The organism is Pseudoxanthomonas sp. Root630 (assembly GCF_001427585.1).
Classification (GTDB): Bacteria; Pseudomonadota; Gammaproteobacteria; order Xanthomonadales; family Xanthomonadaceae; genus Pseudoxanthomonas_A.
The window spans coordinates 645,787-758,217 of record NZ_LMGY01000012.1; the positions used below are offsets into that span (position 1 = coordinate 645,787).

At 67.5% G+C, this 112,431-nt stretch carries 100 protein-coding genes and 1 riboswitch (2 of these 101 cut by a window edge); of the genes, 57 read left to right on the forward strand and 43 right to left on the reverse strand.

Features of this window, described 5'->3' with window-relative positions; all coding sequences use genetic code 11:
• Positions 1 to 19: the 5' end (the start) of an ArsI/CadI family heavy metal resistance metalloenzyme gene (locus ASD72_RS09025; RefSeq protein WP_056879572.1), read on the reverse strand. 470 nt of this gene lie to the left of the window's left edge; only the first 19 of its 489 coding nucleotides appear in the window; it begins with the start codon at positions 17 to 19; the stop codon falls past the left edge of the window.
• A 13-nt stretch (positions 20 to 32) separates the two neighbouring features.
• Positions 33 to 362 carry a metalloregulator ArsR/SmtB family transcription factor gene (locus ASD72_RS09030; RefSeq protein WP_056879573.1) on the reverse strand — a complete coding sequence of 110 codons (330 nt, stop codon included), beginning with the start codon at positions 360 to 362 and terminating at the stop codon, positions 33 to 35.
• Positions 363 to 1,457: 1,095 nt separating this feature from the next.
• Here ASD72_RS09030 and ASD72_RS20920 point away from each other — a divergent pair.
• Entirely contained in the window at positions 1,458 to 2,483 is a 1,026-nt protein-coding gene (locus ASD72_RS20920; RefSeq protein WP_235577979.1) for a hypothetical protein, read from the forward strand.
• A 12-nt stretch (positions 2,484 to 2,495) separates the two neighbouring features.
• On the opposite strand, the gene ASD72_RS09040 is transcribed toward ASD72_RS20920, so the two are convergent.
• Together ASD72_RS09040 and ASD72_RS09045 are read right to left on the reverse strand one after the other, a co-directional pair.
• Complete coding sequence (locus ASD72_RS09040) at positions 2,496 to 2,963, reverse strand: hypothetical protein (protein ID WP_155944559.1); 468 nt, start codon at positions 2,961 to 2,963, stop codon at positions 2,496 to 2,498.
• Positions 2,964 to 2,969: 6 nt separating this feature from the next.
• Positions 2,970 to 3,293: a hypothetical protein gene (locus ASD72_RS09045; RefSeq protein ID WP_056879576.1), complete on the reverse strand. Its 324-nt coding sequence runs from the start codon at positions 3,291 to 3,293 to the stop codon at positions 2,970 to 2,972.
• Between the two features lie 113 nt (positions 3,294 to 3,406).
• Here ASD72_RS09045 and ASD72_RS09050 point away from each other — a divergent pair, with 113 nt between their 5' ends.
• A complete protein-coding gene (locus ASD72_RS09050; protein ID WP_056879577.1) occupies positions 3,407 to 3,745 on the forward strand; it encodes a helix-turn-helix transcriptional regulator in 339 nt (112 codons plus the stop codon).
• Here the strand turns inward: ASD72_RS09050 and mobQ are convergent.
• Positions 3,742 to 5,403 carry a MobQ family relaxase gene (mobQ, locus tag ASD72_RS09055; RefSeq protein ID WP_162250370.1) on the reverse strand — a complete coding sequence of 554 codons (1,662 nt, stop codon included), beginning with the start codon at positions 5,401 to 5,403 and terminating at the stop codon, positions 3,742 to 3,744. The genes ASD72_RS09050 and mobQ overlap by 4 nt on opposite strands.
• 445 nt (positions 5,404 to 5,848) lie before the next feature.
• On the opposite strand from mobQ, the gene ASD72_RS20600 reads away from it, so the two are divergent.
• Entirely contained in the window at positions 5,849 to 6,217 is a 369-nt protein-coding gene (locus ASD72_RS20600) for a conjugal transfer protein TraD (RefSeq protein ID WP_235577980.1), read from the forward strand.
• Entirely contained in the window at positions 6,214 to 8,115 is a 1,902-nt protein-coding gene (locus ASD72_RS20925) for a type 4 pilus major pilin (protein WP_155944560.1), read from the forward strand. The genes ASD72_RS20600 and ASD72_RS20925 overlap by 4 nt, the downstream gene beginning before the upstream one ends.
• On the opposite strand, the gene ASD72_RS09075 is transcribed toward ASD72_RS20925, so the two are convergent.
• Positions 8,102 to 8,647, reverse strand: coding sequence for a hypothetical protein (locus ASD72_RS09075; protein WP_056879582.1), 546 nt, complete (start codon positions 8,645 to 8,647; stop codon positions 8,102 to 8,104). The two genes, ASD72_RS20925 and ASD72_RS09075, sit on opposite strands and share 14 nt — an antisense overlap.
• Positions 8,648 to 8,870: 223 nt before the next feature.
• Between ASD72_RS09075 and rimK the strand changes: the two genes are divergently transcribed.
• The 4 genes from rimK (at position 8,871) to ASD72_RS09095 (ending at position 12,559) form a co-directional block, all read left to right on the forward strand.
• Positions 8,871 to 9,749: a 30S ribosomal protein S6--L-glutamate ligase gene (rimK, locus tag ASD72_RS09080; protein WP_056879583.1), complete on the forward strand. Its 879-nt coding sequence runs from the start codon at positions 8,871 to 8,873 to the stop codon at positions 9,747 to 9,749.
• A gap of 316 nt (positions 9,750 to 10,065) precedes the next feature.
• Positions 10,066 to 10,548, forward strand: a complete 483-nt coding sequence (locus tag ASD72_RS09085) for a hypothetical protein (protein ID WP_155944561.1) — start codon at positions 10,066 to 10,068, stop codon at positions 10,546 to 10,548.
• Positions 10,549 to 10,557: 9 nt separating this feature from the next.
• A complete protein-coding gene (locus ASD72_RS09090; RefSeq protein WP_056879584.1) occupies positions 10,558 to 11,241 on the forward strand; it encodes a response regulator transcription factor in 684 nt (227 codons plus the stop codon).
• Positions 11,228 to 12,559: a HAMP domain-containing sensor histidine kinase gene (locus ASD72_RS09095; protein WP_056879585.1), complete on the forward strand. Its 1,332-nt coding sequence runs from the start codon at positions 11,228 to 11,230 to the stop codon at positions 12,557 to 12,559. Before ASD72_RS09090 ends, ASD72_RS09095 begins: the two co-directional genes overlap by 14 nt.
• Positions 12,560 to 13,020: 461 nt before the next feature.
• On the opposite strand, the gene ASD72_RS09100 is transcribed toward ASD72_RS09095, so the two are convergent.
• The 3 genes from ASD72_RS09100 to ahcY all read right to left on the reverse strand — a co-directional run bounded on the left by ASD72_RS09100 (position 13,021) and on the right by ahcY (position 16,079).
• A complete protein-coding gene (locus ASD72_RS09100) occupies positions 13,021 to 13,614 on the reverse strand; it encodes a hypothetical protein (RefSeq protein ID WP_056879586.1) in 594 nt (197 codons plus the stop codon).
• A 100-nt stretch (positions 13,615 to 13,714) separates the two neighbouring features.
• Positions 13,715 to 14,551 carry a methylenetetrahydrofolate reductase [NAD(P)H] gene (gene metF / locus ASD72_RS09105; protein ID WP_056879587.1) on the reverse strand — a complete coding sequence of 279 codons (837 nt, stop codon included), beginning with the start codon at positions 14,549 to 14,551 and terminating at the stop codon, positions 13,715 to 13,717.
• 85 nt (positions 14,552 to 14,636) lie between these two features.
• Positions 14,637 to 16,079 (reverse strand): adenosylhomocysteinase, encoded by a 1,443-nt coding sequence (ahcY, locus tag ASD72_RS09110; protein ID WP_056879588.1) that lies wholly within the window; start codon positions 16,077 to 16,079, stop codon positions 14,637 to 14,639.
• 40 nt (positions 16,080 to 16,119) lie between these two features.
• Positions 16,120 to 16,206, reverse strand: a riboswitch (S-adenosyl-L-homocysteine riboswitch).
• A gap of 149 nt (positions 16,207 to 16,355) precedes the next feature.
• Between ahcY and ppc the strand changes: the two genes are divergently transcribed.
• Positions 16,356 to 19,079, forward strand: coding sequence for a phosphoenolpyruvate carboxylase (gene ppc, locus ASD72_RS09115; protein ID WP_056879589.1), 2,724 nt, complete (start codon positions 16,356 to 16,358; stop codon positions 19,077 to 19,079).
• A gap of 98 nt (positions 19,080 to 19,177) precedes the next feature.
• On the opposite strand, the gene ASD72_RS09120 is transcribed toward ppc, so the two are convergent.
• The 6 genes from ASD72_RS09120 to metK form a co-directional block, all read right to left on the reverse strand.
• Positions 19,178 to 21,043 (reverse strand): ATP-binding cassette domain-containing protein, encoded by a 1,866-nt coding sequence (locus tag ASD72_RS09120; RefSeq protein WP_056879590.1) that lies wholly within the window; start codon positions 21,041 to 21,043, stop codon positions 19,178 to 19,180.
• A gap of 49 nt (positions 21,044 to 21,092) precedes the next feature.
• The gene (locus ASD72_RS09125; protein ID WP_235577990.1) at positions 21,093 to 21,995 is read right to left on the reverse strand and encodes a phosphatidate cytidylyltransferase; all 903 of its coding nucleotides are present in this window, start codon (positions 21,993 to 21,995) and stop codon (positions 21,093 to 21,095) included.
• Positions 21,996 to 22,085: 90 nt separating this feature from the next.
• Positions 22,086 to 22,685 carry a lysophospholipid acyltransferase family protein gene (locus ASD72_RS09130; RefSeq protein ID WP_056879592.1) on the reverse strand — a complete coding sequence of 200 codons (600 nt, stop codon included), beginning with the start codon at positions 22,683 to 22,685 and terminating at the stop codon, positions 22,086 to 22,088.
• Entirely contained in the window at positions 22,682 to 23,311 is a 630-nt protein-coding gene (locus tag ASD72_RS09135) for a CDP-alcohol phosphatidyltransferase family protein (RefSeq protein WP_056879593.1), read from the reverse strand. The genes ASD72_RS09130 and ASD72_RS09135 overlap by 4 nt, the downstream gene beginning before the upstream one ends.
• A gap of 64 nt (positions 23,312 to 23,375) precedes the next feature.
• Entirely contained in the window at positions 23,376 to 23,873 is a 498-nt protein-coding gene (locus tag ASD72_RS09140) for an acyl-CoA thioesterase (RefSeq protein WP_056879594.1), read from the reverse strand.
• Positions 23,874 to 24,060: 187 nt separating this feature from the next.
• The gene (metK, locus tag ASD72_RS09145; protein WP_056879595.1) at positions 24,061 to 25,272 is read right to left on the reverse strand and encodes a methionine adenosyltransferase; all 1,212 of its coding nucleotides are present in this window, start codon (positions 25,270 to 25,272) and stop codon (positions 24,061 to 24,063) included.
• Between the two features lie 204 nt (positions 25,273 to 25,476).
• Here metK and ASD72_RS09150 point away from each other — a divergent pair, with 204 nt between their 5' ends.
• From ASD72_RS09150 to ASD72_RS09160, 3 genes are read left to right on the forward strand one after another with little or no spacing between them, the layout of a single operon-like run.
• Complete coding sequence (locus tag ASD72_RS09150; protein ID WP_164490771.1) at positions 25,477 to 27,204, forward strand: lysophospholipid acyltransferase family protein; 1,728 nt, start codon at positions 25,477 to 25,479, stop codon at positions 27,202 to 27,204.
• Positions 27,201 to 28,019 (forward strand): UDP-2,3-diacylglucosamine diphosphatase, encoded by an 819-nt coding sequence (locus ASD72_RS09155; RefSeq protein ID WP_056879846.1) that lies wholly within the window; start codon positions 27,201 to 27,203, stop codon positions 28,017 to 28,019. The genes ASD72_RS09150 and ASD72_RS09155 overlap by 4 nt, the downstream gene beginning before the upstream one ends.
• 32 nt (positions 28,020 to 28,051) lie before the next feature.
• On the forward strand, positions 28,052 to 29,131 hold the full coding sequence (locus tag ASD72_RS09160; RefSeq protein ID WP_056879596.1) for a metal-dependent hydrolase: 1,080 nt from the start codon (positions 28,052 to 28,054) through the stop codon (positions 29,129 to 29,131).
• Here the strand turns inward: ASD72_RS09160 and ASD72_RS09165 are convergent, their stop codons facing one another.
• The 6 genes from ASD72_RS09165 to ASD72_RS09190 all read right to left on the reverse strand — a co-directional run bounded on the left by ASD72_RS09165 (position 29,132) and on the right by ASD72_RS09190 (position 34,536).
• Complete coding sequence (locus ASD72_RS09165) at positions 29,132 to 29,473, reverse strand: hypothetical protein (protein WP_155944562.1); 342 nt, start codon at positions 29,471 to 29,473, stop codon at positions 29,132 to 29,134.
• 156 nt (positions 29,474 to 29,629) lie between these two features.
• Positions 29,630 to 30,451, reverse strand: coding sequence for a class I SAM-dependent methyltransferase (locus ASD72_RS09170; protein ID WP_056879598.1), 822 nt, complete (start codon positions 30,449 to 30,451; stop codon positions 29,630 to 29,632).
• A gap of 23 nt (positions 30,452 to 30,474) precedes the next feature.
• The gene (gene dusB / locus ASD72_RS09175) at positions 30,475 to 31,467 is read right to left on the reverse strand and encodes a tRNA dihydrouridine synthase DusB (protein ID WP_056879599.1); all 993 of its coding nucleotides are present in this window, start codon (positions 31,465 to 31,467) and stop codon (positions 30,475 to 30,477) included.
• A 43-nt stretch (positions 31,468 to 31,510) separates the two neighbouring features.
• Entirely contained in the window at positions 31,511 to 32,497 is a 987-nt protein-coding gene (locus tag ASD72_RS09180; RefSeq protein ID WP_056879600.1) for a ribokinase, read from the reverse strand.
• Positions 32,498 to 32,594: 97 nt separating this feature from the next.
• Positions 32,595 to 33,893 (reverse strand): nucleoside transporter C-terminal domain-containing protein, encoded by a 1,299-nt coding sequence (locus tag ASD72_RS09185; RefSeq protein WP_056879601.1) that lies wholly within the window; start codon positions 33,891 to 33,893, stop codon positions 32,595 to 32,597.
• A gap of 70 nt (positions 33,894 to 33,963) precedes the next feature.
• Positions 33,964 to 34,536, reverse strand: a complete 573-nt coding sequence (locus tag ASD72_RS09190) for a TMEM165/GDT1 family protein (RefSeq protein ID WP_235577981.1) — start codon at positions 34,534 to 34,536, stop codon at positions 33,964 to 33,966.
• A 311-nt stretch (positions 34,537 to 34,847) separates the two neighbouring features.
• Here ASD72_RS09190 and ASD72_RS09195 point away from each other — a divergent pair, with 311 nt between their 5' ends.
• The 5 genes from ASD72_RS09195 (at position 34,848) to ASD72_RS09215 (ending at position 40,121) form a co-directional block, all read left to right on the forward strand.
• Positions 34,848 to 35,819, forward strand: a complete 972-nt coding sequence (locus ASD72_RS09195; RefSeq protein ID WP_056879602.1) for an aldo/keto reductase — start codon at positions 34,848 to 34,850, stop codon at positions 35,817 to 35,819.
• An 80-nt stretch (positions 35,820 to 35,899) separates the two neighbouring features.
• On the forward strand, positions 35,900 to 36,106 hold the full coding sequence (locus ASD72_RS09200; protein WP_056879603.1) for a hemin uptake protein HemP: 207 nt from the start codon (positions 35,900 to 35,902) through the stop codon (positions 36,104 to 36,106).
• Between the two features lie 138 nt (positions 36,107 to 36,244).
• Positions 36,245 to 38,506 carry a TonB-dependent hemoglobin/transferrin/lactoferrin family receptor gene (locus ASD72_RS09205; protein ID WP_056879848.1) on the forward strand — a complete coding sequence of 754 codons (2,262 nt, stop codon included), beginning with the start codon at positions 36,245 to 36,247 and terminating at the stop codon, positions 38,504 to 38,506.
• Positions 38,507 to 38,517: 11 nt separating this feature from the next.
• A complete protein-coding gene (locus ASD72_RS09210) occupies positions 38,518 to 39,150 on the forward strand; it encodes a hypothetical protein (RefSeq protein WP_056879849.1) in 633 nt (210 codons plus the stop codon).
• 11 nt (positions 39,151 to 39,161) lie between these two features.
• Entirely contained in the window at positions 39,162 to 40,121 is a 960-nt protein-coding gene (locus ASD72_RS09215; protein ID WP_056879604.1) for a DUF6607 family protein, read from the forward strand.
• Between the two features lie 102 nt (positions 40,122 to 40,223).
• Here the strand turns inward: ASD72_RS09215 and ASD72_RS09220 are convergent, their stop codons facing one another.
• From ASD72_RS09220 to ASD72_RS09230, 3 genes are read right to left on the reverse strand one after another with little or no spacing between them, the layout of a single operon-like run.
• Positions 40,224 to 41,405: a PDZ domain-containing protein gene (locus tag ASD72_RS09220; protein ID WP_081420243.1), complete on the reverse strand. Its 1,182-nt coding sequence runs from the start codon at positions 41,403 to 41,405 to the stop codon at positions 40,224 to 40,226.
• A 27-nt stretch (positions 41,406 to 41,432) separates the two neighbouring features.
• Complete coding sequence (locus tag ASD72_RS09225; RefSeq protein WP_155944563.1) at positions 41,433 to 42,149, reverse strand: hypothetical protein; 717 nt, start codon at positions 42,147 to 42,149, stop codon at positions 41,433 to 41,435.
• Positions 42,142 to 42,705, reverse strand: coding sequence for a sigma-70 family RNA polymerase sigma factor (locus ASD72_RS09230; RefSeq protein WP_235577982.1), 564 nt, complete (start codon positions 42,703 to 42,705; stop codon positions 42,142 to 42,144). The genes ASD72_RS09225 and ASD72_RS09230 overlap by 8 nt, the downstream gene beginning before the upstream one ends.
• Positions 42,706 to 42,840: 135 nt before the next feature.
• Here ASD72_RS09230 and ASD72_RS09235 point away from each other — a divergent pair, with 135 nt between their 5' ends.
• From ASD72_RS09235 to ASD72_RS09265, 8 genes are all read left to right on the forward strand, one after another.
• Complete coding sequence (locus tag ASD72_RS09235; RefSeq protein WP_056879607.1) at positions 42,841 to 43,806, forward strand: SPFH domain-containing protein; 966 nt, start codon at positions 42,841 to 42,843, stop codon at positions 43,804 to 43,806.
• Position 43,807: 1 nt separating this feature from the next.
• Positions 43,808 to 44,239, forward strand: a complete 432-nt coding sequence (locus tag ASD72_RS09240; RefSeq protein WP_056879608.1) for an NfeD family protein — start codon at positions 43,808 to 43,810, stop codon at positions 44,237 to 44,239.
• A 4-nt stretch (positions 44,240 to 44,243) separates the two neighbouring features.
• Positions 44,244 to 44,765 (forward strand): hypothetical protein, encoded by a 522-nt coding sequence (locus ASD72_RS09245; protein ID WP_056879609.1) that lies wholly within the window; start codon positions 44,244 to 44,246, stop codon positions 44,763 to 44,765.
• Between the two features lie 64 nt (positions 44,766 to 44,829).
• Complete coding sequence (gene gcvT / locus ASD72_RS09250) at positions 44,830 to 45,951, forward strand: glycine cleavage system aminomethyltransferase GcvT (RefSeq protein WP_056879610.1); 1,122 nt, start codon at positions 44,830 to 44,832, stop codon at positions 45,949 to 45,951.
• 85 nt (positions 45,952 to 46,036) lie between these two features.
• Positions 46,037 to 46,432, forward strand: a complete 396-nt coding sequence (gene gcvH / locus ASD72_RS09255; protein WP_056879611.1) for a glycine cleavage system protein GcvH — start codon at positions 46,037 to 46,039, stop codon at positions 46,430 to 46,432.
• Between the two features lie 537 nt (positions 46,433 to 46,969).
• Positions 46,970 to 47,092 (forward strand): hypothetical protein, encoded by a 123-nt coding sequence (locus tag ASD72_RS21645; RefSeq protein ID WP_255357644.1) that lies wholly within the window; start codon positions 46,970 to 46,972, stop codon positions 47,090 to 47,092.
• 363 nt (positions 47,093 to 47,455) lie between these two features.
• Positions 47,456 to 47,890, forward strand: coding sequence for a hypothetical protein (locus tag ASD72_RS09260; RefSeq protein WP_056879612.1), 435 nt, complete (start codon positions 47,456 to 47,458; stop codon positions 47,888 to 47,890).
• A 115-nt stretch (positions 47,891 to 48,005) separates the two neighbouring features.
• The gene (locus tag ASD72_RS09265; protein ID WP_056879613.1) at positions 48,006 to 48,539 is read left to right on the forward strand and encodes an SRPBCC family protein; all 534 of its coding nucleotides are present in this window, start codon (positions 48,006 to 48,008) and stop codon (positions 48,537 to 48,539) included.
• A gap of 36 nt (positions 48,540 to 48,575) precedes the next feature.
• Here ASD72_RS09265 and ASD72_RS09270 read toward each other — a convergent pair whose 3' ends face one another.
• A complete protein-coding gene (locus ASD72_RS09270; protein WP_056879614.1) occupies positions 48,576 to 49,994 on the reverse strand; it encodes a serine hydrolase domain-containing protein in 1,419 nt (472 codons plus the stop codon).
• Positions 49,995 to 50,073: 79 nt separating this feature from the next.
• Here ASD72_RS09270 and ASD72_RS09275 point away from each other — a divergent pair, with 79 nt between their 5' ends.
• The 3 genes from ASD72_RS09275 to ASD72_RS09285 all read left to right on the forward strand — a co-directional run bounded on the left by ASD72_RS09275 (position 50,074) and on the right by ASD72_RS09285 (position 54,905).
• Complete coding sequence (locus ASD72_RS09275) at positions 50,074 to 50,679, forward strand: LemA family protein (protein WP_056879615.1); 606 nt, start codon at positions 50,074 to 50,076, stop codon at positions 50,677 to 50,679.
• Between the two features lie 87 nt (positions 50,680 to 50,766).
• Positions 50,767 to 52,680, forward strand: coding sequence for a M48 family metallopeptidase (locus ASD72_RS09280; RefSeq protein ID WP_056879616.1), 1,914 nt, complete (start codon positions 50,767 to 50,769; stop codon positions 52,678 to 52,680).
• A 158-nt stretch (positions 52,681 to 52,838) separates the two neighbouring features.
• Positions 52,839 to 54,905 (forward strand): tetratricopeptide repeat protein, encoded by a 2,067-nt coding sequence (locus ASD72_RS09285; protein WP_056879617.1) that lies wholly within the window; start codon positions 52,839 to 52,841, stop codon positions 54,903 to 54,905.
• A gap of 18 nt (positions 54,906 to 54,923) precedes the next feature.
• Here ASD72_RS09285 and ASD72_RS09290 read toward each other — a convergent pair whose 3' ends face one another.
• A complete protein-coding gene (locus ASD72_RS09290) occupies positions 54,924 to 56,504 on the reverse strand; it encodes a choline dehydrogenase (protein WP_056879618.1) in 1,581 nt (526 codons plus the stop codon).
• A gap of 212 nt (positions 56,505 to 56,716) precedes the next feature.
• Here ASD72_RS09290 and ASD72_RS09295 point away from each other — a divergent pair, with 212 nt between their 5' ends.
• Together ASD72_RS09295 and ASD72_RS09300 are read left to right on the forward strand one after the other, a co-directional pair.
• Complete coding sequence (locus ASD72_RS09295; protein ID WP_056879619.1) at positions 56,717 to 58,084, forward strand: MFS transporter; 1,368 nt, start codon at positions 56,717 to 56,719, stop codon at positions 58,082 to 58,084.
• A gap of 50 nt (positions 58,085 to 58,134) precedes the next feature.
• The gene (locus tag ASD72_RS09300; protein WP_056879620.1) at positions 58,135 to 58,485 is read left to right on the forward strand and encodes a DUF1304 domain-containing protein; all 351 of its coding nucleotides are present in this window, start codon (positions 58,135 to 58,137) and stop codon (positions 58,483 to 58,485) included.
• Positions 58,486 to 58,610: 125 nt separating this feature from the next.
• Here the strand turns inward: ASD72_RS09300 and ASD72_RS09305 are convergent, their stop codons facing one another.
• From ASD72_RS09305 to ASD72_RS09315, 3 genes are all read right to left on the reverse strand, one after another.
• Entirely contained in the window at positions 58,611 to 59,084 is a 474-nt protein-coding gene (locus ASD72_RS09305) for a hotdog fold domain-containing protein (protein WP_056879621.1), read from the reverse strand.
• Positions 59,085 to 59,148: 64 nt separating this feature from the next.
• On the reverse strand, positions 59,149 to 61,626 hold the full coding sequence (locus tag ASD72_RS09310; protein ID WP_056879622.1) for an acyl-CoA dehydrogenase: 2,478 nt from the start codon (positions 61,624 to 61,626) through the stop codon (positions 59,149 to 59,151).
• Positions 61,623 to 62,582, reverse strand: a complete 960-nt coding sequence (locus ASD72_RS09315) for an alpha/beta hydrolase (RefSeq protein ID WP_081420245.1) — start codon at positions 62,580 to 62,582, stop codon at positions 61,623 to 61,625. The genes ASD72_RS09310 and ASD72_RS09315 overlap by 4 nt, the downstream gene beginning before the upstream one ends.
• A 145-nt stretch (positions 62,583 to 62,727) precedes the next feature.
• On the opposite strand from ASD72_RS09315, the gene ASD72_RS09320 reads away from it, so the two are divergent.
• The gene (locus ASD72_RS09320) at positions 62,728 to 63,324 is read left to right on the forward strand and encodes a TetR/AcrR family transcriptional regulator (RefSeq protein WP_155944564.1); all 597 of its coding nucleotides are present in this window, start codon (positions 62,728 to 62,730) and stop codon (positions 63,322 to 63,324) included.
• Positions 63,325 to 63,330: 6 nt separating this feature from the next.
• Here the strand turns inward: ASD72_RS09320 and ASD72_RS09325 are convergent, their stop codons facing one another.
• The 5 genes from ASD72_RS09325 to ASD72_RS09345 all read right to left on the reverse strand — a co-directional run bounded on the left by ASD72_RS09325 (position 63,331) and on the right by ASD72_RS09345 (position 65,981).
• A complete protein-coding gene (locus tag ASD72_RS09325) occupies positions 63,331 to 63,771 on the reverse strand; it encodes a hypothetical protein (protein ID WP_155944565.1) in 441 nt (146 codons plus the stop codon).
• Positions 63,768 to 64,220, reverse strand: a complete 453-nt coding sequence (locus tag ASD72_RS09330; protein ID WP_056879852.1) for a hypothetical protein — start codon at positions 64,218 to 64,220, stop codon at positions 63,768 to 63,770. Before ASD72_RS09330 ends, ASD72_RS09325 begins: the two co-directional genes overlap by 4 nt.
• 124 nt (positions 64,221 to 64,344) lie before the next feature.
• Entirely contained in the window at positions 64,345 to 64,701 is a 357-nt protein-coding gene (locus ASD72_RS09335; RefSeq protein ID WP_056879625.1) for a hypothetical protein, read from the reverse strand.
• 10 nt (positions 64,702 to 64,711) lie between these two features.
• Positions 64,712 to 65,512 carry a DUF2145 domain-containing protein gene (locus ASD72_RS09340; RefSeq protein WP_056879626.1) on the reverse strand — a complete coding sequence of 267 codons (801 nt, stop codon included), beginning with the start codon at positions 65,510 to 65,512 and terminating at the stop codon, positions 64,712 to 64,714.
• Positions 65,513 to 65,534: 22 nt separating this feature from the next.
• The gene (locus tag ASD72_RS09345; RefSeq protein WP_056879627.1) at positions 65,535 to 65,981 is read right to left on the reverse strand and encodes a hypothetical protein; all 447 of its coding nucleotides are present in this window, start codon (positions 65,979 to 65,981) and stop codon (positions 65,535 to 65,537) included.
• Between the two features lie 107 nt (positions 65,982 to 66,088).
• On the opposite strand from ASD72_RS09345, the gene ASD72_RS09350 reads away from it, so the two are divergent.
• The 3 genes from ASD72_RS09350 to ASD72_RS09360 all read left to right on the forward strand — a co-directional run bounded on the left by ASD72_RS09350 (position 66,089) and on the right by ASD72_RS09360 (position 70,598).
• Positions 66,089 to 66,832, forward strand: a complete 744-nt coding sequence (locus ASD72_RS09350) for a helix-turn-helix transcriptional regulator (protein WP_056879628.1) — start codon at positions 66,089 to 66,091, stop codon at positions 66,830 to 66,832.
• Between the two features lie 204 nt (positions 66,833 to 67,036).
• Positions 67,037 to 68,827: a phosphoenolpyruvate carboxykinase (GTP) gene (locus tag ASD72_RS09355; protein WP_056879629.1), complete on the forward strand. Its 1,791-nt coding sequence runs from the start codon at positions 67,037 to 67,039 to the stop codon at positions 68,825 to 68,827.
• 133 nt (positions 68,828 to 68,960) lie between these two features.
• Positions 68,961 to 70,598 (forward strand): NAD+ synthase, encoded by a 1,638-nt coding sequence (locus ASD72_RS09360; protein WP_056879630.1) that lies wholly within the window; start codon positions 68,961 to 68,963, stop codon positions 70,596 to 70,598.
• Positions 70,599 to 70,667: 69 nt separating this feature from the next.
• Here the strand turns inward: ASD72_RS09360 and ASD72_RS09365 are convergent, their stop codons facing one another.
• Complete coding sequence (locus tag ASD72_RS09365; RefSeq protein WP_056879631.1) at positions 70,668 to 71,555, reverse strand: outer membrane protein assembly factor BamD; 888 nt, start codon at positions 71,553 to 71,555, stop codon at positions 70,668 to 70,670.
• Between the two features lie 117 nt (positions 71,556 to 71,672).
• Here ASD72_RS09365 and rluD point away from each other — a divergent pair, with 117 nt between their 5' ends.
• The 4 genes from rluD to ASD72_RS09385 are packed head-to-tail and all read left to right on the forward strand — an operon-like array spanning position 71,673 to position 74,335.
• Positions 71,673 to 72,647 (forward strand): 23S rRNA pseudouridine(1911/1915/1917) synthase RluD, encoded by a 975-nt coding sequence (gene rluD / locus ASD72_RS09370; protein ID WP_056879632.1) that lies wholly within the window; start codon positions 71,673 to 71,675, stop codon positions 72,645 to 72,647.
• Positions 72,644 to 73,414 (forward strand): peptidoglycan editing factor PgeF, encoded by a 771-nt coding sequence (gene pgeF, locus ASD72_RS09375; protein ID WP_056879633.1) that lies wholly within the window; start codon positions 72,644 to 72,646, stop codon positions 73,412 to 73,414. Before rluD ends, pgeF begins: the two co-directional genes overlap by 4 nt.
• Complete coding sequence (locus ASD72_RS09380; RefSeq protein ID WP_056879634.1) at positions 73,399 to 73,932, forward strand: DUF4166 domain-containing protein; 534 nt, start codon at positions 73,399 to 73,401, stop codon at positions 73,930 to 73,932. Before pgeF ends, ASD72_RS09380 begins: the two co-directional genes overlap by 16 nt.
• Positions 73,922 to 74,335 (forward strand): thiol-disulfide oxidoreductase DCC family protein, encoded by a 414-nt coding sequence (locus tag ASD72_RS09385; protein ID WP_056879635.1) that lies wholly within the window; start codon positions 73,922 to 73,924, stop codon positions 74,333 to 74,335. The genes ASD72_RS09380 and ASD72_RS09385 overlap by 11 nt, the downstream gene beginning before the upstream one ends.
• Before the next feature lie 445 nt (positions 74,336 to 74,780).
• On the opposite strand, the gene ASD72_RS09390 is transcribed toward ASD72_RS09385, so the two are convergent.
• Positions 74,781 to 77,213 carry a TonB-dependent receptor gene (locus ASD72_RS09390; protein ID WP_056879636.1) on the reverse strand — a complete coding sequence of 811 codons (2,433 nt, stop codon included), beginning with the start codon at positions 77,211 to 77,213 and terminating at the stop codon, positions 74,781 to 74,783.
• Positions 77,214 to 77,543: 330 nt separating this feature from the next.
• Between ASD72_RS09390 and ASD72_RS09395 the strand changes: the two genes are divergently transcribed.
• From ASD72_RS09395 to ASD72_RS09410, 4 genes are all read left to right on the forward strand, one after another.
• A complete protein-coding gene (locus tag ASD72_RS09395) occupies positions 77,544 to 78,020 on the forward strand; it encodes a DUF3574 domain-containing protein (protein WP_056879853.1) in 477 nt (158 codons plus the stop codon).
• 73 nt (positions 78,021 to 78,093) lie between these two features.
• On the forward strand, positions 78,094 to 79,677 hold the full coding sequence (locus ASD72_RS09400) for a hypothetical protein (RefSeq protein ID WP_056879637.1): 1,584 nt from the start codon (positions 78,094 to 78,096) through the stop codon (positions 79,675 to 79,677).
• Between the two features lie 129 nt (positions 79,678 to 79,806).
• A complete protein-coding gene (gene clpB / locus ASD72_RS09405) occupies positions 79,807 to 82,395 on the forward strand; it encodes an ATP-dependent chaperone ClpB (RefSeq protein WP_056879638.1) in 2,589 nt (862 codons plus the stop codon).
• Between the two features lie 150 nt (positions 82,396 to 82,545).
• Entirely contained in the window at positions 82,546 to 84,813 is a 2,268-nt protein-coding gene (locus tag ASD72_RS09410) for a bifunctional diguanylate cyclase/phosphodiesterase (RefSeq protein WP_056879639.1), read from the forward strand.
• 9 nt (positions 84,814 to 84,822) lie between these two features.
• On the opposite strand, the gene ybaL is transcribed toward ASD72_RS09410, so the two are convergent.
• The 3 genes from ybaL to ASD72_RS09425 form a co-directional block, all read right to left on the reverse strand.
• Positions 84,823 to 86,511, reverse strand: a complete 1,689-nt coding sequence (gene ybaL, locus ASD72_RS09415; protein ID WP_056879640.1) for a YbaL family putative K(+) efflux transporter — start codon at positions 86,509 to 86,511, stop codon at positions 84,823 to 84,825.
• Between the two features lie 160 nt (positions 86,512 to 86,671).
• Complete coding sequence (locus ASD72_RS09420; RefSeq protein ID WP_056879641.1) at positions 86,672 to 89,074, reverse strand: TonB-dependent receptor; 2,403 nt, start codon at positions 89,072 to 89,074, stop codon at positions 86,672 to 86,674.
• A 271-nt stretch (positions 89,075 to 89,345) separates the two neighbouring features.
• A complete protein-coding gene (locus tag ASD72_RS09425; RefSeq protein ID WP_056879642.1) occupies positions 89,346 to 91,745 on the reverse strand; it encodes a TonB-dependent receptor in 2,400 nt (799 codons plus the stop codon).
• A gap of 204 nt (positions 91,746 to 91,949) precedes the next feature.
• Between ASD72_RS09425 and ASD72_RS09430 the strand changes: the two genes are divergently transcribed.
• Genes ASD72_RS09430 through ASD72_RS09440 form a run of 3 tightly spaced genes read left to right on the forward strand, consistent with a single transcriptional unit; the run spans position 91,950 to position 94,882 of the window.
• On the forward strand, positions 91,950 to 93,800 hold the full coding sequence (locus ASD72_RS09430) for an ABC-F family ATP-binding cassette domain-containing protein (protein ID WP_056879643.1): 1,851 nt from the start codon (positions 91,950 to 91,952) through the stop codon (positions 93,798 to 93,800).
• A 51-nt stretch (positions 93,801 to 93,851) separates the two neighbouring features.
• Positions 93,852 to 94,181 carry a zinc ribbon domain-containing protein gene (locus ASD72_RS09435; protein WP_056879644.1) on the forward strand — a complete coding sequence of 110 codons (330 nt, stop codon included), beginning with the start codon at positions 93,852 to 93,854 and terminating at the stop codon, positions 94,179 to 94,181.
• 44 nt (positions 94,182 to 94,225) lie between these two features.
• Positions 94,226 to 94,882, forward strand: a complete 657-nt coding sequence (locus ASD72_RS09440; protein WP_081420248.1) for a hypothetical protein — start codon at positions 94,226 to 94,228, stop codon at positions 94,880 to 94,882.
• Positions 94,883 to 94,897: 15 nt separating this feature from the next.
• Here the strand turns inward: ASD72_RS09440 and ASD72_RS09445 are convergent, their stop codons facing one another.
• Positions 94,898 to 95,797, reverse strand: a complete 900-nt coding sequence (locus tag ASD72_RS09445; RefSeq protein WP_056879645.1) for a DUF3011 domain-containing protein — start codon at positions 95,795 to 95,797, stop codon at positions 94,898 to 94,900.
• A gap of 164 nt (positions 95,798 to 95,961) precedes the next feature.
• Between ASD72_RS09445 and aspS the strand changes: the two genes are divergently transcribed.
• The 3 genes from aspS to ASD72_RS09460 all read left to right on the forward strand — a co-directional run bounded on the left by aspS (position 95,962) and on the right by ASD72_RS09460 (position 98,655).
• Positions 95,962 to 97,710, forward strand: coding sequence for an aspartate--tRNA ligase (aspS, locus tag ASD72_RS09450; protein ID WP_056879646.1), 1,749 nt, complete (start codon positions 95,962 to 95,964; stop codon positions 97,708 to 97,710).
• A gap of 130 nt (positions 97,711 to 97,840) precedes the next feature.
• On the forward strand, positions 97,841 to 98,137 hold the full coding sequence (locus ASD72_RS21200) for a hypothetical protein (protein WP_056879647.1): 297 nt from the start codon (positions 97,841 to 97,843) through the stop codon (positions 98,135 to 98,137).
• A 2-nt stretch (positions 98,138 to 98,139) separates the two neighbouring features.
• The gene (locus ASD72_RS09460; protein WP_056879648.1) at positions 98,140 to 98,655 is read left to right on the forward strand and encodes a GNAT family N-acetyltransferase; all 516 of its coding nucleotides are present in this window, start codon (positions 98,140 to 98,142) and stop codon (positions 98,653 to 98,655) included.
• A 382-nt stretch (positions 98,656 to 99,037) separates the two neighbouring features.
• On the opposite strand, the gene ASD72_RS09465 is transcribed toward ASD72_RS09460, so the two are convergent.
• Both ASD72_RS09465 and ASD72_RS09470 read right to left on the reverse strand, forming a co-directional pair.
• Entirely contained in the window at positions 99,038 to 99,973 is a 936-nt protein-coding gene (locus tag ASD72_RS09465) for an alpha/beta hydrolase (RefSeq protein WP_056879649.1), read from the reverse strand.
• A 41-nt stretch (positions 99,974 to 100,014) separates the two neighbouring features.
• Positions 100,015 to 100,443, reverse strand: a complete 429-nt coding sequence (locus tag ASD72_RS09470; RefSeq protein WP_056879650.1) for an organic hydroperoxide resistance protein — start codon at positions 100,441 to 100,443, stop codon at positions 100,015 to 100,017.
• Positions 100,444 to 100,565: 122 nt separating this feature from the next.
• Here ASD72_RS09470 and ASD72_RS09475 point away from each other — a divergent pair, with 122 nt between their 5' ends.
• The gene (locus ASD72_RS09475; protein ID WP_056879651.1) at positions 100,566 to 101,396 is read left to right on the forward strand and encodes an AraC family transcriptional regulator; all 831 of its coding nucleotides are present in this window, start codon (positions 100,566 to 100,568) and stop codon (positions 101,394 to 101,396) included.
• Between the two features lie 6 nt (positions 101,397 to 101,402).
• Here the strand turns inward: ASD72_RS09475 and ASD72_RS09480 are convergent, their stop codons facing one another.
• Entirely contained in the window at positions 101,403 to 102,365 is a 963-nt protein-coding gene (locus tag ASD72_RS09480; protein WP_235577983.1) for an AraC family transcriptional regulator, read from the reverse strand.
• 193 nt (positions 102,366 to 102,558) lie between these two features.
• Between ASD72_RS09480 and ASD72_RS09485 the strand changes: the two genes are divergently transcribed.
• The 8 genes from ASD72_RS09485 to ASD72_RS09520 all read left to right on the forward strand — a co-directional run.
• Complete coding sequence (locus tag ASD72_RS09485; RefSeq protein WP_056879652.1) at positions 102,559 to 105,753, forward strand: efflux RND transporter permease subunit; 3,195 nt, start codon at positions 102,559 to 102,561, stop codon at positions 105,751 to 105,753.
• Positions 105,750 to 106,862 carry an efflux RND transporter periplasmic adaptor subunit gene (locus ASD72_RS09490; RefSeq protein ID WP_056879653.1) on the forward strand — a complete coding sequence of 371 codons (1,113 nt, stop codon included), beginning with the start codon at positions 105,750 to 105,752 and terminating at the stop codon, positions 106,860 to 106,862. The genes ASD72_RS09485 and ASD72_RS09490 overlap by 4 nt, the downstream gene beginning before the upstream one ends.
• A 40-nt stretch (positions 106,863 to 106,902) precedes the next feature.
• Positions 106,903 to 107,541, forward strand: a complete 639-nt coding sequence (locus ASD72_RS09495; RefSeq protein ID WP_056879654.1) for an alpha/beta fold hydrolase — start codon at positions 106,903 to 106,905, stop codon at positions 107,539 to 107,541.
• A 61-nt stretch (positions 107,542 to 107,602) separates the two neighbouring features.
• Complete coding sequence (locus ASD72_RS09500) at positions 107,603 to 108,334, forward strand: YebC/PmpR family DNA-binding transcriptional regulator (protein ID WP_056879655.1); 732 nt, start codon at positions 107,603 to 107,605, stop codon at positions 108,332 to 108,334.
• 9 nt (positions 108,335 to 108,343) lie between these two features.
• Positions 108,344 to 108,865, forward strand: a complete 522-nt coding sequence (gene ruvC, locus ASD72_RS09505; RefSeq protein WP_056879656.1) for a crossover junction endodeoxyribonuclease RuvC — start codon at positions 108,344 to 108,346, stop codon at positions 108,863 to 108,865.
• On the forward strand, positions 108,862 to 109,449 hold the full coding sequence (gene ruvA / locus ASD72_RS09510; RefSeq protein WP_056879657.1) for a Holliday junction branch migration protein RuvA: 588 nt from the start codon (positions 108,862 to 108,864) through the stop codon (positions 109,447 to 109,449). Before ruvC ends, ruvA begins: the two co-directional genes overlap by 4 nt.
• 52 nt (positions 109,450 to 109,501) lie before the next feature.
• Positions 109,502 to 111,418 (forward strand): potassium transporter Kup, encoded by a 1,917-nt coding sequence (locus ASD72_RS09515; RefSeq protein ID WP_056879658.1) that lies wholly within the window; start codon positions 109,502 to 109,504, stop codon positions 111,416 to 111,418.
• A gap of 60 nt (positions 111,419 to 111,478) precedes the next feature.
• Positions 111,479 to 112,431, forward strand: partial view of a DUF418 domain-containing protein gene (locus tag ASD72_RS09520; RefSeq protein WP_056879659.1) — the 5' portion only. 211 nt of this gene lie beyond the right edge of the window; the window shows 953 of its 1,164 coding nt (coding positions 1-953); it begins with the start codon at positions 111,479 to 111,481; the stop codon falls past the right edge of the window.

A 112,431-nucleotide genomic window follows, 5' to 3' on the forward strand; every position in this document is an offset into this window, starting at 1 on the left:
GGACGTGTAGACGTTTCATGGTGTGTTCCTGGCTATTTGGCGGGAGTGGCACACGAGGAAGAAGGCACTTCGCAGGGCGTGCCGGCACAGCAGTTTTCAGTGAGGAAGGACAACAGCTTGTCCATGGCCTTGTAGTTCGCCGAGTAGATGACGAAGCGTCCTTCTTGACGTGAGAGGGTCAGTCCGGCCGCGGTGAGTTCCTTCAGGTGAAACGAGAGCGTCGCCGGACTGATGTCCAGGTGTTCGGCAATGGCTCCGGCCGCCAGCCCGGCAGGCCCTCGCTGGACGAGCAACCGGAAGACGGTGAGGCGGGTTTCTTGGGAGAGGGCGCTCAACAGCACCACGGCGTCTGCGTTCTTCATATTTCAACGTTATTGGAAATATCAAAACAATGCAAGTGCCCGCGGGCGACGACCTGTCGCGGGCTCGAAAAAAATTCGTCCGTTTGCTTTTCCAGAGCAGGCAAAGGCTTTTCTTGAGTAGGGAAAAGCCCGGTAGATCCTTTCCCTGCTTCCTATCCCCTGCATGCACAGGGGTAAAGGGATCGCAAAAGCGGCCCCCTGCTTTGCCCTTCAGCTCGAGGTTCGCATCCGCTCCCCCGAGCCGAAGGGCAAAGTCTCCCCTAGGACCCGCGCTAAAAAGCGCCTGGGGATGACTTTGGCCCGCCTGCGTGGCCCCCGAAGGGACCCGAGCACTCAGGGCGCGGTGATAATCAGACGACACCGCTTCGACAGGTTCAGGAAGTCTGACTTCCCCGGCTCTGGGTCCTGTCACCAGGCTCACGCCTGGCGTCTCTCCAGTGGGCTTCCCCGCCCCAGGACGCGTTTTTTCCTGGGATAACTCCTAGCAGCAATCCTTTGACCACAACCCGTTGGTGGACGGACAGAGAAGGGGATACGCTCCCGGGCCAGATTGAGCACTCCCGGTTACCCCTCGACAGATGATCCACCTGGGTCGGCGCAGGTTGCAGAGCCAAACCGGCCTCATTGTCCCCCTGCTTCAAAGCCCGCGCGCTCGGAGGAATGGTTAGTCCCTCCTTCCATGTGCGCGGCCTGGCTTGTTCCATCCAGGCACCGTGATACGGCTACCGAAGTCGCTGGGCTGGCAGAGCGGAGACGAGAGGGGAGGACTTGCGGGATGGCCTCGGCTTGTTACGCTGGCCTCAAGGGGCCAATGCCTGGGCATGTCGTAGCTGTCACTACCTTGCTCGCCTCCGGGTCGGTCAAACCCGGCGGCCTTGAACTGAAAGTAAAACGCCCCGGCGCTTTGTCAAGGCCGGGGCACTTTCTAGTCAATCCGCGAGTTCTGGCATGTTGATAGCGAAGGTTCTAGGCGACTGTCCGGCATGTGGCTATGGCCGATTTGGCAATGCGGGCGTCATGGCAGACCACGTTCTAAGAGGGTGCGGACGTTGCAAGCACTCCGAGCAAGTTTGGCTGCCCCCACTTCGCAAGAAGGTGCTTTATCTCGACCAGCCTTTTTTTAGTGGCGCATTCAGAGGCGGAGACCCGCGATATGTGGAATTGGCGGAGCGGATACAACATGCGGCATCCGTCCAGCTTCTGACAATACCTCGCTCATCAATCCATGACTGGGAAACCAGATTGTGGTCGCGCGGAAATGAGCTGCTGGAATTTATCAAGCGAACCAGCAGAGGACACACGTTCGAGCGCGCTTACAACATTGAGCTGCGGCAAATCATCAGGGGGTTTCGACGCTGGCTTTCAGGCGATGACGCAACATATCCCGTTGAGCAGAGGGGGGCACTCACACAGCGTGTCCACGTATGGGACGACTACTTTTTTGTGGACGTCCATCATGAGCCGGGCGATACGGAGCTCCAACGTCAGCTTAAGCAGCAATCCACCGAACGCTTATTGGACCTATTCGATGGATGGCGCCAGTCGGACGAGCCATTCGAACAATCGGTAGCAGGGGAGTTGGCCGGTGCAAAACGGCTATACGTTGATGCCTTCCTAACCTACTTTACGAGGGTCGGTCGCGGCGATTTTTCAGCACTTTTCGACTCGCCAATTAATTCACGGGTCGTAGAACAAATGCGACACTTTCTTCCCGAGGAAATGCCATTTCATGACATGCTTCGAAGATGTGAAAACTTCTTCGACTCGGAGCACTTCGCAAATCTCCCCTATCAGTATTTGCGCTCTAGAGCATTTGCCACCTTGCGGGGTATGGTCCGGAATGGGGCCTATATCAATCGCGAGCGTGCGCGTGCCAAGCTCGGCGGTTTCTACTCTGACGTCGACCATGCTGCATTCTACGGTCCCTACTGTGATGCCATCGCGTTGGACCAACCTATGGCGGAGTTGATGGAAAAGCCTGGTATCGCCTTGGCAGAGAAATTCAATGTCAGGGTCTTTAGTCTCAATCATCTTGATGACTTCCATGAGTGGCTGGACGACCTGGAAGCATCAATGACAGACGAGCATCGACAGGCTCTGAATATTGCTTACCCACCTTAGAGCTCTAGAACGCTATCGAAGGGACGTTGAGCGCAACAGGGACCAAACCGTGCCCCCCAGGATGGGCAGCACCAGGTGGGCAGGCAGCAGAACCAAGCCGATGAGCATCATCAAGCCACGGACCTGGTCGGGATGTGGAAGCAGTTCCGCAAATCCGCTGACCAAGAACACCAGTGCGTGAACGGCAATTACAACGCCCCAGGTCCAGAGGAAGCCGCGCCAGAACCCCCCGCGCTTTAAGCTCTGCCCGGCGAAGTGGGAATATGGCTGCCGCTCAACCCATGCCCTGCGCCGATTAGCCCGGAACGTGAGCCAGTAGAGGAAGGCAAGCAGGAGCCACAGGCCCAGGCCACCGAACACGCCCAGCCAGCCCATCGGGTAGCCGTTTCGGATGGCCTCAAAACCGCCGCCTAGGAACACCACCCCTGCGCCACCCAAGAGGACGGAGGCGCAGCCCACGTGTGCGTATGACGTTGCCATGGCGGGTCAGGGCTTCTGCGCAGTCCAAGTCCCAGATGACTTGCTAAAGCGGATGGGCTCGACAAACGGACGCGCCTGCTGCGTTCCGGCGAGGTCGACCAGGACCGAACCCCCGACGTCGCACACCACGTCATCTGCCTGGTGTTCCGCCTCATGGCAACCCACCAGGGAGAAGTCTCGGAAGCTGGTGACCTTCATGAGGCCGTTGGAGGCCTGGACAAAGGACGCCGCAATGGCGTCCTGCGCCTCTTGGTCGGTGGGGCGGCTGCTGCCGCACCCGGTGAGGGCAACAAGCGTTGCGACCATGGCAATGCCGCGGATGAGTTTCATGTGTGGTCCCCTGGTAATGCTGCCCGATGGCAGTCATTTGCGAATATCGCAAATGCGATGATAGATTGAAACGGGCAAACTTCGGGGGTTCAGTCGACGTTGTCCTTCGCACGATGCCCCCAACCAAACCGCCTGGCTCGGTGTTCGGCAAGCGCCTTCGCGCCGCCCGACTTGCGTCAGGCCTGTCGCAGGCACAGCTTGCGGAGGTGTTGGGTTTGAAGGAACAGAACACCGGGGCGCCGCGCATCTCGCGATACGAGACGGGCCAGCACGACCCGGACCCGGCCACTGCCGAGGCGCTGGCCAAATCCCTGGGCGTGCCGGTGGCTTACTTCCACGCCACTTCGGATGTGCTCGCCGAACTCATCTTGGTGGCGTCAACGCTTCCCCCCGCGAAACAGAAAGAAGCGCTGGAGCAGCTGAAGAGGTTCGCCGCCAGCCTGAAGCGTTAACGCAATCCTGGAGGGCGAGGGCGCGTTGGGGGCGTAGGCACCTGCGGCGCTGGTTTCACTTCTGGCGGCTGCGGGACGTCCTCTACTTTCGGGAACTTGGGAGCGGGCATGTTGAATGCCTGGGCGAAGTCTTCCCGTGCTTTCTCCGCGTCGCGAACGGCTGCCTCCCACGCTTTCTTCGCGTCGTCTCGCAGACGCCGACTGCGCTGGTATTCGTTCTGGGCTTCACGATGACGGTCGACGGCATCTTTGGCGTGCCGGTCGCGCTCAGTGGGCCGACCGATGAGGCGGGCCATGCGGCTGCCCACGTCCGTGCCCGGCTGGAAGTGGTTGGCATCGGCTTCAGCCCGCCGACACGTCCTTACCGCGTCGTCCCGATGCGATTTCGCGAGGAAGAAGTCAGCTTTCTTGTCCTCTGCGTTGCTATGCGTAGAAATCACTTGCCGGGCAGTGCTTCTCTGCCATGGCGATAGCGTGTCAGGTTGCTGCAGCGATCGTTTCGCCCGGGCGATCAACTCTTCAATAAGCTCCTCAAGCTGTTTTGCTGCCTCTTTCATTACAACTTCCTCCATGTGAGTTCGGTCTTTGCTGCGTGCGGCCCGCTCCAGTGCTGCTGACACCTTTCCCGGATGACCACCGGCGCCAGCCGGCGGGCGGGGCTTGGATGCCACGCCCTTGTGCGGCTTCTTCGCACGCGCCAGGACGGCGGCTCTTCGTGCCAGGGATTGGTCGATGGCCTGAAGTTCGGTGACGGCGGCGGCCTGAAGACGGAGCGCACTTTCCTGCCGTCGCTCCAAAAGAGCGCGGGCGTGTAGGGCTTGCTCGCCGGTGGGTTGCAAGCGCCCTTCTGCAGCGGCACGTGCTTTTAGTTCGCGGAAGCGGTCGGCCTGAGCTTGAGCGTGCTGAGCGTTCTCCGCCCGAACACGCTGGACGCGCTCGGCTCGGGGACTACGTTTGCCCCGGCGGGCGGCAGCGGTGGCCGTGCGACCCACCTTCGGTTCCGGAGAGCGGTCGAGCGCAGCGACCTGGGCGAAGTCTCCGGTGTTGGCGGCAGCCACTTGGCGGTCCAGCAAGCTGCGATGGTCCACGCGCTCGGCCAACCCGGTGTGCTCCAGGTGGCGATTGATGGTGGCGGCGAACTGGGCGCGCACCTCGTCCACCGCACCGGTTTTTCGGTCGTCCAGTTCACGGGTTTTCGCGCCCAACCCGGTGGGCTCCATTCGCCGAGTGGTGGCCAAGATGTGGACGTGATGGTTGCGCTCGTCTGCCTTCTTGTCTGGCGCGTGGACAGCGAACATCGCTGCGAAGCCAAAGCGGTTCACGAGGTTGGCGGTCAGCTCGCGGGCAAGCTCGATGCGTTGGTCGGCGTTGAGTTCGTGCGGAAGCGAAATAAGGAACTCGCGGGCCACCACGCTGTTTTTACGCGTCTCCGCGGCCTCGGCTGCGTTCCAGAGTTGCGCGGGGTCGCGCGCCCAGGCCGGAGCACTCTCAGGCGCCAAAACCTCGAACGCAAGCACGCCAGATTTGTGGGAATAGTTGTGGTGCTCGCCCGTTCGCTCGTCGGTCAAATCAATGCCGGCGCGATACGCTGCGCCCGCCACGGCGCTGGCGCCCTGACTTCGACTGATTGTTTTGATTTCGCAACGGTAGATGGCCACAGGTTCCCCAGACGAAACGGCCCGCCAGTCCCCGCTTGCGGGGGCGTCCGGCGGAAGGGGGACAGCGAGTGCCGCAGGCGCTCGCGGGGTGTCGGGGGCGAAGCCCCTGACCGCGGGCAAACTCGAAGAGTTTGCATAACCGCGCTCTTGCTGTGCTCATCGGGGTTGCTGCGCACCCCTCCATCACCGCCGAGAACCGGGACGCTCGCTTTCGCTCGCTGTCCCCCTCTACTCAAGTTGCCATGCACACGCGAAACGTCAAATGCAGGAAGAAGCTAACTGCAAAAGCACGGCCGGCTTCGCCGCCCGTTCTGTTCGGCTCGCTGCGCTCGCCTTCGTTTGGAGGCTTCGCCTCATGCGCTCCGCGCTTTAGTCAAATTTATGGTCTTGACGAACCGTTTGTGCATGGTTGCATGAGGTAGACACACACACAGAGAGCAACGGCATGGCAGTGGATACGGAGAAGCAACGCGAGCGTTTGGACCGCATGATGAACAGCCTGGCAAAAGAGACTGCCAAGTTACTGGTTGCAGAAAAGGCGGAGCAGCGAAAGCAACAACGGGAAGCGGCGCGAACCAAAGCGAAGGAACGGGCAGCGCTTTTCCGCTCTGCTGACGCACATCGAAAAATCGTTCTTGGTGGGCTGACCATTGCCGCGGGCGCGGATGAGTGGGACCCCGCAGAAATCGTTGGCGCGTTGCTCCTGATGGGAGAGCAGCTGGCGCAACAACCCGCGCGCCGCGAACACATACGTCAGAAAGGCATTGAACACCTTGAGGCGCGTGAGGCTGCGCGAAAGGCAGCGCAGCAATGAAGCGCCACGCTGGCTGGGGGCTTATTGAAACCATGCTGGCGCTAGGTGCGTTGTCCGCACTCTCGCTGGGCATCTACATGGTGTTATCCCCGGCCTCAGCCGCCGCCCAGGCGAAGGTGGAGCAAGACAACTTGCGCGACCTCTCAACCGCGGTTGACCGCTCGTTTGGTCTGCTCGGCAGCTTCGAGGGGATAAGCGCGTCGAGACTGCGGGAAGATGGACTGGCACCGACGCGCATGGTTGACGGCAACACGCTGCGCACCGCCTGGGGCACAGCCGTCGATATCGTTCCGCACGCGGTGAACGCACCTGCTGATGGGTTCTTAGTGTTGTATCCGTTCGCGCCGGCCGACGTGTGCCCGCGCTTGGCCGCGGCGGTGTCGCGAGACGTGTTCGACATTCGCGTTGAAGGGGTGAGCGTTTTCGACGGCGGGCGGCTCAACCCCAGCGCCGCCGCCGCCTGTGGTGCGCACGACACAGCCACGATGGAGTTCGTTTATCACTCAGGCCTGGTGGCCGGCACGGCGGTGGCTGCGCCGCTGCTGGTGCTGCCGCCCCCCAGTCCGCCGGTCAGCCGGCCGACCTCGCCGCCGTTCGGTGGCCCGGTCGGGCCAGCGGGTCCCGTGGGCCCTGCCAGTCCTGTGGGGCCGGTGGGCACGGCGCCGCCCGTGTCGCCGCCGCCCTCGGTGTTGCCGCCCACGGCACCACCCAGTTCGGTAACGACCACCACGCCACCGAGCGTGACGCCACCGCCGGCGACGCCTCCCACCACGGTGACCGCATGCGTAGTTCCACCCAACACCGTGGAAAATCAGAACCTCAATTGCTCAGCCGGCAACTACGGCGCCATCGCGCAGTCTCGGTTTGCCACCTGGTCATGCCCCGAAGCCTGGGACGTTCCCGTCCAGGGCGCGTTCGCCGCGTGGACCACTACAAGCAACACGTGCCAGGCGTGCCCGTCACCGTCGACGCAGTCGGATGCGCAATGGGTGTTCACGCCCAGCAGCTGCGCCGCCGCGCAATACGGAACGCGCAGCTGGGAGCGTGAACAGTCCCGCGGCCGGGCCGTGTCCTACAACTGCCCGGTGGGCACGTCGACGTTGCCCGCTCCCACCTACGGCGCATGGTCTGCCTGGGCGAATACCGGCGCGACGCGCAGCCAGGTCAACACATGCGTGAACTGTCCGGCGCCTTCCACGCAGTCGGAGACACAGTGGGTGGCCACCAGCTCCGTGTGCGCCGTGGGACAATACGGCGGCACGTCGTGGGAACGCGAACAGGCGCGCAGCCGAGGCATGTTCTACAACTGCCCGGTCGGCACCACCACGTTGCCACCGGCAACGCCGGGCTCCTGGAGCGGCTGGGGTGACACGGGTGCCACGCGCAACGCGAGCGGTTCCTGCGTCTCGTGTCCGGCGCCATTCGGCCAGACGGACACGCAGTGGGTGGCCGCCAGCGCGGCGTGCCCGAGCGGACAAGTCGGCACGCACTCCTGGGAGGCCGAGCAGGCCCGCACACGCGCCGGCTCCTACAACTGCCCAGCGGGGACCAGCACGGTGCCCGCGGCCACGTTTACTGGTTGGAGCGCATGGGCCAACACGGGCGCACGACGCAACGAAGTGAACACCTGCGCGCCCAGCGGCTGGCCGCCCGGTCATCGTTTCGCGCAGTGCTTCAACGCCTCTGACGTGGACTATGGCTTTGGCTGCGTTGTGATGTGGTCCGGTGGCCGCTACGTAGTGCCTGGAGGCGCAACCGCACTCACGTATGTGTGCAATGGTTACGACACGGGCTCGGGCTGCTCTGACGAGCGCGCAACCTACGCAGAAAGCCGGTGCGCTTCGGGGTCAGCGGTGTTCTGGCACTACGGGCAAGTTGGTGATTTCACTTGCCAGTGACTTCACCATGGCGCGTGGTCCTGCCCCGTGCCTGGTGGAGCAGCTGGCCCTTGGCGACCAACCAGCCGGGGCCGCCGGCGAGGTCTGCGCGAGAAAAGCCGCTGCTGCCGTCATTGCGCAGCGTGGGCGCCGTGCCATTTCCGTCGCGGTAGAAGTGGCTCCAGGCGCGCGCGGCTGAAGTCATGTCCAATACCTTCTGCCAAGGGTGGCTATGAAGCGTCTCGCCTACGAAGGTGAAACCTGCTGGCACCTCGGAAGTGTTGATGGCGCACCCATGCGGCACCCCATCGGTGTAGAGGCTTAGTCCGTAGCGCTCCCCGTCGTGGGCAATTGCCCCACAGGCTTCATTCCCGCTGTTGCGGGTAAAGACATGGAGCGTCTCCCCCAGCCGGAGCAGGAAGACGGGCAGGGGTTCGCCCGGGTCGCTCACGTAGTCGCCCAAGTGCTCACGTTGCCAACCTTGGCTAGAAGCTTCGTGAGCAAGACAGGGCATTGAGGTGAAAGCCGCCAAGACCAAGAAAAGAACGCGCATGCCGCCACTCCGGTGCTTGAGTGGCGACCCACGACCCCGCTATGCTTGGGTATCGTTTGAGGTATCGTTTTTTTGGTTCCTTGAGATGGCGGTCTCCCGTCAATTCAAGGACTTAGGGTGGTATGGAACTGTTTCCCATCACCCGCTCCACCCCTTTCCCTCCCGTCATCGTCCGGCCTTCCGGACGTGCGATGCTGTTTGCGATCCCGGTGATCCCGCGCCCATGAAGCTCGCCATCCTGTCGCGCAACAGCAAGCTGTATTCGACCCGCCGTCTCGTGGAGGCCGCCAGGCAACGCGGGCACACCGCGCGCGTCCTCGATCCGCTGCGCTGCTACATGCGCATTTCGTCCTCCGGCTTCCAGCTCCACTACAAGGGCAGATCGCTGGCCGACTACGACGCGGTCATCCCGCGCATCGGCGCGTCCATCACCCGTTACGGCACGGCGGTCCTGCGGCAGTTCGAGTTGATGGGCACCTACAGCCCGAACCCTTCCGATGCCATCCTGCGCGCGCGCGACAAGCTGCGCGCGCACCAGTTGCTCGCGGCGCAGGGCATCGATCTGCCGGTGACCGTGTTCGGCGACAACCCGGACGACACCACCGACCTGTTGTCGATGCTGGGCCCGCCTCCGCATGTGATCAAGTTGAACGAGGGGTCGCAGGGTGCGGGTGTCATCCTCACCGAGAAACCCTCCGCCTCGCGCAGCGTGGTCGAGGCCCTGCGTGGCCTGTACGCCAGCTTCGTGGTCCAGGAGTTCATCGGCGAGGCCGAGGGCGCCGACCTGCGCTGCTTCGTGGTCGGCGACGAGGTCGTCGCATCGATGCGGCGGCAGGCGCCGGAAGGGGACTTCCGGTCCAACCTGCACCGCGGCGGGACGGCCATGCGAATGGAGGCCACGGAGGAGGAGCGCGTGGTCGCCGTCCGGGCCGCGAGGGTGCTGGGTCTGGGAGTGGCCGGGGTGGACCTGATCCGGGCGACCCGGGGGCCGCTGGTGCTGGAGGTCAATTCGACCCCGGGTCTGGAAGGGATCGAGGCCGTCTGCGGGGTGGATGTGGCGGGCAGGATCGTCGAGCACCTGGCCGACCACGCGGCTGAATAGGGCCGGCGTCGGGATGTCGGTCGAAAATCCCGGATTTCACGCAGATTTAACGCCGCCTTTAACGGGTGTTTAATCGATTTCCGCGTAGCCTTGTCCGGACCGCAGCTCTGCGTTCCTCCCGGTGATACATCTGGAAAGCACAGGATTACGGTAATCGGGGCTTTATTTGGCCCAAGCGGGCGTCCACCCGCTTGGGCCTTTGTTTTTTTTGCACGTCGCCATCGCTGCGTGCTATGACAGAATCCGGATTATCGCGGCGCCCGTCCGGTCCTGCCGGTGCGGTGACGCCCTTCCTTCCTGACGAACGAGGTGTTGAATGTACAAGGTGGTACTCGGCTCCATGCTGGCGTTGGCTGCTGTGACGGCGCACGCCAAGATCGACTCCGGCAGCGACAGCGCTCCGACGAAGCTCAACCTGGGTGGTTCTTCGTTCGAGGAGCAGCGCACCGCCATCCTCAAGGACCTGGATGGAGGAAAGGTCTACGCTGAGATCTCCCCCAAGGAGCGCGGCGACGTCAAGGATGCACTTGCCCGCATCTCGGGCGCGCTGCAGGCGCCGACCGGCGTGCAGGGGCTCAACGATGAAGAGAAGGCCCGCGTGTTCAATGACCAGGAACTGGTCAACAGCATCCTCACCCGTGCGGGCGAAGACAGCCGGCTGGTGTGCACCCGTGAAAAGAAGGTGGGTTCGCACCGCCCCACGACCCAATGCCTGACCGTCGCCGAACGCCGTCGCATGGCCGAGGCAGGGCAGGATCTGATGCGCCAGCAGAAGATCCCGCTCCGCGGCAACAACTAAGGGCTCCTGATGCGCATCCTCGTCATTGAAGACAACAGCGATATCGCCGCCAACCTCGGCGATTACCTGGAGGAGCGTGGCCACACCGTCGACTTCGCGGCCGACGGTGTGACCGGGCTGCACCTGGCGGTGGTCCACGAGTTCGACGCCATCGTGCTCGATCTCAACCTGCCGGGCATGGATGGCCTGGAGGTCTGCCGCAAGCTGCGCAACGAAGCGCGCAAGCAGACGCCGGTGCTGATGCTGACGGCGCGCGATTCGCTGGACAACAAGCTGGCCGGTTTCGATTCCGGCGCGGACGACTACCTGATCAAGCCGTTCGCGCTGCAGGAAGTCGAAGTGCGCCTCAATGCCCTGTCGCGTCGCGGCAAGGGCGTGCAGACGCGCGTGCTCGAGGTAGGCGAGCTCGAATACAACCTGGATACGCTGGAAGTGCGCCGCCAGGGCAAGCTGCTGCAACTCAATCCGACCGCGTTGAAGATCCTGCAGGCGTTGATGGAAGCCTCGCCGGCCGTGGTGACGCGCCAGGAACTGGAAACCCGCGTCTGGGGCGAAGAGCTGCCCGATTCGGATTCCTTGCGCGTGCACATCCACGGCTTGCGCGCCGTGGTCGACAAGCCGTTCGACGCACCGTACATCCAGACCCGCCACGGCATCGGATACCGCATCGCCGCACCCGATGCCAGCAGCTGAGTCGTCGAAACCCCGCCGCCACCGCCGCTTCCGGCGGCGGCTGCGCACCCGCATCATCCTGTCGTTCGTCCTGTTGGGAACATTGCTGTCTGCGTTCATCGCAGCAGCAACGTTCTATGTTCAGAACCAGGTTGAGAATCGGGTCATTTCCGACACTTTGATCAAGAACAACAACATCTACGCCGATGGGTTCTATCGCGACCCCAATGCCGTTGGTGTTGCCTTCGAAAAGATCCAGGGGCGAATGTTCAGTACCGATAAACTCGACCGAGTTCCGGACGAGTGGAAGGAGCTGGCCAACGGAGTTCACGAGCTCAAACTCAAGGAGGCGGGCGAAGAGCGCGTATACAAACTGGCAGTTCGAAAGGATTCGGAGTACTGGTTCTTCCTCGCCTATGACATTGCTGAGGAGCGAGAGAGCCAGAATCGCTTGAAGACGGCACTGGTGATCCTCGTGATGATCCTCAGTGCTTTGTCGTTGTTTGTAGGATGGTGGTCTGCGTCTAAGGTCATGAGTCCGGTGTCCGAGCTGGCGTCGAGGCTGCGTGCCTACCGTGGCAGCAGCAATCCAAAACCTCTCGCGCCGCACTTTCCTCAGGACGAAGTCGGCGAACTGGCCAAGGCCCTGGACGACTATTCCAGCCGGCTGACCGACGTCGTCCAGCGCGACCGCGAGTTCAACGCCGACGTCAGCCACGAGCTGCGCACACCGCTGGCCATCATCCGCGGCTCGGTGGAACTGATGTTGTCGCGGCCGGACATGGATGAGAAGACGCGTACGCGCATCCAGCGCATCCAGCGTGCCGAACAGCAGTGCACGGATCTGATCAGCGCGCTGCTGCTGCTGTCGCGCAACGAACGCGGTCATGGCAATACCGATGTGGCCCGCGTGGTCGATCAGCTGCTCGACTCCCACCGTGCCACGTTGGGCGGCAAGCCGCTCACGTTGCGCGTGGAAGGCGAAGAAGGCGCGCGGGTGGATTCGCCCGAGGCCGCCCTGTCCGTTGCGCTGGGCAATCTGATCGGCAATGCGGTGAAGTACACCAAGGAGGGCGAGGTCGTCGTCCGCCTGCTGCCGGATGCGGTCGAGGTCGTGGACTCAGGACCTGGCTTGAGCAAGGAAGATGCCGCACGTCTGTTCGAACGCGGCTACCGCGGAACGCATGCCGGCCACTCGCAGGGCGGCGGCATCGGCCTGTCCATCGTCAGCCGCCTGTGCGCGCTGTACGGCTGGCAAGTGGGCGTAAGGCCTGGAGAGGTTCGCGGAGTAGTGGCGGTTCTGAAATTCACTACAGGTTCGAACTCTTCGTTTTGTTGAGTCGCTCAGAGGGCTGTGACCAGCCCTCCGATGAAACTATGGCAGGCTAGTTGCCCTTCTGCCATGTGACGCAGATGACGTTCTCTGACTCGCATGAGAGATTGGGATCCGTGAAGGGATTTCCCGACGTTCCGAAATACTGGTTGCCTACTGAGAATCCGGTGGCACCCGCATTTGCGGCTGCTTGCGCAGATGAGTAGCAAGCATTCCCGTAGTGCCAGGAGCCACTAACGTAGATGGCCGTACCGGACGCTCCCGTTGTCATGCCAACTTCAGTCAAGTTGAGTTCTCGCATCATGTTTTCTTCCTTGTATCTGTCATTTGGGTTGCCTGCGTAGGCAACCGAAAATTAAGTGATTACCTGTGGGCTGACAACTAACATTAGCCGATCGTCATTCGACGGACACTGTTGAAGTGCGCTCAATCGAATGAGCTCGGTGAACATCAAGCCAAGCCTGCGTTTACAACGTGATCCAGAAACAGTTGTAAGCCCGCCGCAATCCGAACGTGGTGTTCGAGGGCGTCGCGCTGTTCTTCAACGTCTGCATCACGCGCAGGCCCACGGGTCGCGAACGCTGCGCGGTGGTCGGGTAGTAGCCATCCTGGTTGGCATCGACGACGGCGCCTTCGGCATCGATCACCGGTGCAGGGTCAGGCCGGATGGGCGCGATGTCCACGAGTGGCCGCTGTACCACCGCATCGAGCTGGTTGAGGATGCGCAAGGCGGCGGCATCGGACACGCCGCTCCAGTGGTAGACACCGGCCAGCCGATTGACGTCTCCCGCGCTGATCGCCATCGACATCTGCGCCACCAGGTCGCTCAGCGTGCGCGAACAACCGCCCCGGTACAGCGCGCCGGTTGCCGGGAGTGAGCTGCTGCTGGCGGAAGGCAGGCGGTCCATCGCGCCGATGTCTTCGCAGTTCTTGTCCGTGTAGACGGTGTCGCCGCTCATCGCGGTGCAGCGCTGCACGCCCTGCTGCTGCGCGCTCGCGGGCCATGCACCGAATGCGGCCCACAGGCACAGGCTGGCGAAGAGGAAAAGCGGGAGGCGCATGCCCGCAGCGTAATCCGGGCATGGCATCCGGTCACGGCGCGCATGCACGGAGTGCGACGGCCGTTCACGTGCGGGTGGGGCGCATGGCGCGCCCCGGGGTTCAGCCGGTCCAGCCCAGGCGCGACAGGACGGTCTGGGTCGGCTTGGCGAGGTTCAGTGTGTAGAAGTGGAGCGACGGCGCACCGCCTGCGACCAGGCGTTCGCACAGGTTCGTCACCACGTCGGCACCGAAGTCGCGGATCGCGTCGGCGTCATCGCCGAGCGCCTGCATGCGCTTGCCGATCCAGCGCGGGATCTCGGCCCCGCAGGCTTCGGAGAAGCGCCGCAGCTGGGCGAAATTCGAGATCGGCATGATGCCCGGGATGATCGGGATCTCCACGCCGAGCTTGCGCGCCGCGTCGACGAAGTGGAAATACGCGTCCGGATTGTAGAAGTACTGGGTGATCGCGCCATCGGCGCCGGCGTCGACCTTGGCCTTGAAGTGGCGCAGGTCCGCCAGCGCGTCCTCGGCCTGCGGGTGCGTTTCCGGATACGCGCCCACTTCGATATGGAAGGTGTCGCCGTGTTCGGTGCGGATGAACTCGATCAGTTCCGAGGCGTAACGCAGGTCGCCGGGATGGCCCATGCCGGAGGGCAGGTCGCCGCGCAGCGCGACGATGCGCTTGCAGCCCAGGGCGCGGTATAGCCGGAGCAGTTCGCGGATCTCCTCGCGGCTGCCGCCCACGCAGGAGAGGTGCGGTGCGGCATCGAAGCCGTGGTGCTGGTTGAGGTGGCGGACCGTCTCGGACGTGTAGCTGAGCGTGGAGCCGCCGGCGCCGAACGTGCACGACACGTACTCGGGCGCGTGCGCCTTCAGCTTGTCGGCGGTGCGGTCGAGCTGCGTGCGCTGCTCATCGGTCTTGGGCGGGTAGAACTCGAACGAAACCGGGATCGGCATGGAGAGGCCCCGAGGGGCAGGCGCATCCCCGCGCCTGCCGTGGATCGAGAGGGCGGCGTCGCGCCGCCCCCGTGCACTGCGTCGATCAGTAGCGGTAGTGGTCCGGCTTGTACGGACCGTCGACCGACACGCCGAGGTAGTCGGCCTGGTCCTTGCTGAGCGTGGTCAGCTTCACGCCGATCTTCTCCAGGTGCAGGCGCGCGACTTCTTCGTCGAGCTGCTTGGGCAGGATGTAGACCTTCGACTCGTACGCGTCCTTGTTCGCCCACAGGTCGATCTGTGCGAGCGTCTGGTTCGAGAACGAGTTCGACATCACGAAGCTCGGGTGGCCGGTGGCGCAGCCGAGGTTCACCAGGCGGCCTTCGGCGAGCAGGAAGATCGCGTTGCCGTTGCCGAAGGTGAACTTGTCGACCTGCGGCTTGATGTTGGTGCGCGTGGCGCCCGAGGCGTACAGCGCATCGACCTGGATCTCGTTGTCGAAGTGGCCGATGTTGCAGACGATCGCCTGGTCCTTCATCGCCTTCATGTGGTCGAGGGTGATGATGTCCTTGTTGCCCGTCGTGGTGACGTAGATGTCGGCGCGGCCGAGGGTGTCCTCGACGGTCGTGACTTCATACCCTTCCATCGCCGCCTGCAGCGCGCAGATCGGATCGATCTCGGTGACGATGACGCGGGCGCCATAAGCGCGCAGCGACGCCGCCGAGCCCTTGCCGACGTCGCCGTAGCCGCAGACCACCGCGACCTTGCCGGCCAGCATCACGTCGAGCGCGCGCTTGAGGCCGTCAGCCAGCGACTCGCGGCAGCCGTAGAGATTGTCGAACTTCGACTTGGTGACCGAGTCGTTGACGTTGATCGCCGGGATCAGCAGCTTGCCCTGCTCGGCCAGCTGGTAAAGGCGGTGCACGCCGGTCGTGGTTTCTTCCGAGACACCCTTCCAGTCGGCGACGACCTTGGTCCAGTAGCCCGGACGTTCCGCAGCGACGCGCTTGAGCAGGTTCTTGATGACCTGCTCCTCGTGGCTGCCCGACGCCGAGTTCACCCAGCTCTGGTCGCCCCGTTCCAGCTCGTAACCCTTGTGGATCAGCAGCGTCACGTCGCCGCCGTCATCGACGACGAGCTCCGGCCCGAGGAAGCCGCCTTTGCCGTCGGGGAAGGACAGCGCGTCGAGCGTGCAGTCCCAGTACTCTTCCAGCGTCTCGCCCTTCCAGGCGAACACCGGCGTGCCGGTGGCGGCGATCGCGGCGGCGGCGTGGTCCTGCGTCGAAAAGATGTTGCACGAGGCCCAGCGCACGTCGGCGCCGATGTCCTTCAGCGTCTCGATCAGCACGGCGGTCTGGATCGTCATGTGCAGCGAGCCGGTCACGCGCACGCCCTTCAGGGGCGTGGTGGCGGCATGCTTGCGACGGATGGACATCAGGCCGGGCATCTCGTGCTCGGCGATGTCGAGTTCCTTGCGGCCCCAATCGGCCAGGGAAATGTCGGCGACCTTGTAGTCGCCCTCGGTGGAAAACTTGCGTACGGCGTTCATCAGTAGTGGCTCCGGGAAAGGTGGCGAGCGAGGCTCGCAGCTTGACCGGGCGCCGTTGCAATTCCTGCCGAGCCTGGCCGTGCTTGCCTGTTGAAAAGACATCACGGTCGCAGCGCCCCTCGGCGGCCAGCATTATATCTCTTGTTCCGGATGAAACGATGACGCACGCACTGGCCTGATCGGGTAGGCTTCGGAATGCTGCCCTGCAGCAGACCAATTGTCCGCGAAGACAATACCAATCCAGGCCAAACGTACGACGGGACCCACGCAACGCGCATGAACAGCCCCCGCAGCCTCGAATTCGCCCCGCCCGATGTTCCGCTGCGCGAGGACGTCCGTCGCCTGGGCGCACTGGTCGGGGAGATGTTGGCTGAACAGGTCTCCCCGGAATTCCTGGCCGATGTGGAGCGCGTGCGCACCACCGCCATCGCGCGACGGCAGGCGGGCGAGCCGCCGCAATCGCTGGCGGGCCTGCTGGATGGCCAGTCGCCGGCGCAGGCGGAAGCATTGATCCGTGCGTTCAGTACCTACTTCCAGGTGGTGAACATCGCCGAGCGCGTCCATCGCATCCGCCGCCGGCGCGACTACCAGCGTGCCGGCAGCGAACGGCCGCAGCCGGACGGCCTTCACGATGCGCTGGCACGGCTGAAGGCGCAGGGCGTCAGCCTCGAGGAACTGGCCGACTGGCTGCCGCGCATCGACGTGGAGCCGGTCTTCACCGCGCACCCGACCGAGGCGGTGCGGCGTGCGCTGCTGGAGAAGGAACAGCTGATGGTGGCCAGCTTGATCAACGGGCTGGACGGCACGCGCACGCCCGGCGAACTGGCGACCGATACCGCGCGCTTCCGCATGGCGCTGACCTCGGCCTGGCAGACGGCCGATTCCTCGCCCGTGCGCCCGGGCGTGGAGGATGAGCGCGAGCATGTCGGCTTCTACCTGATCGAAGTGCTGTACCGGGTCATCCCCGTGTTGTACGAAACACTGGAAAGCGCGATCACGGAGGTCTACGGCGCCGCGCCCGAGATCACCGCGCGCCTTCCGCGCGTGTTGCGCTTCGGCACCTGGGTCGGTGGCGACATGGACGGCAATCCGAACGTCGATGCGCGCACCGTCACCGCCACGCTGGATGCGCAGCGCCGCGCCATCCTCACCCGCTACCTCAAGGAGCTGCGCCAGCTCACCACGCTGCTCAGCCAGTCGGCTTCGATCATCGGGGTGTCGGACGACGTCACCGCGCGCGTCGAGCACTACCGCGCCCTGATGCCGGAGGCCGCGAAGAAGTCGCGGCCCCGCCATGGCGACATGCCCTACCGCCTGCTCAACGACCTGATGCGCGCGCGCCTGCAGGCCACGCTGGAAGATCGCCCCGAAGGGTATGCCTCGCCGGACGAACTCGCGCAGGACGTCGACCTGATCCTGCAAAGCCTGGAGGCCAACCGCGGCATCCACGCGGGCTGGTTCGCGGTGCGCCGCCTGGCATGGCGGGTGCGCACGTTCGGTTTCCACCTCGCCCGGCTCGACGTGCGGCAGGAATCCAGCGTGCATGCGCGCGCGGTGGCGGCCGCGCTCGGCGACGGAGACTGGGAACAGCGCGATGCGGTCGAGCGTGCCGCGTTGCTGGGTCCGTATGCCAGCGGCGATGCCGTGCTGCCAGCCTCCGACCAGGAAGGCAACGAACGCCTCGATGCCGTGTTCAAGGCCCTGGCCGATGCGCGCACGCGTCACGGCACGGATGCGCTGGGGACCTACATCATCAGCATGGCGCATAGCCGCGCCGACGTGCTGACCGTGCTCGCGCTGGCGCGCCGGGGCGGCCTGATCGACGACGCAGGGCAGGTGCCGCTGGATATCGCGCCGCTGTTCGAAACGATCGACGACCTGGGCCATGGCACCGACGTCCTGCGCGACCTGCTGGCCGATCCGGTCTACCGTGCCCATCTGGCGGCGCGCGGCAATGTGCAGATGGTGATGCTGGGGTATTCCGACAGCGGCAAGGATGGCGGCATCGCTGCATCGCGCTGGGGCCTGCAGCGGGCGCAGGTGGACCTGGTCGACGCGGCCCAGGACCTGGGCATCCGCTTGACGTTCTTCCATGGCCGCGGCGGTTCGATCATCCGTGGCGGCGGCAAGACCACGCGCGCGCTGGAAGCCGCCCCGCGCGGCAGCGTCGACGGCCGCCTGCGCGTGACCGAGCAGGGCGAGGTGATCCATCGCAAGTTCGGTATCCGCGCGCTGGCGCTGCGTTCGCTCGAGCAGTCGGTGGGCGCCGTGCTGCTCTCCAGCGTGCGGCCCCGTCCGCCGGAACCGCGCGAGGCGCGCTGGCGCGAGATCATGGCGTCCGTCGCGCACGAGAGTTCGCAGGCCTATCGCGCCTTCGTGCAGTCACCGCGCTTCATGGACTACTTCCGCAGCGCCACGCCGATCGACGTGATCGAGCGGATGACGCTGGGCTCGCGTCCCTCGCGCCGGCTGGGCCAGGATGCGGCGCTGGGCAACCTGCGCGCGATCCCCTGGGTGTTCGCGTGGAGCCAGGCGCGCGCCGTGATTCCCGGCTGGTACGGCGTGGGCACGGGCCTGCAGGCCGCGGCAGATGCCTATGGGGAAGACGCGCTGCGCCAGATGGCGCGCGACTGGCCGTTCTTCAAGACCTTCCTCGATGACGTCTCGATGGTGCTCGCGAAGGGCGACCTGAGCATCGCCGAGATGTACTCGAAGATGGCTGGCGACCTGCACGGGGAATTCTTCCCGAAGGTGCAGCAGGAGCATGCCGCCGCGGTGCGCTGGGTGCTGGCGCTCAACGGCAACGAGTGGCTGCTGCAGCACGACCAGCGGCTGGCGCTGTCGATCCGCCTGCGCAATCCCTACATCGACCCGATCAGCGTGATGCAGGCCGACCTGCTGAAGCGCTGGCGCGCCAGCGACCGTGAGGACGATGCGCTGCTGCATGCGCTGGTCGCCAGCATCAATGGCGTGTCGCAGGGTGTGCAGAACACGGGGTGATTGCGAGAAATGCGTTGTGGGAGCGACGTAAGTCGCGATGAGGCGTCGCAGGTGTTCCATCGCGACTTACGTCGCTCCCACAGTTGCATCTTGTCGCCTCAGTCGTCCAACTCCGACCAGCGCTGGTAGGCATGTTCCAGTTCCGCCTGCTTTGCAGCGAGCTCGTCGTTCGCGCGCTGGAGGTCGGCGGGCGACTGCTGGTAGTAGGCCGCATCGTTCATCGCGGCGGTGCGTGCGGCGATGTCGGTTTCCAGGGTCTCGATGCGCGCCGGAAGCTGCTCGAGTTCGCGTGCCTCCTTGAAGCCGAGCTTGCGCTTGGCGGCGACGGGTTCGGGTTGCTTCGACAGCGCGGGCTTGGCGGGTGCGGATGCGCCGCCGACAGCCGCTGGCGTGCGGCGTTGCCGCAACCAGTCCGTGTAGCCGCCCACGTAGTCGCCGAGTCGGCCTTCGCCCTCCAGCACCAGCGTGCTGGTGACCACGTTGTCGAGGAAGTCGCGATCGTGGCTGACCAGCAACAGCGTGCCCTTGTAATCCAGCAGCAGCTCTTCCAGCAGCTCCAGCGTCTCGACGTCGAGGTCGTTGGTCGGCTCGTCCATCACCAGCAGGTTGGAGGGCTGGGCGAACAGCTTGGCCAGCAGCAGGCGGTTGCGTTCACCGCCGGATAGGCGGGTGATCGGCGCGCGCGCACGCTCGGGCGAGAACAGGAAGTCCTGCAGGTAACCGATGACGTGCTTGCGGCTGCCGTTGATCTCGACGAAGTCGCTGCCCTCGGCCACGTTTTCCAGCGTGGTGCGCGTATCGTCCAGCTGGCTGCGGTGCTGGTCGAAATAGGCGATCTGCAGGCCGGTGCCCAGCTTGACCTCTCCGTGCTGCGGCGCGAGTTCGCCCAGCAGGATCTTCAGCAGCGTCGACTTGCCGGCGCCGTTCGGTCCGACGATACCGACGCGGTCGCCGCGCATGATCGTCGCGGAGACGTCGTCCAGCAGCACCCGGCCGTCGTAGGCCTGGGTGATGTGCTTGGCCTCGATGACCTTCTTGCCGGAGGACTGCGCGGCGGCGGCCTCCATCTTCACGTTGCCGGACAGGTCTCGGCGCTGCGCTCGCTCGCGGCGCAGCGCCTTGAGTGCGGTGACGCGGCCCTCGTTGCGGGTGCGTCGCGCCTTGATGCCCTGGCGGATCCAGACTTCTTCCTGGGCCAGCAGCTTGTCGAAGCGCGCGTTCTCCTGCGCCTCGGCATGCAACCGTTCTTCGCGACGGCGCAGGTAGTTGTCGTAGTCGCCGGGCCAGCTGGTCAGCTGGCCGCGATCGATCTCGAGGATGCGCGTGGCCAACGAGCGCAGGAAGCTGCGATCGTGGGTGACGAAGACGATGCTCCCGCCGAACGACTTCAGGAAGCCCTCCAGCCAGGCGATCGCTTCGATGTCGAGGTGGTTGGTCGGCTCGTCCAGCAGCAGGATGTCGGGGTCGCGCACCAGCGCCTGCGCCAGCAGCACGCGGCGCTTCATGCCGCCGGACAGCGCGGCGAAGTCGGTCTCTTCCGGCAGTTCGAGCCGCTCGAGCACCTGCTGCACGCGACGATCCAGGTCCCAGCCGTTGCGGGCTTCGATCTGCGCCTGCGCTTCGCCCATCGCGTCCATGTCGCCGTCGTGCAGCGCGTGGTGGTAAAGCGCGAGCAGGTGGCCGAGGTCGCCCAGGCCTTCGGCGACCACGTCGAACACCGTGCCCTGCGTGTCCTGCGGCACTTCCTGGGCCATGCGCGCGACCACCACGCCGTTCTGTACGCGGATCTCGCCGTCGTCGGGCTTCAGTTCACCGGCCATCAGCCGCATCAGCGTGGATTTGCCCATGCCATTGCGGCCGACGATGCAGACGCGCTCGCCGGGTTCGATGGACAGGTCGACGTGTTCGAGGAGGAGCGGCCCGCCGACGCTGAAGTCGACCCGCTGGAATTGCATCAGGGACATGAGCGTATTGTAGCCGGCGCGGCGGGGTCACCGCGCTTCCGTGGGCGCGCTACTGGAAGCCGTAGCGGACCACGTGGAAGAACACCGGTGCAGCGAACACCACCGAATCCAGCCGGTCGAGGGCGCCGCCATGTCCCTCGATCATCGTGCCCCAGTCCTTTGCGCCGAGGCTGCGCTTGGTCGCCGACAGCGCCAGCCCGCCCAGGAAGCCGCACAGGACGATCAGCAGCGACAGCAGTGCCGACTGCACCGGCGTGAACGGGGTCACCCACCACAGCGCGGCGCCGATGGCGGCGGCGGACAGACCGCCACCGACCAGGCCTTCGACGGTCTTGGAGGGGCTCACCCTGGGCGCCAGCAGGTGCTTGCCGAACAGCTTGCCGAACACGTACTGCAGGACATCGCTCAACTGCACCACCAGCAGCAGGTAGAACAGCAGCATCAGGTTCTGGCCTTCGTAACCGGGGATGTCGAGCAGCATCAGCGCCGGCGCGTGGCTCAGGCAGTAGACGGTGAGCATCAGGCCCCACTGCACCTTGGTGTTGCGCTCCAGGAAGTCCTCGGTATCGCCCTGCAACGCGGTGACCGCAGGCAGCAGCAGGAAGCCGTACACCGGGATGCACATGACGAACAGGCCGTACCAGTCCACACCGATCAGCCAGTACTGCAGCGGGATCGCGACGTAGAAGCACAGGCACAGCGCCAGATGGTCGCCGCGGCGCGTGGGCGTGAGCGTCAGGAACTCGCGCAGGGCGAAGAACGACAGCATCGCGTACAGCACCAGGGTGGCGATCTTGCCGATCAGGAAGCACACCAGCAGCACGCCGACCATCACCCACCAGGCAGTGATGCGGGCGTTGAGGTTGTCCACCACGGCCGAGGGCCTGCGCCTGCCCAGCAGCCAGCCGATGGCCGAGGCCAGCAGGAGCAGCGCGATCACGCCCCCGATCATCCACCAGAACTTGCCTGGCGCCAGGGCGATGGCGGTGCGGATGAAGCCGTTGAAGGGCAGGGTTTCCATGCGTCGAGGGGCGTCCTTGGGTCAGGGTGCCAGTGCCTGCACCGCATCACGTGCACGCCGCAGGAAACCGGCCTTGTCTTCGTCCGGCTGCGCCGTCAGGGGGGCGCCGAAGCGCACCGTGCAGATCAACGGCACCGGCAGCAGGCTGCCCTTCGGCATGCTGCGACGCGCGTTGTCGAGATACACGGGCACCAGTTCGACCTGCGGATGGCGTTGCGCCAGGTGGTACAGGCCTGACTTGAACGGCAGCATCGTGGCCTCGGGATTGCGCGTGCCTTCAGGGAACAGGATCAGCGATTCGCCTGCATCCAGTGCGTCGTACAGGGGCTGCAGCGGATCGGCGTCGGCCTGCTCGCGCTGGCGGTCGATCAGCACCACGTTGAGGCCTGGCCCGGCGATCAGGCCCTTGAGTCCGCCGCCGCCCCAGTAGTCGCGCGCCGCCACCGGGCGGGTTCTGCGGCGCAGGAAAGGGGGCAGTGCCGACCACAGCGCGACCGTATCCAGATGGCTGGCATGGTTGGCGAAATAGATGCGCTGGCGTGCCTCGGGCTGGCTGCCGATCCAACGCGGATACGCTCCGATCAGGGCCTTGCTGACGGCGGCCAGCAGGCGGCTGATCATGCGCCGTCCCGTGCATGCAGCGCGGCCGAGATCGCACGGCTGCGGGTGATGCAGGTCAGCAGCGCGCCGATGGCGATGACCCACGCAGCGATGCGCAATGTCCAAACGGTCTGAGCGAACGCCAGCTCGGCGGCTCCCAGCAGGCAGGCCAGGGTCAGCACGGCCATGCGGTGCTGCTTGGCCATCGGCCCCCTGAAATCCTGTGCCAGTCCCAGGCTCCCACCCGCAAGGCGCACGTACGCGGTGAGCGCAGCCGCCAGTGCGCCGAGCCAACCCAGCCACGGTACGCCGCAGGCGTATCCCAGGGCGATGATGAGCAGCGAATCGGCGATACGGTCAGGGAACTCGTTGTAGAGCGCGCCGGTCGGGGTCTTCTTGCCGCCCTCCATCGCCACCATGCCGTCCAGCAGGTTGCAGACCAACCGCAGCTGGACACACGCTGCCGCGACGACCAGCGCGAGCGGCGTGGCGTACCACAGCATCGCCGCACCCAGTGCGGCGAAGACGATGCTCAGCATCGAGATCTGGTTCGGCGTGACGGACGAACGCGCCAGCACGGCACTGATCGATCGTGCCCATCCGCTGGCGCGGGCGGCGATGGGACGCCGGTTGCTGTCGTCTGGCATGCGGTCTTCCTGACGTGTGGGGCGATCCTGGCGGCAGACCGGGTACGTCACCAGTCGCGTCGGCTCAGGGGTTTTCCGCCGCCCGGCTCCCCAGTTCGGCGTGCCGCCGTTCCATTTCCTCGCGCAACTGGCGGCGCAGGCGCGCAGCCGCGAAGCGACGGATTTCGTCCGGCGTTGACGGTTCCAACGGCGGAACCGGAGTGGTCCGGCCGTCGTCGTCGACCGCGACCATCGTGAAGAAGCAGCTGTTGGCGTGGCGCACGCTCTGTTTGCGGATGTCCTCGGCCACGACCTTGATGCCGATTTCCATCGAGGAGGTGCCGGTGTGGTTGACCGAGGCCAGGAAGGTCACCAGTTCGCCCACGTTGATGGCCTGGCGGAACATCACCTGGTCCACCGACAGCGTCACCACGTACTTGCCGGCGTAGCGGCTGCCGCAGGCGTAGGCCACCTGGTCGAGCAGCTTGAGGATCGCGCCGCCATGGACCTTGCCGGAAAAGTTGGCCATGTCCGGCGTCATCAGCACCGTCATCGAGAGCTGGTGGCTCTTCAGCGATTCCATGGCGCGCCTCCTCGGGGTGAGGCGCGCAGGCTAACCGATCCCGGTGCGGCGCGCGCAGTGGCGCACCCCAAAAGAAAACGGGCCGCTGGTGCGGCCCGTTCCTTGAGTGGGAGGCGCTGCATCCCCGCCTTCGCGGGGATGACGGCCCGGCACGGGCGCCTGCGCTTTACGCAGGCGCGCCGGGTCGTCACTTCAGCTTGGCGTCCTTGCGGAGCGCTTCGGCGCGGTCGGTCTTCTCCCACGAGAAGGCGGTCGCGGTGTGCTTCTTGCCGGCGGCATCGACGTAGGAGATTTCCTTCGGCTTGCGGCCGAAGTGGCCGTAGCTGGCGGTCGCCTGGTAGATCGGGTGCTCCAGGTCCAGCATCCTGGTGATGCCGTACGGACGCAGGTCGAAGTGCTTGCGGATCAGCTTCTCGATCACGTCGTCGCCGACCTTGCCGGTACCGAACGTGGTGACCGAGATCGAGGTCGGCTCGGCCACGCCGATCGCGTAGGAGACCTGCACTTCGCACTTGTCGGCCAGGCCGGCGGCCACGATGTTCTTGGCCACGTAGCGGGCGGCGTAGGCGGCCGAACGGTCCACCTTCGACGGATCCTTGCCCGAGAACGCGCCACCGCCGTGGCGGGCCATGCCGCCGTAGCTGTCGACGATGATCTTGCGGCCGGTCAGGCCGCAGTCGCCCACCGGGCCGCCGATGACGAACTTGCCGGTCGGGTTGATGTGCACCTTGTTCTTCGGCAGCGCATCCAGCCACTTCTTCGGCAGCACGGGCACCAGGATCTCGGCGCGCACGGCTTCGATCAGGTCCTTCTGCTTGATGTCCGGGTCGTGCTGGGTCGACAGCACCACGGCGTCGAGGCCCAGGACGCTGTTGCCGTCGTAGCGCAGGGTGACCTGCGACTTGGCATCGGGACGCAGCCACTTCAGCTTGCCCTTCTTGCGCACCTTGGCCTGCTGTTCCACCAGGCGGTGGCTGTAGTACAGCGGGGCGGGCATGAATTCCGGCGCCTCGTTGCAGGCGTAGCCGAACATCAGGCCCTGGTCGCCCGCGCCCTGTTCTTCCGGCTTCTTGCGATCGACGCCCTGGTTGATGTCCGGCGACTGCTTGCCGAGCATGTTGATGATGGCGCAGGTGTGGCCGTCGAAGCCGACGTCCGAATTGTCGTAGCCGATGTCGTTGATGACCTTGCGCGCCAGCGACTCGATGTCCACCCATGCGGTGGTGGTGACTTCGCCCGCGACGATGGCGGCGCCCGTCTTCACCAGCGTCTCGCAGGCCACGCGTGCGCGCTTGTCCTGGGCCAGGATGGCGTCCAGCACGGCGTCGGAAATCTGGTCGGCGATCTTGTCCGGATGGCCTTCGGAGACCGATTCGGAGGTGAACAGGTAGCTGGACATCAGGCTTATATCCTTTGATTCGGATGAAAAGATGGGCGCGAATGATACACGCCAGGGGCGGTGTGTGCATTCTGCCCCGTTCAGGGTTGCAGTCGGGTTAAGGGCGGGGCCCGCCACTGTCACCGGACTGCCAGAAAACGGAAACCACGCTGTCGCCGGCCAAGCGCAGGCTGCGCGGCGAGACCCCGCCGCCAGCCTTTGCCCATGCGCCCGCTGGAACAGCAGATCGCCGAACGCTACCCCCACTGGTTCCGAGGCCGCCGCGCCCGGCTGACCGGTCCCCTGTTGCGCACCCTGGGCCGCTGGTCCCGGCTGGACCAGGCCTATGCCTTCCTGGCCGACCATGGCCACCTGGAGGGGCTGGATTTCATCGATGCCGCCATCGACCACCTCAATCTGCGGCCGACCGTCGCCGAGGAGGATGCGCGGCGGATTCCCCCTCAGGGTCGGCTGTTGATCGTGGCGAACCATCCGTCCGGTGCGCTGGACGCCCTGGCGCTGCTGCAGATGGTCGGCAGGGTGCGGCGCGACGTCCGCATCGTCGCCAACGACATGCTGGCGGGCATCGCGCCGATCGCACCGCTGTTGCTGCCGGTACGCATCCTGGGCGGCAAGCCGCGCGCCGACAGCGTGAGGGCCGTCGAGCAGGCGCTGGAAGCCGAACAGTGCGTGATCGTGTTTCCCGCCGGCGAAGTCTCCCGGTTGGGCCCGCGCGGCGTGCGCGATACCCGCTGGCGTCGCGGCTTCTTGCGCTTCGCGCGCGCCACGGGCGCGCCGGTGTTGCCGGTCCGCGTGGTAGCGCGCAATTCGGCGTTTTTCTACGGTGCCTCGGCGCTGTTCAAGCCGGCGGGCACGGCGTTGCTGGCGCGCGAGATGTTCCGTCGCAGCCAGCGCCGCCTGCAGCTGCACGTGGGCCAGCCGTTGCGCCTGGACACGGAGATGGACCCGGCCCGGCTCATCCGCCAGGTGCGCGAGGCGCTCTACGCACTCGGGCGCCGCGCGACGCCGCGCGTGCGACCGCCGGCCGACGTGCCGGAGCCGCTGGTCGACGCGCTGGCGCCGGACGCACTGGCCGCCTGCATCGACGCCCTCGACGTGCTGGGCGAGACCACCGATGGCAAGCGGATCTGCGTGGGCCGGCTGGCGGGCGGCTCGCCGCTGCTGCGCGAGATCGGCCGGCTGCGCGAGCTGACCTTCCGCGCGGTGGGCGAGGGCACGGGCAAACGGATGGATGTGGATGCCTTCGACACCTGGTACGAGCACATCGTGTTGTGGGACGCGTCGCAGCGGAAGATCGCCGGTGCGTACCGGCTGGCGCGCGGCGCGCCGGTGCTGGCGGCGCAGGGCTTGAAGGGCCTCTACACCGCCTCGCTGTTCGACTACGCGGACGACGCATTGCCGCGCCTGGCCGCGGGCATGGAACTGGGCCGAAGCTTCGTGGTCCCCGACTACTGGGGCAGCCGGAGCATCGACTACCTGTGGCAGGGCATCGGCGCTTACCTGCGCCGGCATCCGCGCGTGCGCTACCTGTTCGGTGCGGTGTCGATGAGCGCGGCATTGCCTTTGCATGCGCGCGAACAGATCGTGGCGTACTACGCGCACTACTACGGCGATCCGAGCGGCGAGGCGCGTTCCCGCCATCCGTTCCGCTACACGGCCACGCCACCCTGCTTCGACACTCTCGAGGCCGATACCGCGTTCCGCGTACTCAAGACCAACCTCGACACGCTGGGGGCGACGGTGCCGATGCTCTACAAGCAGTACACCGAACTCTGCGAACCCGGCGGCGCCCGTTTCCTGGCATTCGGCGTGGACCCGGATTTCAGCGATTCCATCGATGGCCTGATCGAAGTGGACCTGCACCGCATCCGGCCGAAGAAGCGGGAACGCTACCTGGGCGACGCGTGGCGCCCGACGGAGGCGGCGGCATGAGTCCGCAGGCCGCGCCACCCCCGATGCGGCGCGCGGTCTTCGTCTCCGACGTGCACCTCGGCTCCAAGCACTGCCACGCAGCGGAGTTCGCCGACTTCCTCGCGGGATTGCACTGCAGGCGGCTGTACCTGGTGGGCGACATCGTCGATCTGTGGTGGATGGCGCAACGCCGCGCGTCCTGGGACGCCGCCCACAACCGGGTGGTGGAGGCGCTGCACGCGCTGGCGCGCAACGGCACGGAGCTCATCTACGTGCCCGGCAACCACGACAGGCCGGTCCGTCGCTTCTGCGGCTTGATGCTGCCTGCCATGCAGGTGCGCCGCCGTGCGATCCACACCACGCTCGATGGACGCAGGCTGCTGGTGACGCACGGCGACGATTACGACGGCGTCACCCACTTTGGCGGGTTGCAGGAAAGGTTCGGCGACTGGCTCTACTACCGCATCCTCACCGGCAATCGCTTGACCAACCAGTTGCGTCGTCGCTTCGGCCTGCGCTACTGGTCGCTCGCGGAATACCTGAAGCGCCAGAGCGACGCGGCCGAGCGCTACATCGCCCGCTTCGTCCACGCGGGTCTGGACGATGCGCGTCGGCGCGGGCTGGACGGCATCGTCTGCGGACACATCCATCGTGCCTCGCTGCTCCAGCGCGACGGCCTGCTGTACGCCAACGACGGTGATTGGGTCGAAAGCCTGACCGCGCTCACCGAAGAGGCCGACGGCACGCTGTGTCTGCTGTCGCACACCGGCCAGATCCTGGCCGAGGTGGCGCCGCGACTGCGGCTGGTCCCGCAGGACGTGCCGCGCGCGGCGTGAGGAATCGCATCGGCGGCTGCTAGGATCGCCGCATGGATTCCCTCAGTCAGATCGTCCTCGGCGGCGCCATCGCCGCCGCCATCGCCCCTGCCGCCCATCGTCGCGCCGCGCTGCTCGCCGGTGCGGCCCTCGGCACACTGCCCGACCTCGACAGCCTGCCCATCGCGTTGTTCTCGGACAACCCGGTCACGCTGATGACGGTGCACCGCAGCTTCAGCCATTCGCTGTTCGTGCTGCCGCTGGTCGGCTGGCTGCTGTGGTGGCTGTTCAAGCGCTTCGGCCAGGGTCGCGTCGCGGCCGCACCTGCGCGCTGGTTCTGGGCGATCCAGCTGGCGCTGGTCACGCATCCGTTGCTTGATGCCTTCACCGTCTACGGCACGCAGCTGTGGTGGCCGCTGATGCCGGCCCCGACGATGTGGTCCAGCGTCTTCATCATCGATCCGCTGTACACGGTCTGGTTGCTGCTGGCTTGCGTCGCGGCGTGGTTCCTGCGCGAGCGCGTCGCGGCGCAGCGGGCACTGGTCGCGGGGCTGGTACTGAGCAGCGCCTACCTGGGCTGGTCGCTGGCCGCGAAGGCGATGGTGGACCGCGAAGCCGAGCGCACGCTCGCCTCGATGGGCCTGGGCGATGCGCCGTACTTCTCGGTGCCGATGCCGTTCAACACGCTGCTGTGGCGCGTGGTGGCGATGACGCCATCGGGTTATGTCGAAGCCGAACGCTCGGTGCTGGTCGACGAAGGCAGGATGCACTTCCGCGGGTATCCGTCCAACGTACAGGCGCTGCGGCAGGCACGCGGCATCCCTGCGGTCGATCGCCTGTCCTGGTTCAACCGCGGCTTCATGCGCGCACAGGTCCGCGAGGACCGGCTGGTGCTGTCGGACCTGCGCATGGGGCTCGAGCCGAACTACACCTTCAGCTTCGACGTGGCCGCGATGCAGGATGGGCGTTGGCAGGCGGTTCCGCCCCGCCAACACCCGTGGCAGTCGCCCGTGAGGGGATATGAAGGCCTGCGCAGCCTGTTCGGTGCGATGGGGCGGCGGATCGTCGATCCTTCATCGACGGCGCTGCATGCGCTGGCCGCCGATGCGGAAGGACAGCCCGCCGCGCCGTGATCACGAGCCGGCGCCAGTCCCTTTCTTGTTGACCGCGGGTGCCTTGGCTGCCACCGCGCGCTTGTCGTCGTCGGGCGCGGCGCGGCGCTCCAGCACGATATCTTCGCCGTTCATCAGCCGGCGATAGTTCTCGTTGCCGATCGCGCGCTTCAGGTCCCATGTCACCCGGTCGAACTGGGTGCGGTACTCGACGTACGGCGTGCGGGCGCCCAGCACCATCCGCAGGTTGCGTTCGGAAAGACCGGTCTCGCGCGCGAGTTGGGCGACCGAGTCGTCAGCGGATGCGGCGAGGGGAGCGATGGCCAGAACAGCCGCCATCAGGGATGCGGTTCTTGCGTTCATGGAATTCCTCCGGGGGAGGTGATTACCGCGTGTGGCTGCGGTGCGCTGCAGGCCGGCAGGGGGAACCGGCGCGGACATCGTCGCGCTGCGCATGAAGGCGCCCCAGTGCCGGAACGCACGGTGACTCCGGTCATGTTTACCGGGTGGTTACCTTCGTCAGTAAACCGTTGCGCGTGCCTGCACGAAGGCATAGAAGAACACGGCGTCCGGATCGTTCTGGACGTCGCGCATCTCCTGGCGCATGCCGTCGACGACGTCCTGCGTGACGCGTCCCGCGTGCACCAGCGAATCGGCGGCCGACAGCAGCAGCTCTTCCCAGAATGCGATCAGGTCCTTGCGGCGGGCCGGTTCGCGGTTGTCGAAATGCACAGTCTTGATCTCGGTGACGACGTCGCGGAAACCGCCGGCGAGCAGCAGGTTGCCCAGCTTCGCGCCGATGAACGGATCACCGCCGTTGTCGTACTGGAAGTCGTTGAACGCCATCCAGTAGCGCCACGTATGGGGTGAATACGGGTGCAGCAGGAACGACGAATTCATCACTTCGGTGACGTAGATCGGCGAGCCGGGCGACAGCACGCGGCGCACCTCGCTCAGCACGCGCGCGGGATTGGGTACGTGTTCGAGGATCCAGCAGAGGAAGGCGCCGTCGAAGTCGCGCGCGCCGTACGGCAGGCGGCTCGCATCGGCCTGCTGCAACGTGTAGCGGTCGCGGCACCAGGGCATCTTCGCCAGGTTGTCGCGCGCGGCGTCCAGCTGCACCTGGTTGAGGTCCACGCAGGTCACGTGCAGCTCGGGGAACCGCCGCAACAGGATCTCGGTCTGCGCGCCGACGCCACTGCCGACTTCGAGCAGGCGGCGCACGCCGGCGTAATCCACATGGTTGAACAGCGTGCTTTCCAGCAACCTCGCCTGCTTTACCAGGCGCGCCTGTTCGACCGAGGAAAAACCGTGCAGGTAAGGGGCATCGGATTCCGTCATGGGAGCCTCCGCTTGAAAGGGAATCACGCCGCCGTCGGCAACCGCTCGCCGGCCATGAGGGCATCGAAGTAGTCGCGCGTCAGCCGCAGTTGATCCTCGGCGGTCTCCGCGCGGTTCACGACGGCGCGGAAAGCGAGGTTCTCGGGCCGGTCCTTGGCGTACCAGCCGAGGTGCTTGCGCGCGATGCGCACGCCCTGGGGCTCGCCGTAGAACGCGTGCAGCGCTTCCAGATGGCCGAGCAGGATGTCGCGCACTTCATGCAGGGACGGCGGGGCCAGGTGTTCGCCCGTGGCGAGGAAGTGCGCGATCTCGCGGAAGATCCACGGACGGCCTTGCGCGGCGCGGCCGATCATCACCGCATCCGCGCCGGTCTTCGCCAACACCTGCGCCGCCTTGGCCGGCGAATCGATGTCGCCGTTGGCGACGACCGGAATGCGCAGCGCGGCCTTGATCGCGGCGATGGTCTCGTACTCCGCCACGCCGGTGTAATGCTGGTCGCGCGTGCGGCCGTGCACGGCCAGCGACGCGATGCCGCTCTCCTGCGCGATGCGGGCGATGACCGGTCCGTTGCGGTGGTCGCAATCCCAGCCCGTCCGGATCTTCAGCGTGACGGGTACGTCGGCCGCCTTCACCACCGCCTCCAGGATGCGGCCCACCAGCGCCTCGTCGCGCATCAGCGCGGAGCCGGCCCACGCGTTGCAGACCTTCTTGGCCGGGCAGCCCATGTTGATGTCGATGATCTGCGCGCCATGGTCGGCGTTGTAGCGGGCGGCGTTCGCCAACTGCTCCGGCTCGGTGCCGGCGATCTGCACGCTGATGGGGCTGGGTTCGCCGTCGTGGTCCATGCGGTGCAGGGACTTCGCGGTGTTCCAGAAGCGCGGATCGCTGATGGTCATTTCCGACACCGCAAGACCTGCGCCCAGCCGCTTGCACAGCAGGCGGAATGGCTTGTCGGTGACGCCGGCCATGGGGGCCAGCATCACCGGTGGGTCGATGCGGTAGGGGCCGATCTGCATGGCGCCATTATCCGCCGTCGGCTCCGGCGGGGGAACCGCCGGCTCAGTCGGCGAAACGGGTCTGGAGATCGGCCAGCAAGGGCATGGCCAGCGCCGCGCCCGGCCGCTCGGTCGACAGCGCCGCATAGCGGTTGGCGAAGCGCACGTGATCGGCGAAGGCCGCCACGGCGTTTTCCGCCAACGATGCGGCCAGTGCGCCATTGAAGGCATCGCCAGCGCCGGTGGTGTCGACGACCGTGGCGGCTTCGGCGGCGACGCGGTAATGGGCGCGCGGGTCGCCGCGCAGCGCGTCATCCGGGTGGGACACGTAGACGCCCGTTGAGCCCAGCGTCACCACCACCGTGCCATGCGGGAACAGTTGCCGGCAGTGCTGGTGCAGGGTCACGCCATCGAGCGTGGCGACATCGTCGGCGCTGACGCGCTCGCCCAGATGACGGGCGAGCAGGGCGGCGAATTCGGTTTCGTTGGGCGTGACGACATCGGCGTGCGCCAGCAGCTCGGTCGTCGTGGCGGCATTGGCCGGCGCCGGGTTGAGCACCGTCATGGCGCCGTGCTGACGGGCGGTCTGCAGCGTGGCGAGCACCGTGTCCGCCGGGGACTCGAGCTGCGCAAGCACGACCTTCGCCTCCGCGAATACCGCGGACTGGGCGTTTGCGTGCTCCGTCGACAGCGCGGCGTTGGCGCCGGCACCGATCACGATCGTGTTGCGACCGTGCGCATCCACGTAGATGCCAGCGGTACCGGTAGGTTCATCGCTGGCCTGGGCGCGCAGGTCCAGGCCGTCGGCGGCAGCCAGGTCGCGCGCCAGGCGGCCGCCGGCATCGTCGCCCAGCGCGCAGACGAAGGTCGTTTCCGCACCTGCGCGCACGGCGGCGATCGCCTGGTTGAAGCCCTTTCCGCCCGGACCGCTGGCATACCGTCCTGCGATGGTCGCGCCTGCTGCCGGCAACGCATCGCAGCGCCAGACATGGTCGACGTTGAAGGAGCCCACGATGATGACGCGGGCAGGGGAGGGCGAGGGCGTATTCATGGCGCGATACCTGCTGTCCGCACCGCAGCAAGGCCGCGGTCACGGGAAGGAAACGTAAAAGGAAGGAGGCGGGCGGCCGTGGGCCGCCCCTCCCCGATCAGCCGAAGTGCGAAAGCACGCCGGCGATGGTGGCCGTCATCAGCGTGGCGATGGTGCCGCCCAGCACGGCGCGCAGGCCGAACCGCGCCAGGTCGGAGCGCCGCTCGGGCGCCAGGCCGCCGATGCCGCCGATCTGGATCGCGATCGAGCTGAAATTGGCGAAACCGCACAGCGCGTAGGTGGCGATCAGTTTGCCTTCTCCGGACAGCGATACGCCGGCCACCTTGCCGTTGACGATGTCGGCGAGCTGCAGATAGGCGACGAACTCGTTGATGACGACCTTCTGGCCGATCAGCGAACCGACCGTGGTCGCGTCCTGCCACGGCACGCCGATCACCCAGGCGATGGGTGCCAGCAGGTAGCCGAAGATCGTGGCCAGGTCGGTCGGCTTGCCGAGGATGGCGGCCAGGCCGGTGGCTTCGCCGAGCCACGTCAGCGGCCAGTTCAGCAGCGCGATCAGGGCGATGAAGGCCAGCAGCATCGCGCCGATGTTCAGCGCCAGCCGCAGGCCGTCGCCGGCACCGGCAGCGGCTGCGTCGATGATGTTGCTGGAGGTCTTTTCGACCTCCATCTTCACCGTGCCACGGGTCAGCGGCGTGCCCGTTTCCGGGATCAGCAGCTTGGCGACCACCAGCGTGGCCGGGGCCGCCATGATCGATGCGGCCAGCAGGTGCTTGGCATAGAAGGCCTGCTGCTCGGCATCGCCGCCGCCCAGCATGCCCACATAGGCCGCCAGTACGCCGCCGGCGATGTGGGCCATGCCGCCGATCATCATCGTGATCAGTTCGGACTCGGTCATCTTCGGGATATACGGGCGCACCGTCAGCGGCGCCTCGGTCTGGCCGATGAACACGCTGGCGCAGACACTGGTGGTCTCGGCGCCGGACACCTTCATCACCTTGGTGATCGCCAGCGCCATGATCCGCACGATGAACTGCATCACGCCCAGGTGGTACAGCACGCCCATCAGGGCGGCGAAGAAGATGATGGTGGGCAGCACCTGGAACGCGAAGATGAACCCGTAGGTCTCGATGTTCATCAGGCCGCCGAAGATGAAGTTCGAGCCGGCGTTGACGAAGCTCAGGATCTTCACGAAACCGTGGCCGAGCGCATCGAACACTTCGCGCCCGCCCGGGACCAGCAGGACCAATGCCGCGAAGGCGATCTGCAGGGTGATGCCCGTGACGACCAGCTTCCAGTCGATGGCCTTCCGGTTGTTGGAAAACAGCCAGACGATGCCGATCAGCACCGCCAGACCGAACAGGCCGAAGCCGATCCGCCCCAAGACTTCCAGCATGTATTCCCCCAGACCTTGCGTGTTGTTCTGACCAGGCAGTCTAGCAGCCGCGCGGCCCAGCCCAGGCCGTTCAGCCAATGCCGCGGAAGGCCACCCACAGGGCGAGGGCGAGGAACACGACCGATGCCAGCCCGCGGGCCAACTTCAGCGGCAGCTTGTCGGCGAAGCGGTGGCCCAGCCAGACCACCGGCAGGTTCGCCAGCAGCATGCCGATGGTGGTGCCGGCGATCACCTGCCACAGCGGGTCGTACTTGGTGGCCAGCAGCACCGTTGCGACCTGGGTCTTGTCGCCGATCTCGGCCAGGAAGAAGGCCACCGTCGTCGCCAGGAAGGCGCCATGGGCCGGCAGGTTGTCGGCTTCGTCCTCCAGCGTGTCGGGCTTGAGCGTCCACAGGGCCACCGCCAGGAAGCTGACTGCCACCACCCAGCGCAGCACCTCGGGCGACAGCCAGTCGGTCAGTTCCGCGCCCAGCCAGGCGGAGATCGCGTGGTTCACCAGGGTTGCGGCGAGGATGCCCAGCGCGATTGGCCACGGCTTGCGGTAGCGCGCGGCCAGCAGCAGGGCCAGCAACTGGGTCTTGTCGCCGATTTCGGCCAGGGTGACGGTGCCGGTGGAGACCAGCAGGGCGTGCAGGGACAACATCAAGGACTCCGGGGCCAGGCATTCGCGGATGGACGCGAAGGCAAACGACGCACTGCCCGGCCCGGGTTAGCGCGACGCCTGCCTTCGGTCTTGCCCGGCGAAGCATTTCGCTTCGTCCCGCGCACCATGGTCGTCGACCAAGTGTGTTGACGCGCGGACCCCGTCTGGACGGGTGGGCTACTCCCCGGAGGAGGAAAGTGCGCGCATTCTACGGCGGGTGCCGTGGGGACGGCGGAGCCATTCTCATTTGGCACCGTGCCGATGGTGGAAACGGGCGCTAGGATGGGGCCGACCCGCCCCCGGAGAACGCCATGCAGTACCGTCGCCTCGGCACGTCGGGGCTCCAGGTCTCAGCCTTGTCCTTCGGCGCCTGGCTGACCTTCGGGCAACAGGTGGGTCCACGCGAGGCGGGCGAACTGATCGCACTGGCCTGGGACCACGGGATCAATTTCTTCGACAACGCCGAGGTCTACGGCCATGGCGACGCCGAGCGCGTGATGGGTGAGGCGCTGCGTGCGCTGGCGTTGCCGCGGGACGGCTTCTGCGTATCCAGCAAGGTGTGCTTCGGCGCGGTCGAGAATCCGCGCCCCACCCAGCGCGGCCTCTCCCGCAAGCACGTCACGGAGGCCTGCCACGACGCGCTTCGCCGGCTGCAGGTGGATTACCTGGACCTGTTCTTCTGCCATCGCCCCGATCCCGACACGCCGGTGGAAGAAACCGTCTGGGCGATGGACGCCCTGATCCGGCAGGGCAAAGTGCTGTACTGGGGCACATCGGAGTGGCCGGCCGCCCGCATCCGCGAGGCGGCCGCGATCGCACGCAAGCATCACTTGCACGGGCCGACGATGGAGCAGCCCCAATACAACCTGCTGCACCGCCAGCGGGTGGAACTGGAGTACGCGCCGCTGTACGCCGAGTTGGGCCTGGGCACGACCACGTGGTCGCCGCTCGCCTCGGGTCTGCTGACGGGCAAGTACGGCGGCGACATCACGGGCGATACGCGCCTGGGCCGCGCGGGGCATGAAGACCTGCGCCGGATGATCCTCGGGGCCGCAGGGGCGAAACGGCAGGAGCGCGCCGCCCGCTACGCCGCCGTGGCGGCCGACCTGGGCGAGAAGCCCGCGCCGCTCGCCATCGCGTGGTGCCTGCAGAACCCCCATGTATCGACCGTCATCCTGGGCGCCAGCCGGCCGGAGCAACTGCGCGAGAACCTGACCGCGCTGGACCTGGCGACCCGCTACGGGGAGGCGGTGTGGGCGCGCCTGACGGCGGCGGCGGACTGAGCGATCGACGGCGACACGAAAGTGTTGACTCGCAAATAAGAATCATTATCATCAAGTTCCGTTCCACCCGGAGCTTCCCGATGATCTCGAACGTCACTGCATTGCCCACGGCCGATTCGCTGGCGCTGCGCGAGCGCCTTTCCCTGTCGAGCAGCGAACCGCGCGCCGAGGACATCCTCGAAAGCGCCGCCCTGCTGAAGGGCCAGCGCGAGGTGCTGATCCGGCACGGCGACCGCGTCTATCGCCTGCGCCATACCAGCAACGACAAGCTGATCCTCACCAAGTAATCCCGCGTCGTTGTCGCAACGATGCACCGCCGCGGCCCCCGCGGCGGGACACCCTCTCTCTCCACCCGGCGCCAGCCAAGGATTCTCCGGCCGCCAGCCTTCCGGGACTGTTTACCACCCACAGGAATGCTGTACGCCATGATGCGTCCCACGCTGCTCACCGCGGCCGTGTGGCTGGCCCTTGCCGGCCATGCCCATGCCGAAACGCCCGCCGACACCTCGGCTTCCGCTTCCGCCGACACCTCGACGCGCGAGTTCGAGCGCATCCAGGTCACCGCGACCCGCACCGAGCGGGCCGTGGCGGACGTGCCCAACACCGTCGACGTGATCGAGCGCGAGCAACTGGACGACCAGTTGATCCGCGACATCAAGGACCTGGTCCGGTACGAGCCCGGCGTGTCGGTCACCTCCACGACCGGACGTTTCGGCGCGCTGGGCGGCTTCCGCATCCGCGGGCTGGACGCCAACCGTGTGCTGATCCTCAACGATGGCGTGGCGATCTCCGACAGTTTCAGTTTCGGCAGCTACCTCAACGCCAACCGCAACTTCGTGGATCTCGACACGCTCAAGCGCGTGGAGATCGTGCGCGGTCCCGCGAGTTCGCTCTACGGCTCCGATGCGCTGGGCGGCGTGGTCGCGTTCGTCACCAAGGATCCTTCCGATTACCTAAAGGATGGCAAGGACACCTACTTCGGCGTCAAGTTCGGCTACGAGGGCGATTGGCAGGGCCTGTTCGCCGGTGCGACCGCGGCATTCGGTGGCGAGCGCTGGAGTGGCCTCGTCGCGGCCAGCCATCGCCAGGGCAAGGAAACGGAGACCCAGGGCGACAACGACAGCACCACTCCCACGCGGTTGGAGAACGGCACGTTCACGGTCCTGCGCACCGCAGCCAATCCGCAGCGCCGCGATGGCCGCAGTCTGCTCGCCAAACTGGTCTACGCGCCGGGCGAGAACCAGCGCCTGCGCCTGACCGTCGATGCGAACGAGGACTACAGTTCCATCGAGGCGTATACGGGCCGCACCACGACCCTCCTGGACATGGACGGCCGCGATCACCAGACGCGCGCGCGGGTGTCGCTGGAACACGAGATCGATGTGCTGGACGCCGGTTTCGCCGACAGCCTGGCCTGGAAGCTCTACCGGCAGGACAGCGAAAGCACCCAGCGCACGATCGAAAGCCGCGCGACGGCGACCAATGGCCCTGCGACGAGCCGGCGCGTGATGCTGCACAACTTCGACCAGCGCATGTACGGTCTGCAGGGCAATCTGTACAAGGCCTTCGAGACCGGCAGTGTGCGTCACGCGCTGACCTACGGGCTGGACGTCTCGGTGACCGACAGCAAGGAAAAGCGCGACGGCACCTCGACCAACCTGGCGACGGGCGTCGTCAGCAATCTGGTCGGGCAGGACCGCTTCCCGGTGCGCGACTTCCCGATCAGCGAGACCACCAAGATCGGCGCCTACGTGCAGGATGAGATGCAGTTCGCCGACGGCCGCTTCAGCCTGGTGCCGGCGCTGCGCGTGGATTACTACAAGCTGGATCCGACGCTGGACAACATCTTCGCCGAAGACAATCCCGGCGTCGCCGTGGAAGGCATGAACGAGACCAGCGTTTCGCCCAAGCTGGGCGGCATCTGGCGGATGAACGACCAGTGGTCGCTGTTCGCCAACTACGCGCGGGGTTTCCGCGCGCCGCCGTACGGCGACGTCAACGTCGGTTTCACCAATCTGCAGGGCGGCTACACCGTCATCGCCAATCCGGACCTCAAGCCGGAGACCAGCAACGGTTACGAACTGGGCGTACGTTTCGCGGGCGACGCGTTCTACGCGGGCCTGACCGGCTACTACAACGACTACAAGGACTTCATCGAGTCCTTCGTCCTGGTCAGCATGCCGCCGCAGACGCCGCTGATGATCTTCCAGTCGCAGAACGTGGCGGATGCGCGGATCTACGGTCTGGAGTTCAAGGGCGGGGTCGATTTCGGTGCGTTGAATCCCGCGCTCGAGGGCCTGTCGCTGCGTGCTGCCGTGGCCCATTCGCGCGGCGACGACAAGACCGACGACGTGCCGCTCAATTCGGTCGATCCCCTGCGCGCCACGCTGGGGCTCGCCTACGACGGCAAGGGTTGGGGGACCGAACTGGTGGGCAGCTTCGCCGACCGCAAGGACCGTCCGCCGTCGGCCAGCACCTACCGACCGGCCGGCTACGGCGTTCTCGATCTGTATGCGCATTGGGAATTCGCGCCGGGCGCCAAGATCAACCTGGGCCTGATCAACCTCACCGACAAGACGTACACGGACTGGGCCGACGTCAACGGTGTCGCCGCGAACAGCCTGGTGCTGGATCGCTACACTCGTCCCGGCCGCACCCTGTCGGCCAGCCTTGCCGTGAGCTGGTAACCGCCATGCCGATGCTGCGGGCACTCCCGGGTTCCGTTGCGGGCGCATCCACGGATGCGTTCCCGGGCGCCGCGCAACTCGCGGCGTTGGGACCGGTGTTGTGCCTGTATCGCACGCAGCACGGTAGCGAGCTCGCCGGTTGGCAGCAGGCGGTGAGGGTGGAGGCGCATGCCGGTGTGGGCAGCGACGGCCTCGACGAGCGGCTGCTGTTCTTCGACGCGCAGGGCCGGTGCTGCTGGCGCCTGTGCCTGTTGCCGGACAGCGATTTCGTCGCCTGGGATCGCCTGGTGGCGTCGCTGCCGCAGGGCGCCGATGGGGCGGCCGATGGCTTGGCCGACCGTCTGTGGCAACGGCTTGCGGGCCGCTTGCTGGGCGGGCAATGGCGCGCGTGCGCCCTGCAACTCCATGCGGTGCCGCAACCCGCATCGCTGCCCGTGCTTGCGGCCAGCCTGTCGCTGATGTCGATGCTGGGCGTGAGTACGGCGCGTCGCATCGCCCACGCGGAGGGTGCGGAACTGGAAAGCGGCTTGCACGACTGCTGCTGTGCGTCGTCGATGCGTCACGCCACGCCCACGCCGGGCGCGGATCAACAAACCCCTACGGAGGCGGGCGACAAGGTCGTGCCGCTGATCAGACTCAAATGAGAGAAGCCACCATGAAGACACCGGTCGCCACCCTGGTATCCACCGCCTTGTTGCTGGCCGCAGGACACGCCTGCGCCGCCGATCCCGCCCGCGACCGCCAGTCGATCCTGGCGATGCGGGGCGACTACACCGTCGATTTCGCCTTCGACGAAACCGTGCTGCTGCAACCGGGCTACGAACGCCAGGCGGCCATGCGCAGTGGCGGCGACGAGACCGTCATCGTCGTCGAGGACACACCCGGCCGCATCGTTCTGCAGCACATCCTGGTGGATGCGAAGAGTGGCCATGTCACCAAGCACTGGCGGCAGGACTGGATCTACGAAGCGCCCACGCGCTTCGAGTTCAGCGCGGACCAGACCTGGAACGTGCGCACGATTCCCGCCGATGCCACGCGGGGCGCCTGGACGCAGTGCGTGTACGAAGTCAGCGACGCGCCGCGTTATTGCGGCACCGGCCGCTGGGACTACACCAACGGGGTGGCCACCTGGACCAGCGACCTGAGCTGGCGGCCGTTGCCGCGCCGCGAGTACACCAAGCGCAGCGACTACAACGCGCTGTCGGTGGTCAACCGCCATACGCTGACGCCGAACGGCTGGACCCACGAGCAGTTCAACACCAAGGTCTTGCGCAAGCCCGATGGCACGCAGGTGGAACTGGCGCGCGAGTTCGGCTTCAACGACTACATCAAGACCACCGAGGTCGACTTCAAGCCCGCGCGCGACTACTGGCAGGCGACGGCCGGCTACTGGGCGAAGGTGCGCGCGCATTGGGATGGTTTCCTCTCCCGCGCGCCCGGCGTACGCCTGAAGACCAAGGTGGATGGCATGGCGATGATCATCCCGCTGTTCACCCAGGCGGGCGACGTGCAGGAAGGCAAGCCGGTCGCGGATGCGGCCATCGCCAAGGTGTTCGCCGATTGGGTGGAGCCGGCGCCGGTGGAGTCCCCGGCTGCGGCAACGAAGGTCCGCTGAAGGTTCTCTCCGGCACACGGATGTGCCGCCTTTGAGAAAAAAAGACCCCCGCGGATGCGGGGGCAGGGGATTCATCGGTTTCTCTTCTAGTAGTAATAGGTGTCAGAGCAGCGTTCCGCCCTTGCCGGAAGGCGGTACGGGGGGAGCGGGCGGCGGCGGCGGCAGCGGCATGTCGCCGCCGTCGTCTTCGAAGGTCTGCACCTTGCCGTCCTGGTCGACGATCATCACGCGCCGACGCTCCACGATGGCCGACGCCTTGCCGGCGGCCGCTGCCGTACGCGGCTTCACGACCACGCGCGACGTTGCGGGGAAGCGGAACGCCGCGGCCTTCGGTACGGCAACGGTGCTGGTCCGGGTCTGGCGGTCGCGCAGGTACTCGATCGAGACCGTCGCGTCTGCCGGCTTGTCGCGCAGCGCCTGGGTGACGTCGCGGGGCGAGGTCACCGCTGCGCCATCCACCTTGCGGATCACGTCGCCGGCCTGCAGCCCTTCGAGTTCCTCGCCGACGGACAGGACGAGCACACCGGCCTCGGTGCCGAAGTAGCGTCCCAGCGAGGCATCCACCGTGGCCAGGTTGAGGTTGCTCCAGCGGAAGGCTTCCGCCAGCGCAGGCAACTGGCAATCTTCGCCCTTGCAGTCGCCCAGCCGGCCGAGCTTGCGGAGTTCGAGCTGGACTTCGGGCGCGATGACGGCGCTGATCTCGCCCATCGGCACGGGCACGCCCTCGATCTGCGGCATGCCACCATCGCCGCTGCGGAGGAAGACGGCGCCCGGCCCCTGGCTGGCGAATGCGATACGCGGGGAGACCTGCGTGGGGGTGACGCTGGCCTCGTGCGCCTTGCCGTCGCGCTGGTAGGTGACCCGCACGGGCGTATCGGCCTTGAGGTCGGCCAGCAGCTTGCGCGCATGGGCCACTCGCGCGTCGGCGGTGCCGCCGCTGACCGCTTCGCCCGCCACGCGTACCAGCCGGTCGCCTGCCTTGAGTCCGGCCTTGGCCGCGCCGCTATCCGGCGTCACGCCGGTGATGCGCACGCCCGTCGCGTCGTCGCCCGACAGCAGCACGCCGAGTCGCGGCCGGCGCACGATGATGTGATCGATGTCGATGGGTGCACGCGCGGCGGTGCCGTCCCGCGAGAGTTCGGCCACGCGCTTTGCGGCGCGTTGCAGGTCGGCGCGGGCGGCCTCGAGTTCCTTCTGCTTGGCTGCGTCGTTCTGCTGGGCCAACGCCGGCAAGGGTGCGATCAGCGCAAGGGCCAGCAATGACCGGGAAAGGGGTTTGAGCATGGTGGGTCTCCTCGTTGCGTGTCTGGATCAATAGATGGCGGTGTCGGCGGCATCGTCGCCAAGGGCGACCTGCCAGCGTTGGGTGGCTTCCACACCGGTGAGCTGGCGCAGGGTGTCGACGCGCTCTTCCCACAGTGCGGCGCGCGTGGCCTCGGGCAGGGACGGTTGCGAGAGCGCCAGGTCGATGTGGCTGACCTGGTCCTGCAGGTCGGCGCTGACAGCGAGCGCCGCCACGTTGCCGGCGCCGGTGTCGGGCAACTGCGCCAGCACGGCCTCGAGTCGCGCGGATTCGGTATAGAGCGCGTCCAGGCGCGCAGGCTCGGCCGCCATGCGAGCAGGCGCAGGACGCGCAACGGCCCGATGCACTGACGGAGCGTCAGCGATCTGCCGTGCCGTGGCGATGTCCGACGGGACGGCTACGGCCGGCTCGACATCGGCGTGCCGTGCCGGGGTGTCCGGGAGCGCCGGTGCCGGGGTAGCGATGGCGGGGGCGCGCTGCGGCGGCGGCAACGAGGTCTGCGTGTTCCGCCAATGCATCAACGGGATCACGGCGGCGAAGAAGGCCGTGGCAGCCAGCGCGATGGCGGGACGGTGCCAGCGCGCAGGGCGTGCCGGCACGCGCGATGCCGGCAGCGCAGCGGCGACGCGCTGCCATGCGCCGTGAGGCGGGGATTCCAGCGGCAGGGCGCCGAACGCATCGCCCCAGTCGCGCGGCACGGGTTCGCGGGAACGGGAATCAGGCATGGACGGTGTCCTCGATGTTCAACAGCGCCCGCAGCCGGCGCGTGCCGCGGGAGACCTGTGATTTGGAGAAGCTGGGCGTGCGCTGCATGAGCCCGGCGATCTCCTCGTGGGTGTAGCCCTCGGCGTGGTAAAGCCACAACACGCTGCGGGTTGCCGCGGGCAACGCTTCCAGCGCGCGCTGCAGCAGTGCCGCATCGGCCGCGGCCGCCGGGGGCAGGCCCTGGTCCTGCGGCAGGTCGTCCTCTTCCACCGAGATCTCGGCGACCAGCCGCTTCTGTCGCCGCAGGCGCAGCAGCGCCTCGTTGACGGCGATCTGCCGCAGCCAGCCCCAGAAGGGGCAGTCGCCGCGGTAGTCGGGAAGGTGGTGGAAGAGCTTCAGCATGGTGTCCTGCAGCACGTCGCCCGCTTCCTCCCGGTCGCCGCAGATACGGAGCGCCAGCGTGAACACCGGGCGCTCGAAGCGCCGGTAGATCTGCTCGAACGACTCCCGGCAGCCCGAGCGCGCACGGGCGACCAGGCTGTCGGGGACGTCGATGGCGAACTGCGATCGGCTCAAGTCGAGGATTTCTCGGGGCTGTCGGAAGTAGGGATGCCGCAGCGGGCAATACCGTCGCAACGACCGGAAAGTTCCGTCGGGCATCGGCCCCGGCCATGCCTATAATCGGATCTACATCACAGGAAGGGGGTCAGCATGGAGTTCGGTCTTTCGACATTGGTGGTCGCGGCGGTAGTGCTGTTCATCGTGGTCACCTTCTTCAAAGGTGTCCGCGTGGTGCCGCAGGGCTACGAATTCACGGTGGAGCATTTCGGCAAGTACACCCACACGATGACCCCCGGCCTGCACTTCCTGATCCCATACATGCAGAGCATCGGCCGCAAGGTCAACATGATGGAGCAGGTGTTCGAAGTGCCCTCGCAGGACGTCATCACTAAGGACAACGCGGTGGTGAAGGTGGACGGCGTGGTGTTCTTCCAGGTGCTGGATGCCGCCAAGGCCGCCTATGAAGTGTCCAGCCTGGACCAGGCGATGATTGCGCTGGTGCAGACCAACATCCGCACCGTGATCGGCTCGATGGACCTGGACGAGTCGCTCAGCCAGCGCGAGACCATCAACGCCAAGCTGCTCGGCGTGGTCGACCACGCGACCAGCCCGTGGGGCGTGAAGGTCAACCGCATCGAGATCAAGGACATCCAGCCGCCGCGCGACCTGGTGGATGCGATGGCGCGGCAGATGAAGGCCGAGCGCGACAAGCGCGCCTCGATCCTGGAAGCGGAGGGCGCGCGTCAGTCGGAAATCCTGCGCGCCGAAGGCGACAAGCAGAGCGCGATCCTGGAGGCCGAAGGCAAGCGCGAGGCCGCCTATCGCGAGGCCGAGGCGCGCGAGCGCCTGGCCGAGGCGGAAGCCAAGGCCACCGAGCTGGTTTCCAATGCCATCGCCCAGGGCGACGTGCAGGCGATCAATTACTTCATCGCGCAGAAGTACGTGGAAGCCTTCAGGGAACTGGCCACGGCGCCGAACCAGAAGTTCGTGCTGATGCCGATGGAAGCCAGTGGCGTGATCGGTTCCATCGCCGGCATCGCCGAGCTGGCCAAGGAGGCGCTGAACAAGCAGCAGGTGGCCGCGCCGCCGCGTCCGCCGCGCGTCCCGGGAGGCTGACATGAGCTTCAAGTTCGCGTTCTGGGCGATCGGGGCGCTGGTGCTGTTCGCCGCGGAGGCGATGGCGCCGGGTGCCTTCATGCTGTGGTTCGGTTTCGCCGCGGTGGCGATGGCGGTCGTGGTGCTGGCGGTGCCGGGGCTGGGCTGGCTGGCGCAAGCGGTGCTGTTCTCGGTGCTCGCGCTGATCTCCGTGGCGGTCTACCGCAAGTGGTTCCGCGGCAAGGGACGGCAGAGCGACAAGCCGTTGCTCAACCGGCGCGCCGAACAGCTGGTCGGTACGGTCGCCGTGCTCGACCAGGCGATCGCGGGCGGTCGCGGCCGGGTCAAGATCGACGATGCGTTCTGGACAGTGGAAGGCCCCGACCTGCCGGTCGGCACCCGCGTGCGGGTGGTGGCCGTGGATGGGATGACATTGAAGGTCCAGGAGGCCTGAGCGCATGGGGCAAGGGGTGGCACTGGCGGCGTGGATGGGCATGCTGTTGCCGGTCGCACCGACCGCGGGCCAGCAGCTTGTCGGCCTGACCGTGCCGCCCTATCCCGATGCGCTGGAAGACATGGGCGGGAGTTGCGTGTCGGAGTCGACCGACTACGCGCATGTCTGCGACTACTCGGTGTCGGTGCTCGCGGCGCCGCCGCGCGATGCGGAATCCGAGCCGGTGCCGCGCTACGTCGTGGCGGGCAGGATGGCGGGCCGCGAGGGCAATCGCGCGCGTTGGCAGATCACCGATGCGCAGCCGTATCCGAAGGGGCGGCAGGACTACTACCTCCAGTTCGGCAACTGCCGCATCGACCGCCAGCCGGATGCGCGCGTCGCCGCCCTGGTGCGCCAGCACGACAACGATGGCGAATGGTTGCGCGACGTCGCCTGGGCCGGCCGCATCGAACTGCCTGCCGGACGCTTCACGCCTCTGGATGCCGGTTCGGTGGACTGCATCAACACCGCCTACGAAGGCCTCTGACGCCAACGCCCTCTGCGGGTGCGTTCTGGGATAATGGCCCTCTTTGCCTGTCCCAGGATCCGCCATGACCCAGAAGACCATCCTCAACGACACCCATCGCGCACTCGGCGCCAAGATGGTCGATTTCGGCGGCTGGGACATGCCGATCCACTACGGCTCGCAGATCGAGGAGCACCATCAGGTGCGTCGCGACGCCGGCATGTTCGACGTCAGCCACATGACCGTGGTGGACCTGCGCGGCGACCGCACGCGCGACTTCCTGCGCCACCTGGTGGCCAACTCCGTCGACAAGCTGCAGAAGCCGGGCAAGGCGCTGTATACCGCCATGCTCGACGAGGCCGGCGGTGTGATCGACGACCTCATCATCTATTACATGGCCGAAGACTTCTTCCGCCTGGTGGTCAACGCCGCCACCCGCGAGAAGGACCTGGCATGGATCGGCGCGCAGGCCGCTCCCTTCGCCGTCGCCGTCACCGAGCGCCCCGAGTTCGCCATGGTCGCCGTGCAGGGCCCGACCGCGCGCGAGCGCGTGCACGGTCTGCTCCGCGAGGAGGATCGCGCCAAGGTCGGCAAGCTGACGCGCTTCGCCGCCGCGGATGCCGCCAGCCTCGCCGGCGTCCCGCTGTTCGTGGCGCGCACCGGGTACACCGGCGAGGACGGCTACGAGATCGTCCTGCCGCAGGAGCAGGCGGTGGCGTTCTGGAATGCGCTGCTCGACGCCGGTGTGAAACCCGCAGGGCTCGGCGCGCGCGACACGCTGCGCCTGGAGGCCGGCATGAACCTGTACGGCCAGGACATGGATGAAACCGTCTCGCCCTACGAAGCCGCCCTCGCCTGGACGGTGGCCCTCGACGAGGGGCGTGCCTTCAATGGCCGCGCCACGCTCGAAGCGCAGAAGGCCGACGGCGCACCGCGCCAGATGATCGGCCTGGTGATGGACGAGAAGGGCGTGTTGCGCCACGGGCAGAAGGTGCTGACGCAGCACGGCGAGGGCGAGATCCTCTCCGGCACCTTCTCGCCGACGCTGGGCAAGGCCATCGCCTTCGCGCGCGTGCCGGCCGGCGAGATTCCGCTGGGCGCCACCGGGGACGTGCGTGTGGATATCCGCGGCCGCGAGGTGCCGGTGCGCGTGGTGAAGTTCCCGTTCGTGCGCGAGGGCCAGGCACAGCCGGGCGTACTGGAGTGAACGGCGCGCCGCTTCCTTCACCTGTGCCTTCCTCCGCTAAACTATCGTCTCTTCCCCGACCCACTGCACTTTTCCGGAGTACCCCATGAGTGAAATTCCTGGCGATCTGAAGTTCCTCAAGTCCCACGAATGGGCCCGCCTGGAAGGCGGCGGCCGTGTCACCGTCGGCATTTCCGACCACGCGCAGGGCCTGCTGGGCGACCTCGTGTACGTCGAACTGCCCAACGTCGGCGACCGCATCGAAGCCGGCAATGCCAGCGCCGTGGTCGAGTCGGTCAAGGCGGCGTCCGACGTCTACAGCCCCGTGACCGGCACGGTGCTCGAGGTCAACGCGTCGCTCGCCGACAAGCCCGAAACCATCAACGAGGACGCGTATGGCGATGGCTGGATCTTCGTGATCCAGGCCGAGGAGCCGGACCAGCTCAACGAGCTGCTCTCGCCCGACGACTACGCCGAACTGATCGAAGACGAAGACCACTGAGGCAGCCCGACAGGCTGTCTCCCTGCGGGGAGCCGGTGGCGACGGAGCGGATCCGTCGTCGCCGGCTCCCCGTTTCGTTTCCGTCGCCTCGATCGGACGCACGCCCGACGCGTGACCGATGGCACGGGGAGTCGACGCCCGAGAACGACACGTCGGAATCCCGACGCAGTCCTCCCGCCGTGACCGACGAACGGCAAAACGGAATGCGCGGTACGCCTCCATCGCGATGGTCATGGACAGCGGGTCGGGATGTCGGTGCATGCCTGCGCACGCGTTGATCGCGCGTCCGAGGTGGCGAAGCCATCGCCAACAGGCAGGAAAATTTTTGCGCAAATCGGCGCATTCGGGCTTGTGCGACACGGAATCCGGCGCCTTCCGAGGAAGTTTTTTTAGCCTGCGTTCAAGCCGATCCGGTGCCGATCCGTGCGCTTCCCGGCAGCGCCGTGCAGGCACGTCGTCGGCGCAGGTTCGCGAGTGGCGCAAAAAAATATGCGCGTTTTCCCGATGTTTTTTTCACGCGTGCTTTTCCGGAGCGCGATGCGCGACGACATCGGCGGCAACCGGCGGGGTGCATCGGCGCCGTTCGCCGCCGACGCACATAGTGGGCGGGATGAAAAAAAGTTGCGGCCAGGTGTTGACACCTTGAAAAACCGTGATTAGGTTTCGCCCCAAGCAGAGCATGCTGCGGAAGCGAGTGAGTCGAATCAACACGACAGCGCGAGAGACAACACAGACCATCGTCACCCGGATCGGGGTGGACGCCGGCCTCGCTTCCCCCGGAAAAACGCAACGCACCCAATCCAAGACACCCGCGTCGCCGAGCGACGCGGGTGTTTTCGTATTTGTAGGGAGCCGGGTTTCGCACGCCCGGTCCCCTGGGGAATCCGCTTCGCCGCGCGTGTCGCGGCGGCGGCTGCCGACGGGTCCGACTCCCGCGGCGTTTCTTGCAGCTGGGCCTGCCTCCGGGCAGATGTGCTGTAACCAGACGTAAAAATCCATAGTTCACTGACGAGGAGCCATCACATGGCAACGAAGAAAGCTGCGAAGAAGAAACCGGCCGCCAAGAAGGCCGCCAAGAAGGCCACCAAGAAGTCGGCTGCCAAGAAGACCGTGAAGAAGGCAGCCAAGAAGGTCGCCAAGAAGGTCGCCAAGGCCAAGAAGGCGGTGAAGAAGGTCGCCAAGAAGGCCGCGAAGAAGGTAGCCAAGAAGGTCGCCAAGAAGCCGGCGAAGAAGGCCGCCAAGAAGTCCGTGAAGAAGGCTGCCAAGAAGGTCGCCAAGAAGCCTGCGAAGAAGGCTGCCAAGAAGACCGCCAAGAAGGCTGCCAAGAAAGTAGCCAAGAAGCCGGCCAAGAAGGCTGCGAAGAAGGCTGCCAAGAAGCCCGCCAAGAAGGCTGCCAAGAAGTCCAAGAAGAAAGCGGCCCCGGTCGCGCTGCCGGCTACCCCGGCTCCGCTGATCTAAGCCAACCCCGATTAGCCGTAACACCATGGACTCTCTCCCTGTGCCCAGCGGGGGGAGAGTTTTTTTATGGGCGGCCGGCTAGGCTGTCGTCCTCGCGAATCCCCAGGAGAGAGGCATGAAGTTCATCAAGTGGGTGCTGGCCGTCATCGTCGCCATCGGGCTGGTGCTGACCGTGGGTGGCCTGCTGCTGCCATCAACGACGCACGTCGAGCGCAGTACCGTCATCGCGCGGAGCCCCGAGCAGGTCTTCGCCACGCTGGATTCGTTCGAACGCTTCAATGCCTGGTCGCCGTGGGCCGAATACGACCCGCAGGCGAAGTACACGTTCGAAAGGCCCGCCCGCGGCGTCGGCGCCAGGATGCGCTGGGTGGGCAACCGCTCCATCGGCAGCGGCAGCCAGGAGATCACCGCCAGCGAGCCGCACCAGCGCATCGTGGTGGCCCTGGACTTCGATGGCAGCCAGGCGAATGCGACCTACCTGCTGGCGCCGGAGGGGCAGGGTACGCGGGTCACGTGGGCGTTCGATACCGAGCACGGCATGAACCCGTTCAAGCGCTGGCTGGGCCTGCTGTTCGACCGGATGATCGGTGCGGACTACGAGAAGGGCCTCGCCAAGCTCAAGGCGATGGAAGAAGGCGTCCAGCCCTGAGGTGGCGGGTGGCCGCGCGGCGGCCACCGTAGGCGATCAGTGCGGCGACGCGGTGCCGCGCTGCGATGAGGTGCCGCCATCCTTCGGCGCATCGACCGGCGATGCGCCGGGCGACTCCGCGAGCATGAGGTCGTAGTCGGCCGGCGTTTCGACCCACGGCTGGCCGGGCAGGCCCATCGCGCGATCCAGGATCGTCGGCAGCAATCCCGAGGGCAGCGAGCTGTCGCTGTTCCAGACCAGCGCCACGCCGAAGTCCTGTCCGGGCACCAGCGCGACCAGGCCGCGATAGCCCTGCACCGCGCCGGCATGGAACACCACTTCGTGGCCCGCGTAGTCGAACACGCGCCAGCCCAGCGCGTAGCTGGCCGAATGGACCCGCTCGCGGCGCCAGCCGCCGCGCATCTCGCCCGGCGTGGTCACCACGGGCGCGTGCAACGTGGCCAACAGCGGCGCGGGCAGTACGTCGGGGCGATGGCCGGTCTGTGCGATCAGCCACTGCGCCAGATCGCTGGCACTGGCGTTGACGCCGGCCGCGGGAGGCAACCGGTAATAGGTCGGCTTGGGCGTCGACGATACCCAGCCGTTGCGGCTGCGCACGTGCGGGCGCGCCCAGCGCGTGCTGGCCTGGATGCCGGCCAGGCCCATGCTGGCATCGTTCATGCCCAGTGGCTTGAAGATGCGGCGATCCACCGCCTGGTCGTAGAAGGTGCCCGACGCGGCGAACACCACGTCGCCGATCAGGCTGAAGGCGACGTTCTGGTAGGCGTAGCAGTCGCCGGGTGCGCACTTCAGCGGCGCGTAGGCCAGCTTGCGGGAAACATCGTAGTACTCGCCGTTGGCTTCGATGTCGCGGTCGAACGCGTTGTGCGCCTGCAGGCCGACGCTGTGGCTCAGTACGTCCGCCACGGTCACATGCGAGGTGGCATTCGCGTCGCTGAGCTGGAATCCCGGCACGTACTGGCTGACCTTGCTGTCCCAGCGCAGCGAGCCGTCCTGCACCATCAGGCCTGTCAGCGTGCTGGCGAAGGCCTTCGACAGCGATGCCAGGCGGAAGACGGTGTGCGCATCGACCGGCTGCGGCGCCGCCACATCGGTGACGCCGTAACCGCGCGCGCTGAGCACGCGACCGTTGTGCACGATCGCCATCGCCAGGCCGGGCACGCGCTGGCCCACCGTCAGGTGCTCGGCCATGGTCTCGAATGCGGCGACGTCGAAGCCCGATGCCAGCGGCTGGACCTTCTGGTCCGACAGCGAAGCAAGGTAGGGGCGCGGCTGCGTGGGCGAGGCGTAGTGCGCGGTCGGCACCGTGGCGGGCGCCGGCGCGTCGGCGCCCGCGGGCGAGGTCCACCGCAACGGGGTCTGCGCCGTCGACGACAGCGTCAGCGGCAACAGCAGCCCGACCAGACCGATCCGGAAGGTGGAGCGCAGCGGCCGCCGGCTTGCCTTGTCTTTCATCGTGCGTGACGCCTGCGTAAGCTCTGTCGAGGGGATCATAACGCCGCTTTTTTCGATTGCACAAACAGGGAGAAGTTCCATGTCCATGTTGTTCATCCTGCTTCTGATTGTGGGTGTGGCGGCCGTCGCAGTTCTGTGGGGCGTGGGCATCTACAACGGGCTGGTGAGCGCCCGCAATGCGTTCAGGAATGCATTCGCCCAGATCGACGTGCAACTTCTGCGCCGTTTCGACTTGATCCCCAATCTGGTGGAGACCGCCAAGGGCTACATGAGCCACGAACGGGAGACCCTCGAGGCCGTCGTGGCGGCGCGTTCAGCTGCACAGGCGGGCCTGTCGGCGGCGAAGGCCGATCCCGGCGATCCCGAGGCGATGGCGCAACTGGCGGCCGCGCAGGGTCAGCTGAATGCGGGCCTGGGTCGCCTGCTCGCGGTGGCGGAGGCCTATCCGGACCTGAAGGCCAACCAGAACATGATGCAGCTGACCGAAGAGCTGACGTCCACCGAGAACAAGGTGGCGTTCGCGCGGCAGGCCTACAACGACGCGGTGATGGCGTACAACAATCGGCGTGAAATGTTTCCCTCCAGCCTGGTGGCTGGCGCGTTCAATTTCGCCCCCGCGGCGCTGCTGGACGTGCCGGCGGAGAAAGCAGCACAGGTGCGCGAAGCGCCGAAAGTGCAGTTCTGAACAGGCACCGCGTGCTCGCGCATGCGGACCAGGGGACGGCGCGGGTGGGGGCCCGCGTCGCGATGATCGTGGCTTGAAGGGGCGTGCATGAACTTTTTCGAACACCAGGCCGCGGCGCGGCGCGGCTCGTTCCGCATGGTGGCGTTGTTCGCGCTGGCCGTCGCCGGCATCGTGCTGGTCATCGATCTGATCGTGCTGCTGCTGGTGGGCATGCAGAGCGAGCGCGTGGACGGCGGCTCGCTGATCGGCGTGCTGGTTGTGTCGACGCTGGCTACGCTGGCCGTGATCGGACTGGGCTCGCTGTACCGCCTGGCCAGCCTGCGCGCCGGCGGCGAAGCGGTCGCGCAGCAGATGGGGGGCACCGAGGTGTCGCACGACACCCAGGAGCCGTCGCTGCGCCGGTTGCGGAATGTCGTCGAGGAAATCGCGATCGCATCCGGCGTGCCCGTGCCGAGGATCTTCGTGCTGGAGCATGAGGCCGGCATCAACGCGTTCGCCGCCGGCTACGCCCCTGCCGATGCGGTCGTGGCCGTCACCCGTGGCGCGCTGGACCGCCTCAATCGCGACGAGTTGCAGGGCGTCATCGCGCATGAGTTCGGCCACATCCTCAATGGCGACATGCGCCTGAACATCCGGCTGATGGGCGTGCTGTTCGGCATCATGATGCTGGGCATCATCGGCCAGCGGATCCTCGTCTACGGGCGCGGCAGCCGGGGCAAGGACGCGCTGCCGGTGTTCGCGATCGCGGGGGCGGCGGCGCTCGCCGGCTTCGTCGGCCTGTTCTTCGGCCGCATGATCAAGGCTGGCGTCAGTCGCCAGCGCGAGCTGCTGGCGGACGCATCCGCCGTGCAGTTCACCCGCCAGACCGCGGGGCTCGCGGGTGCGCTGAAGAAGATCGCCGGATTGGGCAACGGCTCCGCACTCGAGGACAAGGGCAAGGCGGAGGAAGTGAGCCACATGCTGTTCGGCGAAGGGCGTGCCTATTCGCGCCTGTTCGCCACCCATCCCCCCCTGCTGCAGCGCATCCGTCTGCTGGATCCGCTGTTCGGCCAGCACCAGCTCGATGAGCTCGCACGCCGCTGGGCCATCGCGCCGCCCGACGGCTTGTTGGAAGACCAGACCTTGCGCGTGGCGCCGGGTGGGCCGCCGCCGTTGCCGGCGGCGACCAGCGCGCTCCCGCTGACGCCCCCGATGGTGGCTGCGCAGGTCGCCACGCCGACCCCCGACGATTACGGACGTGCGCGCGTCATCGCCGCGACACTGCCGGAACCGCTGCAGCAACTGGCCAAGCAGCGCGAGCACGTCATGCCGCTGCTGCTGGCGCTGGTGGTCGACAACGCGGCCGCCGTGGCGGCGCGGCAGCGCTTCGAGATCGCGGCGCGGCTGGGCGAGGCCATGGCCTCCCGCGTCGTCGATGTGCGCGAGGCGCATGTGGGCACCCTCCATCCCGCGCACCGCCTGCCGCTGGCGGCGCTCGCGTTCCCCGTGCTCCGGCGGTTCCCGAGGCCGGAACTGGACGCCTTCATCGATACGGTCGATGCCGCGGTACACGCCGACGGAAAGGTCTCGCTGTTCGAATACTGCCTGGCGCGGCTGCTGCAGGCGCAGGTCCGGGAAGCGTTGTCGCCGGCGCAGGTGCGGACCTTCGGGCGGCGCAAGCCGCACGATGTGCGCGTGCCGTTCGCCACCCTGCTCGCCGTCGTGGCGCAGGCGGGCCACGACACGCCAGCGAAGGCGCAACATGCCTATCTCACCGGCCTGCAGCGCGTACTGCCGCGCGACCACCTGCCGTACGCGCCGCCGCCGCAGGGTGTGCTGGCCCTGGATGAGGTCTGGGAACCGCTCGACGCGCTCGACCCACTGGCCAAGCAGTTGCTCGTCGAAGCCGTGACCGCTGCGGTCAGCCACGACAACCAGGTCCGCGTGGCGGAAGTCGAACTGCTGCGCACGATCTGCGGGGTGCTGCACTGCCCGCTGCCGCCGATGCTCGAGAAGGGCTGACTGGCCGATTGTCCGGAGGGCTCCCGTTGGATTCGGAGCCCCGGGGAACATGCCGTAAATGAGGCCGGCCGCAGGCGAGGCAGGCTGCAGGCGAAGCCGGGGCGCCTCACCGTCGTGTGCTGTTCCTTCGTGGTCCTGCCGGAGCCAGGAGCCCCATCATGCGTCGTACGGCCCCATCCCCGACCGTCCTGCGGCTGCTGGCCGGCAGCCTCATCGTCCTGCTCGCGGCGCTGGCCGTCGGGCGCTCGTGGTACGGCACGCGCCTGGACAGCTTCACCGTCGACGAGCCGTGGCACATCGTCGCCGGTACGGTGTACGTGCGCGGTGGCGACCGGCACCTCAATCCCGAACATCCACCACTGGCCAAGCTCTGGGTCGGCGCATGGATGCCGGCGGACTTTCGCGTCGGTCCCGAGCCAGGCCTGCGCGAGAAGGCGCAGGAGCGCGAGTGGGTCGAACAGACGATGTTCGAGGAGAACGACCCGGAACGCACGCAGCAACGCGCGCGTGCCGCGATGTGGAGCTTGAATGCACTGCTGCTGGTCGCGCTCGGCGCGCTGCTGTGGCGCGTCGCCGGGTTCGCATGGTCAGCTGGCACGCTCGCCTTCCTGGCGCTTGAGCCCACCCTCGGCGCGCACCTGCCTGTCGTGATGACGGACGGGTTGCTCGCCCTGGCGCTGTCGCTCGTCGTCGCTGCGGCAGGCGTGCTGGCGGCAACCTGGCAATGGCGATGGGCGGCCGTGTTCGGCATCACCGTCGGGTTGGCGCTCGGCGCGAAGCATTCGGCCCTGGCGGGACTGGTGGGCACGGGGTGCGTGCTGGTCGTGGCGGCCGCAGTGGGTATCCGCAACGGCGGCTGGCCCGAAGTCGCGCGGCGATGCGCGAAACTGGCGGCGGCCATCCTGCTGGGTGTCGCCCTGCTATGGGCGCAATACGGCTTCCGCTTCCATGCCGACGGCAGTGGCGGCGATGCCTTCAACCTGGCGATGGAGGCGAAGGTCGCGGAAGTCACCAAGCCGGCGCTGCGCAGTGCGATCGGGTTTTCGGACGACGTCCATCTGTTGCCGCGCGCCTACCTGTGGGGCCTGGCCGACACGGTGCGTACCGGCATCGAAGGTCGCGGCGGCGCCCTGCACCTGGTCTGGGGCAAGGTGTTCGAAGGACGCACGCCCTGGTTCACCTGGCCCGCCATCCTCGCCGCGAAGATCCCGCTCGCGCTGACCGCGCTCGCGGTGCTGGGCTTCGTGCTGGTGCTGCGCGCGCCGCTCGCGCCTGCCACCCGCTGGATGCTCGCGGCACTCGCCGCGGCCAGCACGCTCCACTTCGCCGCGCTCGTCGTCTCGCCGCAGGCGTGGGGCGGGGTGCGTCACGCGACACCGCTGCTGGCGGCCGCGGGCATGCTCGGCGGCGGTGCGGTGGCGGAAGCCTGGCGGCGGCGCTCGCGCGTGTTGAGGGGGCTGGTCATCGCGCTCTTCGTCGCCGCCTTCGCCATGACGATCCGCGAGCCGCGCCTGTGGGAGTACCACAACGAACTGGTGGGCGGGACGAGCGGTGGCTATCGCGCGTTCCGCAACGAGGGGGTGGACCTGGGCCAGCGCTTCGGCGAGATCCGCGACTTCCATCGTCGCGTCATCGCGGCTACCGGCGAACCGGTGTATCCCGACTACTGGGTGATGGAGCGCCAATGGCGTGCCGCGCACCTGGAGTATCACCGTTTCGTCGAGGACCTCGACGACACCAATTCCGCCGGCGTCTGGGAGGGGTGGTTCGTGTACACCGTGGTCGACGAACTGCCGTGGCCGCAATTCGAATGGGACCCGGCGACAGTGTTCAAGGACATGGACAAGGTCGCGCAGCTGGGCTATGCCGGGGTCTGGCACGGTCGGCTGACACGGCCCGAGACGCGCGCCTCGGGTATCGGCGAGAAGGTGATGGAGTACCTGTACGAAGAGAACGGGCAGGACTACGCCCTGGTCGCGCGACGTCTGGAGGAAGTCGCCGTCCTGCGTCCACAGAACGTCGGCGTGGGCGTCGAACTGGGCAACGCCTACCTGCGGCTGGGGCAGGGCGACCAGGCGTTGCGCGCCTATCGCCGCCTGCTGGAACAGACGCGGGTGGAACTGGACCGCAAGGTCGAACGCCAACTGCGGGACCAGATCGCGCGCATCGAAGCCGGCGAGGATCCGGCGAAGATCACCCCGATGCGCAACCCGTGGATGGAATGAGCGTGCGCACGCAGGACGTCAGGCCTGGCGGATCATGTCCGCCGCTTTCTCCGCGATCATGAGGGTGGGCGCATTGGTGTTGCCGCCGATCAGCGTGGGCATCACCGAGGCGTCGATGACGCGCAGGCCTTCCAGGCCATGGACGCGCAGCGCGGGGTCCACCACGGCGCCGTCGTCGGTGCCCATCCGGCAACTGCCGACCGGGTGGTAGACGGTTTCCGCCTTGGCGCGGATGAAGGCGACCAGTTCGGCATCGGACAGATCACTGCGGGCGGGATGGATCGGCGCCCCGCGGTAGGCGTCGAAGGCCGGCTGGGCGAACAGCTCGCGCGAGAGCTTCGCGCACTCGATCATCATCTTCAGATCGAAGCCCTCGGGGTCGCTCAGGTAGTTGGCTTCGATGCGCGCATCCGCGCGTGGGTCCGCGCTGGCCAGCAGGATGCGGCCGCGGCTGCGCGGGCGAAGGAAGCAGGCGTGCGCCGTGTAGCCGTCACCCGTCAGGCGGTTGCGCCCATGGTCGTCCAGCATCGCGGGCACGAAGTGCATCTGCATGTCGGGCCGGTTGTCCGGCGCCAGCGACGAGCGCACGAACGCACCTGCCTCGGCGATGTTGCTGCTACCCGGGCCACGATGCCCGCGCAGGAAGTAGTCGAAGGCCGTCTTCAACTCGCTGGTGCGGTCGTAGGTGACGCGCTGGGTGCTGTGCTGCAGCGTGCAGATGTCCAGGTGGTCCTGCAGGTTCTGCCCGACGCCGGGCAGGGAGTGCCGCGCGGCGATGCCGTGCGATGCCAGGTGGTCGGCGGGGCCGATGCCCGACAGCATCAGCAGTTGCGGCGAGTTGATCGCGCCGCCGCTCAGCAGTACTTCGCCTTCGCAGCGGACCGTCACTTCCTGCCCGCCGCGCGCATATGCCACGCCGATCGCGCGTCCGTTCTCGAGCAGGACGCGGCGGACCAGCGCACCGGTGACGATGTCCAGGTTCTGGCGGTCGCGCGCCGGGTCGAGGTAGGCGACGGCGGAGGAGCAGCGCGCGCCGTCCTTCTGGGTGACCTGGTAAAGACCGAAGCCTTCCTGGGCCGGGCCGTTGAAGTCCGCGTTGCGCGCGTACCCGGCCTGGGCGCCGGCCTCGATGAAGGCGGCCGACAGCGGGTTGGTGTAGCGCAGGTCGGAGACGTAAAGCGGGCCGTCGGCGCCATGCAGGGCGTCGCTGCCGCGACTGTTCTTCTCGGAACGACGGAAGTAGGGCAGCACGCTGGCCCAGTCCCAGCCGTCGGCACCGGCCGCCGCCCAGTCGTCGTAGTCCTGCGGTACGCCGCGGATGTAGCACATGGCGTTGATGGAGCTGGAGCCGCCCAGCACCTTGCCGCGCGGCCACCAGAGGCGACGATTGTCCAGGTGCGGCTCGGGCGCGGTGTCGTAGTTCCAGTTGACGCCCTTCTGGCCGACCAGCTTGGCCAGGCCGGCCGGCATGTGGATGAAGGGGTGCCAGTCGCGTGGGCCGGCTTCCAGCAGCAGCACGCGGCAGGCGGGGTCTTCGCTCAGGCGGTGGGCCAGCACGCACCCGGCCGAGCCGGCGCCCACGATGATGTAGTCGTACACATGCTGCCCAGTTGCGAAGACCGGCCGAACCTAGCGGCGGGGGATAGAGCAAATGCTCTGCCATCCCGTCATCGCACGGAACACGCGTCCGTGCCGGGCCCCGGACGCCGCGTCGTCCGCAAAAACGCTGGCGATGTTGCAGTGCATCGGATACCTTGCGCGCCACAGGCGGGCGGTGCCCGCGCCGTTGACGCGATCGCAGGCCGCAGACCATGGACCCGTCCTCCCCCGCGACCACCCGGTTCGGCCGGTTCCGCTCGGCGATGTCCGAATCGCCGCCGCTGCTGTGGGCCTTCGTCTACTTCTTCTGCCTGCTGTCCGGTTACTACGTGCTGCGGCCGGTGCGCGAGGCGATGGGCGCATCCAACGACGTGCAGGCGGTGTTCCCGCCGTCGATGATCGAATTCTTCGCCGCGCGCGGGATGGCGTTGAAGGACTTCACCCTGCAGGTGCTGTTCACCTGCACCTTCATCATCATGCTGCTGTTGCAGCCGGCATACGGTTGGCTGGTCAGCCGCTACCCGCGTCGCGTGTTCCTGCCCGCGGTGTACGGCTTCTTCATCGGCACGCTGCTGCTGTTCTACGTGCTGTTCGACAGCGGGATGCCCGGGCGCGGCATGGCGTTCTTCCTGTGGATCGCGGTGTTCAACCTGTTCGCGGTGGCCGTGTTCTGGAGCTTCATGGCCGACGTGTTCAGCAACGCCGAGGCGCGCAAGTACTACGGCTACATCGGCGCGGCGGGCACGGTGGGCGCCATCCTCGGTCCGGTGCTGACGCGCACGTTCGTGGAGCGGATCGGCATCGCCAACCTGATGCTGGTCTCGGCCGGCTTCCTGATGGTGTGCGTGTTCTGCCAGCTGCGCCTGCGCCTGTGGGCGGTGGCACGCGAGCAGGAGCGCAAGGCGGTCAGTGGCGAACAGCCGATGGGGGGCGAGATCCTGGCCGGCCTGAAGCTGATCGCGCGCGAGCCGCTGCTGCGCTGGCTGGCCTCGCTGGTCGTCATGGGGGTCGGCGTGGGCACCCTGCTCTACAACGAGCAGGCCGCCATCGTCCGCCAGTACTACACGGACCCCGCCGCCAGCACCGCGTACTACGCGGGCATCGATATGGCGGTGAACGTGCTGACCCTGCTGGTGCAGCTGCTGCTGACGCGCTGGCTGCTGCGCAGCTTCGGCATCGGCCCGGCACTGCTGATCCCGGGCTGCGCGATCATCCTGGGTTACTCGATCCTGACCGCCTCGCCGCTGCCGCTGATGGTCGCCATCGTGCAGGTGGTCACCCGCGCCAGCGAGTTCTCGCTGGCCAAGCCGGCGCGCGAGACCATCTACACGCGGGTCGGGCGCGAGTGGCGCTACAAGGCGGGTGCGGCGATCGACACCGTCATCTACCGCGGCGGCGACCTCAGCTTCGTCTGGCTGCACAAGTTCCTGTCCGCGTTCGGGTCGAACGTCGTGTTCGGCGCCGGCCTGCTGGTCGCCAGCGCGATGACGTTCAGCGCATGGCGCCTGTTGCGCGAAGAATCCAGGCTGCCGTCCGAACGTGCGACGACCGACGCATCGTCGGCCGCAACCACCACCTGACGTTCCTGCGCGATGCCGCTATGCTGCCCGGCACATGACGGGAGGGCTGGATGGACGTGATCGCTTCGGTATTGGTGGTGCTGGTGGCGGCGTTGCACGCCTGGTTCCTGGTGCTGGAAATGTTCCTCTGGACCAAGCCCGCCGGCCTGAAGACCTTCCGCAATACCCCGGAGAAGGCCGAGACCACGCGCGTGCTGGCCGCCAACCAGGGGCTCTACAACGGCTTCCTCGCCGCCGGCCTGCTGTGGGGCCTGCTGACCTCGCAGTGGAACGTCGTCGTCTTCTTCCTGCTGTGCGTGGTCGTGGCGGCGCTGTACGGCGCGTGGAGCGTCAGCCGGCGCATCTTCTACGTGCAGGGCCTGCCGGCGATCGCGGCGCTGGCGGCGATCTGGTTGCTGTAAGGGCCGCATCAACGCCGATGCGGGAGCGGCGTGAGTCGCGATCGCGCGGCATCCATCCGCGCTGACGTCGGGCCGCGCCAGTCGGTTTCAGGCGCGACTCACGTCGCTCCCACAACGGCGACTCGTCATCGCGCCGGCTTCGGCGACACCCACATGCGGATGCTGGCGCGGAATACGGGCTCGCCGCCCGGGTCGCTGACCACCACGTCCATCGGCAGGTCGTAGCCTTCGGCGGACTCGCGCGGCTCGAAGGCCGGCGTGGCGACCGCGTGCATCGTGCCCACTGCCTTCTTCAGATAGTCGACGGTCATGCCCTTCGGGATCCAGCGCATCGAGGGCGGGATGCTGACGTCGGTGGTCAGCCCGCCGACGAACTCGGCCAGGTTGCACAGCGCGATCGCGTGGACCGTGCCCAGGTGGTTGGTGACCGATCGGCGATGGCGGATGGTCGCCTCGCCGCGGCCGGGCTCCAGCCGCACCATGCGCGGGCCGATGCTGCCGAAGTACGGCGCCTTGAAGCAGATCAGGCGCGAGAACAGCCAATGGCCGAGGGGCTTGCGGCTCAGGCTGCGGTAGATATTCAGGACGTCGGCGCTCATCGTGGGCTCCTGTCGCGACGACGGCGGGACATGCCCGCCGTCGTCGTGTCTTTCGTGGTGGACGTCAGGCCGCTTCGCGCGGCTGCCGCTTGGTCTGCGGCAGGTCGTAGTAGCTGGCGGCACGCAGCTCGTGCACGTCGAAGTCGTCCACGGTGATCGTATCCAGCGTGATCGCGCGCAGCTCTTCCAGCTGCTTGCGTTCCTCGATGGTGATCCAGCCCTCGCGCACGCCTTCGTCCAACTGCGCGCTGTAGTCCAGCGCTTCGATGTCCTTGGTCTTCAGCGCTTTCAGGAACTTGCGCTCCACCGGCTCGGCGGCCACGGCCGCGGCCAGGTAGCTGTCGATGCGGCCGCCGGGGTTGTTCTCGCACGGGGTCAGGAACACGCCCTGGCCCAGGCGGTCGCGCGCCTCGTTGGGCGCCATCAGCAGCATGGCGACGCGATGGCTCAGGCGATCGCCCGGGGCCACGGCGCGGCGGCCGAACGGGAACACCACCGGCCACAGCAGCCAGCCCAGCGGCTTGATCGGGAAGTTGCGCAGCGCCTGCGACAGCGCCAGTTCGATTTCGTAGGCGCTGTTGTGGAAGGCCCAGGCCAGCAGCGGCTTGTCGGCCTCGGGCGTGCCTTCGTCGTGATGGCGCTTCAGCACCGCGCTCATCATGTAGAGGTGGCTCAACACGTCGCCCAGGCGGCCGGACAGCGATTCCTTGAACTTCAGCTTGCCGCCCAGCGCGCCCAGCGAGACATCGGTCAGCAGCGCCAGGTTGGCGGCGTAGCGGTCGAGCTTGCGGAAGAACTTCTTCGTGTATGCGTCGCCCGGTGCCGCACCGATCTTCGAACCGGTGATGCCGAACCAGAACGAGCGCACCGCGTTGGAGATCGCATTGCCGATGTGCGGGTACAGCACGCCGTCGAGCATGCCGACGCCGGCCTGGGCGTCCGGGTCCTGCGCCGCGCGCATTTCCTTGATGATGTACGGATGGCACAGGATCGAACCCTGGCCGAAGATCAGCAGACTGCGCGTCATGATGTTCGCGCCTTCCACCGTGATGGCGATCGGCGAGGCCTGCCACGCACGACCGGCGAAGTTGCGCGGGCCGAGGATGATGCCCTTGCCGCCGACGATGTCCATCACGTCCTTGGCGACATCGCGGCCCATGTTCGTGCAGTGGTACTTGGCGATGGCCGACGGCACCGACGGCACGTCGCCGCGGTCCACGGCGGCCGCGGTGGCCTGCGACAGCGCGCTGATCGCGTAGGCCTTGCCGCCGATGCGGGCCAGCGCTTCTTCCACGCCCTCGAAGCGGCCGACCGACAGGCCGAACTGCTTGCGGATGCGGGCATACGCACCGGTGACGCGCGCGCCGGCCTTCGCGCCGCCGCTGGCGGTGGAAGGCAGGGTGATCGAACGACCCACGGCCAGGCACTCGTTGAGCATGTTCCAGCCCTTGCCGGCCATTTCCACGCCGCCGATCAGCTGGCTCAGCGGGATGAACACGTCCTTGCCGTGGATGGGGCCGTTCTGGAACGGCGAGTTCAGCGGGAAGTGGCGACGGCCGACGTCCACACCGGGGGTGTCGCGCGGCAGCAGCGCCAGGGTGATGCCGATGTCGCGGGTGTCGCCGAGCAGACCGTCCGGGTCGTACATGCGGAAGGCGAGGCCGATGATCGTCGCGACCGGCGCCAGGGTGATGTAGCGCTTGTCGAACGTCAGGCGCAGGCCGAGCACGTTGGCGCCGTTCCACTCGCCCTTGCAGACGATGCCGTAGTCGGGGATCGAGGTCGCGTCGGAGCCGGCGAACGGACCGGTCAGGCCGAAGCAGGGCACTTCCTGGCCGATCGCCAGGCGCGGCAGGTAGTAGTCCTTCTGTTCCTGCGTGCCGTAGTGGTTGAGCAGTTCACCCGGGCCCAGCGAGTTGGGCACGCCGACGGTGGAACTGACCACGCTGCTGACCGACGCGATCTTCTGGATCACCTTGTGGTGCGCCAGCGCCGAGAAGCCGAGGCCGCCGTACTGCTTCGGGATGATCATGCCGAAGAACTTGTTCTTCTTGATGTAGTCCCACAGCTCCGGCGGCAGGTCGGCGTGGATGTGGGTGATTTCCCAGTCGTTGGTCATCTTGCACAGCTCTTCCACCGGGCCGTCCAGGAAGGCCTGCTCTTCGGCGGTGAGCTGCGGCTTCGGGTACGCGAGCAACTTGTTCCAGTCCGGGTCGCCGGTGAACAGGTCGCCTTCGAAGCCGACCGAACCGGTTTCCAGTGCGATGCGCTCGGTCTGCGACAGCGGCGGCAGCGCGCGGCGCAGGAAGCCCAGCGCGGGCGCGGTGATCAGCGGCTTGCGGATCGCCGGGATCAGCAGCGGTACCGCGATCGCGAGCACCACCAGCGCGGCGACCAGCGTCGCGGTGGGATTGGCGCCCAGCAGCCAGCACGCGACCAGCAGGCTGGCGGTGATCGCCGCCCAGTAGGCGAGCCGGATCCGGTGGTAGGCGGCGAACGCGCCCGCCAGCAGGAACGCGAGGAAGGGGATGACGATGCTCATGGGGTTGCTCCGGACACGGATTCGGTTACATCGGATTCGCCACTGCCCGGCGCGGCCGGCAGGCCTGCCAGGTATTCCAGCACGGTGGCGGTAAATGCGTCGTTGTCGTCGCCGGCCACCATGTGGGTGGCCTGCGGCAGGTGCACGTGGCGCGCGTGCGGCACCAGCGCCTTGAATTCCTCGACGGTCTTCTCCGAGACCAGGTCGCTGCGACCGCCGCTGATCAGCAGCACGGGGCACTGCACGCGGCGTGCGGCCTCGGCGATCGCATCCTGGTGCTGGGCGCTGTCGCGCGCGAGTTCATCGACCAGGCGCGGGTCCCAGTGCCAGCGCCAGCGGCCATCGGCGCCTTCGCGCAGCAACTCGCGCAGATCGTCGGGCGATTTGCGCGTGCGCCGCTGCGGCTGGTACGCGGCGATGGCATCGGCGGCCTGGTCGAGCGAGTCGAAGCCATCCGGGAACGCGGTCATGAAGGCGAGGATGCGCTGCAGGCCGGCGTGTTCCCAACGCGGGGTGATGTCCACCAGCACCATCGCGCGGAACAGGCCCGGCCAGCGCGATTCGGCGATCAGGCCGAACAACCCGCCCATCGACGCGCCGACCAGCACCGGCGGTTCCGGCTGCTCGCCGGCCACCACGATCAGGTCGTCCGCGAACTGGTCGCCGGTATACGGCACGCCGGCCGCATTGCGATCCGAGTCGCCATGGCCGCGCGCGTCGTAGGCCAGGCCTGCGTATCCCTGCGCGGCCATCGCCTGGCCGGTGCGGTTCCATGCGCCACGCGTCTGGCCGAAGCCATGCGCATAGACGAGTGCGGGGTGGGCCTGCAGTGCGCGCGGAGACGGGAAGCGACGCACCGCGAGTGCGAAATCCCCCTGGCCGCTCAACACGCGATCCAGCACACCGGCGGTCGTGCCGGTGGCGGCGTCATGGGCAGGAAAGGCGCTCTTCACCATACGGTCAAGTATGGGCTCCCGCGTTTAGAGTAGTCAATCGGTTCGCGAAACGGGTTTCGGATGCAACCGATTGATTTGGCTTTATTTGTTGTGCGGCGCAGCATACATACCGCTACACACCGCGCCGTATGGTTAAATGCGGAACATGAACACACCCAGCCCCGAAAGCACGTCCACGCCCATCCGCAATGCGCGCCTCAGCGCGGACGACTGGGCGCAGGCCGCCCTCGACCTGATCGCGGAGCAGGGCGTGTCGGCCGTGGCGGTGGAACCGCTGGCGCGCCGCCTCGGTGTCACCAAGGGCAGCTTCTACTGGCACTTCCCGTCGCGCGATGCCTTGCTGCAGGCCGCGCTGGAGCGCTGGGAAGCGGTGGAGCAGGAAAGCATCTTCGGCAGCCTGGAGCAGGTGGCCGATCCGCGCGAACGCCTGCGCGCGCTGTTCCAGCTGGTCGGCCACGAAGTGAAGCCGCACATCATCTACAGCGAATTGCTGAAGGCGCTGGACCATCCTTCCGTGCAGCCGGTCATCGATCGCATCTCGCAGCGTCGCCTGGAATACCTGGTGGCGATGTTCCGCCAGGCCGGCCTGCAGCGCATCGATGCCACGCACCGCGCGCGCCTGACGTACGCGGCCTACGTGGGCTTCCTGCAGCTGTCGCTGCAGTTGCAGCAGCCGCGGATGACCTCGGAAGAATTCGAGACCTACCTCGAACACGTCATCTCGACGTTGATTCCGACGTAAGGGCGTTCAAGCGGGCGGCGGGCGCGAGCACCGGAGCTGGTCCGGTGCCAGCCACTCGGCCTGCAGGTACGCAGGCTTGCCCTCGAACTCCACCGGCGTCGGACTGATCTCCACCTGGTAGTCGATCCGGCGTCCCAGGCAGTTCGTGCAGGCGCGGGCGGCGACGACCCGCATGCGGGTGCCGGGTTCGAGCACCCGCAGGAATGTCATCTCGGGTCCCGTGAACCCGGGGTTCCAGATTGATACGTAGTCGGTCTGCCGATGCGGCGACGAGGGCAGTGTGACGCCGTGGGCACGCGTGTAGGTCGTCAGTTCGCAATCGAGTCCGATCCGCGCGCGATGGGCCCGGTTGTGGGACACATCGCGATACCGAGCCTCGCATGCGACCAGGGACGCCACCGCCATGAACATGAGGAGCGCGCGGACGCCGCGGCCGATCATGTTCAAGGCGCCGTCGCGCCGCTGCCTGCATTGTCGGCCGATGGTGTCACTGCGACGCTGCCCCGCTTCAGCTCCGACAGCCTCACGATCACGTACGCCAGCAGCGCCACGGCGAAGAACGCCAGCAGCATCCAGGCGATGCCCTGCAGCGTTTCGATCACCGTGCGATAGACCTCCAGCACCCAGCGTTCGGTGGTCAGCGCGATGATCCGCGCCTTGTCCTTGTCCATCCACTGCGGCGCCGTGATGTAGCGCTCCAGTTCGTGGATGCGCACGCCGGACGACACACCGACCACCAGCGTGGCGAACTGCATGTAGCGCAGCCACGCCTTGCTGATGTCGTCGGCGATGATGCGGGTGAGGATGCGCTCGATCGGTGTGGAGAACATCCACGTGACGCCCCAGGCGACCGCGGCGGACAGCAACAGGGTGACGGCGAGCAGGGTCAGGAACATGTCGGTCTCCTCGATAAAGTGGTTGCGCAGGCCGCGCGGCCCGCTCCCGCATGCCATGCAGGGTGCGCGCTTGTGCCTGGCATGCAGGTCATGCGGATGGCTCGCCTGCCTGCCGCGCGCTCCGTCATTCGGGTAGCCCTGGGAACAATCCCCAGAACGCGATCGCGAGAAGACAGCTGCAGGCCAGTGCCTGCAGAGGCGCGTGCGACCCAGGCTGCGGCCGCAGGATGCCCAGGACGACACGTCCTGCGAAAAACAGGCCGGTGGCCGCACCGAGGATCGGCAGTTCGATCAGGTTCGCCAATGACTTGTCGCCGCTGTGGATAGCGGTCAAACCCATCCAGACGGCGTACGGCGCGAGCAGTTGCAACGCGTCAGCGAGGCGGAAGCGCACGCGCTCCAGGACGAAAGAGGCGGGCAGCAATCCGAAGATCAGGGCCGGCAGCACGAACAGCACATACAGCGCGAACAGGTCCGTCATGGTGCGTGCCTCACGCCGGCCCCATCGCCGCCTGCCGCACGCCGCCGCGCCACTCCCGTTGCTCGCGCATGTACCCGCTGCGCTCCAGCCAGCGGAAGATCGAGCGCACGGTGACGACGGGGTAATCGCCGGACAGGCGCGTGCCGACGGAGTGATCGGTGAAGTCGGTGTTGGCGGAGAACAATCCGCCCAGCACGCGCTTGGAATAGGCGATGTGCACCGTGTCCGGCACGAAGCCGTCGCCGCGGGCGAAGGCGTAGGCACTGCGGCGGTCGTAGATGCCGCGGTCGGCGAGGGCGGCGGCCATCACTTCGACGATCCACGCGGTGGAGTTCTGGTAGTCCTCGCTGCCGGGCCGCGCAATCAGGTTGTAGCGTGGATGGTGCAGGCTGTGGCGTGGCATCTGCTGCAGCCTTGCAGCCAGCCGGTCGGCGACATCCGGGGCGAACCAGACGATACGCAGGTCCTGGTTCACCAGGTCGTCGGCGAAGAAGTTCACCAGCCCCTGCGCATACAGGCCGGAGCGGTCGCTGCCGCATTCGTTGAGCAGGTGCACCACGGTCCACCGGCCTTCGGCGTGGTCGCGCACCGCGAAACCGGCGTGGCTGTAGACCAGGCCCTGCTTCGACAGGTCGGTGCCGACGCGCGCGATCAGCGCCACCGGTGCATCCACCTCGTCCAGTTGCTGCGCCGCCAACAGGGCGGTGCGCGCAGCGTCCGCCACCTTGTGCGGTGGCATCTCCAACTGCTTGCAGGCATCGCCCGCGCGTGCCGTCCCTGGCACTGCGAGGACGAAGGCGAAAAGAAGCATTGCGAATGCGCGCATCACGCGATCACCCGCCGTAGCGATGGCTGTGGATGTGCGGGCGCGCGGCGTCGTTGGCGATGAAGCACAACGCCTCGCCGGCCGCGCTGAGGATCCACCCGGTCGCCACCACGGTGACGCTGATCGCCGTGCCCACCGCGATGCCCAGGCGCCGGATCGCTTCCACGCTCAGGTAGACCACGAACGAGGCCCCCGCGACCGCGCCCGCCGTGGCGACCGAGACCGTCACCGCCACGCTGCCGGCCACCACCGCCACGCCGGTGACCACCGCGGAGGCGCCGTGGCCGAGCGCGTGGATCACCGCCACCGGCACCTCGATCGAGGCCTCCAGGCTGGCTTGCGACATCCGGCTGGCGCCGTCGGACTGCGGTGCGGCGTGGGCGGGCAGGGCCAGGCCACCCGAGAGGGCAGTGGCCAGGGCGAGGGTCAGCGAGCGGGCGATCAGGCGGGGCATGAGGGGTCCTCCGGGGTGCCGCAGCCTTGCCCCGGGCCGGGGCGCGGTTCAACCGGCATCGACGAGGTAAGCTCCCGCGCAACACTTGGTATAGGAATGCGCTACCGATGGCCGTCTCGGTGGACCTGATTGATGCACTGAAGCGTTGCCTGCGCGCGCAGGACCTGACCTACCGCGAGCTGGCCGTCCGCATCCGGATGAGCGAGGCGGCGGTCAAGCGCATGTTCTCCCGCCGGGCGATGAGCCTGCAGCGGCTGGAGCAGATCTGCGAGGTGCTCGACGTGGGCCTGGCCGAACTCAGCGCCGAAGCCTCGCGCGGGCGCAAGGCGATGGCGCTGCTGAGCGAAGCGCAGGAGCAGGCGCTGGTCGACGAGCCCACCCTGCTGCTGGCCTTGTTCCTCACCCTCAACCGCTGGCGCGAGGATGACGTCATGGGCCACTTCGGCTTCACCCCGGCTCAGTGGACCGGGCTGCTGGTGAAGCTGGACCGGCTGGGCATCATCGAGCTGATGCCCGGCAACCGCGGCCGCGCGCTGACGGCGCGCAACTTCCGCTGGCGCGCCGACGGGCCGATGGAGCGCTACTTCCGCCACACCTTGCTGTCGGATTACTTCGCCGATCCCTTCGACGGCGAGCAGGACGCGCTGCTGCTGCTCAGTGGCAGCCTCAGCATCGACGGCGTGAAGCAACTGCGCCAGCGGCTGGAGGAAGTCGCGCGCGAGTTCGACGCCCTGCTGGCCCGAGACGCCACCCTGCCGGCCGAAGACCGGGTGGGCGTCAGTCTGGTGCTGGCGCAGAAACCCTGGCTGCTGCAGCTGTTCAACCCCTACCGGCGCTCGCGCGAGGCGTAGTCGGCGCGGCGGAGATCGGGCTCCGAGCCCCATCTCCCGTGATTCTCTTTCGTCGCTGAGATCGGCGCGTTCGTCCTCCACCCTCCGTGGCCCACCGTCGCCATCCCGGCCACCGGCTGACCGTCCGCCGGTCTCGGCCGCGTTCTCCTCGTCAGCGGGACAAGACATTGGTATCATTTTGGTCTGACTTTTCGAGGGTGGCGCATGAACGCAGCGGTCGATGTTTTCAAACGCAACGAATTTCAGGGCAGTTCGCTTGAAGCGTTGAATGCCTGGGTTGCCGAGGTCGCCGCGCTCACCCACCCCGATCACATCCACTGGTGCGATGGCAGCGATGCCGAGAACGCGCTGCTGACGAAACAGATGCTGGCCGACGGCACCCTGCTGCCGTTGAACCCCGAAACCCACCCGCACAGCTGGCTGCACCGTTCCAGCCCGAGCGACGTGGCACGCGTCGAACACCTGACCTTCGTGTGCACCGCGCAGCCCGACGATGCCGGCCCCAACAACCACTGGATGGCCCCGGCCGAGGCGCACGCGAAGATGGACGCGCTGTTCGCCGGCTGCATGCGCGGACGCACGCTGTACGTGATCCCGTACTGCATGGGCCCGATCGATTCGCCGCTCTCGCGCTGCGGCGTGGAGATCACCGATTCGCCGTATGTGGTGGCGAACATGCGCATCATGACCCGCATGGGCGCACCGGCGCTGGCGCGGATCGAGCGCGAAGGTGCGTTCGTGAAAGGCCTGCACTCCACCGGCGAACTCGACCCGGACCGCCGCTTCATCATGCATTTCCCCGACGAGCTGACCATCAAGAGCTTCGGCTCCGGCTACGGCGGCAACGCGCTGCTGGGCAAGAAGTGCCACGCCTTGCGCATCGCCTCGCACCAGGCGCGCCATGAAGGCTGGCTGGCCGAGCACATGCTGATCGTCGGCATCGAGAACCCGCAGGGCGAAACGCATTACATCGCCGCCGCGTTCCCGTCGGCGTGCGGCAAGACCAACCTGGCCATGCTGATCCCGCCGGAAGGCTATCGCCAGGCCGGCTGGAAGGTATGGACCGTCGGCGACGACATCTGCTGGATGCGCCCCGGCGCCGATGGCCGCCTGTATGCGATCAATCCGGAAGCCGGTTTCTTCGGCGTGGCGCCGGGCACCTCCGACAGTTCCAACCCGAACGCGCTGGCCACCATCAGCCACCACACCATCTTCACCAACGTCGCCGTCACCGACGAGCAGGAGCCGTGGTGGGAAGGCCTGGACACGCGCACGCCGGCGCTGGACTGGCAGGGCCGCAAGTTCGATCCGGCCAACGGCCCGGCCGCGCACCCCAACTCGCGCTTCACCGTGTCCGCACGCCAGTGCCCGAGCTACTCGACCAAGGCCGAGGATCCGCAGGGCGTGCCGATCAGCGCCATCGTCTTCGGCGGCCGCCGCGCCTCGCTGGTGCCGCTGGTGTTCGAAGCGCGCGACTGGACGCACGGCGTGCTGGTCGGCGCGGCGATGGGCTCGGAAACCACGGCCGCCGCGACCGGCGCGGTCGGCGTGATGCGCCGCGACCCGATGGCGATGAAGCCGTTCTGCGGCTACAACTTCGCCGACTACTTCGCCCACTGGCTGTCGTTCGACCAGGCCGGTGCGAAGCTGCCCAAGATTTTCCACGTGAACTGGTTCCGCAAGGGCGGCGACGGCAAGTTCCTGTGGCCCGGCTTCGGCGAAAACCTGCGCGTGCTGGAGTGGATGATCCAGCGCGTCGAGGGCAAGGCCGACGCGGTGGAAACCCCGATCGGCCACCTGCCGCGCGCCGAGGACCTGAACCTGGAAGGCGTGGCGCTGAGCGATGAAGCGCACGACCTGCTGTTCGGCTTCGACCGCGCCGGCTGGCAGGCGGAGTTCGCCGGCATCGGCGACTACCTCGAGGAATTCGGCGCCCGCACCCCGCAGGCGCTGAAGGACGAGCAGCAGCGCATCGCCGCCCGCCTGGCCCACTGATTCCCCGCCTCGCGCATCCTGTTTCCTGCGCAGCCCCGCGTGCGTCCCGGACGCCGCGGGGCTTTTTTATGCGCGCCCGCCCGGTGCGCGGGGTCTGGGATAATGGGCGGGTTCGCTCCCACCGAAGGCCGACATGACCCAGACCCTCCGCATCGCGATGGCGCAGTTCGATTTCCCGGTCGGCGCGGTCGCGCAGAACAGCGAGAGCATCCGCCGCATGATCGCCGAGGCGCGCGACGAGTACGGGGCCGACGTGGTGCTGTTCCCCGAATTGGCGGTCAGTGGCTATCCGCCGGAAGACCTGCTGCTGCGGCCGCGCTTCCTGGCCGACTGCGAGACGGCGCTGCGGGAGATCGCCGCCACCACGCACGGCATCGTCGCCGTGGTGGGCTGGCCGCAGAGCGCGGGCAGCGTGGTGTACAACGCGGCCAGCGTGCTGCGCGACGGCGCGGTCGAGGCCACCTACCGCAAGCGCGAACTGCCCAACTACGCGGTGTTCGACGAGCGCCGCTACTTCGACGTGGACCCGGATGGCGGCGCCTGCACCTTCGAGGTGAACGGCGTGTCGCTGGGCCTGGTGATCTGCGAAGACCTCTGGTTCCCCGAGCCGCTGGCTGACACCGCCGAGGCGGGCGCCGTGCTGACGCTGGTGCCCAATGCGTCGCCGTTCGACCGCGACAAGCATGCGCAGCGCGATGCGTTGATCGCCGAGCGCACGCGCGAGACCGGCATGGCGCTGGCGTACCTCAACGTGGTGGGCGGGCAGGATGCGGTGGTGTTCGACGGTGCCTCCGTGGTCGCCAACGGCGACGGCACCGTGCATCCGGCCGCGGCGGCCTTCACCGACCAATGGCTGGTCGTCGACTTCGACGTGGCCACGCGTGCGTTCAGTCCGGTGGTGTGGATGGACGACGGCGACGAGAGCCGCGATGCGCTGGCGTGGCGCGCGATCGTGCGCGGCATCCGCGACTACTGCGGCAAGAACGGGTTCTCGAAGGTGTGGCTGGGCCTGTCCGGCGGCATCGATTCGGCCATCGTGCTGGCGCTGGCGGTGGACGCGCTGGGCGCGGAGAACGTCACCGCGGTGCGGTTGCCCTCGCGCTACACCGCCGGCCTGTCCAACGACCTGGCCGCCGAACAATGCGCGGCGATGGGCGTGAGGCTGGAAGCGATCTCGATCGAAGCGCCGTTCAAGGGCTTCCTGGACGCACTGGGCCCGATCTTCGGCGACAAGCCCGCCGACACCACCGAGGAGAACCTGCAGTCGCGCAGCCGCGGCGTGATCCTGATGGCGCTGAGCAACAAGTTCGGCGGCCTGCTGCTGACCACTGGCAACAAGAGCGAATACGCGGTGGGCTACGCCACGATCTACGGCGACATGTGCGGCGGCTACGCGCCGATCAAGGACCTGTACAAGACCGAGGTGTTCGCGCTGGCGCGCTGGCGCAACACGGTGGGCGGCGCGCCGGTGATCCCGCCGGCCGTGATCGACAGACCTCCGTCCGCGGAACTGCGCGAGAACCAGAAGGACCAGGACTCGCTGCCGCCGTACGACGTGCTGGACGCGATCCTGTTCCGCTACGTGGACCTGGAGCAGTCGCGCGACGAGATCGTCGCCGCCGGCTTCGACGCCGCCACCGTGGACCGCATGCTGCGGCTGGTGCGCATCAACGAATGGAAGCGCCACCAGGCCGCGCCCGGACCGAAGGTCTCGCGCCGCGCATTCGGCCGCGAACGCCGCTATCCGATCACGAACAAGTACGCGCTGTAGCCGGACGCCGGTTCCGCAGGAAAAGAAAAAGGGCCTCGCGGCCCTTTTTCGCTGCTGACCGCGAGGCGGTCAGTCCTTGTTGCGCTTGTCGACGGTGTTGCTGGACTTCTCGCCGGCGAACGGGTTCAGGCGGCGCACCATCCACGTGTACTTCGGGAAGTCCCCGGTCAACCACGGGTGCTGCGGGTCGTTGAGTTCGAGCACGCGCTTGGCGTCGGCGGCGAGCGCCTCGTTGCCCAGCTGGGTGTAAGCCTCGGCGAGCACGGCGACGGCGTCGTTCTGGTAGGCGCTCTGCGGGTAGGTCTCCAGCAGGTACTTGGCGCGGCTCGCGGCGGACACCCAAGCGTCGCGGCGCAGGTAGTAGATGGCCGTGTCCAGTTCGTGCAGGGCGAACTGGTTGCGCAGCGCCACCATGCGCTGGCGCGCGTCGGCGGCGTAGCGGCTGTTCGGGTAGCGCTCGGCCACGGTGTTGAAGTCGCTGTAACCCTGCATCGGCGTGGCCAGGTCGCGGCGGCTGGCATCCAGGCGCCAGACCTTCTGCAGGAACACCGTGTCGCGGTTGGAATTGGCCAGCCCGCGCAGGTAGTACATGTAGGGGATGTTGCGATGCGTGGGGTAGGTGCGGATGAAGCGGTCGACCGTGGTGACCGCATCGTCGAGCTTGCCGGACTTGTATTCGGCGTAGGCGGTTTCCATCAGCGCCTGCTCGGTATACGGACCGTAGGGGTACTGGGCGATCAACTGGCGGAACCGGACCACGCCGCGCTCCCAGTTGTTCACCTGCATGGCCTGGTGGGCTTCCTGGTACATCACCTCGACCGGCTGGTTCTCCGGCGCTTCCTTCTTCTTGAAGATCTTGCCGCAGCCGGTCCCGGTGAAGGCGATCACCAGCGCGAGCAGGGCGAGGCGGGCGGGTGCGGAGAGGCGGGCGGAGCGGGGAAGGGCACGCTGGGTCATGGGCTGGCGGCAGGCCGCGGCAGGGAAACAGGCCGTCGATGATAGCCTAGGCGCCGCCCTCGCCATGAACAATCGGCCAATAGGACCGAAGCCGAGGCTTCCCTGGACGCTTTCCGTATGACCGACACCGACTCCCCTGATACCCCCCGCACGGCCATCGTGCCCGCCAGCGCGGCCGGCCGCCGCTTCGACGCCGCCCTGGCGGAGCTGTTCCCCGAATTCTCCCGCTCGCGCCTGACCGAGTGGATCAAGTCCGGCAACGCGTTGCTGGACGGGCAGGTGGTGCGCCCGCGCGATCCCGTGCGCGGCGGCGAAACCGCCAGCCTGGACGTGGTGCTGGATACCCAGACCCACGCCGAGCCGGAGGACATCCCGCTGGACATCCTGTACGAGGACGCCGACGTCTTCGTCCTGGACAAACCCGCCGGCCTGGTGGTGCACCCCGGCGCCGGCAATCCGACCGGCACGCTGGTGAACGCGCTGCTGTTCCGCGACCCGTCGCTGTCGGCGCTGCCGCGCGCAGGCATCGTGCACCGCCTGGACAAGGACACCTCCGGCGTCATGGTGGTGGCGCGCACGCTGCCGGCGCACACCTCGCTGGTGGCCCAGCTGGCCTCGCGCGACGTGCATCGCCAGTACCTGGCGGTGGTGGTCGGCGCGATGGTCTCCGGCGGCACCGCCGATGCGCCCATCGACCGCCACCCGCGCGACCGGCTGAAGATGGCCGTGCGCGACGACGGCCGCGACGCCACCACCCACTACCGCCTGCGCGAACGCTTCCGCGCGCATACGGCGCTGGAATGCCGCCTGGAGACGGGCCGCACCCACCAGATCCGCGTGCACATGGCCCACATCAAGTACCCGATCGTCGGTGATCCGCTGTACGGCGGGCCGCTGCGCCTGCCCAAGGGCGCCAGCGAGGACCTGGTGGCGGTGCTGCGCGGCTTCCGCCGGCAGGCCTTGCATGCCGAGACCCTGGAGTTCGCCCATCCGGTGAGCGGCGAACCGGTGCGCGTGACCGCGCCGGTGCCGGCCGACATGGTGGCGTTGCTGGCGGCCCTGCGCGCGGACACCCAGGCGCAGCGCAAGTGAATCGTGCGCCCGTCGTCGCGGCCGACTGGCCCGCACCGGCGGGCGTGCATGCCTTCACCACGCTGCGCCATGGCGCGGGCGTGTCGCAGGCGCCGTTCGACCACTTCAACCTGGGCAACAAGTACGCGGCCGATGGCGATGATCCGGCCGCGGTGGCGCGCAACCGTGCCGAGCTGGCCGAGTTGGCCGGCCTGCCTTCCACGCCGCACTGGCTGAAGCAGGTGCACGGCGTCGATGTCGTGCGCGTGGACGCGCCGGCGGGCCCCGATGCCGCCGAGCCTGAAGCCGACGCGCTGGTCACTTCGGCGCCCGGCGTGGTGCTCGCCATCCTGACCGCCGACTGCCTGCCCGTGGTGTTCGCGGCGAAGGACGGCCGCGAGATCGCCGCCGCGCATGCGGGCTGGCCCGGCCTGTCCAAGGGCATGCTGGAAGCCACGCTCGCCGCGATGGAGGCGCCGGCCGCGGACGTGGTCGCCTGGATCGGCCCAGCCGCTGGACCGCAGCGCTACGAAGTCGGCGGAAACGTCTTCGACGCCTTCGTGTCCCAGGATGCGGGTGCGACTGTGGCGTTCGCGCCCACGCGTCCCGGCCACTGGCTGGCCGACCTGCCCGCGCTGGCGCGGCGCCGCCTGGTGGCCTGCGGCATGCGGGCCGAGGACATCCACGGCGGTGATCTCTGCACGATCAGCGAACCCGCCCGTTTCTTCTCCCACCGCCGCGACGGCCGCAGCGGGCGTATCGCCACCTTGGCGTGGATGCAGCCGTAAGTCCGCTGTTCACGGCGTTGCTGGGGCCGGCGTTTGTTGGGCTGCCGGTGCCGGTGCGCGCGTTGCATGCCGCGCAGGGCCTGCGCCGGTATGCCGGCGACGTCGAGGTCGAGCGCGGTATCGGCCTGCTGTCGCGACTGGTCGCATCCGCCACCCGCCTGCCGCCCGCAGGCACCGGTCCGTTGTGCGTCGAGATCGATGCGTCGCCCGACGAGGAACGCTGGACCCGCTTCATCGGCGGGCGCACCATGCCTTCGCGGCTGTGGCGCGACGGCGACGTGCTGTGCGAACGGCTCGGGCTGGCGACGTTCGGCTTCCGCTTGGCGGTCGTGGACGGTGTCATCGAATGGCGCGTCGTGCGGGTCCGCGTGTTCGGTGTGTCGTTGCCGGCGCGCTGGTTCACCGGCGTCGGTGCGCGCGAATCCGCCGAGGACGGGCGTTACCGGTTCGACGTATGGGCATCGTTGCCTATCGCCGGATTGCTGGTGCATTACCGCGGGGCGCTCGATGTCGATTGAGCGCACCGCCGCGAACGGCCCGGTCATCGTGTTCGACGGCATCTGCGTGCTGTGCAACGGTTGGGTGCGCTTCCTGCTGAAGCACGACCGCGCGGGGCGCTACCGCTTCGCGGCGATGCAGACCGACGCGGGCCGCGCACTGCTGGCGGGGCACGGGCTGGATCCCGATGATCCGGCGTCGTTCCTGTTGGTGGACGGCGTGCAAGCATGGACGGACAGCGATGCGATCCGTCGCGTGCTGACCGGCCTGGGCGGTGCCTGGCGCCTGGCGGGCGTGATGGCGGTGGTGCCGCGCGTCGTGCGCGATCCGCTGTACCGCTGGGTGGCGCGGAACCGGTACGGCTGGTTCGGGATGACGGCGTGCCATGTGCCCACCGAGGACGAGCGCGCGCGCTTCCTGTAGGAGCGACGCGAGTCGCGACCGTAGCGTGGGATGGCCCGTTGCATGGCGACGGATTCTTCATGCTTCGCTGCAGAGCGGYGTCCACGTGGTTCGCCGTCCGTGCGCATTGCGATGCGACAGCATGTCTTCGCTAAGCTCTACGTCTTTAAGCGGTGTCCACGCAGTTCGCCCCCTCCGTGCGCATTGCGATGCGACAGCATGTCTTCGCTAAGCTCTACGTCTTTAAGCGGTGTCCACGCAGTTCGCCCCCCCGGGCGCGTGGCGACGCGTTCCTCTCCCTGCATGCCGTGAGTTTCTTGCTGCGCGGTCTGACCGTCCGGGCGCCGGCGCGCAGCTGGCCAGCCAGCCGCTGCGTGCGACGGTTGCCCGCCCGTTCCCGTGCCGCGGCGCCCGTCCGATCAGTTGGTGGCCGCCTCCGCTGCGGAGGCGGCGATGCACATGGGTGTCAGAAGGTGTAGCGCACCCGGGTGTAGTAGTACGCGCCGTTGCTGCCGATGGGCGACAGCACGTCGTAGGGCAGGTTGCCGAAGTAGTAGATGTCCTCGTTCGACAGGTCCGGGTACTCGTCGGTCAGGTTCAGGCCGCCCAGCGCCACGCTCCACTTCGAGGAAACCTTGTATTCGACTTCCGCGTCGAGCTGCCATTCGGCGCCGTAGCGCTGTTCCGGCTCGAAACCGCCGCCGAAGTTGAACACGCGCTTGGCGCTGCCGTGGCGGCTGACGCGGCCCAGCAGGTTCCAGCGGTCGCTGTCCCAGTTCGCGGTGAACTGCGCGCGGGTGCGCGGCGCGGCGTCGGTCAGCGTGTTGCTTTCTTCCACGCCGAACAGCACGTAGTCCGGGTCCAGCGCCAGCAACTGGGCCGGGGTCGCGACGATGTTCTTCAGCTCGGTCTTCGCGTAGCTGTAAGTGCCGGTCAGCAGCAGGTTGCCGCCGGCCAGCGCCTGCCGCCAGTTCGCCACCAGCTCGACGCCCTGCGTGCGGGTGTCGGCGGCGTTGGTGAAGTAGCTGACGCTCTGCACGCCCGGCACGCCGAACTCGGCGTCGATGAAGTCGGTCAGCGCATCGCCGGTGATGCTTTCCGACAGTGCGACGCGGTCGTCGATCTCGATATGGAACACGTCCAGCGACAGGTCGAAGTGCTCGCCGATCCGGCTGGTGAAGCCCAGGCTGGCGTTGATCGACTTCTCCGGATCCAGGTCCTGTGCGCCCAGGGCGCGGGCGATCGGATTGTTGACCGACAGCAGGCGGCCCTGGGTCAGCTGGCCGGCGGCGTTGTAGCCGGTGGAGGTGGACTCGTAGCCGATCTGCGCCAGCGACGGCGCGCGGAAGTTGTTCGACAGCGCGCCGCGCAACGCGAATGCCGGGGCGAACTCGTAGCGCGCCGCCACCTTGCCGGTCAGCTCGCCGCCGAAATCGCTGTAGTGCTCGTAGCGCACGGCGACGTCGGTGGTCAGCTTCTCGCCGAAGCGGCTGGACAGCGCCGCGTAGAGGCTGGCGACGTCGCGGTCGAGGTTGGCCACGTCCTGTGGGGTCAGGCCGCCGCCGGCCTGCGAGCCCGTCGGCCGGTCGGTGTACGGGCCGGCCGCGTAGCTGGCCGGATCGCCGGCACCGGTGTCGTACTCCTCGAAGCGGAATTCCGCACCGAACGCGAGGTCGTGGCTGGCGGTGCCGCGATCGAATCCGCGGCTCAGGTCGAGGTTCGCCAGCGTCTGCGTGGACTCGTAGTCGCCGGTCTTGAAGCGGGTGGGGCTGGTCGGGCCGAGCGATGCGTTGAGCGAATCGCGCAGGCGGTAGGTGAAGGTATTGCTGCCGCGGTTGAGGCTGGCGTCGTAGTTCCAGCCGCCCCACTGCCCGCGCACGCCGCCGACCGCGGCCACGTCCTGGTTCTCGCCCAGCGACACGGGGCGGTACCCGTTGGGGTAGACCTCGGGCCAGTTGGACACGCCCTCCGGATAGCGGAAGTAGTTGGCGCCCACGGTGTCGCGCTTGTTGTAGGTGCCGAACAGGTAGAACTCCGCGGACTCGCCCAGCGGAATGCCGGTGTTGATCCAGGCGTTGAGGTCCTTCGAGGCGCCATCGCCCAGGTGGTAGTTGCGCTGGCCTTGCACGGCGAGGTTGGCCGGGGTCTGGTCCCACGGCGGCACCTGGTCGAAGCCGGCGCGGTTGGTGGCCTCGCGGTTCTTCAGTTCGAAGCCCACGCGGAAGAAGCCGCCATCGCCGACCGCGGTGCCGACCTTGCCGGAAAGGAAGCTGGTCTGGCCATCGGTGAGGGTCTGGCCGATCGGCTCCACGTCGGTGTGGTGCAGGCCGAAGCTGGCTTCCCATGCACCGCCTTCGGGCGCGTCGTCGAGGATGATGTTGACCACGCCGGCCACCGCGTCCGAGCCGTACTGCGCGCCGGCGCCGTCGCGCAGCACTTCGATGCGCTTGATGGCGCTCACCGGGATGGCGTTGAAGTCCACCGGCGTGGTGCCGCGGCCGATCTTCGAGCCGGTGGTCACCAGCGCGGTGGTGTGGCGGCGCTTGCCGTTGACCAGCACCAGCACCTGGTCCGGCGCCAGGCCGCGCAGCTGCGCCGCACGCACATGGTCGGCGCCGCCGGAGTTGGACTGGCGCGGGAAGTTGAATGAGGGCAGCAGCGCCTGCAGCGCGCTGCCGAGTTCGCCGTTGAGCACGCCGGCCTTGCGGATGTCCTCGGCGGTCAATACGTCGATCGGCGAGGTGGATTCCAGCGCCGTGCGGTCGCTGGCGCGCGTGCCGGTGACGATCACCGCGTCGAGATCGGTGGTGCCATCGGCCGGCGCCTGCTGGGCGACGGCGGGAAAGGCGAGGACAAGCGCGATGGCAGCGCCGAGCGGCGCCACGGTGGGGCGGGACATGGAAACTCCTGGCGGGTGGGGTACGGGAGAGGGTGGTGCGACGACGGATGCGTTCAGCGGCAACGACAGCCGCAGCCGCCGGCCCCACGGGGGGAGAGACCAGGAGGGACGCGGGCGGCTACGGGTCGTGCGATCGGCATCGGGACAAGAGGTGTCGTGTGGGTCGTCGTTCCCGGTCTATGGCGTGCGCCGGGGTGACTGAACCATACCTCGCCGGTTCTCCTTCATGACCGTCACCGACCATGGCGTGATCCCATGTCGTCATTCCCAGCGGTTATTTCGATGCGCGATGATGTCCGCCGACAGTACGCGTCCCCACTGGAGTTCCCCATGCTGTTGAGAAGTCTTTTCCTGGCCACCGCGTTGCTGGCCGTGTCCGGATGCGCCAGCGTGCGCAGTGCCGATGCACCGACGGCCACCACCTCGTCGCTGCAGGGCGATGCGCTGCGTCCCGGACAGGCCACCGGCTGGGTGCGCAGCGAACTGTATTTCGGCGTCGGCAAGGAGACGGGACCTGCAGACCGCCCGCAGGCCGAGACGATCACCGAGGAGCGCTGGCGCGCGTTCCTCGACAAGGAGGTGACCTCGCGCTTCCCCGACGGGCTGACCGTCTTCGACGCCTACGGCCAATGGCTGTTCCGCGACGCGGGCGAGCCGAACCGCCTGAAGACCAAGGTGCTGGTGGTGCTGCACGAGGACACGCCGCAGCGTCGTGCCGACATCGAGGCGATCCGCCTGGCGTGGAAGCAGGCCACCGGCCACCAGTCGGTGCTGTGGTCGCGCCACGCGGTGGACGTATCGTTCTGAACCCGGTGCGCCCGCCGGTCGCGCGGGCGCTTATGCTGGCGGCTTCCCGCCCACCCCACTGATTCCCGACTCCATGACCGCATCGGCTTCTTCCGTGCGCCGCTGGTTCGTACCCGGCGACCTCAACGGCTTCTTCGGCCTGGTGGTGGACAACCTGTCCATCCTCGGCTTCATCGCCGCCGCGCTGATCGGCATCTTCCAGTTCCCGGCCGAGGTGGTGTTCACCCGGATGTTCCCGGGCACCGCGCTGGGTGTGCTGGTCGGCAACCTGATCTACACATGGATGGCGCATCGCCTGGCGGCGAAAACCGGCCGCGACGACGTCACCGCGATGCCGCTGGGCCTGGATGCGCCCACCAGCATCGGCATGGCGCTGCTGGTGCTGGGCCCGGCGTTCGTCGGCTTCAAGCAGGCCGGCCTGGACGAGCAGGCGGCGGCCACCGCCACCTGGCAACTCGGCATGGCCGCGCTGGTGGTGATGGGCGTGCTGAAGCTGGTGCTGTCGTTTTTTGGCGACGCGGTCACGCGGGCGGTGCCGCGCGCGGGCCTGCTCGGCTCCATCGGGGGCGCGGCGCTGACGCTGCTCGGCTTCCTGCCGCTGATCGAAACACTGCGCCAGCCCATCGTCGGCTTCGTCACCTTCGGCCTGCTGCTGTACGTGCTGGTGGCGAAGGGCAAATTGCCGGTGAAGCTGCCAGGCGTACTGGTGGCCTTCATCGTCGGCACCGCGCTGTATTACGCGCTCGGCCTGTCCGGTCTGGGCGCGCCCGGCTTCAAGGTGCCGGACGCAGTACCGCTGGCGGTGACGCTGCCGCTGCCCACGCTGGGCTGGCTGGACGGCCTGGCCTACACCGTGCCGTATCTCCCGCTGCTGTTGCCGTTCGGCCTGCTGATGGTCGTCGGTGGCATCAACGTCAGCGAGAGCGCACGTGCGGCCGGCGACGACTACCGCACGCGTGACGTGCTGCTGGCCGAAGCGGTGTCCACGCTGGTCGCCGGTGTCTGCGGCGGTGTGGCGCAGACCACGCCGTACATCGGCCAGCCCGCGTACAAGCACATGGGCGCGCGCAAGGGTTACACGCTGCTGACCGGGCTTTTCATCGGCCTGGGCGGCGTGCTCGGCTACGTATCGGGACTGGTGCAGTGGCTGCCGGTCGCGGTGCTGGCGCCGATCATCGTCTACGTGGGCCTGGACATCACCGTGCAGGCGTTCACCGAAACGCCGCGCAAGCACGCCATCGCGGTGGCGCTGGGTTTCCTGCCGTCGGTCGCGTACCTGCTGACGATCAAGTTCGGCAATCCGGCATGGATCGCGCCCGACCACTTCGCCGGCCTGTACGAAGGCGTCGACGGCCATGGCCTGCCGGACCTCGCCACCATCGTCACCCTGGGCAACGGCTTCATCATCACCGCGATGATCTGGACCACCGCGCTGGTGGCGATGATCGACGGGCGCAACGGCCGTGCGGTCGTCGCGCTGCTGGTGGGCGCGGTGCTGACGCTGTTCGGCATCATCCACTCGGTCGATCCGCGCGGCGGCATCTACCTGCCGTGGGACGTCGAAGGCCTGCGCGCGACCATCCTGTGGCAGTTCGCCGGTGCCTATGCCGCGCTGGCGGTGCTGCTGGGCCTGCTGTCGCTGCAGAAGAAGGCATGACGCGTGCCCTGTAGGAGGGGCTTCGGGCTGAATCGCCGTCTCGCGGCCTCTTGAAACACCGCCGCTTAACCGCATCTGGGTAGCATCGGCTGGCGTTCGCCGGCCCCGACTTCCCTTGAGGCTCTCCCGATGCGGATGGACAAACTGACCTCGCGTTTCCAGCAGGCGCTGGCCGACGCGCAGTCGCTGGCCGTGGGCCGCGACCACACCATGATCGAACCGGTGCACGTGCTCACCGCGCTGCTGGAACAGCAGGGCGGCAGCACGCGGCCATTGCTGTCGCAGGCCGGCGTCAACGTGCCCGTGCTGCGCGAGCGGCTGGGCGAAGCGCTCGACAAGCTGCCGAAGGTGACCGGCCAGGCCGGCAACCTGTCCATCGGCAACGACCTGGCGCGCCTGCTCAACGTCACCGACAAGCTGGCGCAGGACAGTGGCGATACCTACATCGCCAGCGAATGGTTCCTGCTGGCCGCGCTGGACGACAGCGGCGCCGCGGGCCAGGAGTTGAAGGCCAGCGGCGCCGACAAGCAGAAGCTGCGCGCGGCCATCGAGCGCCTGCGCGGCGGCGAGAAGGTGCAGTCGGAGAACGCCGAAGACCAGCGCCAGGCGCTGGAGAAGTACACCATCGACCTGACCGAGCGCGCCGAGATCGGCAAGCTGGATCCGGTGATCGGCCGCGACGAGGAAATCCGCCGCACCATCCAGGTCCTGCAACGCCGCACCAAGAACAACCCGGTGCTGATCGGCGAGCCCGGCGTGGGCAAGACCGCCATCGTCGAAGGCCTCGCCCAGCGCATCGTCAACGGCGAAGTGCCCGAAGGCCTGCGTGGCAAGCGCGTGCTGTCGCTCGACATGGGCGCCCTGATCGCCGGTGCGAAGTTCCGCGGCGAGTTCGAGGAGCGCCTGAAGGGCGTGCTCAACGACCTGGCCAAGAACGAAGGCCAGATCATCCTCTTCATCGACGAGCTGCACACCATGGTCGGCGCGGGCAAGGCCGAGGGTTCGATGGATGCCGGCAACATGCTGAAGCCCGCGCTCGCGCGTGGCGAACTGCACTGCATCGGCGCGACCACGCTGGACGAGTACCGCAAGTACGTGGAAAAGGACGCCGCCCTGGAGCGGCGCTTCCAGAAGGTGTTCGTGGGCGAACCCAGCGTCGAGGACACCATCGCCATCCTGCGCGGGTTGAAGGAAAAGTACGCCGTGCACCACGGCGTGGAGATCACCGACCCGGCCATCGTCGCGGCCGCGCAGCTGAGCCACCGCTACATCGCCGACCGCCAGCTCCCGGACAAGGCCATCGACCTGATGGACGAAGCCGCCAGCCGCATCCGCATGGAGATCGATTCCAAGCCGGAAGAAATGGACCGGATGGAGCGCCGGCTGATCCAGCTCAAGATCCAGCGCGAGGCGCTGAAGAAGGAGAAGGACGCGCAGTCGAAGCAGCGCCTGGCGGACCTGGAAACCGAGATCGAATCGCTGCAGCGCGAGTTCAACGATCTCGAGGAGATCTGGAAGGCCGAGAAGGCCACGCTGACCGGCGCCACGAAGATCAAGGAGCAGATCGAGCGCGTGAAGCTCGAGCTCGAGGCCGCGCAGCGCAAGCAGGACTATGCGCGGATGAGCGAGTTGCAGTACGGCCAGCTGCCGGCGCTGGAGAAGCAGCTGTCGGCGGCGCAGGAAGCCGAGCAGAAGGGCTTCCGCCTGCTGCAGGACAAGGTCACCGACGAGGAGATCGCCGAGGTCGTCAGCCGCTGGACCGGCATCCCGGTCAGCAAGATGCTGGAAGGCGAGCGCGAGAAACTGCTGCAGATGGAGCAGTCGCTGCGTGGCCGCGTGATCGGCCAGGAAGAGGCGATCAAGGTCGTGTCCGATGCGGTGCGCCGGTCGCGCGCCGGTATCTCCGATCCCGACCGTCCGAGCGGTTCGTTCCTGTTCCTCGGCCCGACCGGCGTGGGCAAGACCGAGCTCTGCAAGGCGCTGGCCGAATTCCTGTTCGACAGCAGCGACGCGATGATCCGCATCGACATGAGCGAGTTCATGGAGAAGCACGCGGTGAGCCGCCTGGTCGGCGCGCCCCCGGGCTACGTGGGCTACGAGGAGGGCGGTTACCTGACCGAGGCCGTGCGCCGTCGCCCGTACAGCGTGATCCTGCTCGACGAAGTCGAGAAGGCGCATCCGGACGTGTTCAACATCCTGCTGCAGGTGCTGGACGATGGTCGCCTGACCGATGGCCAGGGCCGCACGGTGGACTTCCGCAACACGGTCATCGTGATGACGTCCAACCTGGGCTCCAGCCTGATCCAGGAGCTGTCGGACGACACGCCCGAGAGCTACACGCAGATGAAGGCCGCGGTGATGGGCGTGGTGCAGGCGCACTTCCGGCCCGAGTTCATCAACCGGCTGGACGACATCGTCGTCTTCCATCCGCTGGACAAGGCGCAGATCCGCGAGATCGCCCGCATCCAGACGCGCTACCTGGCCAAGCGCCTGGCCGAGCGCCAGATCGTGCTGGAGCTGGACGACTCGGCGCTGATGCTGCTCGGCAACGTCGGCTTCGACCCGGTGTACGGCGCGCGGCCGTTGAAGCGCGCGATCCAGGCGCAGTTGGAGAATCCACTGGCGCAGAAGATCCTGTCCGGCGAGTTCGGGGCGGGTGACCACGTGCGCGTGCACGCGGCGGGCGGACATCTGCAGTTCGAGCGCGCGCCGCGCTGACGTCGCGACCACGGGCGGACCGACGAACGGTCCGCCCGCGCGGTAGGTAATGCGTGAAGTTGCCGCGGCGCGCCGCAGCACTCCCCGCTCTTGCGTTTCCGTGTCAGGATGCACGGCGCCGGGGGAAGGCAACACACAGGATCCGCATGCATGGGTGACCACGCCGACAGCCAGGCGCGTGGCATGGGCGTCAGCACGAAAGTGCTGTTGCTCGGCGGCCTTTGCCTGTTGCTGCAGCAGGTGCCCGTCAGCTACCGCATCGATTTCTTCGGACAGCAGTCCGACGCCTCGCTGATCCACCTCCATGCCGGCCTGCTGCTGGCGATCGCCATGCTCGAGCGCGATCGTCGCGTGGTCGCCGGCTGCTTCCTGGCGACGCTCGCCGGCTGGACGGTGCGCCAGTTGTACTTCGATGGCTGGCAGCCCAGCGTGGTGCTCGCCTGGGGCGCGGCCAGCTACCTGTTCACGCTCGGCTGGAGCCTGCTCTGCGCGCACTGGACCGGGTGGCCGCGCGCGGGAGGCCAGCGCGTGCAGCGACGGGACCTGCTCCGTTTCGCCGCCATCGGCCTGCTGCTGTATCCGTTGGTGCTTGCGCTGGTGGGTTTCAGCATCGCCGCGGTATCGACGTCGACCGCCGCGATCAGCACCGTCTTCCAGATGTTCTTCGCCAAGCAGTTCGGCGTGGCCGTGGTGACCCTGCCGCTGGTGGTCGCATGGCGCGAGCGCGGGCACCCCGCGCCGCGCATGGATGCGGCTTCGCACTGGCTGTGGCCCATCGCGCTGGGTGCGGGCCTCGCGGCCAGCGTATGGGCGGCGGTGCTGGTGCGCCGCGCCTTCAATACCGGTGTCGCGGCGCCGGAACTCGTGCTGATGGATTACCGCTTCGCCCTGCTGCTGGTGCTGGGCTGGGGCATGCTGCGGTTGTCGTCGCGCTGGGCGATGGCGGCGTTGTCGCTGACCTTGCTGCTACTGGTGGGGATGGTCGCGGGCACGGCGGAGTACGCCAACAGCGCGGTGGGCTTCTTCAACCTGCTGCACATCACGCTGGAAGTGAACATCCTGCTGCTGGCGATGATGTACCTGTGGCTGACCCACCGCGACCGCTACGAACTGGCCGAACGCCTCTCGGCCGAGACCCTGCGCGACCAGATCACCGGCCTGCCCAACCTCAAGGCATTGCGCGAACGCGTGGAACGGCCGCTGTCGCGCACCGAGCTGGGTTACCTGCTGCTCGACCAGACCGACACGCTGGTGGCGGGCTTCGGCCTGGACACGCAGGCGCAGGCCATGAACGCCGTGGCACGGCGGCTGGAAGACCAGGTCGAAACCTATTACGTGGGCACGGGCCAGTTCGCCCTGCTGCCCAAGCCTGGCGGCGACCCCGACCTGTGGGAGCGCGTGATGGCGCGGGTCGAACACGCCGAGATCGACGTCGGCGGGCAACCGATCCGATTGCTGCCCTACCTGGGCGTGGCCGCGTTCAACGGCACCCAGGCCAACGTCGTGGACAATGCCGTGGTCACCGCGTCGCACCTCGCCTTCGAGGCGCGCCACCATGGCGAACTGCGCCCGCGCTACAGCGAAGTCGGCGATACCCAAGTGCGGCGCACGCATCGCCGCCAACTGCACGACGCCACCGAAGCGCTGGCCAGCCTGCGCAACGAGCGCGTGGTGCTGTACTTCCAGCCGATTCGCGACCTGGTGCCCGATGCGAACGCCGACCCGCGCGCGCTAAGCGGCGAGGTGCTGTGCCGCCTGCTGGACGAACGCGGCGAGATCATGTCGCCGGCGCGGTTCATGGCGCCGCTGGAGGCCGCGGGTCGCGGCGCGGAGCTGGACCTGGCGGTGATGCGCGCGCTGTTCCGGTTGCTGCGCAAGTCGCCGTCCGCGTTGCCGCACTGCCGGGAGATCGCCATCAACCTCACCGGCCAGAGCCTGGCCTCGATGAGCTTCCAGGTGGAACTGCGCACGCTGCTCGCCGGTTCGCCGTTGCCGATGAGCGCGCTGTGCTTCGAGGTCACCGAGACCGCGGCCATCTCCAACACGGCGGCGGCCAGCCACCTGTTGGCCGACCTGCGTGCGCTCGGCTGCAGGATCGCCATCGATGACTTCGGTACCGGCATGCAGAGCTTCGCGCGGCTGCGCGAACTGCCGGTGGACGTCATCAAGATCGATGGCTCGTTCGTGCGCAACGTGGCGCAGCTGGGCAAGGACTACGCGGTGGTGCAGGCGTCGGTCGCCGTGGCGAGGGCCTTCGGCGCGGAGACCGTGGCCGAGTTCGTCGAGGATGAGGACACCGAGTACTGCCTGCGCCGGATCGGCGTGGAGCGCGTGCAGGGCTATCTGTACGGTGCGCCGCGGCCGCTGGCCGAAGTGCTCGTCGAAACCGCGGCCGAGGCGGCCGCGTCCGGGGAATAGCCCGCGGGATCAGCCCGCGGGGCGCTGCGGCCGGTAGGGCGGGGTGGACATCACCATTTCCGCCAGCGAGAAGGCCAGTTCGCGCTCGGCCAGCACGGCGCCGTCCGCGCCATGCTCCAGCAAGTGCTTCACTTCGCCTTCGCTGTGCGCGCGCGCCAGCAGCGTCAGCGAGGGATTGATCGCGCGCAGCTTCGCCAGTGCCTCGCCGGCTTCCAGCGGCTGCGGGATCGCCAGCACGGCGATCTTCGCGCGCTCGGGATGCGCTTCGGCCAGCACGCGGTCGGCGGCGGCGCTGCCGCGGATCGCGGGGATGCCGGCGTCGTGCGCGCGGGCCACGTGGTCGCCGTTGTCGTCGATGACGATCAGCGGCACGCCGCGGTCGCGCAACACGCGCGCGAGCTCGCTGCCCACCCGGCCGTAGCCGATGATGATGGCGTGGTCGGTGACGTCCAGCGAAGGGCCCGGTGGCACCTCGGGTTCGGCCGGCAGGGGGGCCAGTGCTTCCTGCTTCTTCTGCCAGCGGTCCAGCCAGGAGAACAGGAACGGGTTGGCGATGATCGACAGCAGCGAGCCGGCCAGGATCAGGTCGCGCCCGTCCGGCGGCAGGATCTTCAGCGACACGCCCAGCGCGGCGAGGATGAAGGAGAACTCGCCGATCTGCGCCAGGCTGACCGAGATGGTCAATGCGGTGCCGGTCGGGTGCTTGAACGCGCGCACGATGAAGAACGCCGCCAGCGACTTGCCGATGACGATGATCCCGAACGTGGCCAGCACCTGCCACGGATGCGCCACCAGGATCGCGGGGTTGAACAGCATGCCCACCGAGACGAAGAACAGCACGGCGAACGCATCGCGCAGCGGCAGCGAATCGTTGGCGGCCTTGTGGCTCAGCTCCGATTCGTTGAGCAGCATGCCGGCGAAGAACGCGCCAAGCGCGAACGACACGCCGAACAGCGTGGCCGAGCCGAACGCCACGCCGAGCGCGATCGCCAGCACCGACAGGGTGAACAACTCGCGCGAACCGGTGGCGGCGATCTTCTCCAGGGTCCAGGGAATGACCCGCCGCCCGACCAGCAGCATGAAGGCGACGAAGGCGCCGAGCTTGATGAGCGTCCAGGCGATCGCGACCACGAAGCCCCCGAAGGTCGCCTTCTCGCCGCCGTTCTCGGGACCGAACGTCGAGGCGAGCACCGGCAGCATGACCAGCGCCAGCACCATCACCAGGTCTTCGACGATCAGCCAGCCCACGGCGATCCGGCCGCGCCTGGTTTCCAGCAGGCGGCGTTCCTCCATCGCGCGCAACAGCACCACGGTGCTGGCGACCGACAGGGCCAGGCCGAATACGAAGCCGTTGAGGGGCGTCCAGCCCATGCCCCAGGCCAGCGCCCAGCCCAGTCCGGTCGCGACGGCGATCTGCGCGATGGCGCCGGGAATCGCGATCGCCTTGACCTCGAGCAGATCCTCCAGCGAGAAGTGCAGGCCCACGCCGAACATCAGCAGCATGACGCCGAGTTCCGACAACTGGTTGGCCAACGCCTGGTCGGCGACGAAGCCGGGCGTGAACGGCCCGACGAAGATGCCTGCAATCAGGTAACCGACCAGCGGCGAGAAGCGCAGTTTGTGCGCGAGCGCGCCCAGCACGAAGGCCAGGGCGAGGCCTACCGCGATGATGTTGATCAGGTCGGCGTCATGATGCATCGAATGGCAGGTGTCCTCGGTGGGGTCCGTCGAGTGTCGCCGATGCGGCGGTCATGCCGCAAACCGAAGTGGATGCGTCGTTGCGGCGCGGCGCGCCCGCCATAACGAGAACGCCCCGCGCGGGGCGGGGCGTTCCGTTGCATCGGCGGGCGTGCGTGGATTACCAGGAATAGGCGATCCGGCCGTAGGCATACGCGCCGTTGAACCCGAACGGGCTCTGCGACGGATACGGCAACTGGCCTGTGGTCGAGGTGTTCAGCGCCGGGGAGATGAACACGCTCTCATCCGGATACTCGTCCAGCACGTTGTCGCCGCCGACGGTGAACTGCCATCCGCCGGTCTTGTAGCTGACGGCCAGATCGAACAGCCACTTCGCACCGAAGGTCTGGTCCAGCACCGGGTTGGCGTTGAGGATGGTGAACTCGCCATAGCGCGTGGCCGTGGTGCTGACGCTGAAGCCGCCCTTGGTCCAGATGCTGTTGAGGAAGAACTTGTCGCGCGGCGAACCCACTTCGAACCGGCCCAGCTCCACGCGGCCGAAACGCAGCGCGGTCGGATCGATGGCTTCCAGCGCGGCGGGGTTCTCCGCCACGCGGTCGATCGAGGTCTTGTTGTAGTTGTAGCCGGTGGTGAAGTCGAGCGTGCTCGCCGCCAGTGCCCACTTGTACGTGCCGACGATATCCACGCCCTTGGTGGTGGTGTCCAGCGCGTTGGTGAAGTAGCGGCCGCCCGCGACGTCGGGGAAGCCATGCGTGTTGAGCCAGGTGCGGACCGCGGTGCTGGTCAGGTTCTCCGACAGCGTGATGCGGTCCTTGACCTTGATCTGGTACGCGTCGATGGTCACGTACAGGTGCTCGATCGGCGTGAGCACCAGCCCCAGGCTGAGGTTGTCGGATTCCTCCGCCTTCAACGGTTCGGCGCCGAGCGAGATGCCGGCCGGGTTGGTCACCCGGAACGTCACCAGGTCGAAGGGCAGGCCGCCGATGAAGTTGGTCGAGGTGGTCTGGTAGTACTGCTGCTGCAGCGACGGCGCGTGGAAGCCGGTCGAGACGGTCGCGCGCAGGGCGACCGCGTCGGTGAACGCATAGCGGCCGGTCAGCTTGCCCGTGGTGGTGTCGCCGAAGTCGCTGTAGTCCTCGTAGCGCACGGCCACGCCCGCCGACAGCTTCTCGGTCAGGTCGCCTTCCAGGCCGGCGTAGACCGAGAGGTTGTTCCGGTCGAAGCTGCCGCTGTCGCTCGGGCGGAAGCCCGGGAACACCTGTGCGCCCGACGGTGCCGGCGCGCCGGCGATCAGGACGCCGCCATTGGCGTACGAACCGGGTTCGCCCGCGCCGATGGTGAATTTCTCGCCACGCCATTCCGCGCCGTAGGACAGCGTGACCGGATAGGCCAGGCCCCAGTCCAGTTGCTTGTTGAAATCGAAGTTCAACACGTGCTGCTTGAGTTCCAGGGAACCGGCGTAGAACTGGGTCGGCGACGTCGGGCCGAGGCTGCGGTTGAGGGTGTTGCGGATGTCGAACTCCAACTCGTTGGAGCCGAAGGTGTAACTGATGTCGATGTGGGTGCCGCCCTCGGTGGACGTCTTGATGCCGCTGGAAACGCTGACGTCGGTGGAGGTGTTGAAGATCTGCGGCAGGAAGCCGTCCGGGTAGATCGACGGGATGTTGCGCGAGTCGCCGGCCGGGCGGAAGAAGCCGTTGGAGAGCGTTTCGCGCCGGGTGTACAGGCCGTAGGAATAGAAGCTCAGGTAGTCGGTGATATCGACTTCGCCGTTGTAGAGGAACGAGGCATTGTCGACTTCGGGATCGCCATAGCGCTGCACCACCTTGCCGCCGGGTGCGCTCGTGGCCGTCACCGTGCCCAGGAAAGGACGCGCGCGGTCGGTCTGGTCCTGGTGGCCGGCCTGCGCGGCGAAATGCACCTTGCCGGTTTCGCCGAGCTTGAAGCCGGCATCGGCCAGGGCCTGGTACTGGCGGCCGTCGCCTGCGCTGTAGCCACCGCCGGTCGCGCTGACGCTGCCGCCACTGCCCGCGCCCTTGAGCACGATGTTGATCACACCGGCGATGGCGTCCGAGCCGTACTGCGCGGAGGCGCCGTCACGCAGCACTTCCACGCGCTCGATGGCGGAGATCGGGATCGAGTTGAGGTCCACCGGCGAGGAGCTGCGCCCCTGGCTGCCGTTGACGTTGACCAGCGCGCCCGGGTGGTAGCGCTTGCCGTTCACCAGCACCAGCGTGTGGTCCGGTGCCAGGCCGCGCAGCTGCGCGGGGCGCATCGCGTCGGTGCCGTCGTTGATCGCGGCGCGCGGGAAGTTGAGCGAGGGCACGGCCCGCGAGAGCGCGGTCGCCAGTTCCACGGTACCCGTGGATGCCAGCACCTCGGGCGTGATGATGTCGATCGGTGCGGTGGACTCGGCCACCGTGCGGTCGGCCACGCGGGTGCCGGTGACGATGAGGGTGTCGAGGGTCTGGGCTTCGGACGGGCTGGTCTCCTGCGCCAGGGCGGTGGGCGCGGCGAGCGCCAGGGCAACGGCGAAGGCGAGTGGCGAAAGCTTGCGGGTCATGGTGGCTCCAGCGGGATGGAAGGACGGCGCAGCGGCGGAGGTGCGTGGCGACACGAAAGTTGCGAGTGAAATCACTTTTGTGCAGCGCACCAATGCTTTGATTACCGCCGTATGACATGGATGTCAATGTGTCGTTAAGAGACATTGTCCGAGGACATCCGCTGCGCTTCTCACATTGGGCCGGCGCGCGCTGCGATCACCGGGGTGTCCATGAAACGGGAACGCCCCGCGCGAGGCGGGGCGTTCCAGAGGGGCGACGACGGGCGATGGATTACCAGGTGTACGCGATCCTGCCGTACACGTACGCACCGTTGAAGCCGAACGGCGACTGGCTGCTGTAGGGGAACTGGCCGCTGTTGGCGTTCGGGAAGATCGTGCGGTCCGGATACTCGTCCAGCAGGTTGTCCGCGCCCAGCGTGAATGCCCAGTTCTCGGTCGGGCGGAAGCGCGCCGAGGCATCCAGCACCCACTTCGCGCCGTAGGTCTGGTCGTTGGCGAAGTTGCCGGTCTCGCTGATGCGGCTGGTGAACTCGCCGTAACGCGTGGCCCCAACGTTGAAGTCCCAGTGCGCCAGGTTCCAGGCCGCGGTCAGCGTGGTCTTGTTGCGCGGGTAGCCTTCCTCGATGCGGCCCTGCTCGTCGCGGCCGATGCGCCAGAGGTTCGCGCCCAGGGCGGTGAGCTCCGGCGGATTCGGCGCGATGCGCTGGATCTCGGTCTTGTTGTAGTTGTGGCCGACGGTGAGGTTCAGGCTGCTGTTGGCCAGCGGAAGGGTGTACTGCGCGATCACGTCGATGCCGCGCGTGCGGGTGTCGGCCGCGTTGGTGAAGTAGCGCGCGCTGGTGACGCCGTTGACGCCCAGGCTCGCCAGCAGGGCTTGCGCGGCAGTGTTGCTGCCCAGCAGCAGGTTCGAGGACAGCACGATGCGGTCGTCGACGTCGATCTGATAGGCGTCGATCGTGACGTACAGGCGATCCACCGGCTGCAGCACCAGGCCCAGGCCATACGACAGCGAGGTCTCGGCGGTGAGCGGATCCGCGCCCAATGCCTGGGCGACGGCGCTGGTGGCGGGGAAGGTGCCCGATTCGAAGAAACGGTCCACGCTCGCGTTGTACTGCGAGGTCACCACCTGGTAGTACTGCTGCGCCAGCGCCGGTGCGCGGAAGCCGCTGGCCACGGTGGCGCGCAACGCCACCGCATCGCTGAAGGCGTAGCGCGCCGACAGCTTGCCCGAGACCTCGCTGCCGAAGTCCGAGTAGTCCTCGTAGCGGCCGGCGATGCCGGCGGAGAACTTCTCGGTCAGGTCGGCTTCCAGGCCCACGTAGGCGGCGTAGCTGTCGCGGTCGGAATGCACCGCGTTCGCCGGCGTGAAGCCGCCGAAACCCTGCGCGCCGCCATTGCTGTAGGAATTCGGTTCGCCCGGCGACTGGTTCCACTTCTCGCGACGGTACTCCGCACCGAAGGACAGCGTGGCGGGGTAGGCCAGGCCGATCTCCAGCGGCTTGCTGATGTCGGCGTTGAGCACGTTCTGGGTGTACTCCAGTGCGCCGTCGTAGAAACGGTACGGGCTGGTCGCGCCCAGGCTGTAGTTGATGCTGTTCTGGGTATAGAACTTGAGGTGGTTGTAACCGTAGTTGTAGCTGACGTCCCACTTCCAGCCGCTCTCGGTGTCGCCCTTGACGCCCGCCACCAGCGAGCGGTCCTGCGAAAGCTGGTTGATCTCCGGCACATAGCCGTTGGGGTAGACCTGCGCGAGCAACGCGCCCTGGCTGCTGTGGTTGGGCGAGCGGTAGAACGCGAACGACGTGATGTCGCGGTTGCTCGCGATCGCCGTGGCGTAGGCGCTCACGTTCTCGCTGAACTCGAAGCCTGCATTGGCCGATACCGCACCTGCGTCCACCTTGGGATCGCCGTAGACGTAGGCCACTTCGCCGATGTCGGGGTTGTTGCCGGTGTTCGGCGCGGTGCCCTGGTACGGGCCGGCGCGGTTGGTCTCGTCCTGCCTGGTCAGCTGGCCGGCCACATGCACGAAACCGCGACCGTCGCCGAAGGACACACCGGTATCGCCCGAGAGCTGGTACTGGCGACCGTCGCCGGCGGAGTACCCGCCCACGTCGGCCACCAGCGAGCCCCCCTTGCCGGCGCCCTTCAGCACCACGTTGACCACGCCGGCGATGGCGTCGGAGCCGTATTGCGCCGACGCGCCGTCGCGCAGCACTTCGACGCGCTCGATCGCCGAGACCGGGATCGCGTTGAGGTCCACGGCCGACGAGCCGCGGCCGATCGTGCCGTTGACGTTGACCAGCGCCGAGATATGGCGGCGCTTGCCATTGACCAGGATGAGCACCTGGTCCGGCGACAGGCCGCGCAGCTGCGCGGGGCGCACGCCGCTGGTGCCGTCGGTGACGGCCGGCCGCGGGAAGTTGAGCGAAGGCAGCGCACGCGCGAGGGCGGTGGCCAGTTCGGTGGTGCCGGTGGCCTGCAGGGCCTCGGGCGTGATGATGTCGATGGGCGACTGCGATTCGGCGACGGTGCGATCGGACACGCGGGTACCGGTGACGATCAGGGTGTCGAGGGTGCGGGCGTCGGCGGGGGCCGACTCCTGCGCGAAGGCAGCGGGGGCCACCAGGGCCAGGCTGATGGCGAGGGCCAGGGGCGACAGGGGACGGGTCATGCAGGGCAACTCCGGAAGGACGGCAAACATGGAGAGAAATGGATCAGGGCTTGCAAAGTTTCCTTTGAAACCATGGACTTAGCGGGTTCTGACTGTGGTGCGTGGGCCGTGACGCGGGCGTCAATGCATTCTTAACAACCGTAGGCAGAGGCGCTATCGATAAACTACGCGGCCGCTCTCCCCCAAATCCCCGTAGGTTGTTTCTTGATTGCCCTTCGTAATTTCGCGCTCCGCCGTGGTGAGCGCCTGCTGCTGTCCAACGTCGACCTGACCCTGCATGCGGGCTACCGCGTGGGCGTGGTGGGCCGCAACGGCGCGGGCAAGTCCAGCCTGTTCGCCGCCGTGCAAGGCGAGCTGGAAGCCGACAAGGGCGACCTCGACCTGCCCGGCAAGGTGCGCATCGCCAGCGTGGCGCAGGAGACCCCATCGCTGCCGGACCCGGCGCTGTCGTTCGTGCTGGGCGGCGATACCGAGGTCGCCGCGGTGCTGCAGGCCGAAGCCGACGCCAGCGCGCGCGAGGACTGGGAAGCGGTGGCCAACGCGCACCAGCGCATGGCCGAACTCGGTGCCTACGACGCCGAAGCGCGCGCCGGCAAGCTGCTGCACGGCCTGGGCTTCCCGGCCGATACGCACCATCGCCCGGTGTCGTCGTTCTCCGGTGGCTGGCGCGTGCGCCTGAACCTGGCGCGCGCGCTGATGATGCCCAGCGACCTGCTGCTGCTCGACGAACCCACCAACCACCTCGACATGGACGCGGTGCTCTGGCTGGAGCAGTGGCTGCTGAAATACCCGGGCACGCTGCTGCTGATCTCGCACGACCGCGAGTTCCTCGACAACGTCGCCACCCACACGCTCCACCTGCATGGCGGCGGCGCGAAGCTGTACACCGGTGGCTACACCGACTTCGAGCGCCAGCGCGCCGAACAGCTGCGCCAGCAGCAGATCGCGCACGAGAAGGAACAGGCCGAGCGCGCGCACCTGCAGAGCTTCATCGACCGCTTCAAGGCCAAGGCCTCGAAGGCCGCGCAGGCGCAGAGCCGCATGAAGCGCCTGGCCAAGCTGGCGGGCACCGAAGCCGTGCGCGCGGAGCGCGAGTTCCGCATCGAGTTCGCCGAACCGGCCAAGCTGCCGTTCTCGCTGATCCGCCTCAACCATGTCGAAGCCGGCTACGGCGGCGACGCCGTCATCCTCCACGACGTCGGCTTCGGCCTCGAAGCGGGCCAGCGCATCGGCCTGCTCGGTCCCAACGGCGCGGGCAAGACCACGCTGGTGAAGACCTTGGTGGGCGAACTGCCGGCCATGGCCGGCGACCGCATGGCGCACCCGGACCTGCGCATCGGCTACTTCGCGCAGCACACGGTGGAGTCGCTGCACGAAGGCCAGTCGCCGATGGACCATTTCCGCGACATTTCGCCCGATGGCAGCAACCAGTCGTTCCGCGATTTCCTCGGCAAGTGGAATTTCCCTGGCGACCGCGCGTTCGAGCCGGTGGATGGATTCTCGGGCGGCGAGCGCGCGCGCCTGGCGCTGGCGCTGATCGCGTGGCAGCAGCCGAACGTGCTGCTGCTCGACGAACCCACCAACCACCTCGACCTGGAAATGCGCGAGGCGCTGGCCGAAGCGCTGAGCGATTTCGACGGTGCCATCGTGATGGTCTCGCACGACCGCCATCTGATCGGCCTGGTGTGCGATACGTTCTGGCGCGTGGCCGATGGCGTGGTCGAGCCGTTCGACGGCGATCTGGACGAGTACGCCGCCTGGTTGCGCACGCGCGCCTCCGCGCAGGGCAGCAAGCCGCTGCGCAGCGAGCCCGCACCCGCACCGAAGCCGGCCCCCGCGCCCGCGCGCAAGGTCAATCCGGTGAAACTGGCCGCCGCCGAAGCGAAGGTCGCCGAACTGGAAGGCAAGCTGGCCGAGGTGGACGCGCAACTCGCGGACCCGAAAAGCTACGCCGACGCTGACCTCGCCGCACGGCTGGGTCGTGATCGCGAAGCACTGCAGCAGCAGCTCGCGAAGGCCGAGGAAGCCTGGTCGTCGCTGTACGACGACGCTTGATTCCAGCGCCCCGTGTCCCCACCCCTACGCCACGTTGCCCGATAGACCGACATGCCCATCTACGCCTTCGAATGCACCCAGTGCGGCCATAGTTTCGACCGCCTGCAGAAGCTGTCCGACCCGGATCCCGATACCTGTCCTTCCTGCGGCGCGCCATCGGTGAAGCGGCAGCTGACGGCGCCGTCGTTCCGCCTGGCGGGCAGCGGGTGGTACGAGACCGACTTCAAGAAGGACGGCGACAAGAAGCGCAACCTCGCCGATGGCGGCGAAGGTGCGAAGCCGTCCAGCGAGTCCAAGCCGGCCGACTCGGCACCGGCGAAGACCGAAAGTGCGCCCGCGAAGACGGAATCGAAACCGGTGACGCCGTCGTCCTCGTCCTGAGGCGACGCGGTAAGGTGGCGTCCTTCATCCTACAAGGGGACGCCATGAACAGGATTCACGCGCTCGTGCTGGTAGCGCTGTGCACCGCCGGTTGCAGCGCCGAGCCGGAGGCGCGACAGGGGGTGTCGGAGAAGTTCGACCAGGCTCCGCTGCCCCCGTACGTGACCGAGCCGTACGCCCAGTTCTTCTCCAGCCTGCAACCCTTGTGCGGCAAGGCCTACGCCGGCCGCATCGTTGCGAACCAACCCGCATCGACCACCCCCGATCCGTTCGAGGGCAAGGCGCTGGTCATGCATGTGCGCGGCTGCGACGACCCGACCCGCGAGATCCGCATTCCCTTCCATGTCGGCGACGACCATTCGCGTACCTGGGTGCTGACCCGCACCGGTACCGGCCTGAGGTTGAAGCACGATCATCGCCACGAGGACGGAAGTCCGGACGCGGTGACGATGTATGGCGGCGACACGGCCGCGCCAGGGAGTACGCAGCGTCAGGCGTTCCCGGTGGATGCGGAGTCCATCGCGATGTTCGAGCGCGAAGGCCTGTCGGCGTCGGTGACGAATACCTGGGCGATGGAACTGGTGCCCGGCAAGACCTTCGTCTACGAGCTGAGCCGGCCGAACGGCCGGTTGTTCCGGGTGGAATTCGATCTCACCGCACCGGTCGAACAGCCGCCGGCACCCTGGGGCGCCGGCGGTTGAGCCCGTGAGGGCGGCTCAGCGCGGTCCGAAGCGGCCGCGGCAGCCGCGGTCCACCCAGATCTGCGTGCCGCTGTAACCCCAGCTGTAGCCTTCGCGGCAGCTGGTGTTCGAGATCTGCTGCAGCAAGATCGGCCGGCCCTGGCGCTGGTCGTAGGCGCAGGTCTTGCGGCGGTTGTCCTCGCTGCTGCAGGTCACGGAGTAGTTGCTGGAACCGCCGCCGCTGCCCACGCGCGGGGCGAATTCGGCGCGGCAGCCATTGCCCACGTACACCTGGCCCTGCTGCGACTGCCAGCTCCGGCCCTCGACGCAGGCGTTGCTGGACAGTTGGCGCGTCAGGCGCGAATGACCGCTCCACGGCGTGCGGCAGGTGCGGCCGCGGCCGTCGTTGCTTTCGCAGCGGATCGTGCCCGTGGATGCGCCGCCCGCGGCGAATTCGCCCCGGCAGCCCTTCCACACGGTGATCAGGCCGTCCTGCGAGCTCCAGGTCGCGCCTTCTTCGCAGCGGCTGTTCGAGAGCTGCCGCACCAGTCGCGACTGCCCGCGCCAGGGTGGCGTGCAGCGTTTGGCGTCGCCGCTCTTGCTCTCGCAGAGGATGGTGTTGCCGTTGGAGGGAGGATTCGGGTTCCAGCCGCCGCTGTTGCCGCCGAGCGACTGGGCGATGTCCTGCTTGATCCGGCTGAAGGTCCAGTTGGAGCGGCTGACCTGGTCGAGGTAGAAGCGGAGCTGGTCGTCCGGGATGCGGTGTCCGCGGGATTGTTCCGAGTACTCCAGGCTGATGACACGCGTCTGGTCCTGCACGGACAGCTGGCGCAGGTTCTCCGGCGCGTAGGCCTTGGGCGCGATCTGGGCGACGGCGCCGCCGGCCACGAAGGCCAGCAACAGTACGAGGACGGACTGCAACAACGGCTTCTTCATGGTGGCACCCTCCGAGGGAGGCGCCAGCATACGCCGGACCCGTTAAGCCCGTGCAGGGGTGGAGTGGGGCCGGCGGGCGGGGGACCGGGTAAACTACGCGGCTTGACCGGTCTGTCCCGGCCGCGGAATGTCCCGGCCCCGGTCCGAACCCCAGTGGAGCCCCCATGCGTACCCATTTCTGCGGCCTCGTCGACGAGGCCATGATCGGCCAGACCGTGACCCTGTGCGGCTGGACCGACGTCGCCCGCAACCTCGGCGGCGTGTGCTTCATCGACCTGCGCGACCACGAAGGCATCGTGCAGGTGACGGTGGACCCGTCCAATGCCGACGTGTTCAAGATCGCCGCGTCGCTGGGCTACGAGGACGTGCTGCAGGTCGAAGGTGTCGTGCGTGCCCGCGAGGCCGTCAACACCAAGATCCGCACCGGCCAGGTGGAAGTGATCGCCACGAAGATCACCGTGCTCAACAAGGCCGAGCCGCTGCCGTTCCACCACCACGAGAATCCGGGCGAGGACATCCGCCTGAAGTACCGCTACCTGGACCTGCGCAGCCCCGACATGCAGCGCAAGCAGCGCACCCGCATCAAGCTGGTGCAGGCGCTGCGCCGCTGGCTGGACGCGCGCGGCTTCCAGGACATCGAGACGCCGATCCTGACCAAGGCCACGCCGGAAGGCGCGCGCGACTTCCTGGTGCCGGCGCGCATGCACCCCGGCGAGTTCTACGCGCTGCCGCAGTCGCCGCAGTTGTTCAAGCAGATCCTGATGGTGGCCGGCTTCGACCGCTACTACCAGATCGCGCGCTGCTTCCGCGACGAAGCGCTGCGCGCCGACCGCCAGTTGGAGTTCACCCAGCTCGACATGGAATTCGCCTTCGTGCGCGAGCGCGACGTGCAGGATGCCGTGGAAGGCATGATCCGCGACATCTTCAAGGAAGTGATGGACGTCGAACTGGCCAACCCGTTCCCGCGCATGACCTGGGCCGAGGCGATGCGCCGCTATGGGTCGGACAAGCCGGACCTGCGCATCGCGCTGGAACTGGTCGACGTGGCGGAACTGGTGAAGTCCAGCGAGTTCGCGGTGTTCACCGGCGCGGCCAACGATCCGGACGGCCGCGTCGCCGCGCTGCGCATCCCGGGTGGCGCGTCGCTGAGCCGCAAGCAGATCGACGAATACGCTGCGCACGCCGCCAAGTACGGCGCCAAGGGCCTGGCCTACATCAAGATCGACGAGGCCGGTGCGGTCAGCTCGCCGATCCAGAAGTTCTTCGCCGAAGACGCCTTCGCGGCGCTGGTGAAGCACGTCGGCGCCGGTAACGGCGACATCGTGTTCTTCGGTGCGGGTGGCTACAACAAGGTCAGCGACTTCATGGGTGCGCTGCGCCTGAAGGCCGGCAAGGACTTCGGCCTGGTGCAGGATGGCTGGACGCCGCTGTGGGTCACCGACTTCCCGATGTTCGAGTACGACGACGAAGCACAGCGTTACGTCGCACTCCACCATCCCTTCACCGCGCCTGCCGTGGACGACGTCGCCGACCTGCGCGCCAACGCCAAGACCGCGGTGTCGCGCGGTTACGACATGGTGTTGAACGGCAACGAGATCGGCGGCGGTTCGATCCGTATCCACCGCCCGGAGATGCAGAGCACCGTGTTCGAGCTGCTCGGCATCGACGCGGAAGAGGCGGAAGCCAAGTTCGGCTTCCTGCTGGACGCGCTGCGCTTCGGCGCGCCGCCGCATGGCGGCATCGCGTTCGGCATCGACCGTATCGCGGCGCTGATGGCGGGCACCGAGTCGATCCGCGACGTCATCCCGTTCCCCAAGACCACCAGTGCGCAGTGCTTGATGACCGGCGCGCCGTCGCCGATCCCGGACGAGCAGCTGGCCGAAGTGCACATCCAAGTACGTCCGCGGACTTGACCGCTAAGCGGTCAAGCCCCCGTCATTTCGCCTGGGTGAAATGACGGGCCCCGCGCCGTTGCATGCCACGACCCCGCGGCTGACGCCGCGCCCCCTTGACTCAAGGGGGCTCAACATCAAGAGAACCAAGATGACGGAAGTTGCTTTTTCGCTGGAGTGGGAACGCCTGGGCAATGAAGGCGCCGATGCGGGTCTGGTGACGGAACGTGCGCGCGTGTTCGGTGGCTGGCTGGTGCGCGTCGGCACGTCGCCGGTGGCGATGGCGGTGACCTTCGTGCCGGATGGCCAGGGCCGCTGGGACGGCGAGGACTTCGGCGAAGACGATTACGAAGAAGAAGACGAAGAAGAGTACGAAGAGGAAGAAGACGAGGACGCCGACGAGGAAGACGAGGCGGACGAAGAGGAAGAGGAAGAAGAGGACGCGTAAGCGTGCAGATCCGCCGCGCCACCGTCGATGACGCCGTGGTCCTCTCGGACCTGGCGTCGCGCACCTTCACGGAAACTTTCGGGCATCTGTATCCGGCCGAGGATCTCTCGGCTTTCCTCGCCGATGCCTACGAGGTGGGCAAGCAGCGGACGATCCTGTCGCACCCGGATTACGCGGTGTGGTTGCTGGAGGCCGATGGCGTGGCGGTGGGCCATGCGGCGGCCGGGCCGTGCGGGTTGCCGCATGCGGACGTGGCGAAGGGCGACGGTGAGCTGAAGCGGTTGTACGTGCTGGCGTCGCACCAGAACGGTGGGTGGGGCGGGAAGCTGTTCGCCGAGGTGGAGCGGTGGTTGTTGAAGGACGGGCCGCGGACGTTGTGGATCGGGGTGTGGTCGGAGAATTTCGGGGCGCAGCGGTTCTATGAGCGGCAGGGGTTTTCGCGCGTCGGCGGGTACAAGTTCGCGGTGGGGAAGACGTTGGATGATGAGTTCATCCTGCGGCGGGAAGCTTCCGCTTGAGTGCAATAGCGTTCCGCTAGCCCTTCGGGCCAGCGGGTAACTTTTCTTTGTCTGGCCGCGCCCCGCGTTACGAAGGCGCCCCGACGTGTCGCGCGCCGCAGCGCGTCCAGATGTCACCGTTACAGAGCTTCCGCTAGCCCTTCGGGCCAGCGGGTAACTTTTCTTTGTCTGGCCAAAGAAAAGTCACCAAAAGAAAGGCCATTCCCCGACGAAGCAATCCCATGAGGCGTTGCTATAGGGATTTTCCGACTCGCCTTCCTGGCGAGGCGGAAAACGGCGGACATCCTTGTCCGCCGCCCTCCGGGTCTGGCGACGACACGGGTGTTAAAAGCAAAAAAGCAAACGGCCGCGTGAGCGGCCGTTGCTGTTTTCGGTGTTTCGGTTAGTTCTGCAGGAAGGTCAGCAGATCCTGGTTGACGCGGTCCTTGTGGGTGTCGGTCAGGCCATGCGGTGCGCCGGGGTAGACGATCAGCTGGGCGCCCTTGATCAGCTTGGCCGAGGCCTTGCCGGAGGCGTCGAGGGGGACGATCTGGTCGTCGTCGCCGTGGATCACCAGGGTGGGGATGTCGAACTTCTTCAGGTCTTCGCGGAAGTCGGTGGCCGAGAACGCCGCGATCGAGTCGTAGGTGTTCTTGTGGCCGGCCTGCATGCCCTGCGCCCACCAGCTGTCGATCAGGCCCTGCGAGGGCTTCGCGCCGGGGCGGTTGAAGCCGTAGAACGGGCCCGAGGCGATGTCCTTATAGAGCTGCGCGCGGTTGTCCAGCGAGCCCTTGCGGAGGCCGTCGAACACCTCGATCGGCAGGCCGCCCGGGTTGTCGGCGGTCTTCAGCATCAGCGGTGGGACGGCGCTGATCAGCACGGCCTTCTTGACCCGGCTGGTGCCGTGGCGGCCGATGTAGCGCGCCACTTCGCCGCCGCCGGTGGAGAAGCCGACCAGGGTGACGTCCTTCAGGTCCAGCGTGTTGATCACCGTGGCCAGGTCGTCGGCGTAGTGGTCCATGTCGTTGCCGTCCCACGGCTGGCTGGAGCGGCCGTGGCCGCGGCGGTCGTGGGCGACCACGCGGTAGCCCTTCGACGCCAGGAAGATCATCTGCGATTCCCAGCTGTCCGAGGACAGCGGCCAGCCGTGGCTGAAGGTCACGACCGGGCCGTTCTTCGGGCCCCAGTCCTTGTAGTACAGCTGCACGCCGTCGGCGGTGGTGAGGGTGCTGGCGGTGCGCGCGACGGCGACCGGTTCGGTGACGGGCTGCGCGGCGAAGCTGGCCTGGGTGGCGACGGCCAGCAGCGTGGCGGCGATCGTGCGGGTGAAGACGTTCATGGGGGCGATTCCTGCGAAGGGTGGTGGGTCAGGAAGGAGAATCAGTCGGCCAGCACCAGCGTCACGTCGATGTTGCCGCGCGTGGCGTTGGAGTACGGGCAGACGATGTGAGCGGCGTCGACCAGGGCCTGCAGCTGTTCGCGCTCGATGCCCGGGGCGGCGATGGTCAGTTCGGCCTGGATGCCGAAACCGGTGGGGATCTGGCCGATGCCGACCTTGCCGGTGACGGTGGTGGAGGCGGGCAGGGCGACCTTCTGCTTGCCGGCGACGAACTTCAGCGCGCCCAGGAAGCAGGCCGACCAGCCGGCCGCGAACAGCTGTTCCGGATTGGTGCCGTCGCCGCCGGCGCCGCCCAGCTCGCGCGGGGTGGACAGCTTGACGGCCAGCACGCCGTCGGACGAGGTGGCCTGGCCTTCGCGGCCGCCCGTGGCGGTGGCGGTAGCGGTGTAGAGGATCTTTTCGATGGACATGGCGGTACTCCTGGGAAGGTGGGTGGTCCGGGGCGGGTGGCCGTCCGGTGAGGGATACTTTGCGCCCCTGGGTGGGACGGTTGGTGATGTAGAATCCTGAAAACTTGATCGGGAGTATTTCCATGGTCGACCGGCTTGCGGTCCTGCTGGAGCGGTTCTCGGTGTCGGCGGAGGTCTTCCACGCCGGGGCGTTGTGCGGCATCAACACGCTGGAGGCGGAGCCCGGCGTTGGCCAGTTGCACCTGGTCCAGCGCGGACCGCTGGAGGTGTTCCATGGCGCGACCTCGCTGCGCATCGATGCGCCCAGCCTGCTGCTCTATCCGCGTGCGATGACGCATCGCTTCGTCAGCGACGAGGTGCGTGGCGCCGAGATGGCCTGCGCCAACGTGCGGTTCGAAGGCGGTGCGCAGAACCCGATCAGTGCCGCGCTGCCCGACGTGGTCTGCCTGCCGCTGGAAAACCTGCATGGGGCGCAGGACGTGCTGCCGCTGCTGTTCGAGGAAGCCTTCACCCAACGCTGCGGTCGCACGGCGCTGGTCAACCGGCTGTTCGAAGTGGTGATGATCCAGGTGCTGCGCCAACTGATGGAAACCGGCGAAGTGAAGGGCGGCCTGCTGGCCGGCCTGTCGCATCCGCGCCTGCGCAACGCCCTGGTCGCCATGCACGAAGCTCCGGCTAAGGAGTGGACGCTGGACGAACTCGCGCGCGTGGCCGGAATGTCGCGCAGCGTGTTCGCCACCCAGTTCCGCGACGCGCTGGGTACCACGCCGGGCCAGTACCTGCAGGGCTGGCGCGTGGGCCTGGCGCAGCAGGCGCTCCGGCACGGCAAACCGTTGAAGGTGGTGGCCGCCGACGTGGGCTATGGCAGCGAAGCCGCGCTGTCGCGTGCCTTCAAGGCGCACAGCGGACTGTCGCCACGCGCATGGAAACGCCAGGCCGAAGCAGCGATCTGAACGGCGTCAGGCGTCCTGCTGGCGCGACGGCGGCTGCGCGCGCAGCTGCACGATCTCCGAGCGGGGCGGTGCGCCGAACAGGCGCTTGTACTCGCGACTGAATTGAGAGGCGCTCTCGTAGCCGACGCGTCGTGCGGCGGCGTTCGCTTCCAGGCCTTCGCCCAGCATCAGCCGTCGCGCCTCGTGCAGGCGCAGGTGCTTCTGGAACTGCAGCGGCGACATCGAGGTGGCCGCCTTGAACTGGTGGTGCAGCGACGACACGCTCATGTGCAGCGATTCGGCCATCGCATCGATGCTGAGCGGCTCGTGGAAGCGGTCGCGCAGGGCCTGCACCGCACGGGCGATGCGGTGCGAGCGGCTGCCGGCGGTGACCAGTTCGCGCAAGCGATGGCCCAGGTCGCCGGTGAGCGCGCGGTAGTAGATCTCGCGCTGGATCAGCGGCGCCAGCGCGCTCACGTCCTCCGGTTCCTCCAGCAGGCGCATCAGGCGCAGCACCGCGTCCAGCAAGGCGCCGCTGGCGCGCGCCGAATACAGGCCGCGATCCACCGGCTCGGCCGCGCGCGTCGCCGGCGTTTCCAGCATCAGCGCACCCAACTGTTCCATGTCGATGTCCAGGCGCAGGCTGAGGTACGGATGCTCCGGCGTGGCCTCGATGATCTGGCCGAGCGCAGGCAGCGTCATCGACACCACCAGATAGTGGAGCGGGTCGTAGTGGTAGGTCTCGCCGGCCAGGATGGCGATCTTGCGCCCCTGCGCCACGATGCACAGGCGCGGCTCGTACAGCACCGCGCTGCAGGGGCGTGGCTCGCTGAAGCGCATCAGGAACAGCGACGGAATGGCGGTCGCATGCACGCCGTCGTCAGTCGCCAATCGGGCAATCCGGTCGGCGAGCTCCGCCTGCGGCGCGTGATTGGGCAGGTGCGCGATGCTGTCGGGGAAACCGTTGTCGTTCATGGCGTGGGGGTCCATGCGGCGAAGCGTGACTTTAGCGCGATGAAGCGTGGGCCCGCATCGGTGCGTATGTGTGATTTGCAGAATCGGGCAAGTTTCACGCAGCAATGCACTAACGGACAAGGGATGCGCGGGCTTAACGTGGCCGCATGCCGTCGCGTTGCGCGATGCGGTGGCATCACCTCCCCCAAGGCTGACGGAAAACATCCCGATGTGGATCGTCGAATACGCGCTGTCGCGCCGATACACCATCGGCGTGCTGGCCATCCTGATCCTGTTGTTCGGCGTGCAGTCCGCGCGCCGCATGCCCACCGACATCCTGCCGGAGGTCGGTATTCCCTCGGTCAACATCATCTGGACGTACAGCGGCCTGCCCGCGGCGGAGATGGCGGCCAAGTTGACCTCGTTCTCCGAGATCGCCGTCCTCAACAACGTCGACGACATCAAGGAAGTCCGCTCCGAGAGCCTCAGCGGCATCGGCATCGTGCGGGTGGACTTCCAGCCGGGCGTGAACCTGGAGCGCGCGCTGGCCCAGATCACCGCGGTCTCGCAGACGATCCTGCGGCGCATGCCGCCGGGCACCTCGCCGCCGCTGGTGGTGCGCAACAACGTCTCCAGCACGCCGGTGCTGCAACTGGTGCTGTCGTCGGACGCGCTCAGCCAGGCGCAGTTGTTCGACTACGCGCGCCTGCAGCTGCGTTCGCAGATCCAGTCCATCCCCGGTATCCGCATGACCCTGCCGTACGGCGGCGCCGCGCGGCAGATCATGGTGGACCTGGACCCGCGCGCGCTGCAGACCTACGGACTGACGCCGGCGCAGGTCACCGGCGCGCTGGAACGTGGCAGCCCCACGCTGCCGTCGGGCACCATCCGCGAAGGCAACCGCGAACTGCAGATCGCGCTTGAAACGAGCCCTGCCGATGCGGCCGGCTTCCTCGACCTGCCGATCACCAGCCGCGGTGGCAACGTCATCTACGTGCGCGATGTCGCCTCGGTGCGCGACGGCGGCGCCCTGCAGACCAACATCGCGCGCATGGACGGCGCCAACGCCGTGTCGGTGGCGCTGATCAAGATGGGCGGTGCGTCGGCGGTGGAGATCGTCCGCTCGGTGCGCGAACGGCTGCCGGAGATCGAAGCCTCCGCGCCGCCCGGCATGCGGATCGAACCGATCTTCGACCAGTCGGTGTTCGTCGACAACGCGATCGGATCGATCCGCCATGAGGCCATGCTGGTCGGCCTGCTGGTGGCGCTGGTAGTGCTGGTCTTCATCGGCTCGTGGCGCTCCAGCCTGATCGTGCTGTCGGCGATCCCGCTGGCGCTGCTCGCGTCGGTGACGATGCTCTACCTGCTCGGTTACACCTTCAACGTGATGACGCTGGGCGGCTTGGCGCTGGCCATCGGCATCCTGGTGGACAACGCGGTGGTCGACGTGGAGAACACCAACCGCCACATCGCCGAGGGCAAGGACGTGCGCAGCGCGATCCTGGCCAGCGCGAAGGAGGTCGTGTTCCCGGAGTTCGTTTCCACCGTCTCCATCTGCATCGTGCTGACGCCGATCCTGCTGATGACGGGCCTGTCGGCCTGGGTATTCACCCCGCTCGCGCTGGCGGTGATCTTCGCGATGGCGGCGTCGTTCCTGCTGTCGCGCACGCTGATCCCGGTGCTCTGCTACCTGCTGCTGCCGGCCGACATCCGCAGCCGGCAGGCGCCGCGCTGGGCGGCCGAGCGCCGGCTGCTGGCGGTCAACCATCGCGTCGAGCACGTGCTCGACGGCCTGCGCGACCGCCACCATGCGCTGCTGGTGAAGCTGGGCCACCATGGCGGCGTGCTGCTGGTGGTGGCGCTGTTGATGATCGGCGCGGGCGCGGTCTCCGCGCTGTCGTTGGGCCGCGAGTACTTCCCGCATGTGGATGCGGGACAGGTCCGGCTGCAGGTCCGCCTGCCCACCGGCCTGCGGCTGGAAGAGACGGCGCAGCGGCTGGCCGACATCCAGCGCGAGATCCGCGACATCGTGCCGGCGGACGAACTGCAGACCGTCTACGAGCAGATCGGCATCCCCGACGCCGTCAACCTGGCGTGGGTGGACAGTGCGGTGGTCGGCTCGTTCGAAGCCGAAGTGATGCTCCAGCTGCGCAGTCCGCATGGGCCGAGCGCGGACTACCTGGCGAAGATCCGCGAGCGCGTGGCGCAGAAGTACCCGGATGTGAAGGTGTTCGAGCGTCCGCCGGATGCCACCAGCCGCACGCTCGCCGGTTCCGCCGTCGGTGCGCTGGAAGTGCGCGTCAACGGTCGCGACGCAGCCGGCAACCTCGTGCTGGCGCGCGAACTGGAATCTCGCCTGCGCGACGTGCCCGGCGCGGTCGACGTGATGCTGCGCCAGGTGCTGGACCTGCCCGAGTACTACATCGCCATCGATCGTACCCGCGCCGCGCAGCTGGGCATCAGCGCGCAGGACGCCAGCCGCGCGGTGCTCGCCGTGCTGGGGTCGGCCGGCACGGTCAGCCCGGTGTACTGGGTGGACCAGGCCAACGCGACCTCGTACACGGTGCAGGTGCAGGCGCCACCGGCGAACCTGGCCGGGCTGGAGACGCTGCTCAACACACCGGTGCGGATCGGCGACGACGGCCGGACGGTGCTCCTGCGCAGCATCGCCCAGGTGTCGCCACGCACCGTGCCGGCCAGCATCGGACGCACGATGATGGCGCCCACGGTCAGCGTGATGGCGAACGTGCAGGGCGCCGACCTCGGTGCCGTGCATGCGGCGCTGGGCGACATCGTCGCCGGCCTGGAGCCACGCCTGAAGCCGGGTAACCGCATCGAGATCGTCGGCCAGGCCGGCGAGATGCAGAGTGCGTACGGCGAGCTGGCCACGGGTTTGCTGATGTCGGCGGTGCTGGTGTTCCTGGTGCTGGTGGTCAACTTCCAGTCGTGGATCCAGCCGCTGGTGGCGATGTCGGGCCTGCCCATCGCCATCGCCGGCGCGGCGGTCGGCCTGCTGGTCACCGGTACGCCGCTCAGCGTGCCGGCGCTGATGGGGGTGATGATGGTGATCGGCGTATCCACTGCGAACAGTGTGCTGGTCACCAGCTTCGCTCGCGGCCTGATCGCCGACGGCCACGACCCCGAACAAGCGGCGTACGAAGCCGCCGCCGTGCGCCTGCGCCCGGTGCTGATGACGGCGAGCGCGATGGTGCTGGGCATCATCCCGATGGCGCTGGGCCTGGGCGAGGGCGGGGAGCAGAACGCGCCGCTGGGCCGCGCCGTGATCGGCGGCCTGCTGTTCGGCACGCCGGCCACGCTGATCATCGTGCCCTCCATCCTCGCCGTGCTGGGCCGCCGCCTGCGGCGGTCCGAATCCCGAATCGAAGCCGGCGCTCCGGGCGCCGATGCAGGAGTAACGATATGAAGCCGATGCTTGCCTTGCGTCATTTCCCCCTCGCGCTTGCACCCGTCGCGCTGGTGCTGCTGTCCGCGTGCAGCCGCAGCGCGGCCGAGGCGCCCGCCGCGCAGGCCGTGCCGGAAGTGCTGACCGCCCAGGCCCGCGCCGCCGATGCGGACTTCGCGATGACCCTGCCGGCGCGCGCGCTGGCCGGCGAGACGGCGCAGCTCTATCCGCGGACCACGGGCTTCGTCAGCGAGCGCGTGGTGGACCTGGGCGATCACGTCGTGGAAGGCCAGGTGCTGGCGGTGATCGCCAATCCCGAGGCCGACCAGTCCGTGCGCGAGGCGCAGGCGGAAGTGGTGCGCCTGCGTGCCGCACTGGACCTGGCGCGGGTGAACTTCGATCGCGCCGCGGCGCTGGTCGAGTCCGGCGCGATCTCGCGCGAGCTCTACAGCGATCGCAGCGCGAACCGCGACGCGGCCCAGGCGGCGCTGGCCGCGGCGCAGGCACGGCTGGACAGCGCACGGGACCGGCAGGGCTTCCAGCGGGTGCGCGCGCCGTTCGCCGGCGTGATCGCCGCGCGCAACGTGGACCGGGGCGATCGCGTCGTTGGCGATGCCGCGACCGCCGCACCGTTGTTCGAACTCAACGCCCTCGATCCGCTGCGGATCCTGGTGGACGTGCCGCAGGGCGCCGCGCTGCAGGTGCGGCCCGGGCTGAAGGCGGAGGTGACCTTCCCCGAGCTGCCGGGCCAGCGCTTCGCCGCCGAGATCGTGCGCAGCGCGCAGAGCATTTCCGATGAAGCCGGCGGTATGCGGGTGGAGCTGCGCCTGCCCAACCCGGACAATCGCATTCCCGCCGGCATGGTCGGGCAGGTCAGCCTGCGGGTGCCGCGCGCCGCGCCGGCGGTGATCGTGCCGCTGTCGGCGATCGCCGGGTCGGCCGGACGCGCGCGCGTGGCCCGGGTCGGCGCCGGTTCGGTACTCGAATTCCGGCCGGTGCTGCTGGGCCGCGACCTGGGCGGCGATGTCGAAGTGCTCGATGGCCTCAGCGTCGGCGACCAGGTCGTGCTGTCGCCCAACGCGCTGCTGCAGGCAGGTGCGCGTGTGACGGTGAAGAAACCCGCGACCTGACGCGATGGCGTTCCGGCGGTAGCCCCGCCAGACTGGCGCCATGGAAAAGATCGATGCGGGGTCAAGGCCGCATGTCGTGCTGGTGCACGGCATCTGGAATGCGAAGTCCTGGCTGACGCCGCTCGCGCGGCGCCTGCGGCTTGAAGGCTTCGACGTGGAGGTGTTCGGGTACCCGAGCATCCTCGGCGGACCGGAGCCCGCCATCACCGCGCTGATCCAGCGGCTGCAGGGCGGGCCGCCGACCCATCTGGTCGGCCACAGCCTGGGCGGGCTCATCGGGCTGGAAGCCTTGCGGCGTGCGCCGGACCTGCCGGTGCAGCGCATGGTCTGTCTCGGTTCGCCGCTGCTCGGCAGCGACGCCGCGCGCAGCCTGGGCCAGCGCGCCTGGACGGCGCCGATCCTCGGTCGCAGCGGCACGCTGCTGCAGGCCGGCTGCCCGCCCTGGCAGGGCGCGGTGCCGGTGGGGATGGTGGCGGGCAACGTGGCCCGTGGCATCGGCCGGCTGATCGTCCGTTTCGATAGCGATTCCGATGGCACGGTGGGGTTGGAGGAGACCCGGTTGCCGGGCCTGGCAGCGCATTGCGTGGTCCCGGCCAGCCATACCGGGCTGGTGTTCTCGGCCGATGCGGCCCGGCAGGCGGCACATTTCCTGCGCCAGGGGCGCTTCACGGACGCGTGACCGGCGCCCGCATGGGGACGCGTATAATCCGCGCCCTTGTCTGAGCACTCCGGAAGTCCCCATGGGTAGAGGCCCGTCCATCGAAGCCCGCAAGAACGCCACCGACGCCAAGCGCGGCAAGATCTTCACCAAGATCATCCGCGAGATCGGCGTGGCGGCCCGTGCCGGCGGTGGCGACCCTGCCAACAACCCGCGCCTGCGGGTGGCGGTGGACAAGGGGCTGGCGGCGAACATGTCCAAGGACGTGATCGAGCGCGCCATCAAGAAGGCGACCGGCGAGCTGGAAGGCGTGGTCTACGAAGAGATCCGCTACGAGGGCTACGCCCCCGGCGGCGTGGCCGTGATCGTCGACTGCCTGACCGACAACCGTGTCCGCACCGTGGCCGAAGTGCGCCATGCCTTCGGCAAGCACGGCGGCAACATGGGCACCGAAGGCTCGGTAGCCTTCATGTTCAAGCGCCTCGGGGTGTTGAGCTACGCGCCGGGCGCCGATGAAGAGAAGATCACCGAGGCGGCCATCGAGGCAGGTGCCGACGACATCGTGGTCTATCCCGACGACGGATCGATCGACGTGGTCACCACGCCGGACGCCTTCCAGGCGGTGAAGGACGCGATGACGGCCGCCGGCCTGGCGCCGGACCACGCCGAGACCACCTACCGTGCCGACAACGACATCAGCGTGGAAGGCGAGACTGCCCTGCAGGTGAAGAAGCTGCTGGACATGCTGGAAGACCTGGACGACGTGCAGAACGTCTATTCCAACGCCGAGCTGGGCGCGGACGCGTACGCGTAAGCAGGCGATGTGACCCGCATCCTCGGCATCGACCCCGGTTCCCAGCGCACCGGCATCGGCATCATCGATGTCGATGCGGCGGGCAAGGTGAGCCATGTCCACCACGCGCCGCTGGTGCTGCTGGGCGCGGAAGATTTCCCGCAGCGCCTGCGTGTGCTGCTGGATGGCCTGACCGCCATCATCACCACCTGGCAGCCGGACGAAGTCGCCATCGAGAAAGTGTTCATGGCGCGCAATCCCGATTCGGCCCTCAAGCTGGGGCAGGCGCGCGGCGCGGCGATCAGCGCGGTGGTGCTGCGCGACCTGCCGGTGCACGAATACGCGGCCAAGGAAGTGAAGCTGGCCGTCGTCGGGCGCGGTAGCGCCGAAAAGAACCAGATCCAGCACATGGTCGGCATCATGCTCAACCTGCACGGCAAGCTGCAGGCCGACGCCGCCGACGCGCTGGCCGTCGCCATCACCCATGCGCACGTGCGCGCCACGGCGAAACGCCTCGGCGTGAGTTCGCAACTGGCCTGGAGCAGGAAATGATCGGACGTCTTCGCGGCATCCTGGCGTACAAGTCGCCCCCGTGGCTGGTGATCGACGTGGGCGGCGTGGGCTACGAGCTGGAAGCGCCGATGAGTACGCATTACGACCTGCCCGATGTCGGTCGCGAGGTGCTGCTGTTCACCCATTACGCACAGAAGGAAGACAGCGTGTCGCTGTACGGCTTCCTGCGCGAGGGCGAGCGCAGGCTGTTCCGCGACGTGCAGAAGGTCAGCGGCATCGGCGCGAAGATCGCGCTGGCCGTGTTGTCCGGCGCCAGCGTGGACGAGTTCGCGCGCATGGTGCAGGCCGGCGACGTCACCGCGCTGACGCGCATCCCCGGCATCGGCAAGAAGACCGCCGAACGCATGGTGGTGGAACTGCGCGACCGCGCGGCCGACTTGATGGGCACCGGCGTCGGTGGCATCAGCACCTTGCCGGCCGATCCGCAATCCGAAGCGACCATCGCTCTGCAGCAGCTGGGCTACAAGCCGGCCGAAGCGACCCGCATGGCGCGCGATGCGACCGCGCCGGGCGACGATGCCGCCACGATCATCCGCAAGGCGTTGCAGTCGGCCCTGCGCTGACCGCAGCTCTAGAGCAGCCCTTCACTTTCGCAGCGCTACCCTTCCGGCCGCCATGTCCACCCCCTCATCTCCGCACGACGCCGGGCATCACGGCCATTCGAAGGCCGGCAAGGTCGCCCTGGTGGCTGGCGCCGTCGGCGTGGTCTTCGGCGACATCGGCACCAGCCCGCTGTACACCATCAAGGAGATGTTCCACCCGCACTTCGGCCTGACGCCGGATCCGGACACCGTCCGCGGCCTGCTGTCGCTGGGCTTCTGGTCCCTGCTGCTGGTGGTCACGCTGAAGTACGTCATCGTCATCATGCGTGCCGACAACGACGGCGAGGGCGGCATCATGGCGTTGACCGCGCTGGCGCAGCGCAGCCTGGCCAAGGGCTCGCGGCTGAGCTACACGGTGGGCATCCTCGGCATCTTCGGCGCGGCGCTGTTCTTCGGCGACGGCATGATCACGCCGCCCATCACCGTGCTCGGTGCGGTCGAAGGCCTGGAAGTGGTGTCGCCGGTGTTCAAGCAATGGGTGGTGCCGATCAGCCTGGTGATCCTGACCGGCCTGTTCGCCGCGCAGCGTTTCGGCACGGCGAAGGTGGGCAAGGCGTTCGGGCCGGTGATGATCACCTGGTTCATCGTGCTGGCCGGGTTCGGCGTCTACAACATCGCCCAGAACCCCTCGGTACTGGCCGCGCTGAATCCGTTCTGGGCCTGGAACTTCTTCGTCACCCATGACTGGCACGCGGTGCTGATCCTCGGCGCGGTGGTGCTGACGGTGACCGGTGGCGAGGCGCTGTACGCGGACATGGGCCACTTCGGGAAACAACCGATCCGCTGGGGCTGGTTCGGCTTCGTGCTGCCGGCGCTGGTGCTGAACTACTACGGCCAGGGTGCCGTGCTGCTTCGCCACCCCGAGGCGGTGGCGAACCCGTTCTACATGTCGATCCCGGACTGGGCGCAGATCCCGATGCTGGTGCTGGCGACTACCGCGGCGGCCGTGGCGTCGCAGGCCGTCATCACCGGTGCGTTCTCCGTCACCCGCCAGGCGATCCAGCTGGGTTACCTGCCGCGCCTGCACATCAAGTACACGTCGAAGGACACGATCGGCCAGATCTACGTGCCCTCGATCAACATGATGCTGTACCTGGCGGTGATCGTGCTGGTGCTGAGCTTCCAGAGCTCGGGCGCGCTGGCGACGGCGTACGGCCTGTCGGTCACCGGCACCATGCTGATCGACACCTTGCTGCTGGCGATCGTGGCGTACACGCGCTGGCCGGATTCGCGCCGCTGGGTGCTGCCGCTGTGCGGCGTCTTCCTGGTGATCGACCTGGCGTTCCTGTTCGCCAACGGTGCGAAGCTCGTCACCGGCATCGGTGCGTGGGTGCCGCTGTTCATCGGCATCACCGCCTTCACCATGATGCGCACCTGGCGCCGCGGCCGCGAGCTGTTGCATGGCGAGGTGCAGAAGGAAGGCATTCGCCTCGACACCTTCCTGCCAGGCCTGATGCTGGCGCCGCCGGTGCGCGTGCCGGGCACGGCGATCTTCCTCACCGCCGACAAGGGCGTGGTGCCGCATGCATTGCTGCACAACCTGAAGCACAACAAGGTGCTGCACGAGCGCAACGTGTTCCTGACGGTGGAAACGCTGACCGTGCCGTATGCGCCGAAGAAGAAGCGGTTGAAGATCGAACCGATCGGCGACGACTTCTACCGCGTGGTGATCAGCTACGGCTTCGCCGAGACGCCGGACGTGCCGCAGGCGCTGATGGGGTCCTGCGACCAGGGCGGTGTGTATTTCGATCCCATGGAAACCACGTACTTCGCCAGCCGCGAAACCGTGGTGGCGAGCCGCCAGGGCGGCATGCCGATCTGGCGCGACAAACTGTTCGCCGCCATGCACCGCAACGCCGCGCCGGCGACCGGCTTCTTCCGCATCCCGGGCAACCGCCTGGTGGAACTGGGCGCGCAGGTCGAAATCTGACCGCGCGCCGCGTGCGGGGCGCTGCCGTACACTCGGCCGTCGCCCACGCAAGGACGCAGGATGCCGCCGCATGACCGCCTGACCGTGCTCGACGTGCTGCGGGGTATCGCCATCCTGGGCACGCTGGGTACCAACATCTGGGTCTTCATGTATCCCGGCGGCCTGCTCGGTTACATGGAGTCGGGCTGGGGGCAGGCCTCGGACGCGCATTGGGCCGTGCTGGCGCTGCAACAGCTGACCCAGGGCAAGTTCCTCGGGCTGCTGGCGCTGATGTTCGGCATGGGCATCGCCCTGCAGCAGCGCGCCGCGGCGGCGACGGGCATCCGATGGCCGGGTCCGTACCTGGTGCGCGCGCTGCTGCTGTTCGTCGATGGCGTGCTGAACTATCTGTTCGTCGTCGAATTCGATGTGCTGATGGGGTATGCGCTCACGTCGATGGTCGTGGCCTTCATGTTGAAGGCCGGCGCGCGGGGTCGGTGGGCCTGGCTGGCCATGGCCGCTGCCGTCCACCTGATGTTCCTGGGCCTCATCGTGATCGCGATGGTGCTGTGGGGCGACCAGCTTGCGGCCGAACCCGCCGTCGCCACGGCAGCGGTCAACGCGAGCTGGTGGGACCTGGTGATGGCGCGGATCGACCACGTCTGGCTGTTCCGCCAGGAAATGATCTTCATCGCACCGATGAGCGTGGCGTTGTTCCTGATCGGAGCGCGCCTGCTCGATGCGGGTGTGTTCGAGGCGCGCGGTGCGCGCCTGCGCCGTTGGCTGATGGGCATCGGCCTGGGGCTGGCGTGGCCCGTCGACATGGCGCTGGGTGTGTTCGGAGGCGAAGCGGGCATCATGGCCGGCCGCTACGGCACCGCACCGCTCGTGGCGATGGGATTGCTGGCGGCCGTCGCGGAGGCGTTCCAGCGGCGGCCGGTGCCCGGCTTCCTCGGGCGGCGACTGGCCGAGGTGGGTCGCATGGCATTGAGTGGCTACGTGCTGCAGAACCTGCTGGCGTCCGCGCTCTGCTA

What these genes read in the sequence shown, in the direction of transcription:
- ASD72_RS09030 (WP_056879573.1), bottom strand. Translation starts at nt 362, where the DNA reads ATGAAGAACGCAGACGCCGTGGTGCTGTTGAGCGCCCTCTCCCAAGAA.
- ASD72_RS09040 (WP_155944559.1), bottom strand. Translation starts at nt 2,963, where the DNA reads ATGGCAACGTCATACGCACACGTGGGCTGCGCCTCCGTCCTCTTGGGT.
- ASD72_RS09045 (WP_056879576.1), bottom strand. Translation starts at nt 3,293, where the DNA reads ATGAAACTCATCCGCGGCATTGCCATGGTCGCAACGCTTGTTGCCCTC.
- ASD72_RS09050 (WP_056879577.1), top strand. Translation starts at nt 3,407, where the DNA reads ATGCCCCCAACCAAACCGCCTGGCTCGGTGTTCGGCAAGCGCCTTCGC.
- ASD72_RS20600 (WP_235577980.1), top strand. Translation starts at nt 5,849, where the DNA reads ATGGCAGTGGATACGGAGAAGCAACGCGAGCGTTTGGACCGCATGATG.
- ASD72_RS20925 (WP_155944560.1), top strand. Translation starts at nt 6,214, where the DNA reads ATGAAGCGCCACGCTGGCTGGGGGCTTATTGAAACCATGCTGGCGCTA.
- ASD72_RS09075 (WP_056879582.1), bottom strand. Translation starts at nt 8,647, where the DNA reads ATGCGCGTTCTTTTCTTGGTCTTGGCGGCTTTCACCTCAATGCCCTGT.
- rimK (WP_056879583.1), top strand. Translation starts at nt 8,871, where the DNA reads ATGAAGCTCGCCATCCTGTCGCGCAACAGCAAGCTGTATTCGACCCGC.
- ASD72_RS09085 (WP_155944561.1), top strand. Translation starts at nt 10,066, where the DNA reads ATGTACAAGGTGGTACTCGGCTCCATGCTGGCGTTGGCTGCTGTGACG.
- ASD72_RS09090 (WP_056879584.1), top strand. Translation starts at nt 10,558, where the DNA reads ATGCGCATCCTCGTCATTGAAGACAACAGCGATATCGCCGCCAACCTC.
- ASD72_RS09095 (WP_056879585.1), top strand. Translation starts at nt 11,228, where the DNA reads ATGCCAGCAGCTGAGTCGTCGAAACCCCGCCGCCACCGCCGCTTCCGG.
- ASD72_RS09100 (WP_056879586.1), bottom strand. Translation starts at nt 13,614, where the DNA reads ATGCGCCTCCCGCTTTTCCTCTTCGCCAGCCTGTGCCTGTGGGCCGCA.
- metF (WP_056879587.1), bottom strand. Translation starts at nt 14,551, where the DNA reads ATGCCGATCCCGGTTTCGTTCGAGTTCTACCCGCCCAAGACCGATGAG.
- ahcY (WP_056879588.1), bottom strand. Translation starts at nt 16,079, where the DNA reads ATGAACGCCGTACGCAAGTTTTCCACCGAGGGCGACTACAAGGTCGCC.
- ppc (WP_056879589.1), top strand. Translation starts at nt 16,356, where the DNA reads ATGAACAGCCCCCGCAGCCTCGAATTCGCCCCGCCCGATGTTCCGCTG.
- ASD72_RS09120 (WP_056879590.1), bottom strand. Translation starts at nt 21,043, where the DNA reads ATGTCCCTGATGCAATTCCAGCGGGTCGACTTCAGCGTCGGCGGGCCG.
- ASD72_RS09125 (WP_235577990.1), bottom strand. Translation starts at nt 21,995, where the DNA reads ATGATCGGGGGCGTGATCGCGCTGCTCCTGCTGGCCTCGGCCATCGGC.
- ASD72_RS09130 (WP_056879592.1), bottom strand. Translation starts at nt 22,685, where the DNA reads ATGATCAGCCGCCTGCTGGCCGCCGTCAGCAAGGCCCTGATCGGAGCG.
- ASD72_RS09135 (WP_056879593.1), bottom strand. Translation starts at nt 23,311, where the DNA reads ATGCCAGACGACAGCAACCGGCGTCCCATCGCCGCCCGCGCCAGCGGA.
- ASD72_RS09140 (WP_056879594.1), bottom strand. Translation starts at nt 23,873, where the DNA reads ATGGAATCGCTGAAGAGCCACCAGCTCTCGATGACGGTGCTGATGACG.
- metK (WP_056879595.1), bottom strand. Translation starts at nt 25,272, where the DNA reads ATGTCCAGCTACCTGTTCACCTCCGAATCGGTCTCCGAAGGCCATCCG.
- ASD72_RS09150 (WP_164490771.1), top strand. Translation starts at nt 25,477, where the DNA reads ATGCGCCCGCTGGAACAGCAGATCGCCGAACGCTACCCCCACTGGTTC.
- ASD72_RS09155 (WP_056879846.1), top strand. Translation starts at nt 27,201, where the DNA reads ATGAGTCCGCAGGCCGCGCCACCCCCGATGCGGCGCGCGGTCTTCGTC.
- ASD72_RS09160 (WP_056879596.1), top strand. Translation starts at nt 28,052, where the DNA reads ATGGATTCCCTCAGTCAGATCGTCCTCGGCGGCGCCATCGCCGCCGCC.
- ASD72_RS09165 (WP_155944562.1), bottom strand. Translation starts at nt 29,473, where the DNA reads ATGAACGCAAGAACCGCATCCCTGATGGCGGCTGTTCTGGCCATCGCT.
- ASD72_RS09170 (WP_056879598.1), bottom strand. Translation starts at nt 30,451, where the DNA reads ATGACGGAATCCGATGCCCCTTACCTGCACGGTTTTTCCTCGGTCGAA.
- dusB (WP_056879599.1), bottom strand. Translation starts at nt 31,467, where the DNA reads ATGCAGATCGGCCCCTACCGCATCGACCCACCGGTGATGCTGGCCCCC.
- ASD72_RS09180 (WP_056879600.1), bottom strand. Translation starts at nt 32,497, where the DNA reads ATGAATACGCCCTCGCCCTCCCCTGCCCGCGTCATCATCGTGGGCTCC.
- ASD72_RS09185 (WP_056879601.1), bottom strand. Translation starts at nt 33,893, where the DNA reads ATGCTGGAAGTCTTGGGGCGGATCGGCTTCGGCCTGTTCGGTCTGGCG.
- ASD72_RS09190 (WP_235577981.1), bottom strand. Translation starts at nt 34,536, where the DNA reads ATGTTGTCCCTGCACGCCCTGCTGGTCTCCACCGGCACCGTCACCCTG.
- ASD72_RS09195 (WP_056879602.1), top strand. Translation starts at nt 34,848, where the DNA reads ATGCAGTACCGTCGCCTCGGCACGTCGGGGCTCCAGGTCTCAGCCTTG.
- ASD72_RS09200 (WP_056879603.1), top strand. Translation starts at nt 35,900, where the DNA reads ATGATCTCGAACGTCACTGCATTGCCCACGGCCGATTCGCTGGCGCTG.
- ASD72_RS09205 (WP_056879848.1), top strand. Translation starts at nt 36,245, where the DNA reads ATGATGCGTCCCACGCTGCTCACCGCGGCCGTGTGGCTGGCCCTTGCC.
- ASD72_RS09210 (WP_056879849.1), top strand. Translation starts at nt 38,518, where the DNA reads ATGCTGCGGGCACTCCCGGGTTCCGTTGCGGGCGCATCCACGGATGCG.
- ASD72_RS09215 (WP_056879604.1), top strand. Translation starts at nt 39,162, where the DNA reads ATGAAGACACCGGTCGCCACCCTGGTATCCACCGCCTTGTTGCTGGCC.
- ASD72_RS09220 (WP_081420243.1), bottom strand. Translation starts at nt 41,405, where the DNA reads ATGCTCAAACCCCTTTCCCGGTCATTGCTGGCCCTTGCGCTGATCGCA.
- ASD72_RS09225 (WP_155944563.1), bottom strand. Translation starts at nt 42,149, where the DNA reads ATGCCTGATTCCCGTTCCCGCGAACCCGTGCCGCGCGACTGGGGCGAT.
- ASD72_RS09235 (WP_056879607.1), top strand. Translation starts at nt 42,841, where the DNA reads ATGGAGTTCGGTCTTTCGACATTGGTGGTCGCGGCGGTAGTGCTGTTC.
- ASD72_RS09240 (WP_056879608.1), top strand. Translation starts at nt 43,808, where the DNA reads ATGAGCTTCAAGTTCGCGTTCTGGGCGATCGGGGCGCTGGTGCTGTTC.
- ASD72_RS09245 (WP_056879609.1), top strand. Translation starts at nt 44,244, where the DNA reads ATGGGGCAAGGGGTGGCACTGGCGGCGTGGATGGGCATGCTGTTGCCG.
- gcvT (WP_056879610.1), top strand. Translation starts at nt 44,830, where the DNA reads ATGACCCAGAAGACCATCCTCAACGACACCCATCGCGCACTCGGCGCC.
- gcvH (WP_056879611.1), top strand. Translation starts at nt 46,037, where the DNA reads ATGAGTGAAATTCCTGGCGATCTGAAGTTCCTCAAGTCCCACGAATGG.
- ASD72_RS21645 (WP_255357644.1), top strand. Translation starts at nt 46,970, where the DNA reads ATGCGCGACGACATCGGCGGCAACCGGCGGGGTGCATCGGCGCCGTTC.
- ASD72_RS09260 (WP_056879612.1), top strand. Translation starts at nt 47,456, where the DNA reads ATGGCAACGAAGAAAGCTGCGAAGAAGAAACCGGCCGCCAAGAAGGCC.
- ASD72_RS09265 (WP_056879613.1), top strand. Translation starts at nt 48,006, where the DNA reads ATGAAGTTCATCAAGTGGGTGCTGGCCGTCATCGTCGCCATCGGGCTG.
- ASD72_RS09270 (WP_056879614.1), bottom strand. Translation starts at nt 49,994, where the DNA reads ATGAAAGACAAGGCAAGCCGGCGGCCGCTGCGCTCCACCTTCCGGATC.
- ASD72_RS09275 (WP_056879615.1), top strand. Translation starts at nt 50,074, where the DNA reads ATGTCCATGTTGTTCATCCTGCTTCTGATTGTGGGTGTGGCGGCCGTC.
- ASD72_RS09280 (WP_056879616.1), top strand. Translation starts at nt 50,767, where the DNA reads ATGAACTTTTTCGAACACCAGGCCGCGGCGCGGCGCGGCTCGTTCCGC.
- ASD72_RS09285 (WP_056879617.1), top strand. Translation starts at nt 52,839, where the DNA reads ATGCGTCGTACGGCCCCATCCCCGACCGTCCTGCGGCTGCTGGCCGGC.
- ASD72_RS09295 (WP_056879619.1), top strand. Translation starts at nt 56,717, where the DNA reads ATGGACCCGTCCTCCCCCGCGACCACCCGGTTCGGCCGGTTCCGCTCG.
- ASD72_RS09300 (WP_056879620.1), top strand. Translation starts at nt 58,135, where the DNA reads ATGGACGTGATCGCTTCGGTATTGGTGGTGCTGGTGGCGGCGTTGCAC.
- ASD72_RS09305 (WP_056879621.1), bottom strand. Translation starts at nt 59,084, where the DNA reads ATGAGCGCCGACGTCCTGAATATCTACCGCAGCCTGAGCCGCAAGCCC.
- ASD72_RS09310 (WP_056879622.1), bottom strand. Translation starts at nt 61,626, where the DNA reads ATGAGCATCGTCATCCCCTTCCTCGCGTTCCTGCTGGCGGGCGCGTTC.
- ASD72_RS09315 (WP_081420245.1), bottom strand. Translation starts at nt 62,582, where the DNA reads ATGGTGAAGAGCGCCTTTCCTGCCCATGACGCCGCCACCGGCACGACC.
- ASD72_RS09320 (WP_155944564.1), top strand. Translation starts at nt 62,728, where the DNA reads ATGAACACACCCAGCCCCGAAAGCACGTCCACGCCCATCCGCAATGCG.
- ASD72_RS09330 (WP_056879852.1), bottom strand. Translation starts at nt 64,220, where the DNA reads ATGTTCCTGACCCTGCTCGCCGTCACCCTGTTGCTGTCCGCCGCGGTC.
- ASD72_RS09335 (WP_056879625.1), bottom strand. Translation starts at nt 64,701, where the DNA reads ATGACGGACCTGTTCGCGCTGTATGTGCTGTTCGTGCTGCCGGCCCTG.
- ASD72_RS09340 (WP_056879626.1), bottom strand. Translation starts at nt 65,512, where the DNA reads ATGCTTCTTTTCGCCTTCGTCCTCGCAGTGCCAGGGACGGCACGCGCG.
- ASD72_RS09345 (WP_056879627.1), bottom strand. Translation starts at nt 65,981, where the DNA reads ATGCCCCGCCTGATCGCCCGCTCGCTGACCCTCGCCCTGGCCACTGCC.
- ASD72_RS09350 (WP_056879628.1), top strand. Translation starts at nt 66,089, where the DNA reads ATGGCCGTCTCGGTGGACCTGATTGATGCACTGAAGCGTTGCCTGCGC.
- ASD72_RS09355 (WP_056879629.1), top strand. Translation starts at nt 67,037, where the DNA reads ATGAACGCAGCGGTCGATGTTTTCAAACGCAACGAATTTCAGGGCAGT.
- ASD72_RS09360 (WP_056879630.1), top strand. Translation starts at nt 68,961, where the DNA reads ATGACCCAGACCCTCCGCATCGCGATGGCGCAGTTCGATTTCCCGGTC.
- ASD72_RS09365 (WP_056879631.1), bottom strand. Translation starts at nt 71,555, where the DNA reads ATGACCCAGCGTGCCCTTCCCCGCTCCGCCCGCCTCTCCGCACCCGCC.
- rluD (WP_056879632.1), top strand. Translation starts at nt 71,673, where the DNA reads ATGACCGACACCGACTCCCCTGATACCCCCCGCACGGCCATCGTGCCC.
- ASD72_RS09385 (WP_056879635.1), top strand. Translation starts at nt 73,922, where the DNA reads ATGTCGATTGAGCGCACCGCCGCGAACGGCCCGGTCATCGTGTTCGAC.
- ASD72_RS09390 (WP_056879636.1), bottom strand. Translation starts at nt 77,213, where the DNA reads ATGTCCCGCCCCACCGTGGCGCCGCTCGGCGCTGCCATCGCGCTTGTC.
- ASD72_RS09395 (WP_056879853.1), top strand. Translation starts at nt 77,544, where the DNA reads ATGCTGTTGAGAAGTCTTTTCCTGGCCACCGCGTTGCTGGCCGTGTCC.
- ASD72_RS09400 (WP_056879637.1), top strand. Translation starts at nt 78,094, where the DNA reads ATGACCGCATCGGCTTCTTCCGTGCGCCGCTGGTTCGTACCCGGCGAC.
- clpB (WP_056879638.1), top strand. Translation starts at nt 79,807, where the DNA reads ATGCGGATGGACAAACTGACCTCGCGTTTCCAGCAGGCGCTGGCCGAC.
- ASD72_RS09410 (WP_056879639.1), top strand. Translation starts at nt 82,546, where the DNA reads ATGGGTGACCACGCCGACAGCCAGGCGCGTGGCATGGGCGTCAGCACG.
- ybaL (WP_056879640.1), bottom strand. Translation starts at nt 86,511, where the DNA reads ATGCATCATGACGCCGACCTGATCAACATCATCGCGGTAGGCCTCGCC.
- ASD72_RS09420 (WP_056879641.1), bottom strand. Translation starts at nt 89,074, where the DNA reads ATGACCCGCAAGCTTTCGCCACTCGCCTTCGCCGTTGCCCTGGCGCTC.
- ASD72_RS09425 (WP_056879642.1), bottom strand. Translation starts at nt 91,745, where the DNA reads ATGACCCGTCCCCTGTCGCCCCTGGCCCTCGCCATCAGCCTGGCCCTG.
- ASD72_RS09435 (WP_056879644.1), top strand. Translation starts at nt 93,852, where the DNA reads ATGCCCATCTACGCCTTCGAATGCACCCAGTGCGGCCATAGTTTCGAC.
- ASD72_RS09440 (WP_081420248.1), top strand. Translation starts at nt 94,226, where the DNA reads ATGAACAGGATTCACGCGCTCGTGCTGGTAGCGCTGTGCACCGCCGGT.
- ASD72_RS09445 (WP_056879645.1), bottom strand. Translation starts at nt 95,797, where the DNA reads ATGAAGAAGCCGTTGTTGCAGTCCGTCCTCGTACTGTTGCTGGCCTTC.
- aspS (WP_056879646.1), top strand. Translation starts at nt 95,962, where the DNA reads ATGCGTACCCATTTCTGCGGCCTCGTCGACGAGGCCATGATCGGCCAG.
- ASD72_RS21200 (WP_056879647.1), top strand. Translation starts at nt 97,841, where the DNA reads ATGACGGAAGTTGCTTTTTCGCTGGAGTGGGAACGCCTGGGCAATGAA.
- ASD72_RS09465 (WP_056879649.1), bottom strand. Translation starts at nt 99,973, where the DNA reads ATGAACGTCTTCACCCGCACGATCGCCGCCACGCTGCTGGCCGTCGCC.
- ASD72_RS09470 (WP_056879650.1), bottom strand. Translation starts at nt 100,443, where the DNA reads ATGTCCATCGAAAAGATCCTCTACACCGCTACCGCCACCGCCACGGGC.
- ASD72_RS09475 (WP_056879651.1), top strand. Translation starts at nt 100,566, where the DNA reads ATGGTCGACCGGCTTGCGGTCCTGCTGGAGCGGTTCTCGGTGTCGGCG.
- ASD72_RS09480 (WP_235577983.1), bottom strand. Translation starts at nt 102,365, where the DNA reads ATGGACCCCCACGCCATGAACGACAACGGTTTCCCCGACAGCATCGCG.
- ASD72_RS09485 (WP_056879652.1), top strand. Translation starts at nt 102,559, where the DNA reads ATGTGGATCGTCGAATACGCGCTGTCGCGCCGATACACCATCGGCGTG.
- ASD72_RS09490 (WP_056879653.1), top strand. Translation starts at nt 105,750, where the DNA reads ATGAAGCCGATGCTTGCCTTGCGTCATTTCCCCCTCGCGCTTGCACCC.
- ASD72_RS09495 (WP_056879654.1), top strand. Translation starts at nt 106,903, where the DNA reads ATGGAAAAGATCGATGCGGGGTCAAGGCCGCATGTCGTGCTGGTGCAC.
- ASD72_RS09500 (WP_056879655.1), top strand. Translation starts at nt 107,603, where the DNA reads ATGGGTAGAGGCCCGTCCATCGAAGCCCGCAAGAACGCCACCGACGCC.
- ruvA (WP_056879657.1), top strand. Translation starts at nt 108,862, where the DNA reads ATGATCGGACGTCTTCGCGGCATCCTGGCGTACAAGTCGCCCCCGTGG.
- ASD72_RS09515 (WP_056879658.1), top strand. Translation starts at nt 109,502, where the DNA reads ATGTCCACCCCCTCATCTCCGCACGACGCCGGGCATCACGGCCATTCG.